The organism is Grimontia sedimenti (genome assembly GCF_011045095.1).
Taxonomy (GTDB): domain Bacteria; phylum Pseudomonadota; class Gammaproteobacteria; order Enterobacterales; family Vibrionaceae; genus Enterovibrio; species Enterovibrio sedimenti.
Window position 1 is genome coordinate 1 of sequence record NZ_JAALDL010000002.1, and the last position, 115,343, is coordinate 115,343.

Sequence of the window (115,343 nt, forward strand, 5' to 3'; positions counted from 1 at the left end):
ATGAAGATTGTGATGAGTGTATGGATCGCACCGTGTGCCAATCACGTCATGTACACCAGCACCGTCATCATCCCAGCCATACCATTGCAGTGAATCATCTGTGATGGTGGCGATAGGGCGCAAGTAGGGAATGTTGCTCCAAAGTCTGTCACCCGTCGTTAAGTGAGTGGCGTGTAGCTGGCGTGTTTTTCCGCTGAAAAACCGTTCGTTTAAGTTGTCCCGCTGCCAAAGGTTTAGGTCCCCAACCTGTGAGCCATGTAAACAAGAAATTCGGAAGAAACTACCCGCAGGTACGGTAAAACAACGCGCCTCCCGCGGTGGAACCTCGAGTTTCACAACTCTGACAGCCTCTCGTCGTGCTGCTTGATAAAAAGGGGCATCAAAGGGGGGAAGACAACCTAGGCCATAACAGATCACAGGATTAGCAGCCCGTCGGGCATTCGCGTCCGAAGGTTCTGGATGTTTGACTGTTTTGTCCATTCCATCATGACATCTATTATCAACTTGGTTAGTCATGCCACTCGCTCCTTGTCATCGTTATCAACTTGGTTAGTCATGCCACTCGCTCCTTGTCATCGTTATCAATGGAGTATAGGCACACCGAGAGAGGTAACATTTTGGCTCTGCTAAGAAACTGAAACACTGAACAAGTGTGTCAGTTTCAAAGAGCGCTTATCCAGAACAATGAGGAGAGGTTAGAAACGTCGAGCTTTTCCCGTAGACTTACGAACAACCAATCGAGGCTGCAACAAAACTTTACGGGGAAAGTGACTGTCGCTTTCTTTGCGGATTTGACTGAGCAACATGCGAACGGCTTGATCGCCAAGCTGAGATTGAGGCAGTGAAACTGTCGTAAGCGGAATGCGGAACCAATCCAGATAGGGCATATCATTGAATCCAGTCACAGACACATCATCAGGCACTCTCTTGCCCGCCGCTTCCAGCGCTTCAATGCAACCCAAGGCAACCAGATCGTTGGTGGCAACCACTGCCGTTATCTCAGGGTGGTTCCCCATCAAGGTTTCCATGGCTTTTCGGCCTGCGTGTTCGCTAAATGCATCAGCTTGAACAACAGGTGCATCAGCCGCTGGTAGCTCAAACATATCCGCAATAGATATAAAAGCGTGGCGGCGCCCTAAACCGCTGGAAATATCATTTGGCCCCGCGACGTGTGCAATTTTGCGGTGACCAAGACTGTGTAAGTGTTCAAACAGGACAAAAATGCCTTCTCGATCATCTACAAGCACTTGATCAGACGCTTGTTTATCAACCACACGGTTTACCTGAACCAAGGGTTTTCCCATATCAATACAGTAATCAACGGTTGGGTCTTTACGAAATGCGGAAGCGAGAATAATGCCGTCAACATTCCGGGCAACCAATCGCTTTAGTTCTTCTAATGCAAGCTCTTGATTATTCTCGGTATAAGCGAGGGTGAGCGTGTAACCCAGCTTGTTGGTAATTTGCTGAATTTCATGAACCAAAGGCGGGAAAATAGGATTGAGAATATCGGGGATCATCATACCGATGGTTTTCGTTGCACCGCGTTTCAGTGCTGTCGCCATTGGGTTGGCGGTATAGCCCATTTCCTGGCTTTTGTTCGCCACCAGTTCAATCACACGGTCCGAAACTAAATGCTGTTTTTCCGGGCTCAAAGCGCGTGAAACGGTAGAAGGACTAATGCCCAGTGCCGCCGCTACATCCTTGACGGTAATGCGTTTATTTTTATCGTTATCCAAATTTAGTACCTAATCAAGCAGTCATTTCAATCGCAACGAAACCTGACAACATTGTTTTAACATTGCGTCAACCTTTGCATTGACAGCTAACTTACTATGTGCTGCAATCGTTTGCAAGTTGGTGGTTTTTTGTACGTGTTGCCAGTCATGCTTTTTGGCACTCTCAATCAACCACTTATTATTTGCTTGTTTAATGCAAACGTTTGCAAGAAATGGAGTGGTAAGAACTATGAGCATTGTGAAACCAACGGAGCCGGAAATTATTCGAGAGTCTGATATTGAGCCAGGCTGGGATTGGGATAAGCGTATACCAGCGCCAGGTCGTATGAGTGTCGATTTTGAACAGCGCGTAGACTTCAATCGTTTGCATCGCTATCGAGTGGCACGTGCCAGGGAGGCATTGAAAAACTCAGGTCTGGGTGCCGTGCTGTGTTTCGACAATAACAATATCCGTTATTTGACCAGTACGGTTATTGGTGAGTGGGCGCGAGACAAAATCGCCCGTTACTCTTTGTTCACCGGAAACTCTGACCCATATTTGTGGGATTTTGGTTCGGCAGCGAAACACCATCAGTTGTACCAGGGGTTAATTGAGCCTGAGCATTTTAAAGCAGGCATGCTGGGTTTACGTGGCTCAGTGGCAAAAGAGGCCGGACTTTTCAAAAATGCTGCAAAAGACATCAAGGCATTGCTGGTTGAAGAAGGGGTGGCAGACATGCCGCTTGGCATCGATGTCTGTGAGCCACCGATGCTGGAAGCCCTGCAAGCCGAAGGCATTGAAGTGCGTGACTGCCAGCAAGTGATGTTGGAAGCGCGTCAAATCAAATCCATGGATGAGGTTGTGCTGCTAAACATGGCCGCCACCATGGTCGATGGTGCGTACCACCAGTTGGCTGAAAATCTTAAACCGGGCAAACGTGAAAACGAAAGCGTGGCTGATGCCAACAAGTTTCTCTACGACAACGGATCAGACGACGTTGAAGCGATTAACGCGGTGTCGGGTGAGCGTGGTGCGCCACACCCTCACAACTTTACTGACCGGATGTATCGCCCGGGCGATCAGGCTTTCTTCGACATCATTCATTCCTTTATGGGCTATCGCACCTGTTACTACCGCACCCTGAACGTGGGCAGTGCCAGTCAGGCGCAGCAAGACGCTTACAAGCAGGCGCGCGAATGGATTGATGCGGCTATTGATCTAATCCGCCCCGGTATGACGACAGATAAAATCGCAGCGGTCTGGCCGAAAGCGGAGCAGTTTGGTTTCGCCAGTGAAATGGAAGCCTTCGGTTTGCAATTTGGCCACGGCCTTGGCTTGGCTTTGCATGAGCGTCCAATCATCAGCCGTCTGGTATCGATGGATAACCCCTTTGAGCTTCAGGAAGGCATGGTGTTCGCGCTGGAAACCTACTGCCCGTCAGCAGACGGCAACGGTGCTGCGCGTATTGAGGAAGAGGTAGTGGTGACCGCCGATGGCTGCGAAATCATTACGCTGTTCCCGGCGCAAGAGCTCTTTATCGCTAATAAATACTGATCAATGGGCGACTGAGATGGCCGTTCCTCTGCTATTGGTGTCTCTGAGTGGCTTGGCACGGTGAAAACGGTGTCTCAGTCGCGTTAAATTCTCGCCCAAACGGTCAACAGTACCAGCGGGCGCATCCAAGAAATGAATCAAAAGGAACAGACTATGTCGGAAACCAGTCTGGAGACACGGCTGTCGCTCTATCGCACTATGCTGCGGGCAAGGGGATTTGAACAGCGCGCCTCTGATCTCTTTCTTCAAAATCTGGTGAAAGGGACCAACCACTTAGCAATGGGACAAGAAGCTGTCGCTGCTGCATTTGGTGTGGCAATGCAAAAAGGTGATTACACCTTCTGTACTTACCGTGGACACACCCACACCCTGGTTCGCGGGGCTGACATGACAGCACTGTTTGGTGAGCTGATGGGTCGTGAATGCGGGATTTTGAGCGGTAAAGGCGGCTCCATGCACCTGACCAGTGTTGAACACGGTGCGATGGGTTCTTACGCAATCATTGGTGCTCAGCTTTGTATTGCTACCGGCAGCGCATGGAAGAGTCAGTACAAAGGCTCCGGTGAAGTCACCGTCGTGTTCTTTGGCGATGGCACCACCAATATCGGCGCGTTCCATGAAGCGCTTAACTTTGCCGTCATTTGGAATCTGCCTGTTGTTTTCGTCTGCGAAAACAACCTCTATATGGAATACACCCCAATTGGTGCGGTGACTGCCGTTGAACACCCTGCGGCCGACCGTGCCAGCGCTTATGGTCTGGACTCGATCATTGTGGATGGTAATGACGCGGACGCCATGTTTGATGTCGCGACAGCCGCTATCGAAAAAGCGAGAAACGGCGGTGGCCCTTCATTGATTGAAGCAAAAACGTACCGCCATCAAGGCCACTCACGTGCCGACCCAGGCAAATACCGACCAGCAGAAGAGGTAGAACGTTGGTTGGCCTATGACCCGATCCCGCTCTACCGCAACCGCCTTGCAGAGCAAGGGGTGGAAGACAGTGTACTGAGCAATATCGAAAGCGAAGTGGACGCGGAAATCAATCACGCAACGGAAGCGGCAAAAGCGTCTCCTGCGCCCGATGTATCGCTGTGTTTTAAAGACGTTTGGGCAAATGGAGGTTGGGAATGGCGAAATTAATGAGTTACCGCGAAGCAGTGGCAGCGGGCATTGCCCAAGAACTGCGCCGTGATGACGATGTTGTTTTCCTAGGGGAAGACGTGGCAGCGGCCGGCGGTGTATTTAAAGCAACGGTTGGCTTGTTTGAAGAGTTTGGTCCTGAGCGTGTCAGAGATACACCGATTTCTGAGCAAGCTATTCTTGGTGCCGCCATGGGCGCGGCGATGACAGGTTTAAAACCGATTGCGGAAATCATGTTCTCAGATTTTCTGGCAGTGTGTTGGGACATGGTGGCCAACGAAATGGCCAAGGCGCGTTATATGACAGACGGACAAATGACGATACCTGTCGTGATTCGCACTGCCAACGGTGCGGGCTCGCGTTTCGGTGCTCAGCACTCACAGAGCCTTGAGAACTGGGCGATGATGATCCCGGGTATCAAGGTGGTTGCACCTTCCAACCCGGCGGATGCAAAAGGCCTGCTGGCAGCGGCGGTCCGCGACCCTGATCCTGTGATTGTCTTTGAGCACAAATCCCTCTATGCCATGAAAGGTGAAGTACCAGAAGATGACCACGTTGTTGAACTGGGCAAGGCTAATGTGATCCGCAAAGGCAAGGATGTCACCATTGTTGCGCTGGCTGCGATGGTGCCGAGGGCACTGAAAGCGGCTGAAATTCTGGCAGAGGAGGCAGGCATTGATTGTTCAGTGATCGACCTGCGGACGCTGGTGCCTTTGGATACCAAAACCATCTTAGAAGACGTGACGAAAACTTCTCGGTTGGTGACAGTCGAGGAGAACCCACAGCTGTGTGGTTGGGGCTCTGAGATTGTTTCGATCGTCAGTAAAGAGTGTTTCTTTGAACTTGACGCGCCACCAACACGCATTACCACACCACACATTCCGTTGCCCGCTGCCGACAACCTGGAAGATCACGTTATTCCGTCGGTCGAGCGAATTGTGGCAGAAGTGTGGGAGGCGGTGAAAGTATGAAGGTGCATGATGTAACTCTTCCCACCGGGTTAAAAATCGGGGCGGAGTGGAGCTTTAGCGACCGCGCCGATATACCGGTTTTTAATCCTGCGGACGAATCGCTATTGACCCATATTGCCGGCGCAAATGAGCAGGATACCAAAGATGCCATTGATGCTGCAGAGCGAGGGTTTAACACCTGGCGCAAAACATCTCCCCGTGAGCGGGCAGAAGTGTTGCGGAAGGCATTTCATCTGATGCAAGAGCGAAAAGAGACCATCGCCCACATCATCACGCTTGAAGAGGGGAAAACCCTCAACGAAGCCCGTGGTGAAGTGAACTACGCCTCAGAGTTTTTCCGCTGGTTTGCTGATCAGGCGGTGCAACTGGATGGGGGATTGTCTGCGGCACCAAATGGCGACAAGGCCATCATGGTTTCCCATCACCCTGTCGGAATCGCGTATTTGGTAACGCCGTGGAACTTCCCGGCGGCGATGGCAACACGAAAAATTGCCCCTGCGCTGGCAGCCGGATGTTCGGTGATATTGAAGCCGGCGACCGAAACCCCTTTGACCGCGCTTTATGTCGCTCAGTTATTGGAAGAAGCCGGCGTGCCCGGTGATGCCGTTTCGGTGTTGCCCTCAAAAAGCGCGCGCACTATTTCCGATGTGATGTTTGCTGACTCAAGGGTGCGCAAAATCTCGTTCACTGGTTCGACAGAAGTTGGCCGTGTGTTACTGCATAATGCTGCTGAGCGTGTGGTAAATGCGTCAATGGAACTGGGCGGAAATGCACCGCTTTTGGTGCTGGAAGATGCGGATTTTGACACGGCGGTAGAACAAACTCTGGTGGCTAAGATCCGCAATGCAGGTGAATCTTGTATTGCCGCAAACCGCATTTTTGTTGCCCGCTCGCTTTACCCAGCGTTCAGCGATGCACTCGCGGTAAAAATGGCGGCACTCAAAATCGGTGATGGCAGGGGCGAAGGCGTCGACATTGGTCCTTTGGTCAATCAAAGCACGCAAGAGAAAGTCGCTGCGCTGGTGGATGATGCCGTTGCCAAAGGTGCAAACCTGCTAACAGGCGGCAAACAGCCAGATGGAAAAGGCTATTTCTATCCGCCAACCGTGCTGAATGATATTCCTGACAACGCTGACATCCTGCACACCGAAATTTTTGGTCCTGTTGCGGTGATTATTCCTTTCGATGATGAAGACGATGTCATTGCAGAAGCTAACAACACCATTTTTGGTTTGGCGGCCTATGTCATGTCAGCCGATACCACGCATGCTGTCTCTGTTGCCAAGCGTCTGGAAGCAGGTGTTGTTGGCATCAACAAAGGCGTGATTTCCGACCCGGCAGCACCCTTTGGCGGCATGAAGCAAAGCGGTCTTGGTCGTGAAGGCGGTTATGTCGGCATTGACGAATTCACAGAAACCCAATACATCGGTCTGGATTGGCCGGGTTCCCCGCAGTAAGGAGGCGCAGATGGATATTATTATGCCCCAGCTGGGGGAGACGGTGGCTGAAGGTGAAATCCTGGCATGGCACAAAGCCGAAGGCGATAAGGTTAAAAAAGGTGATGTGCTGTTTGAAATTTCTACCGACAAGGTGGCGATGGAAGTGCCTGCGATGGAAGAAGGCGAGCTGACTAAAATCATTGCCCAGGTTGGGGAAGTGATTGCTGTCGGTGAGCCTGTGGGTGAAATGGCGGTGGAAGGCGAAGTCGCGAATCCGAAAAGTACAGAACCTGCGTCAATCATTGACCAGCAGGTAAGTGCGTCGGCAGATGTCAACAAGCCTGCTACTGAGCCGTCAAGCTTCAGCAAAACGGGACACGGTCCACTGTCACCGGCCGTGAAATACCTCAGTCGAGAACATGCGCTGGATCTGGATGAGATTGATGGTACGGGTAGCAATGGCCGCATCACCAAACGGGATGTTCAGGCCTATTTAGCTCAGCAAAACGTGGGAGAAGTGCCTGCCGTTGATGAGGAAGCGCTGGCTTTAATGTCACCTTCTGTCAGGCGTCTGGTGACAGAGCATGATGTCGATGTCAGCCAAATACAGGGGTCTGGCAAACATGGCCGGATCACCAAAGAAGATGTGCTGGATTACCTGGATAATGGTGGCAAGGTCGCTTCACAACCTGTGACAGCGTCACCACCTGCGAAGGCGGAGCCTCAACCCGTGTCGATCACTGGTGAGGAAGTTGCTTTTTCCTTCATGCGGAAGCAGATCGCCCGACAAATGTCCTCGTCGAAAGACAATGCGGTCCACGTCGCTCAAGGCATGGAAATTTCGTTCGACGAGGTGGAAGCGGTGCGTCAGCAGCATAAAGCTGAGTTCAAACAGAAGTATGGTGCGAGCCTAACGCCGCTGGCGTTTATTGCGCGGGCGGTAGTGAAAGCGCTGCAGGCGTTCCCTCATCTGAACGGTCAGGTGAGTGGTGAAAAACTGGTAGTGAGTGCCCCAGTTCACTTGGGTATTGCGGTGGATCTGAATCACAAAGGCTTGGTTGTTCCAGTGATCAAAGATGCAGACACCATGAACGTTTCCGGTTTGGCAAGAAAAATTGCAGAGCTGGCAAAGAAAGCGCGTGAGAACCGTCTGACACCTGATGAAATGAGTGGTGCAACGTATACCCTATCTAACAATGGTGGCGCAGGTACTGCGTTTACGACACCTATTATCAATCACCCGGAAATTGCGATCCTATCCATTGATAGCATCAGCCGTAAGCCTGTTGTGGTAAATATGAACGGCAGAGAATCCCTGGGGATTGGCAGCGTTGGTATGGTGGTTCAATCCTTTGACCACCGTGCTGTCGATGGTGCCTATTCAGGCGCATTTTTGCAGAGAGTAAAATCTCTTCTCGAGTCCCACGGATGGCAAGCAGAGCTATAGAGTGATGCTATAGCAAACTTGTCGATTTTTTGCCCGGCACTCGGTCTGTCGGGCTTTTTTGCCCGGCACTCGGTCTGTCGGGCTTTTTTGCGTTTGTTTAAAAGTCAGTGCACAGTGCAGAACCAAGAGCCATAAAGCCACTGTTACAAAACAAAAGGCACATCCCGATAGGAGATGTGCCTTTTTGCATCATGCAGTATAAGACTAGTGTTCGTGGTGGTGCGAAGGCACGTAATCTGGGTCGGTGTCGCCGACAAGCGCCTCAGTGGTCAGCATCAATGCAGCAATGGAACTTGCTGTTTGCAGTGAGAGACGGGTCACCTTGGCAGGATCGATAACACCCATCTCAATCATGGAGCCGAATTCACCAATGGCAGCGTTATAGCCAAACTCGACAGACTGACCTTTTATTTTCTCCAGATACACACCGGCATCCAAGCCGGCATTACGCACAATTTGCTTGAAAGGTGCTTGCATGGCATCCAATGCGATATGTACACCCGCTTTTTCATCGTCGTTATTGACGTCAGGAAGTGTGAGGTTTTCGCACACCCGAATAAGCGCAATACCGCCACCGGGTACAATGCCTTCTTCAATAGCAGCGCGTGTGGCATGCAATGCATCCTCTACCCGTGCTTTTTTCTCTTTTACTTCAGTTTCTGTCGCCGCGCCGACTTCGATAAGTGCAATACCTCCAGAAAGACGTGCGCGTCGCTCTGTCATTTTCTGAATATCATATTCAGAGTCTGAGGCGGCAATTTCGGCGTTTATCTGGTCAATGCGGTCAGCGATTCTTGCTTCACTGCCGAGACCTTTTATCAAGGTGAATTGATCCTTAGTCAGTTCAACGCGCTCAGCCTGGCCGAAATCCTGTTCACTGATTTGGCTGACATCGTTGCCAGTTTCCGGTGACATGACGGTGGCGCCTGTCAGTGCTGCAATGTCATGTAGGATAGCCTGCCTACGTGGGCCAAAGCCTGGTGTTCTTGCTGCAACAACATCGAGTGTCTTTCGCATATGATTAACAACCAAGGTTGACAGTGCCTCACCTTCCACCTCTTCCGCCATGACAAACAGCGGACGCTTCTGCTTCGCCGCCATCTCCATGGCTGGCACAACCTGATCAAACTGGCTGAGTTTTCCGTCGACTAACAATATCAGCGGCATGTTGTGCTCAACGCGCATCTTGCCGCGAACGTTCACGAAATGCGGTGAAAGGTAGCCACGGTCAAACTGCATGCCTTTCACTACATGGAGTTCAGTGTGAAAACCTTTGCCTTCTTCTATCGTAACAACTCCATGCTCACCAACCGCCCGAATTGCCTCAGCGACGATTTTTCCGATGCTGGTATCGTTGTTGGCAGAAATAGATGCCACATGCTCAATGTCGGCTTCTTGATTACATGGTAGAGCCTGTGCTTTCAGTGCTTCGACGGCAGCATCGATGGTTTTCTCGATACCGTGTTTGATATCAATGATGTTGTAGTTTGCTGCCTGGGCTTTGAAACCCTGATTCAGAATAGCTTGAGCGATCACCGTTGATGTTGTTGTGCCGTCGCCAGCTTCATCATTCGCTTTTGATGCCACCGCCCGTATTAGAGATGCGCCCATTTCTTCCAACTGTCCTTTGATAGCGACCTTTCGGGCAACAGAGACGCCGTCTTTGGTGATGATAGGGGGCTGGTCGAAGTTGCGCATAACAACGTTTCTACCTTTGGGGCCCAGGGTGACTTTGACGGCATCTGCAAGAAGATTTGCACCGACTAAGAGTCGCTTTCGCGCGTCTTCGCCAAATTCTAAATGGTCTTGTTGCATAGCAATCCCTCGCTGATTTTTTAATGGTGGCCAGCAGTATGTTGGCCTTTGTACTGATGTAACTATAACGTTAACTCTTTTGCAAACGATTGCAAATAATTCGGTATTTTTTTGCAATTATTTTGCGTTTTTTGCACTGGGGGCCGTCTCTTTACTGTGATCAATCTTGTGGTTTTTAACAGTCATTAAAGTGTGGTTTATGAGCGCGTATTTTTTCTTGTTGCTATATATAACAAAGCTATAGCGTCAATGTATTAAACAGCAAATTGGCGTCATCTTAAAATTGATACACCTTTTGAGGTTTTTGTTGCTCGTTTCTTGTTCTATGCTCACTAGGTAAATGTAAAATCTAAGTTAACGAAAATGTATTGCAAACGTTTGCTGTGAAGGGAAGCGAGGCAAAGCAACTATAGCCAAGTAAGGAGGACACCTTGGATACATCAAGACTAGCGACTAAGCATGTACTGATTACTGGTGCAGCACGTGGAATGGGAGCCGCTATCGCTGAGAGCTTTGCTGCACAAGGCGCAAAAGTGTGTGTGGCGGACGTCAACCTTGACGGTTGCGAAGAGGTGGTTGCTCGCATTAAAGCCAAAGGTGGAGAAGCTATCGCGGTGCAAATGGATGTGACGAAACGTTCTGACATCGCAGCCGGGGTGCAGGCAACGGTAGATGCTTTCGGGTCCATCAATGTGATGCTGAATAATGCAGGCATTAATAAGCCTCTGATGTTCCTCGATATTACCGAAGAGAACTGGCAGAAAATCATGGACGTTAATGGTCTGGGCTGTTTGATGGGCATGCAAGAAGCAGCTAAGCAAATGATCAAGCAAGGTCCACAAGACGAACCTTACAAAATCATCAACGTCGGCTCGATTGTATCGCGCATGGCGTTTGATGATGTGGTGCCTTATTCATGCAGTAAGCACGCCGTGCTTGCCATGATTAATGGTGGAGCAAAAGCATTGGCACAACACAACATCACAGTTAACGGATACGGGCCGGGCGTAGTGCGCACAGAGCTGTGGGAGCAGTTGGATAAAGATCTGGTTGAAATTGGCAAATTCCAAAATCCAGGCGAGTCGATGGACACTCTGGCACGCGACATGATTTTGCTGGGCCGATACTCCTACCCAGAAGATGTGACGGGCACAGCGAGTTTCCTCGCGAGTAAAGACTCAGATTATATGACCGGTCAATTGATAATGATCGATGGCGGCATGGTCATGCAGTAACAGTTTGGACGTGAATCCAGACAAAACAAAAGCACTCTGCTTTTTGGGTGCACAAGCAATGGAGCGGTAAGGATGAAAACAATCAGCAAAACGATGTTAGGTCTGATGGTTGCAGCAAGCGCGACGACAGTTTATGCCAAGGATATGGTTATCGGCATCACACAAAATAATGTGGGTGTCGACTCATACCAAACCACTTATGAAAAAGCATTTAAAGAAGCAGCTGCAAACACTGACGGTGTTGATACTGTTGTGCTTGATGCGGGCGGTGACGTGGCGCGCCAAATCGCACAAATGCAGGATCTCATTCAACAGAAAGTGGATGTGATTATCATTTGGCCTACCAATGGTAAAGCCGTGGTTCCTGTTATCCGCAAAGCACAGCAAGCGGGTATTCCCGTTGTTGTTACCAACTCTAATGTTGCCGATGAAGGCCAGCAATTCATTGCTTCTTTCTCTGGTCCTAACAACATTAAGCAGGGGGCTTACTCTGCGGAAATGATGTGTGACGCGTTGGACAATAAAGGCCAAATCGTTCAGATCTCCGGTCAACCTGGTTATACCACTGCTATTGAGCGTCAACAGGGCTTCGAAGTGCGTTTAGCAGAAGTTTGCCCAGACGTGAAAATCATGGAAACCCAACCTGGTGATTGGAACCGTGAGAAATCACAACGTGTGATGGAAAACTTCCTAACCAAGTACGACAACATTGACGGTGTTTACTCTGGTGATGACAACATGGGTGTTGGTGCATTGAACGCAGCGAAAGCGGCAGGCCGTGAAGGTATCGCATTCATTGGTGCCACCAACTTTGCAGTGGGCTATGAAGCCATGGGTCGCGGCGAGTACTGGGGTTCTGTGTATCAGTCGCCAGTCGATGACGCCAAAAACGCGCTAGCCACTGCGATAGCTGTTGTTAATGGTGAGGACGTACCGAAGCTGAACTACTTTGATACGCCGAAAATTACCCAGGACAACATGTCTCAGTTTACTAAGCCTGTGTTCTAACAAAGCGGGTGATATAACTGAGTGCCCTCTGTGACCGCAGGGGGCTCTCTTCCTTCCTTGTTTCAATCTTTCAGGAAGGTGATCCGCAAGGATTGCGATCGACTCTTCTGCAACAAATGGGATGTTCCTATGACCTCAGACGCGCAGACAAACACGGACAAAAAAGGCGCCAACAATTCGTCTTTTTCGCTCAAAACCCTGATGGCACGCCACGGGATTCTGGTTGCGTTTTTCGTGTTTCTTATTGCTTTTTCGCTTTCATCAGACCGATTCTTAAGCACAGATAACTTCATGACGGTCATTCGTCAGGTGTCGATTATCGGAACGATAGCGCTTGGCGTAACTATCGTGGTTATTGGCGGGAATTTGGACCTTTCCGTCGGCTCTTTACTCTCTTTTTCTACTGTGCTGGTCGTTGATCTGCACGACAAAGTCGGTCCGGGCCAAGCCATCCTTTTAATGTTTCTCTTTACGCTATTGGTCGGTGTGGTGAATGGCTTTTTGGTGGGATATTTGAGGTTGAACTCACTGATCGTAACACTGGGAATGCTATCGGCGATACAAGGCCTGACACTGATTTATACCGGTGGCCAGAATGTAGATATCGCCAACCAGGAAGATACTTGGTTTGCGATTTTCGGCCGCGGCTTTATTGGGCCGATTGCAGTGCCCATCATCATCTTTGGTGTACTGGCCATCATCTACGAGTTGTTGCTCAAACGGACGTCTTACGGGCGGAAGATATTTGCGGTAGGTGGTAACCCCATTGCCACGGCGTATTCCGGTATCAGACGTAACAAACTGGTGTTCAGTACCTATCTGCTCTCTGCATTTTCGACAGGCTGTGCGGCGTTGATCCTCGGCTCACGTGTGATGGGCTCACAAAACAACGTGGGGCAAGGCTATGAATTATTGGTGCTTGCCGGCGTTATCCTCGGAGGAACCAGTTTGCTTGGCGGCTCTGGCAGCATCACAAAAACCGTGGTGGGTGTCCTGATTCTGGGCTTTATCCAAAACGGCCTGTTGCTGCTGGGTTTCCCTTATTACGCACAGTGGCTTGTGACGTGGGCGGTGATCATCTTGGCCGTATGGTTGGATGTGGGCACCAAGCGTGGCAGCTTCTTCACCAAATTCTGACGGAAAGCTTGAGGAGATATAGACATGGATAAAATTCTGCGCTTTCTGAAAACACAACCTATATGGATATTCGTTGTGTTTTGTATCGTGTTGTTTAGCTTTTCGTCAGAGTACTTTTTCGATATTGCGAACTTCAAAAACATCCTGATCCAAACGTCGACCATTGGTTTTATTGCACTGGGCATGACGGTGGTGATGATTAACGGCAACATTGACCTTTCGGTAGGGGCTGTGGTGGCATTGGCAGCCAGCCTTGCCATTGATTTACAGGGTTCTATCGGCATTCCTGCCGCGGTTTTGATTGCGCTGGCTTCTGGCATTCTGCTTGGCATGCTTAACGGCGTTATCGTTTGGAAAACCGGCGTAGATGCTTTCATTGTGACCTTGGGTGCGATGATTGGTATTCGCGGTCTGGTGTTTGTGTATACTGGCGAGCAATCCTTCTACGCGTCAGACTTTGCCTATTCCGATTTTGGCTCTAGCTCAGTGCTGGGGTTCCCGACCTTAGCGATTCTCTTTCTGATTGCGACCTTGCTGATGCATTTGATGATGAAGTATACCGTGCATGGGCGTAACTGTTATGCCGTTGGCGGTAACCGCAAATCGTCTGTTGATGCTGGGATCCGCGTCGGGCCACACATGATGATCAACTTTATGCTGGTCGGCTTCTTCGCGGCGCTTGCAGGCGTTACCTTGTCTACCCAAATGGGGGCATCCACGCCCAACCTTGGTCGTGATTTCGAACTATGGACCATTACCGCGGTGGTGCTGGGTGGTACGCGACTCACCGGCGGTGCGGGTAGCATACTCGGTACGCTAGGTGGCGTATTGGCCATCGGCATTCTTAGAAACGGTTTGAACCTGATGCAAGTGCCGGCTTTCTATGTGCTGGTGATCATGGGTTCCATTCTAATCCTCGTTCTCTTTATCGATAAGAAAGTTAACCAAGCCGAGCAGGGAGGGGTTTCCGCATGAGTATGGCAATGAACATGGAAACGAATATCGCACCTACGCTTGAGTTGAAAAACATCCGTAAAGTCTTCCCAGGCGTGGTTGCGCTAAATGGTGTGAGCTTTGATATTCGAGCGGGAGAAGTGCATGCCTTGCTGGGTGAAAACGGCGCCGGTAAGTCGACCTTGATGAAAGTGATGTCAGGCATTTACCAAGACGATGGTGGCGAGATTTTGATTGATGGTCAGGTCGTTAAACTCAAAACCCCCATGGATGCCAAACACCAAGGCATTTTGATGATCCATCAGGAACTGTCACTGGTGGAAGACATGACAGTGGCTGAAAACATCTTCCTCGGCATGATGCCGACCAAGTTGTTTGGTGTGGTCGACTATGGCGAGCTTCGTGAAAAAGCAGCGTCTATTCTCAAGCGCCTGAACTGCGATTTCGGGCCAGACGATCCGGTGAGTTCGTTGACCATTGCCAAAAAATACATGGTTGAGATTGCCCGTGCCTTGGTGTTCACGCCGAAGATCGTGATTTTCGATGAGCCGACGGCATCGTTAACTGATTATGAGAAAGTGGTGCTGTTTGAAGTGATCAAGGAGCTCCAAGCCCAAGGGGTGGGTATTGCCTACATTTCCCACCGCATGGAAGAGATTTTCGCGATATCAGACCGCCTTTCCGTACTGCGTGATGGCGAATACCGCGGTACGCTGACGACCAAAGACACTAACGAGCCTGAAGTGACCGCGTTGATGATTGGGCGGGAGCTTGAGCAAAACGTCGTCAACATGGAACAAGGTGGCGAGACCCGTCTTGAGGTAGAAGGGCTAAGCCTTGAAAAGCACTATCAAGATATTTCTTTCTCTATTAAGGAAGGAGAAGTGCTTGGTATGTATGGACTTGTGGGAGCAGGACGCACCGAGATTGCAGAAACCCTGTTTGGCCTTCGCCAGCCAGATTCCGGTGTTGTTAAATTCGATGGCAAGGAAACCGTCATTGGTGACAGTCAACACGCTGTCGAATTAGGGGTGGCTTTGGTTCCGGAAAACCGCAAAGAGCAGGGCCTTGTGCTGGCGATGTCGTGTCAGGATAACATTACCATGGCGCAGCTTGATCGCGTGTCTGTGATCGGTTGGTTACTCGAAGGTAAAGAGAGTCAGGTATACAAAAAGTACGCTGACCAGCTTTCTATCAAAGCGCCGGATGGCAGTTACCCTGTGGGCAATCTCAGCGGTGGTAATCAGCAAAAAGTGGTTATCGGAAAATGGTTATCCATCCATCCTAAAATACTTATCCTCGATGAACCGACACGCGGCATTGATGTTGGCTCTAAGTCTGAGATACACACATTGATCCGTGAGTTGGCGCGTTCTGGTCTCGCGGTGCTGGTTATCTCTTCTGAAATGCCAGAAATACTCAGTGTCAGTGATCGGATTCTTGCGCTCTATGAGGGCAAAATCATGGAAGAGTTTACCGCAGAGACTGTGACGGAAAACCGACTGGTTACCGCCATCACCGGGCAGAAAAGTTCGCCCGACTAATTCCTTAAATAACCCCTAAAGGTAAATATCATGCACATCGGCTTTATTGGATTAGGCCGGATGGGGTGGCTTATGGCCGCGAATCTGGCAAAAGCAGGCGTTTCACTGACGGTATGGAACCGCAGTCGTGGTAAATCCGTTGCTCTGGTAGAAGAGTACCCAGACGTGAACATCGCAGAAAATCCAGCCCATATTGCCCGTGATTGTGACTTGGTGTTCACAATGATCGCGGATGATGAAGCAGCCAAGGTGGTTTATTTCAGCCAAGAAAGTGGCTTGATTGCACCGCTCGATCGTCGCGCACAACACTGGGTGGACATGAGCACCATCAGCCCCGTTTTGTCTGAGGAAATTGCCACACTCGCAAAAGCGTATGAAGTGATGTACGTAGATGCGCCGGTATCGGGCAGCCTGAATGCAGCAGAAGCAGGGGAGTTGGTTTTTATGGTGGGCGCCTCTGAGGCGCTAACGCCGGATGTTCATTATTGCCTGTCCATCATGGGCAAATCTATCTTCCAGATGGGTGAGGCAGGAAGAGGTCATGCAGCCAAGCTGCTCATCAATAGTGTGATTCACAGCCAGAATCAAATTGTGGGTGAAATACTGGCTTTGGCTGCATCTTGCAACATTGATCAAACCGCACTCCTCACTCTGCTTGGGGAAAGTGCGGCAGGCTCTGCGATGATCCGTTTTCGCACGCCACTTTATTTGAATCAATCTGAGGACGTGACCTTCGCACTGACGTTAGCGCGCAAAGACATGGCGTTAACAAAGGAAATGGCGTCTCAGTTAGGTTGGTCACTTTCACAAATCAATACCAACTTGGAACAGCTTGAAGCCGCTGAACACAGTGGGTTTGGGGAAATGGATATGGCGGCAATCGCCACATACATCGCAGCTACTAACAGTCAAAACGAAGAGTGAGGGAGAATGATGGCAAAGAAAGCAGCCTTATTTGTCGGTGGGTGGGAAGGACACACGCCAACCGTGTTTTGTGACTGGGCGACCGCGCTTCTAGAAGAAGAAGGGTTTGAGGTCGTCTCTTATGACACGTTTGAGCCTTTGTTAGACCCAGAAATTACCGCTAGTTTGGATTTGATTGTGCCAATTTGGTCGAGCGCACGTAGCAGCCATCAGGAAGAGTTTGGCAATATCACCCGCGAGCAGGAGCAAGGCCTATTGGATGCCATTGCGGGAGGCTGCGGTATTGCAGGTTGGCATGGTCACATGGGTGATGCGTTCCGCGATCACCCAACTTATCATTTTATGATTGGCGGCCAGTTTGTCGCGCACCCTCCGGGTTGGCCGGATAACCCCATTCCTTCCGATGATTTTGTCGATTATCGGGTGACATTCACCCAAAATGACGACCCGTTTTTGGAAGGATTGGAAGACTTCGATATTCATGGTGAGCAATATTACATGCTGGTGGATCCCAGTAACGACGTGTTGGCGACGACGACCTTTAGCGGGGAATACCTTCACTGGATTGAAGGCACAGTCATGCCGATTGCGTGGCGACGTTATTGGAACCAAGGCAAAGTGTTCTACTGCTCCATTGGCCATACGGTTGAGGAGTTGAAGCACCCAATGGTGGATATGCTGATGCGTAAAGGGTTTAACTGGGCTGCAAGATGATACCGGTGTAGCTAATCTTTTTTCGCATACGTTTCGTACTGATGACTTCAACAAATTAATGGAGTCGACCGTGTTTTCATTTTTTAAAGATCGCACTGCGAAGAAACTGAAAAAGAAACACTCAATGCTGCTGGAGCAAGCCATGCAGGCTCAGCGTAGAGGTGACATCAGAATGTATTCAAAGTTGACTGCCGAAGCGGAAGACGTCTTTACCGAGTTCAAGCAGGCAAGTGAACAACGGTCCTGATGCTTAGCCACCCGCTTGATAGCCTTGTTTGATACCAGCATGCATGAGTAATAATTTAAGTGAAGATTTCTCGGATTATCGAAATGGCATGGGAGGACAGGACGCCTTTTGAAGCAATTCATTTGCAGTATGGTTTGGGTGAGTCCCAACTGATCAGATTGATGCTAGGTGCTTTAAAGCCATCCAGTTTCAAAAATTGGCGAAAGCGCGTTTCCGGCAGAAAAACCAAGCATGAACAGCTCCGCCCATCCGGTGTGGCTCGTGGGTATTGTCCCACCCTATACAAGCAGCGATGAAGACCGAGAGAAGGTTCCGTGGTATCAAAGCCACTTTGCCAAGCAAAGATTGTAACAAATGCGGAAAGCCCTTCTCTTGGCGCAAAAAGTGGGCAAAGTGTTGGGAAGAGGTTAAATTTTGCTCTGAGCGATGTCGGAGAGCCAGGAGAGGTGCAAGTTAGTCTCTTGCTAAATCAACAACTGCGCAACCAAAGGCTGCGCAGTCAACTTTCATCAATTGTTCAGGTAGCGTTCGATAAGGTGCTGTTTGAAATATTCAGGATTGAGCGCTTTACCTGTTGCTTGAATGACCAGTTCATCCGTTGTAAGGGTTGAGCCTTTTGACCAAACATTGGCTTCCAGCCAAGCGCTGATTGGCGCGAAATCCAGTGCTTGAATACACGCATCCACATCAACGGTTTTACGCATTGCTGCCATAAACTGCGCAGCATACATAGCACCCAGCGTGTAGCTTGGGAAGTAGCCAAATGAGCCGTCTGTCCAGTGGATATCTTGCATACATCCATCAGTGAAATTACCTTCGGTAGAGATACCAAGATATTCCTGCATCTTTTGATTCCAGATGCCGGGAATGTCATCTACCTCGATGACACCTTCAATCAGATCGCGTTCGATTTCGTATCGCAGAATAACATGCGCAGGGTAGGTGACTTCATCTGCATCAACGCGAATGTAGCCTGGTTGAACACGTTTATACAAAGCGTTGATATTGGCAACCTCAAAGGCTTTATCAGACTCACGGCCAAATGTATCTTTTGCGAATTCGGCAATGTGCTGAACAAACTCTGGGCTACGCGCTAACTGCATTTCAAAGAACAGGCTTTGGCTCTCGTGAATGCCCATTGACCGTGCCTCACCTGCCGGGGAACCATGTAATGAAGGCGGCAATCCTTGCTCATAGCGCGCGTGACCGGTTTCATGGATGACACCCATGATGGCTTGTGTAAAGTCATCTTCATTGTAGCGAGTGGTGATTCGAACATCTTGAGGAACACCGCCACAAAACGGGTGCATTGATACATCCAGTCGACCATGATTGAAATCAAAGCCCAAAATACCCATGAGCTTTTTGCCAAGCTCTGCCTGCTGTTCAGTAGGGAAAGGTCCAGCGGGATCTTCTACAGCGACTGTCGACTGCTTCTCAATGATTTGCTGTGTGAGTTCTGGTAACCAAGACTTGAGATCGCCAAAGATAACGTCCAGCTTCTCTGTTGTCATGCCTGGTTCGTAAAGATCAAGCATTGCGTTGTAACGACTGAGGCCAGTTTGTTCAGCGCGAATCGCTGCTTCTTCACGCGCGAGTTTGACTACTTCTTTGAGATTGACGGCAAAGTTATCCCAATCATTTTCTTTACGTTGTGTGCGCCATTCATGTTCGCACTTTGAGCCTGCGATAGATTTCGCTTCAACTAAGTCGGACGGCAGCACAGTGGCTTGTTGCCAAACGCGCTTCATCTCCTTCAAGCTGATTTGTTGTTCTGCGGAAAGGGAGGCGATGTTGGCCTCTGCTTCTGTTATCCACTGACCCATTTCAGGCGCTGTAAGGGTTTCATGGCAAAGTACGGCGAGTTCGCTCATAGCATGCGCGCGGGCATCATTGCCACCATCAGGCATCATGGCAGCCTGGTCCCAACCACAGATCGCGGCGAGGTGTTCGTAATTGGAGAGTTTCTTGAATTGCTTTTCTAAGCTTTTATAAGTGGTCATTGTTTTTATCCATGTCGTATCTTTGGAGGCACCGCAGGTAAATCCTTCGCACTGCGGTCGAACAGAATAGTGGTTTAACAGTATTCTGAACGTAAAGAAATTTAGGAAAGATTGAGAGTTGCTATGCAGAGAATGCGGGTTTTTCTGAACAACAACCGATTCTCAGTTTACAACGTCGACAGTAGCACGTGTTGTTTGGATTAATCCAATTAAGGTGTTAGGAGAATTGTTAACAAATTTATGTATATATTCGGATATGGAAGTTTAATAAATGCAGCTTCGCGCCAACTTACTGGGGAGACGGGCATTGCCGTTCCTGTGGTTGTGAGTGGTTTGCAAAGACATTGGGGGCATACGGGGTCACCAGTGATGTCTCACTTGGTGGTTCGCGAAGGTGAAGGGCAGTGCAATGGCGTGTTGATTCACATTGATGACAACGCCTTAGAGGTGTTTGATATCCGCGAAGCGGGGTATCAACGTGTGCCTTTAGACTCTGACCGTATTCAGGTACTGGAAGACGGTTTTGCTGTTGATGGTCCTGTTTATGTGTACGTGACAGATGAAGTGATAGCACCTTGCAGTCATCATCCCATTGCTCAAAGCTATGTCGATACGGTTTTGGCGGGATGTTTGCGGTACTCCGCCGAATTTGCACAGAGCTTTATCACTTCAACATACGGATGGAGTTTTCCGCGAATTGACGATCGCCACTCGCCAGTTTATCAGCGTGTAGCTGGTGTGGCAGATGAGGACAGGAGTAAAATCGACTTGATGCTGATGGATTTACCAAATCATATTGAGAAGTAAAAGAAAAAGCCACGCAAGTGCGTGGCTTTTTTTGACCTCGGAGAACTGATTACTCTTCGTAAACAAACTCTGGAGATTCGATTTCTACACGGCGGTTTTTCGCGCGGCCGTCTTCAGTATCGTTAGAAGCGATAGGGTTTGTTTCACCTTCGCCGGTGACTGTCAGACGCTCAGCAGCGATGCCGTTGTCAATGAAGTAGTTTGCCACTGTTTGTGCACGCTCTTCAGAGAGTTTTTGGTTGAATGCTTCAGAACCAACACTGTCAGTGTGACCAATGATGATTGCAGTTGACTCTTCAAAGTCTTGCAGGCGTTTCAACATTGGGTTCAGATGTTGCGCTGCGCCATCTGAAAGTGAAGATTTACCGAAGGCGAACAGTTCAACTTCGTCTGCTTCAGAGAAGACGTACTTCTTCGCTTCTTCAACCACTTCTTCAACCACAACCACTTCTTCAACAACTACCGGCTCTGGCTCAGAGTGACGTCCAAAGTGGAAGGTGATGCCTGCTGATACGAAGTGGTTGTCAGCATCAAAATAGCCATTGTTCATGTCTGCGATGTACTGGTATTCAAGGCGAAGATTTACCAAGTCGTTTGCACGGTGATCAACACCGAGTGCACCCAACAAAGATATATCATCTTGATCGCCAGCCTTACTGCTCCAATCCCACCATGCCGCACCAATTTTACCATAAATATCAGTAGCATCTGTGATATTGACGTCGAAGCGAGGCGCCAGAGTAAGAGCAGTTAAATCACCGCTAAAATTGCCAACCGAGTCGTAGTTGGCCTTGAAATGACCGAGATAGTCGTAGGTAGATTCGATAGAAAAGTTATTACCGAAATCGTAACCAAGAATAATACCGCCACCGACCTCTTGGTCGTCACATCCGCCTACATCACAGGCATCTGAAAGTGTTGAAGAACCTACTCGACCACCCAGATAAAAGTTTGAATCATCTTGGGCGAATACACTTGCCACTGGACTTAAGGCCACAATGAGTCCAAGGCTTGTCACTGCTTTTTTCATTTTGCTTTCTCCATTCCTTCTAGAGAGGGTTTGGAAGGTAGACTTTGGCATCTCTCTTTGAGTCACCATCCTTGAGTTTGCTTTTCGCAAATCTTCTCAATCACCAACTTGAGTGGTGATTTAATAAGCTAGGCTAGGGCTTGGCACTCTGCAACACAATAGCAACGCGGCAAATTCAGGCTTTTTTAATACAACAGTGTTCAAAAAGAGGTGGTTTTTCGGTGAGGCTATGTAAAGTCAGTAAGTTATAGATTTGTCAGTTACTGAGCTGGAGGGCGATCTCAATTATAAAAAAAAGCGCCTAATAGAGGCGCTTCACTTCTTGAGCTCCAGAAACGGGGCGGCTGACGGAAACCTGTTTTCCTTTTCGCATGCCTTTTTCGTAATCATCGGTGATGTTTTTCATCGCTTCTTTCAATTGTTGCTTGAAAGTCTCGCGATCGATGTTTTCAAACTGCTTATCGATATAGTCTTTGATCTTCTTATCAGCATCACCGTCAGGAGCAATATTAGGAAGCTTAGCCAAGGCTCCTTCAAGCCAACCCATGGTAAATGACTGAACGCGACGGTTTAGTTCAACCTGAGATGTACCAGAACCCTGGAAGCTGTTTCTGAACTGGCCGATGTGCTCGTTCATTTCTCGATAGACGATGTCGAAAGCAAAAGCGGCAAAGATAGCACGATCAGCATCGCCGATAAACTCGGCTTTCTTTAGGCCTTTATAATTAGTTAGCACGCATTCCACGCCAAAGCGCGTATTGATGCCACGGATAATTTTGAGGATGGCGTCACTGATGGAAGTTGGCAGTAAGGTTTCTGACGTGGTTTTGCCCATACTGATAAAGTCGATGTCGTCTTGATCAAGCCCATACTTCTTCATCAACCGCTGCGCCATTTTAATGGCTTGTGCTGCTTCATTGATGTTGGAGGAATTACTTAGTTCCAGACACTTAGCAATTTTCTTGAGGGCTTTGCGTTTCGCTTCAGACATTCACTTCACCACTGAAAAAACTGGAGCGGTATTTTACCGCTTTCAGGCCGTTTTACCAAACTTCGCCGTATGCTTGAGCAAATATCAATCAGTTAAGGTAATTTGAAAAAGTTCAGGGTCATTTGGCAAAATATCCGGTTTTTCTCAAAGTTGTGAAAGTGGAAGTCGGCTAGGGCGGTCAGATTTAGCAAGTGATGAAGTAAGGACGGTGAAGATGGTTCACATGACAAAGTTAACGCTGAAAAACCTGACGATGGCTTTGGTCGCGATGACCTTCTTTGCCGCCAATTCGGTATTGTGTCGAATGGCATTAGCGGATAGTGATATTGATCCGGCATCGTTTACCTCGATTCGATTGGTGTCAGGTGCACTAGTGCTTTATGTCCTCTCATATATTTTCCACGCTAAAGACAGTGAGTCTCCAAAATGTGCATTGGTTCAACAACCGATGGAACATTGGCTCGCAGCTGCCATGCTGTTTCTGTATGCAGCGACTTTCTCGTTTGCCTATATGTACCTGGAAACGGGCATTGGCGCGCTCATTCTGTTCGCTTTCGTTCAATTGACCATGTTCGCCTATAGCCACCACAAAGAAGGTGGAGCGAGTGGATTAGAGTATATTGGGGCACTAATCGCGGTTGCAGGCCTTGGTTACATGGTCTCTCCGGGAATGAATGCGCCTGATGCCTGGGGCGCGGGCTTGATGGCGATTTCTGGTGTGGCATGGGGCATCTACAGTGTGCTTGGGAAGGAAATGAAAGTGCCGCAGCTTCCCGCTAACTGTATTAATTTCCGTTTGAGCATTTTCTTCGTCGTGCCATTCTTCTTGCTCAACATCCCAATGAATACGGTGTCTTCGGAGGGTATTTGGCTGGCGGTCTTATCTGGTGCAGGGGCGTCAGCGGTTGGTTATGCGATTTGGTATGGCGTCGTTCAGCAGTTCAAAGCGACTCAAGCAGGGGTGATGCAGTTATCTGTGCCAATCATCGCAGCGCTTGCTGGCTACATGTTACTGGATGAAACGCTGACATTGAGAATGGTCATCTCTGCAGCGGTCATTCTGTTCGGTATAACCGTGACCTTTTTGGGTAAAGAGAACAAGCAGTCGTCATTGGCACGAGACTGAGGTCAACGGGTCACCACTCCCTGAATGTGGATGCATTTTCCGATGTCATCAAACGAGTGGGAATAAGCACGTTTACTTCTTCGATTTGCCCTTCGTTAAGCCACTTTTCAGCTATATGAGCGGCCTCACGACTCATGGTTTCCGGCGATTGAATTGAAGAGCCAATCCAGTTTGGTCTGCGTTCAAGAAATGCTGTTCTGGCATCTGGGCTTCCATCCACCGAGATAATCACCGCATCAGATTTTGCTTGCAGTAATGCGCTTTCAGCACCTAGCGCAGTGCGATCGTTGATAGCAAAAATGCCATCAATATCATCGTAAAGCTGCAAGGCATAGGCCATTTTCTCTAGTCCACCTTCCATACTCCCCGTGCCATTAAGAGAATCGCCCAACAAATGAAGTTTCGGGTGTTTTGCCAGCGCTTTTTTACATCCTTGAACCCGCTCCACGGCAGCCGAAACTTGTGGCCCGTTGATAATTAGTACATTCCCTTCACCACCGAGCACTCTCGCCAAACCCTCGCAAGCGACTTCTCCTGCACGGAGGTTATCAGTGGTAACAGTGGCAGTTGCACCGTCAGCTCTTACGTCAATAGCGAACACGGGAATCCCAGCGTTGGAAAGTTGTTGAACAGTAGGTCCAATCTTGTGTTCATCGGACGCGACGAGAAACACTACATCAACTTCTTCAGCCATAAATTCATTGAGCTGGCGCACTTGCCTTGGGTGATCATAGGCACTTGAGCGAACAAGAAGGACGCCGTCTTCACCAAAACGGTTGGAAACTTCCTCTTTGATCGTACGCACCACAGTAATGAAGTAGGGATTGGTGAGATCAGTGACGCTGACTCCGGCTTTGATGGCAGCCGCGGCGGGCGGCTGCATCAAAATGAAAAGAATAAAGGTAAGTAGCGCTTTCGGCATGTAAGCTAAGCCTCAGACGTTTCGATGGTTTGCCCTGGTTCCATTGCACCCGTCATGATTGCGACGGCATCATTCATAGTGTGGGTCTGCGGAGTGATGATGTCCACCCGCTTGCCCAGGCGGTGAATGTGCACACGATCAGCCACTTCAAATACGTGAGGCATGTTGTGACTGATCAGCACCACAGGAAGCCCACGGTTTTTCACTTCGAGGATCAAATCTAACACGCGACGGGATTCCTTTACGCCCAAAGCGGCAGTGGGTTCATCCATAATCACCACTTTTGAGCCAAACAGAGCAGAACGTGCCACGGCGACCCCTTGGCGTTGCCCTCCTGAGAGCGTTTCTACTGCTTGGGTGATGTCCTGAATCGTCATTAAGCCAAGCTCCGTGAGCTTTTCCTTGGCTTTGTCGCGCATTGCTTTCTTATCCAGCATGCGGAACCATTTGCCGCGCCAGTCTGAATGACGAATTTCCCGACCAAGGAAGAGGTTGTCTGCGATATTGAGGGCAGGGGAAACTGCCAAGTTCTGGTAAACCGTTTCGATACCGGCTTCACGGGCTTGCATTGGGTTGGAGAACTTAACGCGCTCGCCGTCCAAGATGATTTCTCCATCGTCGGGGATCAGCGCGCCGGAAAGGGCTTTGATCAAACTGGATTTCCCTGCGCCGTTATCACCGATAACAGCCAGAATTTCCCCGGGCATCAAATCGAAATCTGCGCCATCCAGCGCTGTGACGCGACCATAGCGTTTAACCAGCCCTCTGGCCTGAAGCACTGGCGTTTGGTTTTCATTGCTCATGATGCCACCCTCCGGATCCATTGGTCGATACTGACAGCCACGATGATGAGAATGCCGACAGTGAACTCCTGCCAAAGTACATCAACCCCCAGTAACGCCAGGCCGTTTTTAAATACGCCAACTATGAGCGCCCCAATCAGGGTGCCGAAGATAGAGCCCCGACCGCCAAAGAGGCTGGTTCCGCCGATCACTACGGCGGTTATGGAATCCAGATTGGCGGTGAAACCAGCCTGTGGACTGACTGAGCCGATTCGCCCAATCAATACCCAGGCCGCAAGGCCGCATATCACGCCAGCGAGTATGTAGACTGATAGCAGAATTTTGCGTGTTCGGATGCCAGCAAGCCGAGCTGCATCGGGGTCATCGCCCGTTGCATAAACGTGCCGTCCCCAAGCTGTCCAGTTCAGGGCATACCAGATGATCACAAACAGCAGCAGCATGAAGATGGAACTGTAAGCGATGCGAGCACCAAAGAACTCAATAGTATTGCCAAGCCACTGTAACAATGGCGCTTGCTGGTCAATGACTTGTGAGCGGATTGTCTGGCTGTTTGAATACCAAAGGTTCAAAGCAAAAAAGATGTTCCATGTACCCAAGGTGGCGATAAACGGCGGGAGCTTAATCCGTGATACCAAAAGGCCGTTGATTAGGCCGCATATTGCGCCGACGGATAATCCTGCCAACAAAGCAACGGGGGCGGAAAAGCCATAGTCTATGGCTGATCTTCCCATCACCACCGATGTGAGGACCATTATGGCACCGACTGACAAATCGATTCCCGCGGTCAGAATGATCAGGGTTTGCGCGATTCCAATGACAGCAATGATAGTGACTTGTTGGAGCACCAGAGAAAGGTTGAATGGGTGGAAGAAACGATCACCAACCAAGGTTGAAAATACCGCAACAGCAATGATCAGAACGAGAAAAGGGGCGGCTGTCGGGTGATTATGTAAATAGAGTTGAATGCGCTGTCCAACGCTAAAACCTTGATGGAGTTGGTCTCCAAGTGTGCGGTTTTGTTCAGATGAAGATGACATTTATTGCTCCTGAGTGCGTCCGTGTCCAGACAGGAAATGTCCGAGATTAGAAAAGAGAGGGAAGGGCTCCCTCTCGAAACCTAAGGGGTTAGCCCCAACACTTGCCTTTACCTTCTTTCGAAGTAGACGAAGACACGCCGTTAACAGGCTCATCAGTGATGAGTTCTACGCCGGTATCAAAGAACGATTTGCCTGGTGTCGCACCCGGTTTCACGCCAGATTTAGCGTATTCCACCACCGCTTCAACACCCAGTGATGCCATCTTAAGGGGGAACTGCATAGACGTCGCGCCGATCACACCTGCTTCGACGTTATCCACACCTGGGCAGCCGCCATCGACAGAAACAATAATCACGTCATCTTCACGGCCTACTGCTTTGAGGGCTTCATAAGCGCCAGCCGCAGCAGGTTCATTGATGGTGTAAACGAGGTTTACGCTGGGATCTTTCTGGAGGAGGTTTTCCATTGCGCGACGGCCGCCTTCCTCTGAGCCTTGGGTCACGTCGTTGCCCACGATGCGAGAGTCATCTTCGTCGCGGTTAATATCGGGGTTTTTGGTGTCGATACCAAACCCTGTGAGAAATCCCTGATTACGTGCTACATCGACGGTGATGTTGGCGGTACTCAAATCCAGCAGCGCGATACGGGCGTCTTTTGCGTTGTCCCCCAGTTTTGCTTTTGCCCACTGTCCAATCATTTCGCCAGCCTTGAAATTGTCTGTTGCAAAGGTGGCATCAGCGACGTTGGCCGGAGAGAACGGGGTGTCCAGTGCAATCACAAGCACGCCTGCGTCACGGGCGCGTTTGACAACCGGTGCGAGTGCCTGTGGATCGCTTGGGGTAATGAGAATCCCTTTTGCACCGGCGGCAACCAGGTTCTCAATCGCCTGAACCTGAGAGTCAGTATCACCGTCGAAACGGCCTGCGAATGAACTGACTTTGGCACCTAAGGCGTTCGCTTTTGCTTCAGCGCCTTCCTTCATTTTCACGAAGAATGGGTTGGTGTTAGTTTTGGTAATCAGACCAATTAGCACTTCTTCTGCGGAAGCCTGTGCCAGTGGCAAGGCTGCAAACATAGCGGCAATAGCGGTTTTGCGTAACAGCGTTTTCATAGCAGATCTCCTTGTGTCTTTGTCTTTTCAAATACACTGGCAAATGAAAACGAATGAACGGTTTCAAATCGTGAATCTTGCTGTTCACAATTGAAATAAAGCGGCTAACTATCTGAATATTTTGGAAAGAGAGATAAGTGAAGCTGACGATAACTTATTGGTTTTGTGATCAAAGGCCAGTCAGGTTGGTAGTCAAATTGCTCAGAAAGCTGGCTGGCAGGGAGTCCGGACATCAAAACAAAGTGAAGATCAGGGAATAGATGAAGCGCTTTGCTTCGCAGCCAAATCCCGGTTTCTTTGCTGCCAAGATTAATGTCACTGAGTACACAATCGAAAGAGATCTCTTGAAGTGTTGTCAGCGCTTCGCTCGCTGACTGAACCACTGTGACTTTTGCGCCGTCGTTTTCCAGAAGGGCTTTGATGGGGAGGGAAACATCATCATCGTCATCCACCAACAAAACCCTAGGGTTTCCAACACGGGTAACGGTTTCAGGGAACAATTCTGAAGCGTTATCGCTACGTTTTTCCTGCGTGAGGGGCAACATGATGCTGATTTGAGTGCCAACGCCCAACCGCGAGCTGATAGCAATTTCACCATGAGATTGCTCGACAAAGCCATATACCATGCTCAAGCCAAGGCCGCTGCCTTGCCCCTTTTCCTTGGTGGTGAAAAAGGGCTCCATCACTTTGGTCATTACATCCGACGCAATGCCATTGCCGGTATCAGAAATCTCCAACAATACCGCTTCCTGATTGCCTTCGAGCATCTGACAGGCACGGGTGGAAAGGGTGACGATGCCACCCTCTGGCATCGCGGTATTGGCATTGAGAAGCATGTTGATCAATGCGTTCTCCAATCCACTTTTATCCAGATAAACCCAATTTTCATATTCAGAAAGATCCAACGTTAGTCGGCTTGTGCCATCAAGTGTGTATTCAAGAAGATCGGCGAGTTCCCACAAGGTTTGTTCCAGATTTACGGGTTCTGGATGAAGCGGCTGTCGGCGGCTGAAAGCCAGTAGCCTGTCGACTAATTGTGTGCCTTTCTCTGTCACTGAAAGGGCGCGGTTTAGATAGGTTCTGTGATTTCCTTCTAGAGAGGCATTCATGTCCAATAGATCAAGGTTGCCACCAAGAGCTGAGAGCAAATTGTTGAAGTCGTGTGCGATGCCGCCAGTCAGTTGTCCCAGCGTTTCCATTTTCTGCGCCTGACGTAATTTCAGATCTATCTGACGGCTTTCAGTTAAATCTCTGTACAGGGTGATAAAGCCACCTGAAGGAAGAGGTTGGCTTCGGTATTCGACGATTCTGCCGTCCTTGAACTGACGTTCAAACACCTGTGGCTCCAAGTGGCGCTGTGCAATGGTCTCTCTTTCATCGAGAGATTCCTGTTCACTTTGCAACAATGAAGGCGTTATCAATGCCTGAACATCTTCAATATGCATGCCTTCATTTAACTTTTGGGGATCAATCCCCAGTAGAGCAACATACTTGCGGTTCCAAACCAACAGGCGGTTGTCTTTGTCGAAGGCACTTAGTCCATCCTGCATATCGTGGAACAGGGTTTCTAACAAAAGCTTCTGGCGAGACAAGTCGCCTGTGACCCGGGCTTTTTCGATTGCGTTGTGTTGGAACGCTTTGAAAGCACTCGCGAGCTTGCCGATTTCATCCTGACGGGGAATGTTGATAGGTTCATGTTCTGTGTTACCACTGGCGAGGCTAATCATTTCATCAGTGACCCGTTGTAGGTCTTTCGCCATGCGATCATTAAAACGATAAAGATAGAACACGCCAACGGCGAGAGAGAGCAATATGAACGCCATCAGCAGCGCAACGTGATTGATGGCTTTTCTGGCGAGCAGCTGCTGTTCGTTGACATCATTCTGGTGGGTTTGAACAATCTCCGTCACGTAGTCAGCCATTCGCTCTGACTGCGCGCGGATAGAGGCCAGTAAGAAGGCATTTTCTGAACGCAATGCGTTGATTTGTTCGTTACTGCGGGACAGGGTTGCCAGCACGGGCGAAACGTTCTGTGCCAAAGTGGGATTGTCCACGGATTCATTTTCGATGCTGACCATCACCTGTTCTATCCATCCTGACTGGATCCGGGAGGGATCCTTGCGGAAAGCATCGACAAATCCTTTACCAAATGGATAGGTTTCAAGTTCATCCAGCGAGAACTGCTGGGCCATCAAGTCTTCGCGAATAAACAACTCACTTTCAACGTTTGCCATCAGTCTGGTGAGTGTGTTTTCTACTTCTTGATAGCGCTTCCCAAGCTCCAAGGCATAATCTGGATTTGTCAGTTTGGCGGCATTCTCTCGCAATGCTTTCGCTCTGGCGTAGAGCTGGGCTTTTTCGTTCTGGACCTGAAATGGCCGGGCAGAGGAAGCGGTATAAGGCGCCATTGCGGCAATTTGAGCAACACCTTCAGAGAGATTCAAAGCCGTTTGCGTATCGGTCAAAGTAGTTTCCGTGACGCGATCGAGCAGGTATTGATTCTGCCATAACGTAAACAGGGAAAAGCCCGCCATCAGTGTGGTAAGAAGCAACAATACCGACAGTGTCAGCATTAAATGCGGGCGAATACTCTGGCTTCGCATTACTGGTCGCTTAATGCCGAATTCATGACTTGGGCGACGGCGCAATCGAAGCGATAACCTAAACCTCGCTCAGTTTTGATCAACGAAGGAATTCGAGGGTTTGGCTCGATTTTCCTCCTGAGCCTAACCACTAGTACATCTATTGTTCTGTCCATCGAATCACTGTCAAAACCATGTGTTTTCTCCATCAACTGTTCACGGGTCAAGACTCGCTGAGGGGAGGAAATAAAGGCTTCGAGAAGGGAAAATTCACCGTAAGTCAGGTCAGCTTGGTGCCCCTTGGTATGAATAAGTTGGCGTCGGGAAAGGTTGAGCGTCCAATCAGAAAATTGATAGAGGGTTTCGTCACTCTCGACCGGTTTGGATTCAATCGCCTGTGATTTTTTGCTCCGACGAAGCAGCGCATTCACACGGGCGGTGAACTCGCGCAGGTTGAAGGGCTTCATCATGTAATCATCGGCTGCGACTTCCAGTCCAATAATCAGATCGGTGGCATCGCCTTTGCCAGTGAGCATCATAATGGGAATGTCGCTGTTTTCCCTGAGTTGACGCGCTAATTGGAGACCATCTTCGTTGTTTAGACGGAGATCTATCACGGCCAAATCGATATCACTGGCTGCCCTAAGCTGGTTGCCATTACTTGCTTTAGTGACGTTGTAACCAACCTGAGTTAGGGCATCGGCTAGGACGTCTCTCACTTCCTGCTCGTCATCGACGACGACGATATGTGAGACCTGACTGCTCATCATACTTCCTCCATTGACTTAGGAACTATAGCAGTAGGCTACTGAATTGAATGGAGGAATTCTGAGAATGAATCAAATACTGTTTGTACGTACAGATAAAATCTACGATAGGCGACAAGCTGAGGTATACTGCCCCTGAGATTGCTATTTCTGAGGCTAACTTGCAGTATCAAGACGGTTTTTTAATCAGTCGACACAGCCGTGATATCGGCGAACAGACTGAACTGACACTCTGGGTTCAGACCGACAATGGACCCGCGAAGTTGATTGTCACGGGTGAAAAGCCAGTGTTTTTTGTTGCGTCCATTCATGTGAATCAGGCTCAGACAATACTCAATACCGCAGGTATCGCCTTTACTTGCCGCGAACTGCCTTTGAAAGACTTTACTCTCCAAACGGTATCTGGTTTTTACTTCAATACGATCAACGCTGCCAATCGTGCAAGCCGTCTTCTTCAGATGGAAGAGATTAATACTCTCGAATCTGATGTCCGTTTGCCTGACCGATATCTGATGGAAAGGTTTATCTGCGGTGGACTAACTTTCGCGGGCAACGCTACCCAACGCAGAGGCTTTACAGAGTATCGTGAGGCCAAAGCGAAATCATCGGACTATTCCACTGCACTTTCCCGCGTGTCACTCGATATCGAGTGCTCAGAGAAGGGCGTACTATACTCAATAGGCCTAGATAGCGAACGTGACAGCCGTGTCATCATGATTGGCGATATGCCAGCCAATGCTGGTGAGTATCCTTGGATTCAATGGGTAGCATCAGAATATGACTTACTGAAAGCGCTCAATGATTGGTTTGTCACGTTTGATCCTGATGTGGTCGTGGGATGGAGTGTGATTGATTTTGACTTCAGGCTTCTGGTCAAACGCGCTGCATTCCACAAGCTGGATTTACGATTAGGGCGCGGTGGAGAAAAGGCACATTGGCGCGATTCTTCAAACAGCCGGCAGGGGTTTATCACCTTGCCAGGGCGTGTGGTGATTGATGGCATTGATGCGCTGAAAACGGCGACATACAGCTTTCGTTCATGGTCGCTTGAATCGGTATCCCGTGAAATGTTCGGCGAAGGCAAAGCGATTGATAACCCTTACGATCGCATGGACTCTATCAACCGGATGTTCCGTGACGATAAACCTGCGCTTGCCAAATACAACCTGCAGGACTGTGTGCTGGTTAACCGCATTTTTGAGCAAACCCACTTACTGGAATTTCTTATCCAGCGGAGCCGTTTAACGGGTATTGAACTGGATCGTATTGGCGGCTCAGTGGCGGCTTTCACCAATCTTTATATGCCAAGGTTGCACCGTGCTGGTTATATCGCGCCAACGCTGGCTAGCGAAAACTGGATTGCCAGCCCCGGCGGTTATGTGATGGACAGTAAACCTGGCTTGTATGACTCCGTACTGGTGTTGGATTTCAAATCCCTCTATCCCTCGATAATCCGTACGTTTTTAATCGACCCCTTAGGTTTGATTGAAGGGCTTCAGGCTCAGGAAACAAGTGTTCCTGGCTTTCGTGGCGGTGTCTTCCACCGAGAAAAACATTTCCTGCCGTCATTGATCGAAAACCTTTGGAAAGCCCGCGACGAAGCCAAACTGAAAGGCGAAAAGGCGTTCTCACAGGCGATTAAGATCATCATGAACTCCTTTTACGGCGTGTTGGGCTCATCAAGCTGCCGCTTCTTTGATCATCGGCTGGCGTCGTCAATCACCATGCGTGGTCATGAAATTATGAAGACCACCCGTGAGCTGATTGAAGCAAAAGGGTATGAAGTCATTTATGGTGATACTGACTCGACCTTTGTTTCGCTAGGAAGGCTCTATCCAAACGAAGAAGCGGATGAAGTAGGTCAAGCGCTGGTGGAGCATATTAACGCGTGGTGGATTAACCATCTAACCGAAAACTATGAAATTACCTCGGCGCTTGAGATTGAATACGAAACTCACTACCAGAAATTCCTGATGCCCACGATTCGTGGACAGGATACCGGCAGTAAAAAGCGCTATGCGGGTTTGGTCAATAAAGATGGTGAGCGACGTATTGTCTATAAAGGATTGGAAACGGTTCGGACAGACTGGACGCCATTGGCTCAGGTTTTCCAACAAACCTTGTATCAGAAGGTTTTCGATGGGGAAGAGGTGGAAGAGTACGTTCGTAATACGGTTGAAGACACGTTACGTGGTAACAATGATGATCAACTTATCTATCGTAAACGATTACGCCGTAAGCTTTCTGACTACGAGAAGAATGTGCCGCCCCATGTGAAAGCAGCACGCAAAGCCGATGAGGCGAATAAGAAGCTAGGGCGCAACCTTCAGTATCAGCACGGCGGCTGGATTGAATACGTAATCACTGTTAACGGTGCCGAGCCATTAGAAGCATTGGATAGTCCGTATGACTATCAACATTACGTCGACAAACAATTGAAGCCGATTGCAGACGGTATATTGCCTTTCATCGGGAAGAACTTTGATGATTTGGCGATGCCACAGTTAGGATTGTTTTAAATTCGGGTTTATTCGTTGAAGAAAAACAAAGAGCCGGGCATTTATTGCCTGGCTCTTTGTCTTCAAAATACTTCGAGCTAGAAGAAATCGACGCTTGAAACGTAAGTGCGAGAGGCAACAACCGGGTCAAAGCAGACTGCACCACGGTTTGGTGTACACACTTTATAGACATCACCACAATCAAAAATGGCCAGGATAACTTCATCATCTGTGCCAAAGCAGGTCGGTAATTTACCGCCAACTTTAGCCTTCACTTCCTGACCTTCATGTTCCCACGTCAGGCTTTCAATGCGCGAATCCTTGACTGGGGCATCAACGTGTTTAGCAATGGCTAGGTAAATGGATTCTGCGTGATCTTGGGACTCAGCGGACGGAACGAAAAACGACATAACTCCTCCTAAATAACAATCATCCTTGCGCCTTTTCAGAGTTGGAGCTCTGTACTGTAAAAAGGCGATAACCCAAAAGGTTATGTGGTCAACTTAACAAATTTAGACCACTAAACGCAATGGAATTTTATTCCACTAGTAGAAATCACCTAAGCGGAAATGATTGGGCGTAAAGTTAATATCAGCGAGTTACAGAAGGAAATTTGCTTTTCGAGTGAAAACTCGCTTGAATGAAAACACAGACACAAACGACATCGGAGGGTGTATGGAACAACTCGATTTCTTTACCGTGCCTAGCCCTTGCATTGGTGTGTGTCAGGTGAATAACAAAGGCTATTGCAAAGGTTGCTTTCGAAGCAGGGAAGAGCGTTTTCACTGGAATGACTTTACCGGTGAGCAAAGACGCAATGTAATTCGACTTTGTAAGCAGCGTTACGTGCGCGTGATGCGGGCTAAGTTGGCGAAAGACGCAGAAGGAAATGTGGAAGAGATCAGCCCACAACAGTCCCTGTTTGGCGATGAAGACTGATACCAATCGTAGTAAATATCTGCTCATCCTAGCTTGTTAAAATTCTCGATAATTGCGTTGGAAAATTTGATTGTAGAATAACTACTTATCGAAATTTTCCGCCTTGTTCTCGAGCATTTTTCCTGCGCTATTTCTGATCACCTATTTACTGTGATGGGTATGATTAGCTGAAGACAAACAGCGAATACAAAAAAAGCGCCTCGAGAGGCGCTTTTTCAATTCAAGCTCAAAGCAATTATACGCGGATGAAATCCATGTGCATAACTTTTGGCTTGAATGGGTGACGTTGGATGTCCTGAGGCTTAACGTTAACTTCAGTACCGTCGATAACAAGAGTAATCGCTTCGTAGAACTCAGGCTTGTCCATTTGAGTGATCACTTTATTGTGGTCCAGAGCGATTGCTACAGGAGCTGCTTCGCCACCGTAAACTACTGCTGGGAATTGATCAGCGTGACGCAGGCGGCGGCTCGCACCTTTACCCTGCTCAGTACGTACTACTGCTTCGAATTTCATAATAAATACTCTTAAATAGAGAGTTGAAAATAAGTACCTAGATTTGCGACCAAACTAAGTACCAAGTAAATCGAGCGCGGATACTAACATTGAGACTGGGTAATAACAAGCGTTGCCAGTGATTTAATGCGTGAATGCTGAGTACTTGTGCGCATTGTGTTTTTAATCATCAGGTTTGAGGTGGGTTGCGATGTTTTTCCGCTCAAGCCACGTTGGTCAACATGGTTCTGACCTCTTGCTGTGAGGCAAACTGATTCAGGTCGAAGATTTTATCCCTAATCGCCCAAAATCGGCCATTCTTTCTCGCCACAATAAAGTCAGGAAACCTCAGCCTGTGTTCTGCACGCGCGACTTTAGAAGGCGCTGTGTCTGTAAAAGGTCTGTGCCGGTCAACCAAATGTGGATTGATAAATTTAGCGAGAAATTCATCCTTTTGGCGTTTGGTCGAAAGGGGCCAGACTTCATGAATTTCCGCGCCATCCTGCCCGACATAGGTGACTTTTAACTGCGGTTTGTCGAATTTGTTTTTCCCCGCTGTTAATCGCATGTCAGCGCAGGCCATGATCATGGCATCTTTGAGCTTTAAGGCGTCTCTCAGCTTTTTGTCAGGATCGACTAATGTGTGATCACATTGGTGGCAGCGCCTTGCGGCTATGTCGTTGTCTGCGCCACACTCGCTGCAGAACTTGGCGCGGAAACGGTAACCACAAATTTCCCGCTCGCCATCATCTTCGAAAAAGCCCTGACAGCGACGGCCATAGTGTTCAATGAGAATACCGTTGTTATCCAACTTGCCCCAGAAATTGTTGTTGAAACCGCAGGCCGGGCAGGGAACAGTAACGATTTCGCTGTCACTGTCAGGTTTGGGATCGCCAATTTCAGGCTGGTAAAGATCGTAGACATTGCCTGCATAATCCAGAATCAAACAGTCAGTCTTACCGGGAGAAAGGCGCAAACCCCGTCCTGCGATTTGTTGATACAGGCTGACGGATTCTGTCGGACGCAAGATAGCGATGAGATCGACATGTGGTGCATCAAAGCCGGTTGTCAGCACTGATACGTTGACCAGATACTTAATTCCTCGTTTTTTGAAGCGCTGGATAATACTGTCACGCTCATCTTGCGCTGTATCACCAATGACGAGTGCCGATTCGTTCTCAGGTAGCAGGGTGAGAATTTCCTGCGCGTGTTTTACCGTGGCGGCAAAGATCATCACACCATGTCGCTCTTTGGCATAATCGAGGACCTGATTAATGATTTGGGGCGTTGCCCTTGGTGCGTTTTCTATCACGCGGTCCAAATCCGCTTCTTTATAGAATCCAGTTGGTGACGCTTTGAGTGATGAAAAATCGTAGCTCAAGACAGGTGCATCGAGGATCTTTGCTTCCGTTAAAAAGCCTTCATCCAACAAGAATCGGATAGGAAGCTCGAAGATACAATCGCGGAAGAATCTGGGTTTCTCGCTGCGAACACGTCCAGCGGTGTGATATTGATAAATCCAGCCCATACCGAGTCGATAAGGCGTAGCAGTTAGCCCCAATACTTTGATGCCAGGATTAACCGTTTGAAGATGAGAAATGACTTTACGATAACTGCTGTCTTCGTTATCCGGCACGCGGTGGCATTCATCGATAACTAACAAAGAAAACTGGTCTTTGAAAGCATCGAGATTTCGCACCACGGATTGGACTGAAGCAAACACAACTTTGTCGTTGCTCTCTTTTCTGCCAAGACCCGCAGAGAAAATCCCGCCTTTCAGTCCATAGCCTTCGTACTTTTCGTGGTTTTGCTCGACGAGTTCTTTAACGTGGGCAAGCACCAAAACTCGACCACGTGCCAACTTCGCCAGTTCTGCGATAACCAGGCTTTTCCCAGCACCGGTTGGAAGCACCGCAACGGCTGGTGTGATGTTGTTTCTAAAGTAGTGGACGACGGCTTTGACCGCGTCAGCCTGATAAGGACGAAGGGTATACATGGAATCAAAAAGGCAGCCAATTCAAGGCTGCCCAGTGTATCTGCCACACAATGTAAAGGCTAGCGCGATAAACGCTTGGACATAATGCAATGCTGGCGGCGAGCCATATAGTCAAACTGCTCGTAAAACTCTCTGGCACCGCTGTTACCAATGTTTACTTCAAGAATCACAGCGTGGCAGTCTTTTTCGAGGGCATGCGCCTCGATATTCGGCAGAACATGAGAGCCGACACCTTGTCGACGCCAATCCTGCTGGAGGAAGATTTGGTCGATCACCGCGATTTGTCCGCCCAGTTCAATGCTGAAGCTGTAACAAAGCACAACATATCCGATAATTTCCTGCTCGCTTCCTTGCTCAAGGCTGATAAGGAAAACGTCGCCATGGTTAGGGTGTCCAATGAGGAAACTGAATGCGGAAGTCACATGTTCGACATCAAAAGTCAGTGCCTCGTGGTCGTGCATAAACTTTGACAGTTCAAGTAGACGTGGCATTGACTCTACGGAAGGCGACTGCAGCGTAATTTTCATAAATGCTTCCCTGATCAATAAGTTAGTCGATGGGAGATTATAATCATATTTTAGAAGTCACGAGTTTAGACTGTGGCGATTTTGTTAAGTTCGGCATCTCTTAGTTATAGACAGTGAATCGGAGAGTGCAATTTCAACAATAAGGAATGAGAGCACATAAACGGATCTGAACTTTCTTGATAAAACACCCGGCTGCGAGCTTTAAACACTGCCTCTCTTGAAAGTTTAAGTATATAATCCGCGCCCTCAGAAACATGTGGTGAGAAGTCATGATCAGGCTAGATAAATTCTTGTGCGAAACAGTGGGTGTTACGCGCAAACAAGCAGCGAAAGTCCTCAAAGAAGAGCGTGTCACGGTTGATGGTGAAGTCATCAAAAACGGTGCTATCAAAATTGCCGAAGATGCGGATGTAGAATTCGATGGCATGTCGCTGAGCCTTTCCGGTCCTCGTTACTACATGATGAATAAGCCTGAAGGGTATGTCTGTTCGCATGACGATCCTTACAATCCAACGGTTTTTGTCCTGCTGGATGAAATCGGTGCTGAAAAGCTGCACATTGCAGGTCGCTTGGATTGCGATACTACCGGTCTATTGCTGCTGACCGATGATGGCCAATGGTCACACCGTGTGACGTCCCCAAAACACAAATGCGACAAAACTTACCGAGTTTGGTTAGATGATGCGGTAGAAGAGGGCGTTGCAGCGACTTTTGCAGAAGGCATTAAACTGCGTGGAGAGAAGACAGAAACCTTGCCCGCCCAGATGGAACAGCTAGACGAAAAAGAAGTGCTTCTTACCATTCACGAAGGGAAATATCACCAGGTAAAACGTATGTTTGCCGCAGTAGGCAACAAGGTGGTTGGTCTTCATCGTGAATCCATCGGTGACCTCATTCTGGATGAAGAACTGGAACCGGGTGAGTACCGCGAGCTGACTAAAGAAGAGATCGCTCTGTTCTTACCTAAGTAGTAATAGACATGTTCTAACAGATCGCTGCAAGGTCAACATTGCAGCGCTTCTTTATCTGAATAATACATCGCAAGGTCAGTAGATTAAGGAACAATCGACTAGATCCAGATAGAAAGGCATCATTTCCTCACTGGAATGAATCTTGATGTTAATATGTGATCAATACCCGTTATCTCTTTCTGAAGTGGGTATCAGCTAGCCTTTGAATCAATCAGGGTAAGCCACTTTTTCTCCACCTCCTCTTTTACCAAGGCATACATGACGACAAATGCAGTAAACCAACAGCAGCAACAGCTGACCTTTCTCTTGATCCTTGTGCTCGGTGCTATTGCCGCGCTCACGCCTTTAGCTATTGATATGTACCTGCCGGCAATGCCAGAAATTGCTCGTGACCTGTCCGTCAACCCAGGGCAGGTCCAGCAAACGCTGGCTGCATACACCGCAGGCTTCGCTATTGGTCAGCTTATTCATGGCCCTATCTCTGACAGCTATGGCCGACGCCCTGTCCTGATTGGCGGTGTCGCATTTTTCTTGGTTGGTGGGGTTGTCAGTGCATTGGCGGTAGATATTGAAACCTTGACCTATGTTCGGGCTGCCCAGGGTTTCTTTGGTGCTGCAGCAGCGGTTGTTATCGCGGCATTGGTACGGGACATGTTTGACCGCGAAGAATTTGCGCGCACCATGTCGTTTATCACCCTGGTGATGACGGTGGCACCTCTTGCAGCGCCGATGATTGGTGGTTATCTGGCGGTTTGGTTTGGCTGGCGTTCGATTTTCTGGGTGTTAGCGGGCTTTGCCGCGTTGGTTATTGTTTTGGTGTTATCACTGATTCCAGAAACCTTACCCGTGCAGGGAAGGCCGCCACTCCGTCTTGGCTCAACGCTGCGCAATTATATGAAGATCCTGCGTTCAAGAAAGTCTGTGGGCTATATCTTTGCTTCGGGTTTTTCTTTCGCGGGCATGTTCTCATTCCTGACTGCCGGTGCATTCGTGTACATCGACTACTATGGCGTAAGTACCCAGAACTTTGGTTATCTGTTCGGCTTGAACGTCGTCTGTCTGATTGTGATGACCTCTTTTAACGGCAAGTTTGTGCGCAAAATCGGCAGCGAGAAGATGCTGCAAATCGGTCTGACGATTCAACTTCTGTCTGGTATCGCTCTGATTGCGGGGCAAGCTTTTGAATGGGGCTTATGGGGAACAGTGATTCCCGTCATGTTCTTTGTCGGCACGATTTCTATTGTTGGCAGCAACTCAATGGCGTGTGTATTGAGTGCGTATCCTGAGCTTGCGGGGACTGCGTCCTCTTTGGCGGGAACATTGAGATTTGGTACGGGCACCGTAGTTGGTGGTACAGTTGCGGTCATTCACGTTAATTCAGCCTGGCCGATGACCGGTGCTATGGCAGCATGTGCGTTTTTATCCGCCCTGTTTTACTGGGGCTTAGCGAAAAAATAAGAAAATGAGCTACATCGAAGACATTAAATCCGTCGTGGATTCTGCCCTTGCTGAACTTGAAGAAGCAAAGGCTAGCGGCAAATTACAAAGTAACCCTGTGAGTGAAGAGTCTTTCCTTTGCCGTTGGGTAGCCCAAGCAGTAAAAAAACAGCGCTTTGGAAATTCTGTTTCTAAAGAGATGACGGCCTGGGTGCAGCAGGGTCGCAGTATGGGCAAACACGCCAATATTAAAGGCCAAATGCAACATATCGCGAGTGTTTATCATCACCATTTCCCGCAAGGTGATGAGCACAGTGCGATTACTAAAAGCCAGTTTGACGCTTTGGTAGCCGCGCTCGAAGAGGCCGATTGGATGACCCACACCGAATACGAGATCAACCGTAAGGTGCGTGTGATTTCCGACGGTCAGCATTCTTTTGCGGTTTGCAGCATTGCTTTGGGCAAAAGCTTCAATGAAGAAGGCGAGCTGGTAAAACCGTTGAGCCTTTATGTTCGTGGTCCAGAATCTTGGTTTATTGAAACCGTTCGTGAGCATGGCATGCTGATGACCAAAGTGACTGACTACAAATCCATCGTGAAATATCACGGTGAATACCAGATTTGGCCCCGTAACCAAGCCGACAGACTGCTGGTGTTACCGGAAAGCTTGAAGCCTTAAAGTCTACAAGATTAAGTGTGGTGCGCAGGAGCAGACTTCTTCGCACCACTTTTTTTTGCCAGAGCAAAAGCCATGCCTTTGAAGATAAAAAGGTGAGCGGGCATCATCGCAAACCAATAAAGCAAGCCGCTGAAACCTGCAGGGTGCCACCAGGCGCGGATATCCAACAAACGCGTTTCTCCCAAGTCTTTCACCGTAAATTCCAGACGGCCTAGTCCCGGCGCTTTCATGCCAAACAGCAGTGACAAATGTTTTTGCTGGTGGCACTGAATCACTTTCCAGCTATCGATATAATCACCAGTTTCAAGCGAAGACCTTTGCGGTCGGCGCTTTTTGAGTGCATTTCCACCAACGGTAGCGTCCATATAAGCCCGGATTCTCCAAAGCCAATTCCCAAAGAAATAACCTTCATCACCGCCGACCTTTTGTATGTTCGACCAGAGCGATTCCGCAGTAGCATCGGTTTCTATGGTGAAGCCAGCATGCTTGGGGTAGTAGCCATAATTTCGGTGCCAGCGAGCGATGGCATCAGGATCAAAACCCCAAATGTCATTTTTAACAACATCACTTTCATTGCTGAGTGCGGATTCAATAGCTTGTTCAAAACCGAGTTGTGGTACGGGAATTAGAGTGCTTATATCCTTGCCGGTAGGGAGCAAGTCATAGCGCAACCCATCAATCAGTGCGCTGGCAATAGATTTGGGCACGGTCGTGACAAGCGTTAGCCACATTGAGGATATCTTGGGTGTTAGCAAAGGCACCTTAATGATGAAGATCCGCTTGTTGATAATGCGGGCAAAACGACGCATTTGATCTTCATAGCTGATCACTTCGGGGCCACTGACATCAAAAATCGGTGAGCCTTCGATGGGCACTTCAATGAGTTTAGTGAGGTAGCCAATCATGGTATCAAGCGCAACCGGGCTGGATTTGGAGCGAACCCAGACTGGCGTGGTGATGACAGGGAGGTGAGAGACGATATCTCTCATCACTTCGAAAGCCGCAGAACCACTACCAATGATGATGCCGGCGCGCAGTTCGATCACTTGCTTGCCGCAATCGCGTAGGATATTCCCCGTCACTTTTCTGGCTGCTAAATGGGTAGAAGTGACATTGTTGGGTTGGGTCGCGCCCAGATAGATGAGCCGGGAAACCTGACTTTTTGCTATCTGATTCGAAACATGACGCGCCATGTTGAGCTCATGCTGATAGAAATCTGATCCAGATTCCATGCCATGAACCAGATAAAAGACCTGTGATACCCCAGAGAAAATGGAGGATAGGTCGCCTTCGTCTAACAGATCCACCTCAGTCAGCGTCACATTCGGGTGGTTATGCCAAGTCTGATGTTTTAGTGTCTCTAATGAGCGGCTGGTTGCGATGACCTGATAGCCCTGCGTGAGCAGTGCGGGTACCAAATGACTGCCCACATAACCCGTCGCACCAATCACCAAAATCTTTTTACTGGGCATCATATTTTGAATCTCATCGCAAACTTCTTCATTCTATGAGAGCGATCTCTGCCGCAGGATTGCTCGTATTTTTTGTCATTATCTCAGACTTCCTTCGCAATGACCTTATTGAGAAATAAGACAAACTAGCATGCGAAAGCCTGACTGTTCGTTGTCAGCACGGTGTCAAAGAAACAAGACTATCGGAAAAGAGAGCAAAAAACTGTGATTATCTATGCCTTTAAAGCTGGATATAGCGTGCATGAATTGATGGTTAAATGAGCGAATGTGATTAATTGTCAAAATGTGCTGTGGATTCAAACACCTTTCTTGACGCCGAAGTTTGCGGTAAATTGCTTCACCTATCACATTATCGCGCGACCTTTTTCGACGCTTGTTGGAAAAACCAAGGGGAAGAAATGCTAGAGCTGGTTGGACTTTGCAAAGGCTATCTTGATGGAGGGGAATTCCATCCAGTATTGCAAGGTGCAGAGCTATCCTTAGCCAAGCATGATCAGGTGGCCTTGATGGGCGAGAGTGGCTCAGGCAAGAGTACTCTGTTAAACCTTATTGGTGGATTAGATAACCCTGATTCCGGCGAAGTCATTGTCGCGGGAACGCCTATCCACGAGCTTGCTGAGCGCGATCGCACCCGCTTTCGCCGCAACAATATCGGCATGATCTTCCAGCAATTCAATCTGCTCCCCACGCTTACCATTGCTGACAACATCCGCTTTTGCCGTCAGTTGAAGGGCCTTCATGATGACGACGGTCTGTGGCGACAAATCCTCTCCGCACTGGATTTGATGCCTTTGCTGGGTCGCTATCCCGAAGAAGTGTCTGGTGGTCAGCAGCAGCGTGCAGCGATTGCGCGATCTCTCTATATGGAACCCAAAATCCTGCTGGCTGACGAACCAACAGGCAGTCTGGATGAGCGCAATGCCGACGCAGTAATGAGGCTTCTTACGACACTGACCAATTCGCTCGACTGCACTTTGCTCGTTGTCACTCACAGTGAAAAAGTAGCGGATTATCTCGGGCATCGTGTCACGCTACAAGGGGGCGTTCTAAATGTACGTACCCGTAGCTAAAGCGCTATTCGGACACTACCGCCGACATCCGTTTCAAGTTTTACTCGTCTGGTTGGGGTTAACGCTTGGGGTGGCTTTGTTGGTCGGTGTTATGTCAATCAACCAACACGCGCAAGACAGCTATAAAGAAGGCGCTAGCCTCTTTTCCAATCCGTTTCCTTATGTTCTCCACCACCGGGAACGAGGAAAACGCATTGACGAGCCACTTTATATCTCTATGCGACGCTCCGGCTTCAACCAGTGTGTGCCTGTCGATATCTATCGAACGAGTACCGAAGACGGTCAGGACATCCAATTAATGGGTGTCGATACGGTCGCCATGTTTGCCTTTAACGTTGCCAACCCCAACTCTGTTGCTGCAGAACAGCCTCTTCGTGATGGACTCTCCACCCAGTGGGTCAGTACAGAGCTCGCCAACCACTTAGGCTGGGTAGACGGGCAGAAAATTACGCTTGAGGATGGCGAGCAGATTGGACCGATAAAGCTGGTAGAAGGTGGTCAGATTGGCTCGGGGACACGCATATTCGGCGATATGTCAGTGATTCGCGGCTTGTCTGATCATGACGGCTTTGGCCTAATTTACTGTGGTGCAATGGATAAAGCTGAGCGTGATGCATTGCGCGATGTGCTTCCTTCTACGATCACGCTATCTCGAACAGAAACGGCACAACTGGGTCCATTGACACGAGCGTTCCACCTCAATCTTTTCGCCATGGGGTTGCTGGCCTTTGTGGTTGGCCTGTTTATCTTCTATCAGGCGATTTCCCTTTCAATGGCGCAACGCCAGCCGCTGGTCGGCTTGATGCGGGAATTAGGCGTTGGACGGAAATCGTTGGCTTGGGTTGTTAGCCTTGAAATGCTGGTTTGGCTATTTATGGGTTTGATTGGCGGTAACATTGCGGGGCTGGTATTGGCGCAAAAACTCATGCCGACCGTAGCAACAACGCTGAGTGATCTTTATGGCGCCAACGTCGATCTTACCTTGCATTGGCAGTGGGAGTGGGGTTTCTACAGCTTCCTTTTAGGCGTTTGCGGTTTTGCTTTGGCATCAGGCTGGCCGTTATACCGATTGCTGACAACGCCACCTGCGCGCTTATCAAAACGCATGTCACTTGTTAGCTTCTCTGGACGAGAATTCAGTTGGCAAGCCATCGTTGCGTCAATCTTAATTATTATCGCGCTGTTGGTTTACAGTGCGCCCCAGAGCCAGGCTCAAGGTTTTACACTTATTGCGCTTATCCTTATCAGCGGTGGTTTACTGCTTCCATTTATGATGTGGAAGTGCTTCCTGCTGCTCTCCGATAAAATCAAAATAGCCCGTCTTCGTTGGTTCCTATCCGATGCTTCCGCAAGCCTCAGCTATCGTGGCATTGCGGCCATGGCATTTATGATGGCAATTGCTACAAACATTGGCATGGAAACCATGGTGGGAAGTTTCCGAACTACAACGGAAAGTTGGTTGCAACAAAGACTCGCGGCAGACATCTATGTGAAGCCGGAAAAAGAAGTTGCCCAACAGCTTTCAGATTGGCTAGAAAATCAGGACGAGGTAAAACGCAGTCTGGTCCAATGGCGACATGAAATAGACACCGCTCAAGGCATTGTTGAAATTCACAGTATTGGTACCAGTGCTGAAGAGCGTGAAGCTCTGGCGATTAAAGTGGCTGCGCCGGACTATTGGAACCATCTTCACCAAGGTAAGTCCATGATGCTGAGCGAGTCTCTTGCGCTTAAATTTGACGCGCAGCCGGGAGACAGTATTTCACTTCCAGCACCTTTTGGAGATGGCTGGAAAGTCGCTGGCATCTACTTTGACTACGGCAACCCCTACAGTCAGGTCATCATTTCTAATCGTTCGTCATTGATTCCCTGGATTCAAGACTCAGGGCGGGTTGGTGTGGCGGCACTCTTTAATGAAGATGCGGATGAACGCGTTCTGGTTGAACAGATGCGTAAGCAGTTCAACCTGCAGGAGACGCAGGTCAGCAATCAAAGAGATATTCTAGCAACGGCAATGCGTATCTTTGATCGCACGTTCCTCGTCACAGACACGCTTTGTACCCTAACTTTGATCATTGCAATTTGCGGGCTGTTTTTCTCGACGCTAGCGACGGAGTTATCTCGTCAACGTCAATACGCATTGCTCCGCTATATGGGAATATCTGGCAGAGAGCTGGCTTTCTTAGGTGGCGGTCAGTTAATGCTAATTGGCTTATTCTCCGCGCTCTTTGCACTGCCACTTGGACTTATCATTGCCGAAGTCTTGATCAACATTGTGCTGAAATATTCGTTTGGCTGGACGATGTCTGTGTCCTATTTTCCGACCAGTTATCTCATCACCTTGGGTGGCTCTTTGCTCACGTTGCTGTTGGCAGGGTGTTGGCCTGTGTGGCGTTTGATTAAACGCTCAGCAATCCTCTCCTTGCGGGAAGCTCAGTAATGCGCGACATGAAACCACAACCCTTTATGCTGACAGTCATTGGCTGGTGCTTTGCCGTTTTGCTGTGTCTACTGGCGCTGTTTGGTTCCGTGCTTTTGAAAGACGATCCGCCGGATAGAACTGCAGTTGCTGCTTTAGTTGCAGCCAATGCCGATGAGTTTGCGAAAGTTGTTCCAGGAAGAGATATACAGTTTCCAATAGACTATGGGTCACATAACGATTTTCGTCAGGAATGGTGGTATGTCACCGGCAATCTTCAGGATGAATCCGGCAACCAATATGGCATACAGTGGACATTGTTCCGTTCAGCGCTTTCTTCAGAAATGGGCGAAGGCTGGGAAAACAATCAGATATTTATGGCACATGCTGTTCTTACTAGCAAAGAAGGCGTTTATTCTGCTGAACGCTTTTCACGAGGTGGTATTGGACAAGCAGGTGTTGCTGATAAGCCATTCAACGTATGGCTTGATAACTGGCAGTGGCGTGGGAAAGGAGACAAGCCATTTCCTGCAAAACTCCAAGCCGCGGACAAAGATTTCTCGTTCAAATTGACAATGTCACAGACGCTGCCGGAGATCCTTCAAGGCGACAATGGGTACAGCCAGAAACATGCAGAAAAAGGTGTTGCTTCTTACTATTTCAGCGTTCCTGCAGTTGCGATGCAAGGGGTGCTCGAATTAGAGGGTAAATCTGTTAAGGTTTCCGGAAAAGGCTGGGTTGACCGCGAATGGAGTACTCAGGCACTGAGCGAAGATCAGATGGGTAATGCTCTTTCCTGTGACGTTGTCACATCCATTGCTGTACTTCGTGGTGAGCAACCCACTGAAATTATTGATGTTGATAACGTTGCGCTGGATGAAGCAAGGCGGCTTTCAGCTTCAATACGCGAAGCATTAGAGTTACCTCAATGGGAAGTCGCGAGTCGGTTTCATCGGGAAGCATTTCTAAAGAATGTGTTGTCGGTGTCTTCAGAGTTGGCTTATGTCCGAAGAGAAAAACGTCAGCAAGCCTTTGGTAACGGCTTTAATGAAGTCACTTTAAGCCGAGATAGTGATTTCCCTGCGGAGCCCCAGGCAGCCATTGTGTTTGATCAGTTTCACTTGGCGGGACGCGGTGTGAAACAGACAACCTCGTACGCAACCTGCATGGCACCGGTTCCGTTCGGTTGGCTTGTTGATGCTGGGTTAGGTGAAGAATCCGTTTCTGAGTTTGATGACAGCGAAGGCGTGGTGGTCGATGTTATCGAGCGCATTTATGCAGGAAGGGTCATTGGTGTCTATAGGAAGGCAGCGGAAGGGGAAAGTCTCATCCGTGCGCTGGCGACACAAATCATACATGGTGAACTTCTCGATGGGACGGGCGCACGTTTAACGAAAGAGGTGAAATACTGGAACCTTTATCAATCATTGGAAGATATCGCCAATCGCCCGCAGGTAGATGTATTGTCATGGCTTGAGCAGGCTCTGAAGGATTTGGGCGTTGAATCAGTGGATGATCTTGAGCTTATTGATGGCAATGATTTTGTCTTTGAGGGCATTCCATCCTGGGAGTTTGATGATTTTGCCGAAAAATATCCGCTGGAACTGACACTTGCTGAATTGAAGCTTGATGTTGAATATCTAAAGGGAAAAAGGACTGTGGTGGTGCATCATGTCGGCGGCACCAGGAAAGACGGGCCTAAACGATGGGAATTGCCGTCTTGGAGTGGGTGGAAGGTGCAATACAAAAAAGCCAGCCGCGTGATTGATGTGAGGTGAAGACATGATCCCAAAAGAGGCCTGCAATGGGCTCTGGCCTCTTTCTGGATGACTTATCTCACGCGTTTAAAGTGAGACTTCACCATCGCGTCGATCAGCACTTCACTTTTGACTAACTCAAACTGTTGTCTACGCTCTAGATCGCCAAACAGTTTTGAGCCGCCGCCCAGCAACACAGGAATTTGGGTGATGACGAGTTCATCAATCAGATCTTCCGACAGAAAGCTTTGAATTGTCTTTCCGCCATCGATGTAAAGATTCTTGAAACCTTGCTCATTGAGGCTTTTAAGGATCTCCGACAGTGATCCTGAAACCAAAGAAGCTTTATCTTTATGGGAGTCAGGGATTTCATTCATAGTATTGCTGAGCACAAACACGGGTTTGGTGTATGGCCATTCACAGTCAAAACCTATGACGGTTTCGAAAGTTGTTCTGCCCATTACTAGCCCATCAATACCAGCCATGAATTGAGCCCATCCAAAATCTGATTGTTCAGGGTTCGAAATGCTGTGTAACCAATCTAAGCCGCCGTCTTTGTCCGCGATGCAACCGTCAAGGCTTGTCGCGATATAAACAATGTTTGTCATGTTAAGCGCCCTCGTTTTCAACAAAAAAAGCCATTCACCAAAAGGCAAATGGCTTTTCTTTCGTTAGGCTGGGTTAGTCTCTGAAGTTATCGAACTGGAATGGCTGACCCAAATCAGCTTCACGGACAACCTGCATTGCTGCTTGAAGGTCGTCACGCTTCTTACCGGTTACGCGAAGCTTCTCACCCTGAATCTGAGCCTGAACCTTAATCTTGGCCTCTTTAATCAGCTTGACGATTTTCTTCGCAACGTCGGCTTCGATGCCGTTTTTGAAATGCACATCGCTGAAGAAAGTCTTACCTGAGTGAACCATGTCTTTAGGTTCCATCGCGCGGGCATCAACACCGCGTTTGGCTAGGTTACCGCGAAGGATATCCATCATCTGGTTAACCTGAAAGTCAGATTCAGCTGAGACTTTCACGACTTCTTTGTTGAGTTCAAAGCTTGCGTCTACGTTACGGAAGTCAAAACGGGTAGCCAGTTCGCGTTTCGCGTTGTCTACGGCGTTTTTCAACTCAACGGTATCGATCTCTGAAACGATATCAAAAGAAGGCATAGTAATTTCCTGATATTTAACTGAAGGTTGAGCTTATCACACACACTTGTTTAGCGTGAATTACGTTTCGCAATGGCATCAGAAAGCATCTGCAGCATTTTTTCAGTGTCGTTCCAGCCAAGACACGGGTCTGTGATGGATTTGCCATACGTAAGGTTGCACAAACTGTCTTTATCAGCAGCTTGATTACCTTCTTCGATGAAACTCTCCGCCATGATGCCTGCGATGAAAGTGTCACCCTCAACCAGTTGGTTGCAAATGTCTGCAGCCACATCCAATTGGCGACGGTGCTGTTTCTCACAGTTTGCGTGACTGAAGTCCACCACAAGGCGGGGAGTCAGACCAATTTCAGACAAGTTCGCTGCTGCATTCTCAACATCAGCTTTGTGATAATTCGGCTGATGTCCACCACGCAGAATAACGTGACCATAAGGGTTACCGCTGGTGCGGTAGATGGTCATAACGCCATTTTTATCCGGTGAGCAGAACAAGTGAGACGTTTGGCTTGAACGAATCGCATCAATAGCAATTTTAATGTTCCCATCGGTGCCGTTTTTAAAGCCAACCGGGCATGATAACGCTGACGCCATTTCACGGTGGATTTGTGACTCCGTCGTACGGGCGCCAATGGCTCCCCAGGTCACCAAATCTGCAATGTATTGCCCGGTGATCATGTCCAGGAACTCGGTTGCAGTAGGCAGACCCAGCTTGTTCACATCCAGTAGGAATTTACGGGCTTTGAACAGACCTTTGCGAAGGTTGCAGCTGCCATCGAGATCTGGGTCATTGATCATGCCTTTCCAGCCCACAACAGTGCGTGGTTTTTCGAAATAGGTACGCATGACAATGTGAAGCGTTTCTTTGTGTTGGTCTGCCAATACTTTAAGGCGTTTTGCGTAGTCCAGACCCGCATCAGGGTCATGGATAGAACATGGGCCAACGACGACAAGCAGTCGGTTGTCACGGCCAGTAAGAATATCTTCAGCTTGCTTACGGGCTTCGGCGATGTCTTGAGCAACACTGTCTGTAAGTGGGGATTCTGCTTCCACTTCTGCTGGGGTTGGCAGAGTGTCAACAGGTTGCGTTCTTAGTTCGTCAGTTTTAATCGGCATGGACTCTGCCTTCCTTACGTCGGTGTTCTTGCGAAGGCAGTAAGATAGCAAAAAATCGGTGTCAGAAAAGCCATGATGTGGTCTTTCAGCGATTTATTCTTTCTATTGCGTTTGTTTTGACCGGAAAGATTCGTAAACAACCGAGCTTTGTTCGGTCTGCTGAAATCGAAAATTCATGTCGGATTTCTCTTGTAACAAAAGGGCTCTGTGGTATGTTTTCCTCTGGATGGACGAAAATCAGTCGCTTGCGAAGAATCGGCGTCGATAAACCATCATTTTCTTGCCGCAACAGGCACTTAAGTTTCTACAAGGCAGTATTGGTGCGCTATGTCTCAAATGGATTTAACCTATTCCCACGTTTATAAGAACCCCTCTCAGCTGGAAGGTCATGACACGTCGTTTGGACTGGTCTCTCTCGGTGAATTGTATATCAATGCAATCGGAACCCATCCGTCAGCGTTAGATGACAGTAATGCGACGAAGGACAAATTAGTGTCCCTGCTCGAAAGTGCTTACAAAGCGAACACCGATCGACCATTTCGTGTCATGCTGAACGACCAAAGTGCGCTGGCGCTAAAACAAATGCAAGGTGCAGATTCAGAGCCTGAGGAAGCAAACCCAGCGATGGGACTGCGTGGTGTTTCGCGCTATGCGAGCAAAGCAGGTAAACCAGGATTTATTTTTGAGTGTGAGGTGCTCAAAAAGGCGATTCAGGACAAGAAGCTTCCAGTAGAAGTTGTTGTTCCTTTTGTTCGCACTTCCAGTGAAGCTGCCACCATGATTGACTTGTTGGCAGAACAGGGGCTTTGTCGTGGCGCAAACGGTCTGAAAGTGCTTCTGGCATGCCAGTTACCTGCTAATGCCGTGTTGGCAGAGGCTTTACTTGCGTATTTCGACGGCATCATTATCGATGTCGATAATCTTGCTGCATTCACGCTGGCAGTAGACTTTGGTGACGAAGCGCTACCGTACACATTCAACAAACACAATGAAGCAGTAAAGAGCCTGATCCGCGACACTATTCGTAAAACGCAATTGGCTGACAAGCCAGTTCAGATCCTTGCCCAAGAGTCTGACAAAGCGATTATCGAATTGGCAGAAGGGGCCAATGTAGAACTCATTTATCAGTAGATTGTTTTTATGAAAACTAATCTGTCTGAACGCCACGCAATGTCGTGGCGTTTTTCGTTGAAGCGCTGGCGATCGTTCCCGCCCAATAAAGAACCAATCAAGCCTTTGTCATCAAATTACTGCAACTATCAGTCAGTAAATCTCGTATACTGCGGCCAACAGACCCTGAGAAACCAACGAGCAATACATCCATGATTAAAATCGGTCAGATGAATCACCTTACCGTGGTGAAAGAAGTCGAGTTCGGCGTATTCGTAGACGGCGGACAGGAATACGGCAATATTCTGCTGCCAAAACGCTATGTGCCAAAAGGAACACACATTGGCGATGAGATTGAGGTGTTCATCTACTTTGACTCTGAAGACGATGTGATTGCAACCACCGAAAAGCCATTGGCACAGGTTGGACAATTCGCGAAACTGAAATGTATCAACACGACAGGCGTTGGGGCGTTTTTGAATTGGGGGTTGCCAAAAGACCTGTTGGTTCCGTTCAGCGAACAGCGCATCAAAATGCAGGAAGGAAGAGACTATCTGGTGTTCCTTTACGTTGATAATGCGTCAGGGCGTATCGTTGGCTCCACCAAGTTTAATAAGTTCCTCGACAAAACCCCTGCGCGCTATAAGAAAGGCGATCAGGTACATGTGACCGTGGCGGAAGAAACCGAGCTTGGTTACAAATGTGCAGTGAATGATGCCCATTGGGGCCTGCTGTTCAAATCAGAAGTCTTTGGAAAGCTGTTTATAGGTAAGAGCCTTAAGGCCTACATCAAGCAGATTCGTGAAGACGGAAAAATCGATTTGTCATTGCAAAAACTGGGCAAAGGCAAAGTGGATGATCTTTCAGAGAAGATTGTTCGCACACTGGACCGCAAAGGTGGGTTTCTGCCAGTGAATGACAAGAGCAGCCCAGATCAGATTTTTGAGCTGTTCCGCACCAGTAAGGCGACGTTCAAGAAAACCATCGGTGGATTGTACAAAGAGCGCAGAATCCGAATTGAGAAAGATGGCATCTACCTGATTAAGTAATGCAGGTAGAAAGAGAGTAAGGAAAGGTCGCGAAAGCGGCCTTTTTTGTGACTGATTATATGCGAAGATTGTCAGACAAAAAGAGCCCGGAACGATTCCTGTTCCGGGCTTAGGGGAATGGCTCGTAAGAGCCTTGCGCTAACTGGTTTAAATGGAGATTTGTAACACTTCAAAATTTAGCTGGCGCAAGGCTCTCGCGGCGTGTCATGAATGAGAATTTAGGGATCGTCTATTCAATAAATAAATTGACGTCTCTAACTAACTCTCTTGGAAGGCCATTTTTGATTCGGTTGCCGACCCATTTACCGATACCAATTGGTTGGCGACGGTAACAAACGATGACTTCACCTGAACCCGTCAGACCTTCTGGTCTAATATCCCTGCCCATATACCATTCTTTCGCGTCAGCCACAGACAGCTCTACACACTTTGGCTCGTTTCCTTTCGCTAACGCCATGATCGTCTCATGTTGCCAGCGGTAGCCTTTCTTATGGGCTTCTGCGAGCTTTAAACCAATGCGATCAAATTTGATTTCAGGAAGAATATCTTCAACCTGTTCTGGGAAAATCCACACTTCTTTATCACGCAGCCACACGTTCGATGAATGAGGAACGGAAAGTCCCAGCGTGTCATCCAGTGCTTTTACTACCGCATCAGCCTCTTTGGGTTTGGCCCTTTGGAATGGAAATTTACGTGGACGCTTTTTCACCATCTCAGAGCCGACGCTTTCCGTTTTCTTCAGGCGAGCAACGAAAAAACCCTCACTGTCGAAAATCTGCGGAAACACATGCAGGAAGCCTTCTTCTGTGCAGGCAGCGGCTGCACCTTCAAAAAGGTCATTCAGTGGCTCAAATTCGACAGCATCACCAAAAGTGTCTTTGATGAAATGGCAGATATGTTGGTTTTCATCGTGATTAAGCGTACATGTCGAGTACACCATGGTGCCGCCCGGTTTAAGGGCGTGGAAGGCACTCACAATCAGATCGCGCTGGGTATTCGCGATGTCTTGCACAGATTCCAGACTCCAGTTGCTAAATGCATCAGCATCTTTCCTTATCGTCCCTTCTCCGGAACACGGTGCATCGAGCAAGATCGCGTCAAAAGTTTCTGGTAACCAGTCACCAAACACGCGGCCATCGTAGTTAGTCAGCGCTGAATTCACCACACCACAGCGAAGTAGGTTGGCATGAAGTACTTTGACTCGACTCGCCGAGTATTCATTGGCGACCAGAAGCCCTTCATTGTTCAAAGCTGCTGCGATTTGCGTGGTCTTGGAGCCTGGTGCGGCTGCCATATCCAGAACACGGTTCAATGTGATGTCATTTTCCAGCAATGCAGTTACAGGCAGCATTGAGCTGGCTTCCTGAATGTAGAACAGACCAGCCATGTGTTCAGCGGTGTTTCCCAGAGGCACGTTGTCTTCGTCATAGTCATCCAGCCAAAACCCTGTGTCACACCACGGCACAGGCGAAAGATCCCAGCCTTTCTCATTGGCACGTTCAAGAAAATCTTCCACCGAGATTTTCAGCGTATTCACGCGAAGGCTTCTTCGAAGAGGGCGTTTACACGACTCGATGAAATCAGTCATAGAAAGGTGAGAAGGCAGAATCTGTTCAATTTGATTTAGGAACGGCTCTGGGATCTTGATATTTGGATGCACCTGAAAGGTCTCTTGCTGGCATTTACTGAATTGCGAAGTGTAAAAGGATTAGCGTTGAGAAACCAGTAAGAACCTCGGCTTGCTGCATAAAAAAGCGCGGGACAAAGCCCGCGCTGTATCAGGGATAACTGACTTAGAAGTAGGGAATGGCAGTCCGCCAGGAAGTCCAATCTTCCTCAGGTGCTTTGTGAAGCAGGAAGTGTTGGTCAGAACGGGCAGGCTTCGCCAGTTTATCTCCCGGCGGTGTAGCGAACGCGATGCCACCTTTGAGGATACTTTCCAACGTTCCACTGCGAATATTTGCGCCTGTGATACCGATAGAAACATCGACACCGGACTGATTCCAGAACACGGTATTGTTACGTACCAGGTGTTTGTAATCATCACTGATCTTTATTTCCATTAAGACGCGGTCTGCAAAGCGGCCTAATCGTACCGCCGTCACTGCGCCAACTTCAAAGTCTCGGAACAGAATAGGGGTGCCGACACTCACTGAACCGCGGTTTTCGCTTTCCAGCACCAGCGATAAGCCACCGGAATATTCCGCTGATTTATGAAGCGGGAAGTTGTCGCGTTTGTCGCCTTTGCCCGGTACAACAGAGATGTATGAGCCGAACAAAGAGTCCAGATTTTCTGTTTTGGTCAAACTTAGTGAAGGCTGTGCCACCCAGAAATAGCTGGTGGCTCGCGCCAGTTTCCGGAAAACTCGGGATAAATCATCGCTTTGATGGTGACGCCTTCTGTTTGGAATGCCGGCGCCAAAGAGGTGACTTCACCCACGTCAACGCCCTGGAACTTGATTTTGCTGCCTTTCGCAAGACCGCTTGCATCATCGGCAGAGAAGGTCAATTTGAGGCCGTGGTTTTGCGCATCCGTCAGGCTGTCATAGAGCTTCCAGTCTTTCCCGTTGCGGTTTTCGATGCCGTTGATATCTCCAAAAGAAATACCGCCGGAGACAATAGACTTCAATGAACCAGTGTCGATCTTCACGCCACTTAAACCCGCTTCGATATCGACGCCGGAGTGATTCCAGAAAACGGTATTGCTGGTGACCAAATGGCGATAACGGTTTTCAATCTGAATCGTCACTTCCACTCGAGATTGAGTGAGCTCAAATCGCTCAATTTTACCGACAGTGAAGTTCTTATACATGACAGGACTGCCTTCAGACACTGAAGGGAGTTTGTCTGCAATCAGAGTGAAACGTTGAAAGCCTTTGGTTGCTTTCTGAGCGTTACGAGCCTGAATGTCTGATTTAAACAGTGGGTATTCTGCAAGAGGTGTATTTTCGCCAGCGCTGATAAAGCTGATCGCCGGTTCCACCATTTGAGCGACAGTTGGAACGCTAAACTCAATGCCTTCAGCGTTAATTTGCCCGGTGGCACCGCCAAGAATAAAGAATTTGGAGCCGCTTTTTACCAGATGTTTGTAGTCGGGATACACGACCAGCTCCAGTTTAACTTCTTGATCACTGAGTTTTGTACCTTTTACAAAACCCACCTGAACACCACGATATAGCACCTTAGTACCCGCTTTTAACCCCCAACTGGTCTCCGCTGTGACAGTGACGAGTAGAGAGCGGGGATCTGCTTCGATTAAGTCGGATTGTGTTTTGGCAGCGAACACTTTGGCGTCATCACCTTGTCCAGGTTTGATAGACAGTGTGTTTCCAGTGATGAGATTCGATAGGCGCTTAACGCCAGCGAGACTGATTTCCGGTTTCTCAATGAGAAATTCGCTTCCTTCTTTCAGTAGCCAAGCCATGGATGGGTTGATGTTGGCAGTGGCCTCGGTACCACTAAAATCTTCGTTGAAGTGAATGCCGCTCAAGCGACCAACTTCCAGCCCCTGAAAAAGGATAGGGGCTTCAGGATTTGTAATGCCGTGGTTTTCAGGAAGATTAATCGTAATCATGATACCGCGGTCAGTATCGTTGAGAGAGCGATACAACGAATACATGGCCAAAGGTTCCGCTGGTTTGCTTTCTGGCGGCGAATCAAAAGCAATGCCTCCGGCGATCACCGAAGCAAGGTTTTCAATGCTGACTTCGACACCGCCAATACCAATATCGGCTTCAACACCGCTGACATTCCAGAACTTTGATGTCTTTGTCACCAATTTGGCATATTCATTCTTGATGTTGAGTGACAGTGTCACACCTTGTTTGTCCGAAGTTAGACGGTAATCAATGACTTCACCCACACGGATTTTTTTGTAGTAAACGCCGGAACCTACGCTGATAGAGCCAAGGTCTGGTGCTTGCAGTTGAATCAGCAGGCCATCATCGCCAAATGCATTGACCGGTGGTTCATCGGCGGCAACGAAGGTATTCCGTTCGTCACCTGTGCCTGGTTGAACCGCTATGTAGTTACCCGTAACCAGAGCATCTAAACCGCTGATGCCAGTGATTGATGCACGGGGGCGTACCACCCAGAATACGGTATTCTGGCGAAGGATCTTTTTGGCTTCCGGGTAAATTTCAGCCTGTGCGGAGATGCTTTTTAGATCATCAGAAAGGGTGACTTTCCGGATAATGCCAACCTCAAGCCCCTGATAGCGAATGGTGGTTCTTCCTGCCTCGATACCTTGCGCATCGGTAAAGAAGATTTCAATCCGTTCACCGGCTTCATTGACTGATTTATAAAGCAGCCAGCCAGCGAGAACAAAAGCTAAGAGGGTGAAAATCCACAGTGGCGAGATACTTTTGTCTTTCTTAATCACAGGGTCTTTGACTTGCGAGTCTTCAACGTTGCTCATACTTGTCCCAAATAAGTCGAGAATCCAGACTTTCTGCGGCAATCATAGTGAGTACCACAACGAGCCCAAAGGCTATAGCACCAGGTCCTGGTGTGAAATCGAGAAGGTTTCCTCGGTCAATCAGGGAAACCATGATGGCAATGACACAAAGATCCATCATTGACCATTTACCTATCCATTTAACAAACCGATACAGCTTCATTCGAAGTTTCCTGCCTGATTCCACTTTGAAGTGAATACAAAGCAGGATGTACGCCAGACAAATAATTTTTGCCACGGGGACAATAATACTGGCAGTGAAGATAATGATGGCAATGCCATACATCCCCTGCTTAATGAGGGAGGCGACACCCGAGAATATTGTGTCTTCCAGTCTTTTGCCGTTGGTCAGCAAAATAGAAATGGGGTAGAAGTTGGCTGGGAAGATAAAGACAACAGCAGCAAGTAGAGAAGCCCAGGTTTTCTGCATGCTTTGGAATACCCGGTGTTCGGTCTTGGTGCCACAGCGGATGCAGTGCTGATGATCAGAATGTTGTGTCAATCCACAGAGCTTGCAGGCGGTCAGCGTATTTTCTTCACCCTTGATCTCAGTAGATTCTTCGCGCGCTTCATTTGATTGACCAAATGCATCCCAGTAGCGTTTTGGGGATACCCGTGAGAGAAGAACTGCCGTGAGGATTTGGAGCAGGACGAAACTTAATAATCCAGCATCCGGGCTCACTTCTGCAAAATCCAGCACTTTAAAGCAACCCACCGCCAAGCTAACCAGGAACACATCAACCATTACCCAGTGGCGGATGTATTTTAGTATTTTTGTGCTGTACCTCAGCGCAGTGGCATTTCGAATGAATAGAGAAAAGTGCGATGCCAATATGGTCAACAAATATAAAAGTGGGGCAATCGCTACGCAGAAGATGACCAAAGTGCCAACAAAAGGAAATGTATCCAGAAGAACGACACTGCCGCTGGTTACTGTGGTTGAGAATGGCACACCGAAGAGGTTAATGGTGACCAAAGGATAGAGTTGGGCAGGGATGAACAACACCAGTGCTGCGATGGCAATGGCCAGCTCACCGGATAAACTGATGGACGATTTTTTAATCACCCGGCTATCGCAGTGTGGACAGCGGGCGCTGAAGCCTCTTGTCACAGGCATTTCATGCAGTAGCAGATCGCATGACGCACATCTCAGCACATGCATAGCGTATCTTCCCCTTAAATAGAGTCACTGGTGTAAATATACCCAATCCTTGGGAGCTACCTGTATTACCACTCGTGCAGAGATGACCATTCCTGGCAGGCAAGCGTCACTATTGGTACCAAAACAACACATTTTCACGCGTGCCTGATACTCAATACAATGTGCATCTTAATCAAACTGTTATGCCCAAACAACCTGAATTAATCAGGCGTCAAAGCTTCAAAGTGGTTTCTAAGCTGGATTATTAGTGACAGTAATAGATGATAAAACTGTCATACGTTAATGCGACGATTGAATCCCCAGCAGATTCAACATATCGTAGGCCATCGCATGTTAAGGAAGTAGTCTACATATGGAAAATAAAGCGGATTTTTACTCGCTTCTCACTCGCCAGGCTGTCGCTCTAATAGAAGACGAGCCGAATCTGATCGCTAATTTGTCAAACATCAGCGCGCTCTTGTTTCAGGAATTAGACGACATTAATTGGGCGGGCTTCTATCTTGATGATGGTAAAGAGCTGGTGCTAGGACCGTTTCAGGGCAAGCCTGCTTGTGTGAGAATTCCCTACGGTCGTGGTGTTTGTGGGACAGCTTATGCAAACGATGCAGTTGAACGGGTAGAGGATGTCCACCAATTCGAAGGTCACATAGCTTGTGATGCAGCCAGCAATTCTGAGATCGTATTGCCTCTGTATCAAGGCAGCAAATTGATTGGCGTGTTGGACATAGATTCGCCAAAAAAGCAAGATTTGGTCAAGAGGATGAAACCGGACTCACTTTATTGGTCAATGAATTGCAAAAACACCTCTAAATTTAAGCTTCTCTGTGGTTTTTCAATCACAGGTCTCTATAATACGCAGCACTTAATTTGTTAACTCGTACACACTCTCTATTGCCCTTGCTAGAGCAAAGAGACAGGAAGAAAAATGGAAAACACTGAAAAACTGGCCAACAGCAAACAAGTCATTGCCTATATCGCTGAACGTTTCCCGCAATGCTTTACTCTTGAAGGTGAAGCTCGTCCTCTGAAAATCGGCATTTTCCAAGACTTGGCAGAGCGTCTTGCTGATGACCCGAAAGTAAGTAAAACTCAGCTCCGCGCTGCACTGCGCCAATATACCTCTTCCTGGCGTTACCTATACGGCGTGAAGGCTGGTGCGATTCGCGTTGATTTGGACGGTAACGACTGTGGCGAGCTCGAGCAAGAGCATATCGACCACGCACAGACCGCACTGGCAGAAAGCAAAGCGCGTGCTGCTGAGCGTCGTAAAGAGCAAGCTGCGAAAAATGGCGACAAAAAATCTGACGCAAAAGCGAAAAGAGCGCCAAAATCAAATAAATCAACAGCTAACCCATCAAAACCTCGACCAGCTAAGTCAAAAAATACTAAGCTAGATAAGAAGCCTGCAGAACCGCGTCGCGAACTCAAGGCTGAAGACATTGTCGTAGGTAAAGACGTCAACGTTAATATGGGCAACGGCAACATGCCTGCCACCATCGTAGAACTCAACAAGGACGAGGTTCGCGTTCGTTTAAGTAATGGCCTGACCATGCTAGTAAAAGCGGAGCACCTCAGTTCGTAAAGGAGATCCCTCGACGCATGATCTGTCGAATCCGCTTTTCCGCGATTGCTGCCAGCGTACTGCTGGCGGCATCCGCCCAAGCCCTAGAGGCTAATTACGATGCTGCTGACCTTCCTACTTTGGTATCTGAACCTCAGCATGAAACTGCAAGCAAACGCATCACTCGCCGCTTTGAAAAGTCGCACTACAAGCAATTCCAGCTTGATGACGAATTCTCTGCCAACGTCTTTGACCGCTACCTTGAAACCCTTGATTTCAATCGCTTATTCCTAACTCAGGAAGAAGTCGATGCGCTGTCAAAATGGCGACTGACTCTGGACGAACAACTCCGTTCTGGCGACACATCAGCAGCCTACGATATTTTTAATGCTTCTCTACGTAGCCGCTTCCAACGCTATCAATATGCACTTGCTCTGCTTGATGAGGAAATTACCTTTGATGCAGATGAAGAGATGGTCATTGATCGCAGCGAAGAGCCTTGGGCAAAGAATGAAGCCGAGCTCAACGAGCTTTGGCGTCAGCGTGTAAAAAACGATGCGCTTAACTTGAAACTGGCGGGTAAAACTTGGCCAGAAATTCAGGAAACGTTATCTAAACGCTACAACAATGCACTTAAGCGATTGACGCAAACCAAAAGTGAAGATGTATTCCAGATCTATCTGAATGCCTTTGCCCGCGAAGTGGATCCTCATACCAGCTATCTTTCTCCTCGTAACGCAGAACAATTCCAGTCAGAGATGAACCTGTCCCTTGAAGGGATTGGCGCTGTGCTGCAGGTAGAAGATGATTTCACGGTGATTCGTTCCTTAGTCGCAGGTGGCCCTGCATCTAAATCGAAAAAACTGTCTCCAGGCGATCGCATCATCGGTGTTGGTCAGGATAAAGAGAAAGTTATCGACGTGATTGGCTGGCGATTGGATGATGTTGTTCAGCTCATCAAGGGGCCAAAGGGAAGTAAAGTCTTACTACAAATCCTGCCTGATGGTTCGAATGCGAAGAGTTACACTGTCACTTTGGTGCGCGACAAAATCCGTCTTGAAGACCGAGCGGTCAAATCTGAGGTGATCGAACAGGACAACAAGAAAGTGGGTGTGATTTCTGTACCTAGCTTCTACGTTGGACTGGCGGAAGACACTAAGAAAGAAATCGCCAAACTGAAAGCAGATAAAGTCACCGGTCTTGTTATCGACCTTCGAAACAACGGTGGTGGTGCGTTGAGCGAAGCCTCTGCTTTGACGGGGCTGTTCATTGAAAACGGTCCGGTTGTGCAGGTGCGTGATAGCTACGGCCGAGTGAAAGTGAACAGCGACAGTGATAACACCATTTATTACGATGGCCCGCTCACTGTGCTTATCAACCGTTACTCAGCATCAGCGTCAGAAATCTTCGCGGCTGCGCTTCAAGACTACGGACGTGCGGTGATCCTCGGCGAGCAATCTTTTGGTAAAGGAACAGTTCAACAACACCGTTCACTTAACCACATTTACGATTTGTTTGATAAGCCGTTGGGTCATGTTCAATACACGATCCAAAAGTTCTACCGAATAGATGGTGGAAGCACTCAACACCTAGGCGTTGTACCTGATATTCCATTCCCTACAGCCGTTGACCCGTCAGAGACTGGTGAGAGTGTGGAAGATAATGCTTTGCCTTGGGATAGCATCAATCCAGCGGCATACCAATCAACTGACACCATCAGCCGAATGGTTGGTGCCTTGGATAAGGCGCATAAGCAACGTATCAAGCAAGATGCCGAATTTGGCTTTATCTTGAGTGATATTGCTGAATACAAGGCGGACAAAGACAATAACGTTATCTCTCTGAATGAAAAGGCGCGTATTGCCGAGCAGGAAGAAGCTGATAAAAAACGTCTTGTTCGATTGAACGATCGCCAAAAGATGCTTGGTGAGAAACCGTTCAAGACACTGGATGATGTGCCAAACGATTATGAAGAACCTGATGCCTACCTCGACGAGGCAGCAGCTATCACGGTCGATCTCGCGAAGAAGCTGAATAGCTAACCGAGAGAAAATCCAAACGCAAAAACAAAAGCGGGCATTTAGTGCCCGCTTTTTTGCCTCTGGGTTTCAAATTCATATGAATGCGTGAAAGGCAGAGAAGAAGGCGGTAGCGATGACTATGTAGACCAACAGGCCTAGGTATATACGAAAATATCAATAAGTTATGTTCTGTATTGCGTTAATTTTCCCCACTCAAAAAGTGATATGCGTCTAAAGTTATTAAGACAGCCATCCTAATAGGGGGAATCTTATGAAGAAGTGGTTATGCCTGTTTAGCGTGTTCTTCTGCCTGTCTGTGCCTGCAAAGGCATCAGATTTGACCCAATTCGATTTCCCATTGCTCCTCGGTGATTGGTATTGGTTTAGCCCTGATCAGCAAGAAGCTGAAGGCGAAGACAATCAATACAAAGCCATTAACATCTCCTTTAACTCTGACTATCGGTTCAACGTAAAACTATTAAAACGTGATGGTACAGTCGAAGAGGCTAACGGCTACTACGATTTGGATGAATCCACACTGGTTTTGAATGACGATCAGGGTGAAGCCCAACATCATGAATACAAACTTAACCATAACCAGTTAATGCTGCGCGGTGCAAGATTTACCAAAATTTTGCCAAACAATCTTTCTGGTGCTTGGTACAGCGACGTCATCCAAGGGCATGATGTTGATGAGGGCGTGTCGGAGCTGGCTCTGATGCTTCGTCCTGATTTTCTTTTCTCTGTCAGAGTTTCAGGTACTGAAGGGCAGTCTATTACACATCGTGGTGTGTACATTTTGGAAGATGATCGTCTAGTACTGATCTATCGTGGCGGTCAACAAGACTCGCAGTTTGAACTGGATGCAGACACGCTCACGCTCACCAATAATCAATTTGGTATGGAAGCAGTATTGAAACGACAGCAAACACCTTAATAAAACAATGCTGCAAAAAGAACAAAGGGCGCTGATGCGCCCTTTGTTCTTTTTGTTTAGATATTGAACGCTTTTCTTAGTGCATCCAAATATGAGTCGTCCCGGCAGATAGATTTTCCGGGCTCATCAGAAATCTTCGCCACTGGCTTACCATTACAAGTCACGAGTTTGATCACGATGTTGAGCGTTTCCACATTCGGTAAATGGCAGGTTAGTTGAGTGCCAATACCGAAAGAGGTGTTGATGCGTCCTGTGAAGTGAGCGTGAATAGCCAAGGCTTTTTCCAGTGTCAGTCCATCAGAGAAAATCAGTGTTTTTTCCAAAGGATTGATACCAAGACTTTCATAGTGACGAATGGCTTTTTCGCCCCACTCAATAGGATCGCCGCTATCATGGCGCAAACCTGCAAACTTCTGGCTGAGGTGCTGGTTAAAGTCATTCAGAAAAGCATCCATGTTAATGCAATCGGTGAGGGCAATGCCTAAACGATCTGGATACTCTTGTAACCAGCGATTTAATGCCAGTTGTTGGGAATCCGCAAGATCACCCGTCAGCTGTTGGTGTGCTTGAAACCACTCATGTGCCTGAGTACCGACCGCCGGAATACCGTACTTTTTAGCCAGAAACAGATTTGAAGTTCCTGAGAAGTGCGGGCAGTGGAGGGTGAGATGATCAACAATCGCGTGATGAACTTCCTTTGAAAAACGGCGACGCGTGCCGAAATCGACAAAATGGAAATCGTCACTGATTTTTTCTAAAGCAACAAGTTTTTCCTTCAATAGTTCAACGGCATCAATAGGTGTTGAACTTGAATATCTTGCGTGACACCGTAACTCGCAAATAATCGCAAGTAAAGGTACTTCCCATAGGATGACGTCCAGCCAGGAACCATCAATACGAATCGCAAGTTGGTCGTCTAAAATAGTAACGGTGACTTGGTTGGCTTTTAATGAAAACGAGCTAAGGAAATCAAGATAGTCAGCTTGGTAATGCCCAAGACTGGCGAGATAAGTGATTTCATCTTCAGCAAATTTTAAATCTGCCAAAGCGTGGATTTCAAACTCTAAACGTTCTTTAAGCGCAACAAGGCTTTCATCGCTTCGGCAATGAAACTCAGCAGAAACCACCACATCTTGATAGTGGTGGAAAATCGCTTGCTGCATATTCAGTTTGTAGGCATCCGTGTCTAGTAATGACGAAATGATTGGCGTAAGCATGCCTGATAAATAACCTCTGGGTCGGGTTTTGTCTGAACGTTTACTGACCTCAAGATTTACATCGATGTAAATCGAGTCCAAAGGAGGAAATTTAACGTCAAATGTAGCTATTTAGTCAACCTGAATAGGGGATTTCGACCGTTATTGTGCATGAAATCGTCGGTTTGGGTATAGATGTATTCAAATGGGAAGCCCTTACTGAGATTGAGGTATTTCCTCACTAACAGAGAATGCCATCAATCTTTTTAATGTTTAGAGTAGGATCTCCTTCTATAAATTGAGTAAATGAGAGCGAGTTTGATTCGTTTTTAACCGATGAGTGTGTGGTAAAGCGGTTATGAAGCGAGTATCTTAGACGATTGTCCCATTTCTATAACAGGCGACACGGCTCGTCTGTCTACGTTATGCAATAAAAGGAATCTGACATGACGCAACAACCTCAGGCCAAATATCGCAAAGACTATAAAGCTCCTGAATATACGATCACCCATATCGATCTGGATTTTGACTTACACGAATCTTCTACCCGTGTGATTGCGAAGAGCAAAGTGGTGCAGCAGGTTGCTGGCTCAGATTCTATGATGTTGGATGGTGAAGGACTGTCGCTCAAGCGTGTTGAAGTGAACGGAGAATCCTGGAGCCAATATCAGGAAAGCAAAGAAGGATTATTGCTTTCCAATCTGCCGGCAGAATTTGATTTGCTGATCGAAACTGAAATTGATCCTGCCGCAAACACATCACTGGAAGGGCTTTACCTTTCTGACGGTGCTTACTGCACACAGTGTGAAGCAGAAGGTTTCCGCCGTATTACTTACTATCTGGATCGTCCGGATGTTCTGGCGAAATTCACCACTAAAATTACTGCGGATAAATCAGCATTCCCATTCCTATTGAGCAACGGTAACAAAGTTGGCTCAGGCGAAGCAGAAGGTGGCCGCCACTGGGTGCAATGGGAAGACCCATATGCGAAACCAAGTTACCTGTTTGCTTTGGTCGGCGGTGATTTCGATTTGCTGGAAGATACCTTTACGACTCGTAGCGGTCGTAATGTGGCGCTTGAAATTTTTGTCGACAAAGGCAATTTAGACCGCGCTACCCACGCGATGACCTCTTTGAAAAACTCCATGAAGTGGGATGAAGATCGTTTCGACCTTGAATACGACCTTGATATCTACATGATCGTCGCTGTCGATTTCTTCAATATGGGTGCGATGGAAAACAAAGGTCTTAACGTCTTTAACTCTAAATACGTACTGGCAAATTCTGATACCGCAACTGACACAGACTACCTAGGCATTGAAGCCGTTATCGGTCACGAGTATTTCCACAATTGGACGGGTAACCGTGTGACCTGTCGCGATTGGTTCCAGTTGAGCCTAAAAGAAGGGCTGACTGTTTTCCGTGATCAGGAATTTTCTTCCGACCTGGGTTCTCGAGCAGTAAACCGCATCAGCAATGTCCGTGTGATGCGTGGCCCTCAGTTTGCTGAAGACTGCAGCCCAATGGCACATCCGATCCGTCCTGACAAAGTGATCGAAATGAATAACTTCTACACCCTGACCGTTTACGAAAAGGGAAGCGAAGTGATTCGTATGATGCATACATTGCTTGGTGAAGCGAAATTCCAAAAGGGCATCAAGCTTTACTTCGAGCGCCATGATGGAACAGCAGCGACTTGCGAAGATTTCGTGAAAGCCATGGAAGATGCTTCCGGTGTTGACCTCGGCCAATTCCGTTTGTGGTACAGCCAATCTGGCACGCCGACACTTGATGTGACCGATGAATACGATGAAACGACTCAGACATTATCGCTCACTGTAAAACAACATACTCCAGCCACCGCAGATCAAAAAGAGAAACAGCCGCTGCTGATCCCATTTGATATTGAGCTGTATGATGCGAACGGTGATGTTATTGAGTTACAGTGTAACGGTGAAAAAGTACATCATGTACTGAGTGTTACTGAAGCAGAGCAAACCTTCGTGTTTGATAGCATCACTGAGAAACCAGTGATTTCAATGCTGCGTGAATTCTCTGCACCAGTAAAACTTAACTACGAGTATTCAGACGAAGAACTGGCATTCCTGATGGTACACGCCCGTAACGAATTTGCGCGTTGGGATGCAGGCCAGATGTTGTTGGCGAAACACATCAAAGCAAATGTTGCACGAGTCCAGCGAGGCGAGGGTGTGGAACTACCGAGCGAAGTGGTTGATGCGTTCCGTGGTGTCTTGCTGAACAAAGACTTGGATGCGGCGTTGATTGCAGAAGTACTCACGCTGCCGAGTGAAAATGAAATTGGCGGTTGGTTCGATGTTGTTGACGTTGATGCCATCAATAAAGTACGAGGTGAAATCAAGCATCGTCTCGCGATAGACCTGGCTGATGAGTTCAGTGCGATTTATCACACATTGAAGCAAGACCAATACACCATTGACCATGCAGCAATCGGAAAGCGTTCATTGCGTAATGTTTGCTTAAGCTATCTGGCTTCTAACGAGCAGGGCCAGGCTTTGGTGACGGCGCATTATGAAGAATCCAATAACATGACCGACACTGCAGCAGCTTTGGCGGCAGCCAACCATGCTGAACTGTCAAACCGCGATGCCCTGATGCAGTCCTTCAGTGATAAGTGGCAACATGATGGCTTGGTTATGGACAAGTGGTTTGTACTGCAAGGTTGTAATCCTGCGGCGAACGCACTCGAAAATCTCAAGGCGCAAATGAGCCACCCAGCATTTAGCTTGAAGAACCCGAACCGTACGCGCTCACTGGTCGGATCTTTCTGCAATGCTAACCCTGTGCATTTCCATGCGAAAGATGGCTCGGGTTATGCGTTTTTAACGGAAATATTGCTTAAACTGAACGAATCGAACCCACAAGTTGCATCGCGTTTAATAGATCCATTGCTCAAATTTAAGCGTTTCGATAAAGAACGCCAGAATTTAATGCGCGCACAACTCGAGCGTTTGGCTGAGCTAGATAATCTCGCGAAAGATCTTTACGAGAAAATCAACAAAGCGCTGGAAGCTTAAACCGTACGCTTGCTAATTAATATCGATTAGGTAATTTAAAAGCCGTCTAAAAGGAGACGGCTTTTTTATGAACTCAAGTGTCTATTTATTTTCTGTGGACATCGATTACCACATTTTTCAGCAGCATTATAGCGGTGCTGCGTCAACAGTAGTTGTCAGAACCGACAATGGTTTAACACTGCAACTGCCTGCATCAAGACTACGTCCGTATTTGAGTCAACTGGGTGTAAAAGGGCGATTTCGCTTAACAGTTGACGAAAACAACCGTTTTAAATCTCTTGAACAAATTGGTTAAACCGTACGGCAATCACATAACTAAAAACTCGAATCTAATTAACGAAAATTGATGTAACGAAATTATAAATGACGCCGTAAACTACTCCATGAGTCGCAAAGACTAATTAACCTCTATACTCATAGCGATCACATAAAAAATATATGGAGTAAACCATGACCGCGCGTGACCCTATTGTGCCGGTGTTACTTGAGAAGGTTTATCATCTTATTGCTGAAAAACTGGACAAGACACAGCAACCGCTTGTAGAAACTTTGGCAAAAAGGATTTTGGGTCCCATCTCAGATGATGATTTGCAGGAAAGGAATGAATCCGACCTCTACGGTGCTGTTATCAGCCTGTGGCATCATTTGAACGCTTTCGAACAAGACAAAGTTTTTGTTAAAGTCTTTAACCCTACACTGAGTGGAGACGGATGGCAGTCCACCCATACCATCGTCGAAATTCTCACCCCAGATGCTCCGTTTCTCGTTGACTCTGTCCGTATGGCGCTCAACCGTCTGGACATTGCATCACACCTGATGTTGAACGGACCACTGTCAGTTGAGAAAGACGCAAAGGGTAGTGTTAAAGCAATCGGAGACGACAAAGGGGTAAGGCAAACTGTCTTCCACCTAGAAATTGACCGAATGAGTTCGAAGAAGGAGATGTCTGCTCTGGAGGAAGAGTTGACGGAAACCCTCACGGACGTTGCATTGATTGTTAATGATTGGCAGCCAATGCAAACCAAGATCAAATCAGTGATTGAATCGCTCAAGAAAGACAAACCGCCGGTCGGCAAAGACCTTCAACAAGAAGCGGTGGATTTCCTGCAGTGGATTGCATCCCACAACTTTACCTTTATGGCTTACAAGTACTACGAGCTTAACGCTATAGAAGGTGACCACGAACTGAAAGCCTCATCGCTAGAGGGTTTGGGTTTGGCGAAAAAGCTGGATCCAAAACGTCCTGGTCTGAAGTTGTCTGAAATGCCGGAATCTGCGCGTGCAACTGCACTTCGCAAAGACTTGTTGGTTATCAATAAAGCCAGCAGCAAATCGCGCGTTCACCGTCCAGCTTACATGGATTACATTGGTATCAAGTGCTTCGACAAGAAAGGCAATGTTATCGGTGAGCATCGATTCCATGGTCTCTATGCATCGTCGGCATACAACCAGTCAACCACCAACATTCCAGTGTTGAAAAACAAAGTTCACCGGATCCTCGAGATCAGTGGCTACTACGAAGGATCGCATTCGTGGAAAGCGCTGGCGAATATCATTGAAAACTTCCCACGTGATGAACTGTTCCAGGCCAGTGAAGCAGAAATGCTCGATATTGGTATGGGCATTGTTCAGGTTCAAGACCGTGACATGCTGAGAATCTTTGTGCGCCGTGACCCATTCGGCCGTTTCTTCTCCTGCATGGTTTACGTTTCGCGTGAGCGATACAACACGGAATTCCGCCGTGCAACTCAACGCATTCTGGGCAACTACTTTGGCTCGGATCAGGACGTTGAGTTCAACACTTTCTTCTCAGAAAGTCCGTTGGCGAGAACCCACTACATTGTCCGTGTAGATAACAACAACTTTGACATTGACGTGAAGAAATTGGAACAGAACCTGACTGAAGCAGCATCAACCTGGGATGATCGTCTGCAAGAAGCGGTGATCACGACCTTTGGTGAGAACCTAGGTACACCAGTTGCCAAACGTTACCTCGGTGCATTCCCTCGTTCCTATAAAGAGGCGATGCTGCCGGGTTCAGCGGTTGCGGATATTGAGCGCCTTGAAGGACTGAGCGAAGAGAAAAAGCTGGATATGCTTTTCTATCGCCCTCAAGAAGAGCCTAAAGACTCGCGTGCAGTTCGTTTGAAGCTGTTCCAGAAAGATGAAGCTATTCACCTTTCAGACGTAATGCCAATGCTCGAAAACCTTGGTCTTCGCGTGATTGGTGAAGCGCCGTACAAAGTCGAGACGACCTCTGGCGATGTTTATTGGATACTAGATTTCTCGATGCTGCATAGCGTGAGAAATGGCTTTGTATTATCCGACGCGCGTGAGCGTTTCCAAGATGCCTTCGCAGGTATTTGGCACGGCAAGCTAGAGAACGATGGTTTCAACCGCTTGGTACTGAATGCAGGCTTAAGTGGTCGCGAAGTCACAATTCTGCGTTCTTATGCGCGTTACATGCGTCAGGTCGCGTTCCCATTTAGTCAGTCATATATCGAAGAAACGCTGGCTTCACACGCAGATCTCGCTCAGCTTTTGGTTCAACTCTTCAGTAAGCGATTTAATCCGAAGAAGAACAGCGATAAAGATCAGAAACTGATCATCCAGAAGATCGAAGAAGAGCTGGAGCAAGTCGAAAGCTTGGATGATGATCGTATCATCCGACGTTACATGGAAATGATTCTGGCGACGCTTCGTACGAACTTCTATCAGAAAGACAAAGAAACAGGCGAGTGTAAAGATTACCTGTCTTTGAAACTGCAGCCGGGCAATATTCCTGAAATTCCTAAACCTGTACCTTTCTTCGAAATCTTTGTTTACTCGCCAGATATCGAGGGTGTTCACCTTCGTGGCGGTAAAGTCGCCCGTGGTGGTCTGCGTTGGTCTGACCGTCAGGAAGATTTTCGTACAGAGGTCTTGGGCTTGGTGAAAGCGCAACAGGTTAAGAATACTGTGATTGTGCCTGTGGGTGCGAAAGGTGGCTTCGTTTGTAAGAAGCAACATTCGCTAAGCGGCCGTGACGAGATCTTTGCAGAAGGTCAGCGTTGTTACCGAATCTTTATCCAAGGTTTGTTGGATATCACTGACAATATTGTTGAAGGTGATTTGACGCCACCACTTAACGTTGTTCGCCATGATGAAGATGACCCATACTTGGTTGTTGCGGCCGATAAAGGGACAGCGACCTTCTCTGATCTCGCGAACTCTGTGTCCGACCAGTACAACTTCTGGCTGGGTGATGCATTCGCATCAGGTGGTTCAAACGGTTACGACCACAAAGCTATGGGTATCACGGCGAAAGGTGGCTGGGAATCGGTGAAACGTCACTTCCGCGAAATCGGTATCGATTGTCAGGAGACTGATTTTACTTGTGTGGCTGTTGGTGACATGGCGGGTGACGTATTCGGTAACGGTATGTTGCTGTCTAAGCACATTCGACTGCTGTCCGCTTTTAACCATCTGCATATCTTCATTGATCCAAACCCAGATTCAGCGAAATCCTGGGTTGAGCGTGATCGCCTGTTCAAGCTGCCACGTTCAAGTTGGGAAGATTACAATCCTAAGCTGATTTCGAAGGGTGGTGGCGTGTTCTCGCGTAAAGCGAAATCCATCGAGCTGACGCCGGAAATCCAGAAGATGTTGGGTGTGCGCAAGCAAACCATGACACCGAATGAGTTGATCAAGCAGATCCTGAAAACGAAAGTGGATCTGTTCTGGAACGGCGGTATCGGTACTTATGTGAAATCAGAGTCCGAAAGCCACACTGACGTAGGTGACCGCGCGAACGACGCAGTACGTGTTAACGGCAACGAAATGGGTGCACGTATCATCGGTGAAGGTGGTAACTTGGGTATGACGCAACTCGGCCGTGTTGAATACGCAATGAACGGTGGCCGTGTTAACACTGACTTTATCGATAACGTCGGTGGTGTGGATTGTTCAGATAACGAAGTGAACATCAAGATCTTGTTGAATGGTCTGGTGGCAGCAGGGGATTTGACATACAAACAGCGCAATGAGCTGCTCGAGCGTATGGAAGATGAAGTCTCTGACATCGTACTTGATGACGCTTATTGCCAGAGTGAGTCAATCTCTGTGACCTCTGAGCAACAGGCTTCTCTGTTGAAAGAGCAAATCCGCTTTATCCACTACCTGGAAAAAGACGGAAAACTGGATCGCGCGCTGGAATATCTGCCAGATGATGAAACACTGGCTGAACGCCAACTACGTGGTCAAGGTTTGACCCGACCAGAAATCGCAGTGCTGGTGGCTTATGGCAAGATGGTGCTGAAAGAGCAGTTGGTGGTTGAGCAAATCACCCAAGACCCGCATTTCGGTAAGCTACTGCCGGCATACTTCCCACAAGAGTTACAACGTAACTATCGCGATGCGATGGAAACGCACCCCCTACGTGGCGAAATTATCGCAACCAGCCTTGCAAACCAAATGTCGAATGACATGGGCTTTAACTTTGTTACCCGTATGCAAGATGAAACTGGCGCAAGCGTCGGTGATATTGCGGCGGCTTACGCGATTGCCCGTGAAGTATTTGATTTTGGTCAGACGTTTGAAGATGTACGCGCACTGGATAACAAGTTACCCGCGCAGGTTCAGTATGCAGTGATGTATCGCTGTAGACGAATGATGCGCCGAACCACACGTTGGATTCTCCGTAATCCGATGAAAGGTAAGGGGCTTGAAGAACAAGTGGCGTTCTACAAACCGGCAGTTAAGAACCTGGCGGATAACCTTGAGAAATACCTGGTACCTGCGGAAATCAAAGAGCATGAAGAACAAGCGGAAGAATACATTATTCAGGGTGTGCCAAAAGACATCTCGAATAAGGTTGCCCGTTTGACAAGTCTGTACGCAGGTTTGGATCTGGCGCAGGTTTCAGACCAAATGAAGAAACCGTTCGATGTGGTTGCCCGTCTTTACTTTGTGCTGGGTGACACGCTGTCGCTGCACTGGTTCCTCAAGCAGATCACAAACCAACCAGTGGAAAACCACTGGCAAGCACTGGCTCGTGCATCATTCCGAGAAGATCTGGATTGGCAACAACGCATGTTGACTGCCCATATTCTGGAAGGAATGAAGAAAGGCGAGAGCGCAGAGCTTGGTTTAGAAGCGTGGATGGTAGAGCATGCCGTGAGTTTAGGTCGTTGGGAAAGCATTGTTGCCGAGTTTAAAGTCGGTTCCGCCCACGAATTTGCTAAATTCTCCGTTGCATTGCGGGAACTTACGCTTTTAAATTTGAATTAAGTCGATAAAGCGTTAATAATACAGCCCCGTTTATACGGGGCTTTTTTTTGGAGGTTACATGATGTACCGCCTCGCCAGATCGGCAATCTTCCAGTTGGATCCAGAACATGCGCATGATCTGGCTATCAAGAATCTTTCGCGCTTCACCGGCACTCCTCTCGATATCTTTTATCGTCAGCATCTTCCTCCTCGTCCTGTTCAAGTGATGGGACTGCATTTCAAAAACCCAGTTGGCCTTGCGGCTGGTCTTGATAAGAACGGCGAATGCATTGATGCGTTTGGCGCAATGGGTTTTGGCTTCGTAGAAGTAGGGACAGTAACACCACGTCCTCAAGATGGTAACGACAAGCCTCGTTTGTTCCGCGTGCTTCCGGCAGAAGGCATCATCAACCGTATGGGTTTCAACAACCATGGTGTCGATGCGCTGGTGGAGAATGTGAATAATGCCAAGTATGAAGGAATCATCGGCATTAACATCGGCAAGAACAAAGATACGCCGTTGGAAAATGGTAAAGACGATTATCTGATCTGTATGGACAAAGTTTATGACCATGCAGGGTATATCGCGGTTAATATTTCTTCGCCGAATACTCCTGGATTGCGTTCACTGCAATACGGTGAAGCATTGGACGATCTGCTTTCTTCATTGAAAGAACGTCAGAACAAACTGGCAGAAGAGAAGGGCAAGTATGTCCCTCTCGCATTGAAGATTGCACCTGACATGACCGAAGACGAATTGGTTCAGGTGGCAGACTCTTTAGTGCGCCATGGTATTGATGGTGTGATTGCAACTAACACCACTCTTGATCGTTCGCTGGTGGAAGGCATGCCGCATGCACATGAAGCGGGTGGGTTGAGTGGCCGCCCTGTTCAGAACAAGAGCACGGAAGTGATTCGTCGTTTGAACCAGGAACTGAATGGCAAACTACCCATCATCGGCGTAGGTGGTATCGACTCAGTGATGGCAGCAAAAGAGAAAATGATGGCAGGTGCGGAACTTGTTCAGGTTTACTCTGGTTTCATCTACCACGGCCCACGTCTGGTAAAAGATATAGTTCGAAATATTTAAGCCGGAAAATTAAGAAATTAGAACGAGAAGGGGAATTTGTTTCCCCTTTTTTTTCTCTCCCGCCGATTAAACTTCTCCGAAAGCACCTTTAATTTCAATGGTCACGGACCGAATCTCAGGTTGTCGCAGGAGCGAAAACGATGTTGAAGCCAAATAATGCGTGGAAGTGGTACTTCGATTCCGAAGCTCAAACGCTGATGCTGGATTTGGGTCAGGAGATGGTTTTCCGTGTTGCTATTGAAAAGAAACACCTCATCCCCGATGCGTTTGTCGATACCCCATTTTCAGTCGATGACGCATCACTCTTTCAAGCTTACTCAGATGCAGTAAGCGTCTTACCTTTATCCGGCCCTAGAAAGGCCGAAATCGTTTTGAACGCAGTGGCAGCAAAACGCTTCCATAAACCGCTTCTACCTAAAAGCTGGTTTTTTCAGGCTCAGGAAGGGGACCTCTCTCCAGAACTAGGTTCCATTATTGAACTGAAAACCGATCACGGCAGCGAAGCATTCCTGGTAATTGAAAATGCAGGCTCAGCGTCCTTGTGCATGCATGCCAGTGAGAATCCGCTTATGCTGAACGACACTAAAAATATGCGGTTTTGCGAAGCTATAAAAGTAATGAATGACCGGTTATCTACATACCAACAGCAATACGATAACGGCAGTGGTCATTATGCGTTAGTGGGCTGATAGAGCGGCTTCTATCAGCCCCATTTTCTTTCCATTGTTTGACTCAAGATCCTCATACTCCCAAACGCAAAACCGAGCGCTCAGCGCAACCTTGCCAGACACACATACTCGCCCTGTATCCCTCATATATACAACCTGATGGCATGAATAAGGACAATACCGCTTCGATAGCGTGTGCCTTTATGTTCTGTAAAAAGACTTTACGAGACGGAAATCCTTCATCAATCTTGCCGAAGATTGAGGCTCAGGTTTCACCCGCTGAGTGATAAAAATCTTCGGTACATTCTCAATATTCACTGATAGATAATCCGACAGACTTAGTCCGACATTTCGTCGATTCAGCTGATAATCGGGGAGATGCACTGGATATTAATAGTGATGAATGTCACATTAAATGAAACTATCTGCTGTATTTTTGCTCTCTATCTCTTCTTCATTCAAGCCAAAATTTGCTCAATTTGGTAAACATTAATGCCATTACTTCCCCCTTTATAGGAGTCAATACATCCAAAAACTCACTCTGGTATATACCAAATATAAGCATGATTTGCGTTTCCTGATGGGAACTAATCTGATCAAGTTGAGAATATTAACTTCAGATTTAATATGTCTTTGTGCATAAGTGTGTGCTTACTTAATGTTCGAAGAGCGGTGAATAAAATGAGAAGTTGTCGCTAAAAGATAGCGGTATTCTAAGCGGATTAAGCGTGTTTCTCCTGGGAAACGAAAAATGGTCTGTGGATAAGTGATGGATGGCGGAAAAGTGAGCGTGGGATTACGAGCAACCGACTTTTTGCAAAGCGCTTTTTTTCGAGGGTTGATTAGGCATGGTTATGTCATGCACAAAAGCTAGGGTCTCGGCAAAATAGGAGCATCCGTATATCAAGGAAAATAGTGAGATATATCACCCTTGATAGAGCGTTGGCGTCTGAATTCGTTTATAATCGCGCGCAACATTCCTCAGAATCCATTTCCATGAATCAATATTTAGCAATTACCTCCCGCGGTTTAGAAAATCTGCTAGCAGAAGAACTACAAAAACTGGGTGCCAACAGTGTGAAAGCGGTAAGCGCCGGTGTTCGCTTCCGCGCGGATGAAAAAACTCTCTACACGTGCTGTTTATGGAGCCGCACGGCGTCACGCTTCATTCTTGTTTTGGGTGAATTCGCAGTTCGTGACGACATGGACCTGTATCTGGGCGCATCTGCCATTAACTGGCCACAATATTTCAGCGAGAGAAAGCGTATTGCTGTTGATTTCAATGGTACAAACCGTGAAATCCGAAACAGCCAGTATGGTGCGCTGAAAGTGAAAGACGCGATTGTAGACCGCTTCGTCAAGGCGGACTTGGATCGCCCTAGCATCGATCGTGAGCAGCCAGACCTACGTATTCACATGCGTCTCTCTAAAGAGCAAGGCCTACTGGGCATCGACATGGTGGGTTCTGGCTTGCACCAACGCGGCTATCGCACAGAATCTGGTGCTGCACCGCTTCGTGAAACCAATGCTGCGGCATTGGTCATGAAAAGTGGTTGGACGTTTGACAAGCCTTTGCTGGACCCAATGTGTGGTTCCGGTACCTTGCTGATCGAAGCGGCGATGATGGCCGCAGAAGTGGCGCCAGGCCTGAAACGCAAGCGTTGGGGCTTTGAAGCACTGAAATCATTCAATCGTGAAGAGTGGATGGAAGTACATGCGGAAGTGACTTTCAAGTCGAAGAAAGGCCCTGCGAAGTGCGAAAGTAAATTCTTCGGCTTCGATAACGACCGTCGCGTGCTGGAAACGGCCAAAGCAAACGCCCGCCGTGCTGGCGTAGCAGACCTAATTCAGTTTGAGTTAGGTGATGCAGCGGAACTGACGCGTCCAGAAGGTTTCGAAGAGGGCAACATCATCTGTAACCCTCCATACGGTGAGCGTCTGGGCACTACGCCAGGTCTTATCGCGCTATACACTCAGCTTGGCGTTCAGTTGAAGAGCCAATTTAAAGGCTCTATAGCATCCATCTACTCGGGTTCTGACGAGTTGCTGAGCTGCTTGCGCATGCGTGCGGACAGTACTTACAAGCTTCGTAATGGCGCGCTTGATTGTGTGATGAAAACTTATCACATTACAGCACGTGGTGAGGTGACAACGTCACAAGGTGAACCTGCGCCGGTCGCTGATGTGGCGCCTGAATTCACCAACCGTCTTCGCAAAAATATCAAGAAGTTGGAAAAATGGGCTAAGCAACAAGGTGTTGAATGTTACCGTCTATACGATTCAGACCTGCCTGAATATAACGCGGCAATTGACCGTTACAGCGACAACATTGTTATTCAGGAATATGCACCACCTAAAACCGTCCCAGAAGAGAAGGCACGCCGTCGTCTGCTGGACATGGTTCGCGCCACCATCGCTGTGACGGGCGTCAATGCCAATAACGTGGTGTTGAAAACCCGAGAGAAGCAAAAGGGCACCAACCAGTACGAGAAGTTAGGTGAAGCCAAGCGCTTTATGAAAGTTCACGAATACGGTGTGACGTTAGAGGTGAATCTCTACGATTACCTGGATACAGGCCTGTTTCTGGATCACCGCTATACACGCAAGATGCTGGGTGAAAAAGCGAAAGGCAAAGATTTCCTCAACCTGTTTGCTTACACCGGCACAGCGACCGTTCACGCGGCGGTAGGCGGCGCCAGATCGACAACTACGGTAGATATGTCTAAGACTTATCTTGCCTGGGCTGAGCGTAACATGAAGCTTAACGGCAAAGTGGGTCGTCAGCACATGTTTGAGCAAGCAGACTGCCTGAAGTGGCTGTCGTTAGCAAAAGGCCAATATGATCTGATTTTTATCGATCCGCCGACTTTCTCGAACTCTAAGCGCATGCTCGATACGTTTGATGTCCAACGTGATCACATCAAACTGATGACTGAGCTTAAGCGTCTGCTGCGTGAAGGCGGTGAAATCGTCTTCTCTAACAACAAGCGTAACTTCAAAATGGATGTTGAAGCGCTGGCAGAGATAGGCTTACAAGCTCAGAACATCACAAACCGCTCAATCCCGATGGATTTTGAGCGTAACAAACAGATTCATAACTGTTGGATTATCACACACAAGGAAGGTTAATGGCCTTAATCCTCTACAGCACGGAAGGGTGTCACTTATGTGAAGAGGCATTGGCGCTATTTCAGGCAGCGGGTAAAACCGCTGCCTTGCGCGTTGTAGACATAGCGTTTGATGACGCTTTGTTTGAGCGTTACGGCGTCACTATTCCGGTGCTTTCTCTCCAAAATAATGACGGCTCAGTCGACGATGAACTGGGCTGGCCATTCGATTCTTCAGCTTTAAACACTTGGTTAGTAAAACATGGCATTGATTAACATCACTAACGCGCAACTGGCTTATGGTGATAACCCGTTGCTGGATCACGCAGAGTTTGTCCTGCAGCAGGGTGAGCGGGTTTGTTTGGTTGGCCGTAATGGCGCAGGTAAATCGACCTTAATGAAGGTGATTCATGGCACCGTTCAACTCGACGACGGCAGCATTAACCGCCAACAAGATCTGAAGGTTTCCCGCCTAGAGCAAGATCCTCCGCGTGATGCTGAGGGAAGTGTTGTTGATTATGTCGCTGAAGGGTTGGCAGAGGTTGGTGCGCAACTCAAAGAGTATCACGACCTTCTGGGCTTAATTGAGCATGACCCAAGCGAGAAGAACATTAATCGCTTGGCACGTGTTCAAGAGCAACTGGAACATTCCGGTGCGTGGCGTTTTGAAAACCAACTGACCACGGTACTAGGCGCGTTGAAACTGGATGGCACTAAAAAGCTGTCTGAGCTCTCTGGTGGCTGGCAGCGCAAAGCGGCGCTGGCTCGTGCGCTGGTGTGTGATCCAGACGTTCTGCTGCTTGATGAGCCAACCAACCACTTGGATGTGGCGACCATCATCTGGCTGGAAAACTTCCTGAAAGATTTCAAAGGTGCCATAGTCTTCATCTCACACGATCGTGCATTTATTCGATCTATGGCAACCCGTATTGTCGATTTAGACCGTGGCCAACTGACTTCTTGGCCGGGCGACTACGAGAAGTACCTAGAAGGCAAAGAAGAGATGCTACGCGTCGAAGCTGAGCAGAATGCCGAATTTGATAAGAAACTGGCACAGGAAGAAACCTGGATTCGTCAGGGCATCAAAGCACGCCGTACCCGCAATGAAGGTCGTGTACGGGCACTGAAACAGCTTCGTCGCGAGCGTGCAGAGCGTGTAGAAGTGCAGGGCAACGCAAACATCCAGCTGGATGAAGCTGTGCGCTCGGGCAAGATTGTGTTTGAAGCGAGTGACATCGACTATCACTGGGATGGTAAAAAGATCATCGGTGATTTCAGTTTTAATGTGATGCGTGGAGATCGTATCGCGCTGATCGGCCCCAATGGCTGCGGTAAAAGTACGCTGTTGAAGTTAATGCTGGAAAAAATCGCTCCAGATTCAGGTAAGTTCCACGTCGGTACCAAGTTGGAAGTCGCTTACTTTGACCAATACCGCGAAAAGCTGGATCCGGAAAAGACGGTTATCGACAATCTGGCAGAAGGGAAAATGGAAGTAGAAGTAGGGGGCCGTAAGCGACATGTGCTCGGTTATCTACAAGACTTCTTGTTCCACCCACGCCGTGCTCGTACGCCCGTAAAAGCACTGTCAGGTGGCGAGAAAAACAGGCTTCTGCTGGCGCGAATTTTCCTAAAACCCTGCAACCTTTTGGTCCTCGATGAACCAACCAACGATTTGGACATCGAAACTCTGGAACTTTTGGAAGAATTGCTTGCCAATTATCAGGGTACGTTACTGTTGGTGAGCCACGATCGCCAATTCGTCGACAATACCGTTACCCATAGCTGGATTTTTGAAGGCGATGGTGTCATCCGGAAATTTGTTGGTGGCTATCACGATGCGATGCAGCAACGTGAGAACTATCTCAAGACCATCGAGTCAGAAAAACCGAAAGCGAAGGAAACTCCAAAGGAAGAAGCGCCTAAAAAACAGGCAAATAACAATAAGCCGGGCAAAAAACTGTCTTACAAGTTGCAAAGAGAGCTTGAAGCACTTCCACAGCTTATTGAAAACCTAGAGAATGAAATCGCGCAAATACAGGAATCGGTAAACGATCCTGCGTTCTTCCAGAAAAGCACGGAAGAGACACAGCCTGTTCTGCAGCGTTTAAGCGAAGCAGAAGCTGAGTTGGAAACCGCCTTTGAACGATGGGAAGAACTCGAAGAGATGCAAAAGGAATCGTAATGCAATTCAACAAATTCAAACTATCTGCTATCGCGCTTGCGATAGCAGGTATCCCTGCGGTAGCAAATGCTGCTTATTACCAAGTTCAACTATTGGACTCGCCTTCAAGCAATTCCTCTCAGGCAACCGCTATTTCTTCTGATTCTTCGAAGGTAGCTGTAGAAGGGTTAAGTGGCCCGGTTGGTCTGAATTATTCAGAAGAACTGCCTTACATGGTGGATGTCGAACACTTCATCAATAGTCAGGATGATCTTTACCGCTATTGTCGCGACTACCTCGGTTATAACACCTGTGAAGAGTGGGCAGACGAGAGATGGTATGGCGTTCAAGCCAGCGGCACTGTCTGTAAAGAAGAAGACAGCGAACAAAACTGCCTTGGTGGGTTAAAGAAGGAAATTGATGCTTGGACGAATGGTTTCACGAGCAACAGCATCGCCGAGCTAAGCGGTAACCGAGTTGATCCTTTTGATAGTGGCGTGTGGGGAACGGAACCAAATGCTCCAGTCCAAGCGAATTCATCTAATGTGGTTATCAATGCGATAAATGGCGATGATGCTATTGGTGCATCCAGTAGCCCATTTTACAAGCTGGGTTCAAACTATGTACGTGCATTTAAAAGCAGAGGCTTCAACGGCGCCGACGAGTTGTTGCCGCCTAAAGACTCGACCGATGTTATTGACACCATAGGTCAGACAAACGCAAATGGTTTTGTGATTGCAGACCCGGATGGAACTGCTACCACCATTCTGTTCGGTTCTGCGTCTATTAGTAACATGGCGGAGCCAACTAACGGGAACAAGGTACCAGAGGGTGCAACAAATGAACTGAGTAACCTTAATAGTTGCTCATCAACAGTTAATTGGACTGATCGCGCTTGTCAGTACTATCAGTTTGCTAACCAAGCAGCGATTTGGGTACCAAGTTACACGGACGAGCCACAGCGAGCTCGGGTTATTGCAGATTTCCCTGACGGTGCGACAGGTAATACAGATGATACCGCTCAGGCGAGCGTCAATGCGGCGGCTTTGGTGTCAGGTGCTTCTGCACCAACATTGGTAGGTTTTAATACTTACAATGACAGTCGTTTTTATGGCCGTGCAGTGAAATTCAGCCCAGTGGCTGATTTCTCAACATGTTTGACCGATTTGGAAACGGATGCAACGAAACGTTGTTGGACGATGTCACTCATCCCTGGCGTCGATATCCGCCAAGGCGGCGACATTGTTTATCGCTATACAGAAGCGACTGACATCAACAGCAACGGTTTGGTTGTCGGCGTGGCGAAAAGCGCGCGTTTGAATAACGGTGCTTATGCAGAAACTATTTTCGTTAACAACGGCAACTCAACAACACTTCTGGGTGCTTCCCAAAACGCACTTTTCTTCTCTGGCTATAACGGTACCGCAGCGGCGATCAACAATAGTAATGAGTTGGTAGGTAAGGTTGATACCGAAAATGCCCGTGACCGTTCTCGCCGCCAACGTGGTTACATCTACGCACATGGTGGGACGATTGGCAGTTCATCTGCTTGGCTGTTAGATGACCTGACCAATGACGGAAATGCTTCGGGCAACAATAACCAGTTCCGTATCGCAGAAGCCTTTGATATCAATGACAAGGGTGATATTGCGGCATCTGCATTCTTCTGTGATGGCGGTTATTCATCCGTTGCACATGATGCACTATGTAACGGCACTGAAGAGTTGGTTGCGGTCAAACTGACTCGTGACGATACCGCTCAAATTACTGCTCGTCCTTATGAGGTTAAAACCATCGAACGTAGCGGTGGTGGTATTGGTGTGCTAGGCCTCGGGTTGCTGGCGTTAGGCGGTATTTTCCGTCGTAAAAAGTAATTTCACTTTCTGGCTCATCTTCACAAATTTATGTTGGATGAGCCTTTCGATGCTTGATTATTTATTAACCATGCGTGAATCTTAATTGGTGAGGGTCATAAAAGATCAACTTGAATGAAACCTCACTGAAAAGATACAACCATCTTAGGATAAGAGGGCGAATATATGAAAAGACAGAAGCGAGATCGTTTAGAGCGAGCACAAGCGAAAGGCTATCAAGCTGGTGTAAACGGTCGATCCTCTGAGACATGTCCCTATCAAGCCATGGACGCGCGCAGCCAATGGCTAGGAGGTTGGCGCGAAGGTCGAGATACGAAAGTATCGATGCTGAAGTAACTTTTTAACCCACATAAAACTATACATGAGCCCCGGAAAACGGGGCTTTTGTTTATCCTTTAATGCACTATAACTATATATGCTTAACCCTATTTAAACTTCGTTACTGAGAGATAGTGGCTAGCGCGTTGCTTATTAGTGGGAAAGGGAGAGGAGGTAAAACACAATTAACAAAAAACCGCCCGGAGGCGGTTTAGAATTTGGCGTGTCGATGTCGACTTAGAAAGAAGAGGTGTCCTGGAACAAGCCTACTTTCAGATCTTTCGCTACGTAGATTTCTTTGCCATCCACCAGCACACGGCCATCAGCCAGACCCATCACCAGTTTGCGGTTGATAACGCGCTTCATCTGGATTTCATAAGTCACTTTCTTTGCGGTAGGCAGAATTTGACCGGTAAATTTCACTTCGCCCACACCCAGTGCACGACCTTTACCTTCACCACCGACCCATCCGAGGAAGAAGCCAACCAGTTGCCACATCGCGTCAAGGCCAAGGCAACCAGGCATAACTGGGTCGCCAGGGAAGTGGCAATCAAAGAACCATAGGTCTGGAGTAATGTCTAGCTCGGCAATGATAAAGCCTTTACCGTGATCACCACCTTCGTCCGTGATGTTAGAAATGCGATCCATCATCAGCATGTTAGGTGCTGGAAGTTGTGGACGACCTGGGCCGAAAAGCTCTCCTTGGCTAGAGGCTAGGAGGTCGTCTCTGTCATAAGAGTGGCGTTTCATTAGCATTAAACTGCTCCTGCAAAAAGATAGGAGCAGATTAGCGTACACGTGTACGCCAAACAACTCGGATCAGTTGTGGTTTAACCAGTTTTTAAGCTTATTTATTAAGGATGTGTGACGGGTCTCACCGTGATGAAAAACATCAATTCTCTGGGCGATTTTGCCGAGAAGTGTCTCAGTTTCAACACCATCTTCTTCATCACGGCTAAATGGTAAGCCCGTGATCAGTGGGAAAGCTTCCTCAACGTGTTCTACAGCCCAAATGTGGAAGTTTCCGTCGCGAATAGCTTCAGTGACTTCTTTACTCAGGCACAGCGCGTTGAGGTTGGTCTTCGGCAAGATAACACCTTGATCACCTGTCAGACCTCTATGCTCACAGATGTGATAGAAGCCTTCGATTTTCTCGTTGATGCCGCCAACGGCCTGTACACGGCCGAATTGGTCAACAGCACCTGTGATGGCGATGCTTTGATTAATTGGGGTTTGGGACAAGGCACTGACAAACGCACAAAGCTCAGCAAGGGAAGCACTGTCACCGTCTACTTCGCAGTAAGACTGTTCGAATACAATAGAAGCTGAATATGGCAGCGGCTCGTCTAAGTCCAGCGCAGCGCTAACGAACGCCTGCATGATCATCATCCCTTTGGCGTGTATGTTGCCACCGAGTTCTGCTTTACGCTCAACATCGGCAATATCGCCGTCACCGAAATGAACCACACAGGAAATACGCGCGGGCTCGCCGTAAGCCATCGGGTGCCCGGGCATTTCAATCACTGTTAGGCCGTTTACCTGACCAATGTGTTCGCCACGGGTATCAATGAATACCTGACCTTTGTGGATGTCATCAACAGCACGTAGTGGCAGGTAAGACTCCCTGAAGTATTTGGCTTCGATGGCAGCTTCAACATCTGCTGCCACAATGGTCTCGCCAGTACTTTGGTAGTCAGCTTCACGCAACAAGGTTTGTGTCCAGAGCGGGCAGAGCGGCAATCTTTCCTGATCTTCGGTATATCTCGAACCAGCCTGCATCACACGTTGAGCGGCTTCTGGATCGAGAGGCTTGATACCGAAAGCTTGTTGATGGCCTTTTAGCACCGACAGGTAGGTACCAACGTTCTCTTCAGTCAGATACATGTCCTGTTCGAATTCGGTGTAGCTCGCCAAACCATGTAATTCAGGTTCGCCAGCTTCAAAGTCAGACATCAATGCGCGATCGCCAACAACGATAACTCTGACGGAAATTTCTGAAGGTGGTGGTAGCTCGCAGTAAACATCAGGCTTTGCGCTTTTCCAGCCCAGTTTGTTCGTTGACAGCAGGGACTTCAACCGGCTCCAAACGTTGGGTTGAGCAAGAATGCAGCCAAGAGAAATGAGAAGCACGCCGCCATTTGCTTGATGGAGAAGACCATTCACCGTTCGTGACGTTGTCACATCTGGGTTGTTCGGATACACTGCGCCAAACAGCTGAACTTCATCGATATTCTCTGCGATGACCACAGGCATATCATCTGACGGTAGCGCCGCTTTCGTCATGTTCTCGAGCAATTTCAGGTAGTCATAAACATCTGGTGCCGTCACCAGAAGAAGACGCGGGAAGTGATGCTCATGAACGAGACGTTCAATGCTGCTTTTTAATCTCGGTTGCAATGCACAAGGAGAGGTCGCTTCGATAGCGGCGTATTGACGAATGTGCGCTTCAACATGAGAAAACTGCGGCACGACGGACTGCCAGGAAACTTCTTGCATACGTTTGGGTATCAACTTTTTCAGTGTATTAATTACCGATGAGTATAAATGAATACGCTCCTTCAAAGTAGCGAAGATAACCAGTTGTCGGTGTTAAAGAAACGAAGTGAATAGAGCCTGGATACAAAAGGGTTCAGTTTTGATATATGAATAGAAAAGATCAAAGAGATACGCAGAGTTAATTTGATTAAAAAGTAAACTGCTGTTACGCTGTCACTGTATTTCACATTTATTTTGCTCTCAACCAAATAAAACTCGAATTATGAAATATCAACAACTTGAAAACCTCGAAGCCGGATGGAAATGGAGCTATCTGGTCAAAAAGCATAAAGAAGGTGCGAACGTTACACGCTATGTCGACACCAGCGAGGTCGAAGCCGCAGTAAAATCTCTGTTAGCGCTCGAACACGAGCCGACAAAAGTGATCGAATGGATCGGCGAGCACATGTCTTCAGAGCTTGATACCAAGCTTAAGCAGGCGATTCGTGCGAAGCGTAAGCGTCACTTCAATGCTGAACAAGAACACACGCGTAAAAAGTCGATTGACCTGGACTTCCGAGTTTGGGAAAAATTGTCTTTGAAAGCGCAGGAACTCGATGCGACGCTCTCGGACACGATTGAATACCTGATTGGTGAAGCCAACCGTTCCCAGAATGCTAACAAGAAAGTAGATGCGCTGAAGAAGGATTTGAGTAGTTTGCTCGACATGTAAGGAGTCTGCATGGCGTACTTTCTCGCAGCCAGCTTTATCGCTTTATTCGCTTATCTTTTGGTTGACCGTCCTATTATTCTTATCAAGTTTAAGGACGGTCAGCTTGTTAATAAGAAAGGGAAAATTCCTCATGGTTTTCTTCATGACTGTGAAGAAATCAACAAGCGAACGCCTTTCAGCGGCACAATCAAGGTGTATCGAAACCGTTTTAATCCTGCCAAGCTGGTTCTATCGAAAGATATAGACCACAAAGTGCAACAACGTATCCGCAACGTTTTCCCACACAAGTCATTTAAATAACCATCGTTTAAGTCGCCATGTCATCTGTTGAACCCATTGCATTTCGTCTTACCAGAGGCGCAGATCTCAAGCAGTCCATACTCGATGCAGTCAAAATGCACCACATCCAAGCTGGCTGTGTTGCATCGCTGGTGGGGTGTCTGTCTGAACTAAAAATTCGGGTGGCGGATGGAAAATCTACACTGAGCAAAATCGAGCCTTTCGAAATCCTTTCTGTTTCAGGCACGCTCACGCCAGAGCATGTTCATCTACATATCTCGGTCGCGGATAAACAGGGCGCTGTGATCGGCGGGCACATGATGGAAGGCTGTATTGTCAGTCACACCGCGGAAGTGTGTTTACTGAAGTTTGCTGGTTACGGGTTCAGTCGAGAGCATGATCCCGATACTGGCTACACCGAGCTGGTGGTGAGCAAAGATTAAACACAAGAACGGGTGCCTAAAAAGCGTCCGTTTTTGTATTCGCGCAGTTTTACGTCTTTTATTCATTGAATTGAATGACTTATCACTAAAGTGAAAAATTTCCCGAGGGAAATAAAATAGTTTATGCGTAAGTATTCGTTATTGTGAATTTACCTTTTTAATTTCATAACCTTACCAGAAGTTTATTGCTCAAATTTTCTTCAATTCCTTCCAAGAAACCCCAAACTTTGCCAGATACTTTTGAAGCCTCGCCGAGTCGTTAGACTGAACCTTTTTCGTGCGACTGATATTGAACAATTCTCGTCCCGCAGACGCCATCGAATCATGTCGGTCACATACACTCAACACATAGTTAAGCTGGTGCGCGTCAAAGGTATCCAAATCCTCCCTGACTTCGTCATCTAACAGAGAAAGATATGAACTGGTAGTTTCATTGGAGGAGTCGCTCCACATACCAGAGAGACGCGCTATTTCCTCGTCTACATCTTCAACCGCGATCCTTGATGAATCGGCCAATGTGCCTAGTCGAGTGACTGCAGAGCTTAAGTCACGGAAGTTACTGTTCCAGGTGGCCTGATGAGAGAGTGCAAAGGAGAGAAATTTGTCGCGCGCTTCTTTGTTGAAGCGGATGCGATCACCATGTTTCTCGGCGAAGGCCATTACTTCATAATCCAGATTAGGCTCAATATCCTCTTTGCGGTCTTTTAGCCCAGGAAGTGGATACGTCCACAAGTTAATTCTCGCCAGCAAATCCTCACGAAATACGCCCTCTATGACCATGGCTTTCAAATCTCGGTTTGTACCAGCGATGAGCTGAAAATCGCTGTGTGCGTCCTTGTCGCTGCCAACAGGGTGAAACCGTTTGTATTCGATGGCATGAAGCAACATAGCTTGCTCCTCAAGCCCAAGCTCGCCAATTTCATCCAGAAACAGTAGCCCTTTGTCGGCGGCGCGCAGAAAACCTCCACGCGCCGCAGAAGCGCCCGTGAAAGCACCTTTGGTATGTCCAAACAGCGCCGCCATCGCATTCATGCCTTTAAGCGTTGCACAGTTCACAGTGACAAGTTCCCCCTTGAGCAAGGCGCGGCGCTTTTTGAGCTGATAGATGCGTTGAGCGAGTTGGCTTTTCCCTGCACCTGTTGGGCCGGTAAGCAGGATAGGGGCAGTGGAGCGAATCGCGACCTTTTCTATCTGCGAAATCATCCGGTTGAAGGCTTCATTGCGTGTTTCTATGCCGCCTTTCAGAAAGGTTTCGTCTTCAATTCGTGCATTATCAAAGCGCGTGGCGAGCTGGTCATAGCGGGACAGATCCAGATCGATAATCTGCACACGGCCAATGGTCTTATTTTCCTTGGTCAGATCTGGCGCAGACTGGATTAGCTTCCCCGGAAAGTGACGACTCTCCGTCAGCAGGTAGCTACAAATCTGTGCCACGTGAGTGCCCGTTGTGATGTGGAAAAGGTAATCATGATTATCGATGTCGAAATCCATCGCTTCACAAAAGTCATAAAGCTTGGCGTATACCTCTTCAAAATCCCAAGGATCGGCGAAGTTCATCTGGCATAAGGCAACACTTGTGTCTGGCGAGACGGATTCGATATCAACGGCAACGTTATTCGCAAGGCGCTTGGAATGGTTGTCATGCAGTAAATAAAGCGTGTCGATAGGCAGGTTCTCTTGTTGAACCAATCCGACATTTGGTCTCCAGCGCGTCCATCTATCAACCCGTTTTCCAATTCTGTCTAACTGTGTGCCCAAAAGGCTGACAACAATCGTTTTCTTCATCACTGCATTCATATCCAAAAAGATATATCCATATCTATAAGTATCGAAAATGTGAATATATATAGCAATGGAAATGGCGACTGATAATCGACTGAAAATATTTTAATTCAATAAAAACAATGAAATAGAAATTAATTCTTACTCTTCTTTTGAAACTGGCACGTGACTTGGAATAACAAGTTCGTGGTTAGCGGCGTGTGGTTCTGAATACCACCCCGGTGCACCTCACACTGTGAATGTGTATACCAACCACGCTTCCCCTGGGAGGGAGCAGGAAACTGCCGAGGGTTCGATTCCCTAAAAATCACTAGATAGCTGAACGGTATAGCGGCGGACATGTTCCGTGTATGCGGGTTCGATTCCCGCTCTAGTCACCTTAACTGATAGTTCAATTGGTAGAACGGCGAAATTAATTCGTATGTCGTGGGTTCGATTCCCACTCAGATAGCCAAAAGTAATGGAAACACGGAAACGAACGGAGCAACCAATGAGATGAAGACGCAACAGCGCAGAGGGGTAAAGCAGGCAGGAAGCTCCCTTTACCAAGAGCGACAGTTGCCACTGCATCTTCACGCTGTGTCCTTTCGTTTCTCACTTAACCAAGGAAAAAAATTATGTTTCGTAAAACCATCAAAATTGCAGAAAACGAACGCGCACTGGTTTTTCAAAACCAGAAACTAACCCAAGTGCTTATGCCGGGTTTACACAAAATTTGGGACATGAAAGACGACGTTGAATTCGAAGTTTTCGATATCGACGAGCTGTATTTCTCCCAGAAAAACGGAGAGCGTTTATACCAAGGCTCTGCATCGTTGAAGGAGCACATCCAACACGAGAAACTTCAGGATACAGAAGTAGGTATGTTGTATCTTGATGGCATGTTGCGTGGTGTGGTGGCACCGGGAGAGCGTCTGTTTATGTGGAAAGATGCCGGTGACATCCGATTGGATCGTATCGACATTGCAGACACACCGCTGGTGGAAGATAAGACGCTGTATTTGATCAACAAAGCCGGTGTGAACCTGGCAACGCGATTGATCCGCAGTGAATCGACAGTCGCAGTGAAACCCGTAGCGGTGGCGACAGTGAAAAACAGCCATGTTGGTCTGCTGTATATCGACGGTAAGTTGTCGGAAAAACTGTCTCCGGGCACTTATGGCTATTGGCAGTTCAACCGTGAGTTTCAGTTGAAAAGCTATGACACGCGCACCCAGATTCTGGAAGTGTCAGGTCAGGAAATCATGACCAAAGACCGCGTTAGCCTGCGCATCAACTTAACCGCCAACATCCGCATCTTGGATGCTGAAACAGCAGCTAGCAGCGTGGATGATGTCGAGCAATACGCCTACAAACTGCTGCAGTTAGCGCTGCGAGAAGCCATTGGCACCAAAGCGTTGGACGATTTGCTGCTGGATAAGCTCTACGTGGGTGAAACCGTGAAAGAGCTGGTGGCAGAAAACTTGAAAGCAGTCGGTGTCGAGTTAGGCAACGTGGGTATGAAAGACATCATTTTACCGGGTGAAATCAAAGCGATTCTCAACCAGGTCGTTGAAGCGCAAAAAGCGGCAGAGGCCAACGTGATCAAACGTCGTGAAGAAACGGCAGCGACACGAAGCCTGCACAACACCGCCAAAGTGATGGAAAACAACCCAACACTGATGCGCCTGAAAGAGCTGGAAGCACTTGAAAAAGTGGCGGACAAAATCAGCAACCTCAACGTCTACGGTGGTCTGGAAGGACTCATGAAAGGCGTGGTGAAAATGACATAGAAAACGCGTCTTGCCGTGAAGCAAATACGGTAAGGCGCGTCATCAAGGAAAGCACAATGTGTACTGAAAACTACATCGAAATTAAAAACGAAAACAAAGCAACGATAAAAGCGTGGACCAAAGGCGTACCGTTTGAAGATAAGGCACGCCAACAGCTGAATAACATCGCATCTATGGATATTGTTCACTCCCATATTGCCGTGATGCCGGATGTCCACCTTGGTATGGGGGCTACGATTGGTAGCGTGATCCCCTCGGTTAAAGCCGTGATACCGGCGGCAGTGGGTGTGGATATCGGCTGCGGGATGCTCGCGACCAAAACCTCGCTGAAAGCCTCACAGCTACCGGATAACCTTAGTGGTATCCGACATGCTTTTGAGTCGGCGATACCACATGGAAGAACGTCTGGGCGAGGGAAAACCGACCGCGGCGCGTGGCATAACATCCCTGAAGTGGTAGCAAAAGAGTGGAAAAAGCTGGAACTGCGTTTCGAGGCAATCTGCCATAAGCATCCGGCGATCAGGAAAAGCAACCATGTTAATCATCTGGGTACGATGGGAACGGGGAATCACTTTCTGGAGCTTTGTCTGGATGAAAACGACGCAGTTTGGATCATGCTTCACTCAGGCAGCCGTGGCGTAGGAAACCGCATTGGTACCTACTTTATCGAACTGGCGAAGAAAGAGATGGAACGCCACCAAATCCACCTTCCCGATCAGGACCTGGCGTATCTGGAAGAGGGCAGCGACTACTTTAACGATTACGTGGAAGCTGTCGAATGGGCGCAGGATTTTGCTGCTAAGAACCGTGAAATCATGATGATCAATGCGATTACAGCGCTGAGAAAACAAATTCCTGTGCCATTTGATACTGCCGACGTGGCGGTGAATTGCCACCATAACTATATCTCGCGGGAAACGCACTTTGGTAAGTCGTGCTATGTCACTCGTAAAGGCGCGGTGAGAGCTGGCAAGGGCGAACTGGGGATCATCCCGGGTAACATGGGGGCGAAGTCCTTTATCGTTCGAGGGTTAGGTAATCCAGAAAGCTTCGAAAGCTGTAGTCATGGTGCAGGGCGTGTGATGTCGAGAACGCAGGCGAAAAAGGTTTATAGCATCAAAGATCAAGTTGCCGCGACGGAAGGTGTTGAGTGCCGAAAAGATGCAGCAGTGATCGATGAAATCCCGCACGCTTACAAAGATATCGATAAAGTCATGGAAGCACAGAAAGACCTTGTTGAAGTATTACATACCCTGAAGCAAGTGGTTTGTGTGAAAGGGTAAATACGACTGACCACAAATTAAATCAATAAGATAAGCAGGAGCATGTCTCCTGCTGTTTTATATCCTTTAATGCACTATAACTTAATTGTGTTGCGCTGCCATAATCTTGCCACAATTGGTCTGAATTGGCCTCAGTTGCTACCCGGAACCGACAGATTGATTTGGTGTAATGCCAGTCAATAACAACAGGTCAAGGAAGTGGCAATGTACACCCTGAACATCTCCAAAGTCTCATTCAAAGCGCCATTGGCAGATTGGTTGCTGACAGCGCTTTTCATCATGTTCCTCCCTGCGATTGCCTTTGCCAGTGAGGAAAAAGGCGGCTTGTATATACAAACGCAAAACAGCGAAGACAAACTCTGGACGGCAGCGCCTCAGCTTTCTACCAGTGCAGAGATGGTGATAAACGGTCTGGTAAATCGTGTGAAGGTCGAACAGCGTTTTACTAATCCAACAGACGATTGGATTAACGCCCGTTATCTGTTTCCGCTACCTCAGAATGCAGCGGTTGATCATCTGACGATTCAAATCGGTGAGCGCATCATTGAAGGTGAAATCCAAAAGAAACAGCAAGCGAGGGAAACCTTCAACCGTGCCGCTGAGCAGGGCAAAAAGGCCTCATTGGTGGAACAGCACCGAGCGAACTTGTTCTCTACGCAGATTGCCAATATCGCACCTGGCGAAACCATTGTGGTGAATATCCAATATCAGGAGACGGTTCACTATGAAGATGGCGAGTTCAGCCTTCGTTTCCCAACCACCTTAACGCATCGATATATTCCGGGTCTGCCAGATTCGACGGCACTGCAGGCAAGAGGTGACACAGAAGCCCCAGTCGCAGAAGAAGGCGACCAACGCGTTGAAGAAGTGGTAACGCCGTTACAGGAAATGCAAAACGGATGGGCGGTGGCAACGCGTCAGGTGCCGGATGCCAATGAAATCACGCCGGAGTATCGTGATCCGTTGCTGGAAGACGAAATCGCTTTTACCTTGGAAGCCGACATCAACATGGGTTTGCCCATTGATTTTGTCGAAAGCACCACAGCTTCCATCAATGTAGAAAAGGTCTCTGAAAGCCGCTATTCCGTCACACTGAGCGAAATGGAAATCGCCAATCAGGATTTTGTACTGAAATGGCGACCAGCGGCTGCCAGCATGCCGGTTGCAGCCTTATTTGTTCAGGAAAAAGGAGGCGAAAAATACGGTCTTTTGATGGCGATGCCGCCGCAATCTAAGCAGGTCAGCAGCATCCCCCAAAACCTTACCTTAGTGTTGGACATCTCCGGCTCCATGTACGGTGAATCCATAGAGCAAGCCAAAGAGGCTGTCATCTACGCGCTGCACAGTCTTGAAGCAGACGACTATTTCAACCTGATTATCTTTAACCACGAAGCGCGTCGCTATTCGTCAGTGCCTGTGCAAGCAACCCTCAAAAATATCGGTTTAGTCAGCAGCATTGTTCGTGGCATTGAAGCAGATGGCGGCACCGAAATGGCGACAGCATTAGAGTTGGCGTATGCCTCAGAGCCAATGACTGGTTATCTGAACCAAATTGTCTTTATGACAGACGGTGCCATTGGCAATGAAGACGAGCTGTATGGCTTAATCAGCAAAGGATTGAAAGACAGAAGACTGTTTACCGTAGGAATTGGCTCTGCGCCAAACAGTGCCTTTATGCAGCGCGCCGCCGTATCAGGTAAAGGCAGCTTCACCCATATCAGTAACCTCAACGAAGTTTCTACATCACTAAAGCCACTGTTTGAAAAGCTTTCAAGCCCGGTAATGAAAGACATCACCGTGAGGTGGGATAATGGCGAGCCTGTTGACGCATGGCCAAACCCAGTCCCGGATCTCTACAAAACCCAGCCTTTGGATTTGGCGTTTACCATCCCTGAAAGCGCGAACACATTACAGCTAACAGGCATTCAAAGTGACGCACCATGGCAGCTAGACATTGACCTTGAAGCCATTCAAGCGGGCGCTGCGACAGGTATCGACGTACTTTGGGCTCGCAAACAAATAGAAAGTATCACTCTCAATCAAAGCTTGAGTGCAGATGAGAAAGAAAACCGAATCACAGAGCTGGGTTTAAACCATCATATTGTCACCAAGCATACATCGCTGGTCGCCGTTGATAACAATCCAAGCCGACCATTGGATGAGAAAGCAAAGCCACACCAAATTAACCCTCATGCGCCCAAAAACAACGTCGCCATGCTGCAAAGTGGTTTGGGAAGCACCTTCATGATGTTACTGGGTGGGTTAATGCTGGCTGTCAGTGCGGTAGGGATTCGCTTCAGTCGCGCATCGCGTGACGTTTTCCAATAGAAGGTCAGTATACATGGAAGTCATCCGTCGTTATTTTCCACAGAAGCCCTGGCAACTCGTTTTTATCGCCAGCTTCCTGTGTGGAGGTGTCATCATGGCAAATGGCCTATACGTCAAAGCCAAGGCGCAACTCGCCCAACTCATGATTGCCCATGCTTGGGAGAAGCAGAAACAAACGGGCGAGAACCAAGCCCCTTGGCCGTGGGCTGATACATATCCCATCGCCAAGATCGCATTGAAGAACAACAAGCCGCAGTGGGTGTTGTCTGGCGCCAACATGCGAAACCTGGCTTTTGGTCCCACACTGCAGATGCAAACTGCTTTGCCGGGAAGGAGGGGAAACGTCGTCATCTACGGTCATAACGACACCCATTTCTCCGGGCTGTCTGAGATAAAGCCGGGGGATAGCATGAGTATTGAAACCCGCGCTGGCACACAGGTGTATTACAGCGTGGAAGAAATCAGCATCGCTCATAAATCCGACACTCAATGGATAGAACAAACGGACGATGATCGCGTCACACTGGTGACCTGCTATCCTTTCGACACCATGACATTCAACGGACCACTGCGCTATGTCGTGGTGGCAAAACCCCAGCTAACGCCAGACTCACTCCGAGATTTCGCACCTGACGTTTTCTATTCCGCGAATATGGAAACGGAACAGTGGCTTTAGAGAATAGGCATACTTATAACGCACTATAACTTGTTTGTTATGGATATAAGATCAAGCCGATTATTCGACGTGTTTTACTGCTTATCTCTCTGAAAGTAAGGGGTTAAATAAATATTAGCCTAATAAAAAAAGGGCGCGAATCGCGCCCAAATGGGAGGCTTAGTGATGGATCGTTATAGTTATTGAGTAAGCAGTGTGTGGAACTGGGTGAGCCACGCGGGATGAGCCGGCCATGCAGGTGCGGTGACGAGGTTACCGTCGGTAATGGCTTCATTCATTGCAATGTCTGTGAATTCACCGCCAGCCAATCGAACTTCCGGAGCGCAAGCGGGGTAAGCGGAAATCGCACGGTTTGAAACCACATATGATGCCGTGAGTAACTGAGCGCCGTGGCAAATGGCAGCAATCGGTTTGTTTTTGTTGTTGAACGCAGTGATCAGGTTGAGCACATCTTCGTTCAAACGCAGATATTCTGGTGCGCGTCCGCCAGGTAAAAGTAAACCGTCAAATGAGATTTCGGAAACCGCATCAAAGTCCGCATTCAATGTGAAAATGTGGCCTGGTTTTTCGGTGTAGGTTTGGTCGCCTTCGAAGTCATGGATAGCCGTTTTAATGGTTTCTCCATTTGATTTCCCCGGACAAACCACAGAAACCGAGTGTCCCAAAACCTGAAGCGTTTGAAAGGGCACCATGATTTCATAGTCTTCAACGAAATCACCGGCGATGATAAGAACTCTAGCCATCGTTATTTTCCCTGATGTAGTTACTGACGTTGTTGTTACAGCCCAATGGGTTAGGCTCATTTTTATCTGTGTTTTTCAGAACATTAGTACAGCAGTGGCGGGCTACAAGGCGAGTGATCAGTAATTCGAGATTTGTCTATTCTGAGTGCAATCGGTACATCGGTCAGTTACAAACACCTTCGATTTTGCAGTGAAATTACCTAAAAAATGTGTGGCTCATCATTGAAACAGAGTGCGTATGGATCGCATTTTTCTTCCACATAAACCGGAAAAACTTCCCTCAGAATCACATAACAAGAATGATGTCGCCAACAAAAACAACAAAGAGGCAATTTTCTTTATGAGCCCAAATTTAATCGTTCTCGATGGCGCCTCTGGAGCGGGTAAAACCACGCTGGCAAAAGCTCTCCAGGAGCAGTTTCTTCCAGAAAACTGGCTGTATTTTTCTATCGACACATTAGTTTATTCACTTCCACCGTCAGTGCTTCAGCGCTGTAATCAGGAAAATGACTGGCGTTCACTGGACCCAAATACCCTGATGAACGGGGCATTCTCTTGTGTGGATGCATTGCTTGAAGCAGGCAACAAAGTGATTTTTGATGCTGTGATTTCAACGCCACAGCGAGCACTGAAAATGGATCTGGCCTTTGAGCGCCATGAGCGTTTATATGTTGGTCTTGTCTGCGACCTTCCAGAGTTAGATAGACGCACATTTGACCGAGGAGATAGAACGTTAGATGAAGTGAGGCATGGCTTCTACACATCACCACATCATCTGAAATATGATCTCAAACTCGACAGCACCAAAACGCCTGCGACTGAACTCGCAACAATCATTGCGGCAACTTTGCAGGAGCAAGTCACCAAGGCATAAACAACGCATGACTTAACTATCATGCATACGAGCCGACAGTGACGAATCCAGAAGACCTCAAGAAACTAGAACAAAAGATCGCGATGGGGATGCCCAAACACATACTGGTTTACGGTGTGTTGTTGTGGGGAATTCCTACCGCGATTTTTTATGCCGCTATCACGCCACTTTTTACCGGAAAAGGCTTCATAGAAGCGCTCTCTTTCTCGCTTTGGGCATTTCCATTAGGCGGTATCTTCTATGGTCTGTATTCTTGGTTAAAAACCAAGAACCTTCTGGAAAAGGCCAAATCATGAAATTCATCTTCCTTGCAGATAAGCCAGAAACACTTCCTACCGTTGCTCAGTGGTTTCTCAATGAATGGGGCCACCTGAATCCCGATGCCACGCTAGAGCGCAACCAAGCCAAGCTGAGCGAATACCTCAACAGAGACAAACTGCCACTGATGATCTATGCCGTTGAAGGTGATGAGATCCTCGGTTGTTCCTACCTCTGTTATCACGAAATGAGCATCTACACCGACAAGGAACATTGGGTCGGTGGCGTCTATGTAGAAAAAGCGCATCGTGGCAAGAAAGTCGCCTCACAAATGGTTGGTGAGTTAGAGCGTTTGGCAAGAGGATTGGGTATTGAAAAACTTCACCTCCAAACCGAACAGCTAGACGGAGGTTTATACGGCCGCATTGGGTTTGAGGAAATTGAGCAAGTAGAGTACCGCGGAGTAAAGGTCTCAGTCAGGGTGAAAAGTCTATAAAAACAGGCGATTCACTTTGTCATGCTTCAAGTTCAATACACTGAAAGATCGAGGAAAAAACACCGAGTGTAAAATAATCTGACACTTTCAGCTCATTATATTTACAAATAACACAATAATCATTAACAAGTCCTAGCTTGAGACGAAAGGGTCTGCTTCATTAAGCGATACATATAAGAAAAATTGATCCACCTAATCAATGACGGGTATCGCAAATGAAAGTCTCTTATCGTGTTGCTCTACTTTCTACAACAGTTGTTATCGGAGTACTCTCGGCGCTTTCTTGGTTTCAATACCAGAGCGTTAAACAGGAAGAGCTGATCAGCTCACAACAAAACACCCTTGAAACCACTGCTGCCATGGGAGAGCAAATAACCAACTGGCTGAACGGTAAACTCGCCCTCATCGATATGATGGCCGGAAACATCAATGCCGACTTCAGTGCAGAAACCATTCAAAGCACCTTCGATATTCCGATGCTTAAAGACGAGTTTATCCTGATATTTGGAGGGCTCGACACCGATGGGAAACGCATCACCAATGATCCAACTTGGAATCCAGAAGGCTGGGATGCTCGGAAACGTCCTTGGTATCCTTTTGCTAAGAAAAACGATTCTGCGATGCTGACCGACCCATATCCGGACGCCGCGACCAAAGAAATTCTCATCTCCGTTGTTGCCAATCTTTATGATAACGGCAAATCCAAAGGAGCCTTTGGTGGGGATCTCAGCTTAAAAACCGTGTCAGAAGCGCTCAACACCCTCAATTTCAACAATGCCGGTTACGCCTTTTTGTTGAGTGCAGACGGCACCATCATCAGCCACCCAAATGGCGAGCTAAATGGACTCAAACTCAGTGAGCTATTCAAAGGCACATTACCCGTGCTGGATGATACATTTCAGGAAGTTGAGGTCGATGCCGGAGCTGCTTTCACTGCATTTCAGCCGCTTGATGGTCTAAGAGGCAGTAACTGGTTGATAGGTGTTGTGCTTGATAAATCCATTGTTATGGCGCACAGCGATAATTTTGGATTCACCGCTGCAGCGACCACGGCCGGTTGCGCCATTCTTATCGGGATTTTGCTTAGCTTGCTGATTTCCCGTCAACTTAAGCCACTGGAAAACCTCCGTGAAAGTCTGGAAGAAATTAACAGCGGTGACGGCGACCTCACTAAGCGTCTTACCATTAAAAGTAATGACGAATTCGGTGGCGTTTCTAACGAGTTCAACGGCTTTATCAAGTACCTTCAAGCGCTGGTCACCAATATCAAAACCACCTCTGGCGAAGTCTCCAACAATGTCAGCCTGACAGTATCCACCGCCAAAAATGCAGCGCAGGGCGCTGATCACCAGCTCAATGAGCTCAATCTGGTGTCCAACGCCATTCATGAAATGACAGAGATTTCCAATGACGTAGCTGAGCGTGCGCGCCACGCCGCCGAAGCGGTAGCGGAAAGTAGTGAGGCCACTAACAAAGGTGGGCATTCTGTTGAGCAAACCAAAGCGTCCATAGAAGTGTTGATGGGCGAAATGGAAACCGCAGTATCCAAAGTCAACGAACTGGCTAACTACAGCGCGAACATCGAATCCATCCTCACCGTGATCACCGACATTGCTGAGCAAACCAACTTACTGGCATTAAATGCCGCGATCGAAGCTGCTCGTGCTGGCGAAATGGGTCGAGGGTTCGCTGTTGTTGCCGATGAGGTTCGTGCACTGGCTTCCCGCACCCAAACTTCAACGGAAGAAATCAAAAACATGATTGCCCAGCTTCAAGCTGGTGTTGGCGAAGCGGAAAGCGTCATTATTCAAAGCCGCAATACGGCATCAAGTACACAGGAAGAAGTACTGGGCGCGAATGAAGCATTGACCCAAATCCACAGCCACATTTACCGTATTAACGAACTGATCACTGAGATCTCTAACTCCTCGTTCAGACAGCGTGATACTGCCGCTGATATCCAACAGAATACAGACAACATCCGTGACATCAGTGAAACTCTTTCTCAGCAAGCCAAAGAACAGGAGTCGCTTTGTGTCGCGATATCGGATTTAGCTGGCCAGCAGGAAAGTGAGTTAAATAAATTCAAAGTTTGAGTAGACACAACTCGTAAGAAAATGCCCTCGAAAGAGGGCTTTATTTTTTGAAATTACCAGTAGAAATACAAAGTAAGCCAATCTAAAGAGCCCCAGATTCAGCCCCTTTAATGATAAAGCTATAGCAGAGGGTATTAGCTAAAGCGGTAACCCAGATTCAAACCCCACCAACTGTCACTGGCTGGGCTGGACATGAGATAGGTGTTGTATTCCATCCTGGCAAATACGTTACTTTCAGAAGGCAAACGCATCTCAACACCTAAGCCCAAATGAGGTCTGAACTCACTGTCACGGGATGACATTTGTCCAGGACTGAAGGTGCTTGTCATGTCCGATTTTCCGACGTTGTAAGCGATCCCCGTTTTAGCAAACGGGATGAAGTAGGGCGACATTTCCTTACTCCATACCACATCAAAGTGTGTAGAATGATAAGTGACATTAACTTTGTTTCGATAGGTAACCCTGTTTCCTTCGAACTCATAGAAACTCTCATCACCGCCATAGGCGTAAGAGGCCTCGAAGCCTAAGCTTTCACTGAGTTGATAGCCTGCCCCCAGAGTAAAACCGCTACGATCACCGCCTTTGTATCCGCCGAAAAGATAAGTATCGTCTGACGTATCAGACGCAAAAGTGGGGGCGGATAACGCGACAACCAATGCGATAGTCATTTTCTTCATCGTAAAGCCTTTTTATTGCTGTTTATAAAGGCTTCCTTGCAAAACGGTCCCTGTCTTAATCCATGGTCGATAGCCAGACTGCTCCAAGAGAATGTAAACATTCGGCTGCAATAATACGGTGTTCGATTAACATTTCCATTAATGTATTCCTTAGAGCTGTAACAATATGTGTAACGATGGAGGAAGCGAATAGACCGCAAAGGAAGGATTGATCTCTGCAATCATTCAAAACCCGCGCAGCATCTATACCCAACCAACTTCAGGTTGTTTGGGTATAGACATCAGAGCCCGCTTGGTTGAATAGATCATCGTTCAAACGAGAAGTATCAAGTCAGGGCTATCCCACAGACATGCATGAGGTGTTATGCCTGTCGTTAGCAAAAACGTCTGCACTGGTACTTTGAAGTGTTGTGACATAGCCGCCTTCACAACCCAGTAGCAAAGGGTAGGGCACGTAACAACAGTAAATGGGGCAGAAACGATGACAAAAATGTTATTTGGTGAGTTTGTGATTGATGATGAAGTGGCCGTTGATTTTGGACGAGAACCACACTTGAACGATAAGACAACCCTATGGAAAGCGAAGCACGTCGTTTAACAACGTGCTTCGACAGAGTTTATTGAACAGGCATCATGGGATATTGAGGATCCACCACTTTTACAAAAGGAACCTTTTCAGCCACATGGCAAGCGTTACACACCGCTTTCGTGGTTTCGTATGTTTCCCAAATCTTCGCATCGTCTTTTGAATCAATGGCCGCCTGCATCATTTTCCATTGTGAGTTGATGAACATGGCATCAGCATTGGCTTTGCGCGCAGGACGACGCTCAGTACCATTCACTATGGTCTTCTTTATCTTCTTCCATTGATAGGTTGCCATGTCGTAGTTCTGGTTTTTTAGCGCAAAATAGAACGTATTGAAGCGCGCACCGGTTTCGAACATGGTCATGTCGAAGCCACGCATTTGCTTCTGCAACACCTTAAATCGTTCATCACTGGTTTCTTTGTTCATCACCCAATCATTTTGACCTTCGAATTGCGTGACGGTCGCTATAGCGGTTGTAGATGAGAGCAGAGCAGGGGTTAACACTAAACTGACGCAGAGTGCGCGTTTTAACATTGGCGACATTATTCACCTTCCTTTTTATTGTTGGTCTGTTGAGCGCTAACAGGCTAACTCAACCACGAAGTCGGTGAATACAGTGAAAACAGGGTATTAAAACGGGAAAGCTCGAATAGAACATCGTTCAATTAATCAATACTCGTTGCGTCATGATGAGAAAACGACATGTTATTGAGATAGAAACCGTTTTAGATTCTGACATGGCCAAGAAACTGAGCGCTACAGAAAAAATCCCGGAAGCAAAGAAACTGATTTAGTTAGCGGCTGGTATGCAAAACCCATCATTGTGTGCTTTTTTCATAAGTTACAATAATTACTCTGATTCAAGTGTTGATATACAATATGCCACTTGTTGGCTAAGAGTGACACCGTAAATGGAAATTGTAAAAGTTATGCATAATGCGTCATTAGAAGAGGCTAGAGAAGCTTTTTCTGATTTACTTGACAACGTAGAAAAAAAGCCTGAAAAGCTAGAGGCGAGCATATTTTTTCAAGCGAGGCGATTTGCTAAAGCATCTATGAATATGTGTAGATATAATGATTTTATACCTTTCATAGTTAACTCTAGCTTAGCTATTGAACTGTATCTTAAAGCGATTATTTGTACTACCGAAAGATGCAAAGGGAAAAGTGATAATAAAAAGAAGAAAGTAATCAGGGAATACTCTCATAGCCTGTTAGCTCTATATGAAGAAATTGGTAATACAAACAAAGAATCATTTGAGAGTTATCGTGACGGACTAAATATTGAATTCATTCGTGAAATAGATGGTTCTTTTTCTAATTGGCGATATGTGTATGAAAAAGAGAGGCTTAGCATACAGAACCTGAATTTGATTCCTTTTGCTTTCGAAGCATTAGAGGAAATTTTTTGCTCAGCGATGAAAGAGGAAAAGTCCGCTTGAGACGTTGGCATCCAAGGTACGGGAGCTGTACGCTTGGGACTACGACAGACTGTCAAAGGCTGCCGAATGGATGGTGATGAGATTCGGCCAAATTTCTCCCTGAGCACGTAATACTTGGATTTCTGTATCGGGAATGTGATAACTCATAATAAAACCGTCCCAGTTCAAATAGCCACGAGCTTTGATGACGTCGTGCAAGCATAAAGACATTTGAGAAAACACAGATTCTGTTTTGTCAGAATGATGCCAACATGGCGCGACATAGAAAGCTGAAAGCCATGATTAGATACGAATAAACTGAAGCTCAATCTGGGACTATGTTGGGTTGTTAAATTTCAATCCTTAAGTGCGCATTATGTATATTATGTTAAATAAGATCTACAGCTACGCCAAATCTGACTCTCCTACGTCTGTCATTGCCCATTTTCTTCATAGATTTCAGTCTATTGAACGTAATTATCTATTTACCATAAAATAGATAATTACCAATTCTCTAAGACGCTCATATTGGATCATTCTGTTCCAACAGAGTTCTTCTAGCTTTGGTGAATTATCGAAAGCCGGATGTTGCGGCCTGGTTTGTATGGCTGGTTCGGTTACAGATGTTGGTTGATGTGTTGTTGCCATTGCTCAAACTGCAATGGATGTGTGGCTGCTATGACTGACCTTGCCTGCATGGATTGGTTAAACACGTTGCTGCCATCAAACTCTGCCGGTTTAAGTTTGGGAATCGTTTCTAGCCACACTATTTCGTTAGAGTTGGAAGCAGGAAAACTTAACGTGCTGGATGTGGAAGACATGCCGATCATTAGGCATTGGTATTTGGTGCATCGAAGTGATAAGGCGCTGTCGCCTATCGCACAGGCGTTTAGTAACTATCTGTTAAGTCGCAATAATCATGAGGATATAGCTGCAGAACGGCAAACCATAAAATGTGACGGCGTCACGTAAAGGTTGAAATCGGGCAAAGATCACCCAATTCGTTTACTCTTCAATCTTTGCGTGACGCTGTAATGCCTGTTTTAGTACCACAGCACGGATAGGCTTAGTGACAAAGTCATCCATTCCGGCTTCCATGCAGCGTTCTTTATCTTCATTCATTGCGTTGGCTGTCAAAGCAATAATTGGTAAATCATAGCCTTCTTCGCGCAGTTGCTTGGTGGCTTCAATGCCACATAGCACTGGCATAGACATGTCCATCAGAATCATATCGAACTGCACGTGTCCATCATGAACCAGATCAATAGCCTCTCTACCATTGTTCGCGACGACGACATGATGCCCTGCTTTCTCCAGCATCAGCTTGACCACCATCTGGTTAGCTTTGCTGTCTTCTGCTACCAGAATGCTCAATGCATGAAGATCACTTTCTTCGACACTGTCTTTTTTCACCTGCTCTGTCGGCGAAGGCTCAATCAGAGGAATATCAATATAGAAAGTGGTGCCTACACCTGGCTCGCTGTCAAAGTCGATGCTGCCGTTCATCATGGTCACCAACTTTTTACAGATGGAAAGCCCCAGACCTGTTCCACCATATTGGCGGGTAATGCTGCCATCTGCCTGCGTAAACGGCAGGAAAACATCTTTCTTACGTTCGGCGTTGATGCCAATGCCGGTATCTTTCACGGAGAGTTTCAGCCTTCCATTACGGACACGCATTGAGACTTTGACTTTACCGTGCTCGGTAAACTTCACGGCATTGCCAACCAGGTTCAATAAGATCTGGGTGAAGCGGTTACCATCCTGATAAATGTTGTCAGGTACATCATCGGCGATGTCCATTTCCATTTTGATATCTTTACGGGACGAGACTTCGTTGAGTTGGCTGAATACAACAGTGACACTGTCACGTGGATTGATACTTTCAGGATGCAGAGAGAAGCGTTCTGATTCAATTCTCGATAAATCAAGCACATCATTAATAATGGTAAGGAGCAATTGAGCCGATTTATCCATTTGGGAAACCCAAACGGTTTGCTCGTCATCCAGCGGAGATTGTTGCAAAGTATCCAGTAAACCCATTACCGCATTGAGTGGCGTACGAATTTCATGACTCATCATTGCCAGAAATTGGGATTTCGCGGCGTTGGCAGATTCTGCCTGTTGTCTTGCCTGTTGCAGTTCGTGTAAGCGCTGTTTTCGGGCTGTAATGTCTTTCGCCGTACCCCGAAAACCCATACAGTTACCACGCTTGTCGTAATAAGGTCGACCTGACAAGCTGATCCACTGCTCTCTCCCTTCTTGGAATACTTTCCACTCCACTTCAGAGAATGGTTGTTCAAGTTGAATCAAGTCGAGTAATTTGTGTTTCACATCCGGCTGGCGATTCAACTGGTTCATTATCCCCTGCGGCTCAGCAGAGAATGATTCATTTGATGGCGAAGAAAGATAGGTGAACTGCAGGTTATTATTGATTTCCCAAAACCAGTCACCGGCTGTTTTCGCAAAGTCACGAAAACGCTGACGACTCGCGGTTAATTCCTGAGTCTTGACTGACACCAAACACTGGAGGCGTTCGCGGTAGTCAATATCGATAATCGTGCGTTCGATTAGCGGTCGGAAACGCTCGATAACCTGTTGTGATTTGGTTTGGAAACGCCCCTTTTCTGAAGCGAACAGGATGAGGATCGATTCGCTGGCATTCACCGTCATCCCGGTGATCAGCGCGGAGCGGCACGCGTCAAAATCTTCACCTTGCAACAAGGAAAATTCTTTCACTCTTTCCGGCGCATAAAGTACGACGGTCTGGCCATTCACGCATCGGGAGAAAGTCCCGCCATCTTCCCAGATAAAGTTTTCTACGTGTGGTGATGTAGACACCAAACAGGAATATTTGTCTTCCGTTTCTTTGTTACGGGTTAGCACCACTGCATTATCAAAAGAAACATAGCGCTCAATCACTTTCAGCAGCGTGTTGAACACTTCGATTTTGTTGCTGGCACCAGACATCGCGGAGATCGCTGACAGAATCGCGCGGTTTTCTTCCTTGAACTTTTGCTCTCTCTCTTCAACACGGTTCAGTTCGAACAGTGTTTCCTGCAACTTCTCTGAGATTGCGCCTGTCATAGCTCATCCTTGTGGAACAGTACGGCGGATATCATCAAATTTCCGTGGGCAATTTCTCCGCCGAGGAACTGTCCTTGTTCGCCAAAAGTAAACGGGCAAATAAAGGGGGCATGGTGCATTGATAGACGCATATTCGCTGCGACGCTGTGCAGAGAATCGCTAACATGCAGCATACATCCTGCACAATATATTGCTAATCCGCCTATTGGGTCACAGGTATTCTTGTCGTGGTCGTTGGCTGAATCTACGACGCGCCCTGCTCTCGACACCAACATTTCCGTTGTGCCGGACATGAAGTGAACCGTCTCACCTTCCTGAATATTACAGAACATCTGAATGCCACCTTCCGGAGACACTGTGGCGGGGTGAGAAAGCGTATAGTATGGCATGCCATGGATTTCGCCTGTCTGACGACCCAGCGGAAAAAGTGTTGATTGGGCAAACAATCCATCAGGATCGATAGCATTGCCTGTGGCGTTGAAATACCACTTTCCGTAGACATCAAAAGCAGGTTTACCATCCAACTCGACGAGTGTGCGACCATCAACTTTGGTAGCAACGGCACTCGATCCGATGGCTGCATAGCCATTGTGAAATGAATAGCTAACACGTGCTGAGGGGAAAAATACGGCCATGGCGATGCCTTCAGACGTCACGCGCGCATTGTCCATTAGAGACCATTTGCCACTGACGCCATCATCAGCCGCTGAACCACCAATGATAGGAATATTGACACCAAGCTCTTCTCGAATTGCTTGAAGAATGGTTTCTTCATAACCCGGTGTGGCATGTAATGTGATGAGTGCTGGTAATTCTCCCGGACGCCCACTACTATCAATAGCTCGGCTGAGAACGATGCGGGCAGATTCAGCGATGTCATCACCCTCTTTTAATTCGCAGAGTGCCGACCCATACGCACCGTCAGCATCTTCAACGGCCCACACTGAAATAGAATGCCCGCCAACGTAACCTTTATCCGTCATGCTTCCCTGACATGAGGAACAACCAATGACGTAGGTATTGGGGAAATGTACATTCAGTTCACGTTTGATCGCTTCCGCGTCTTGCGTTTCTGTGTAATAGACAAGCATGAGCGAAGGAGAGGATATTTTTTCAGATATCTCCCTGGCTATGTCTTGTATGGCCTCACTGGCTTTGGGGGCAGTTGATGATGATGTCGCAATTCTCATTTAAATCTACACAGCTTGGTTGCGGCAATACGATCAATAATAGCCTTCTCACTTCTGCAAACACCAGTTTTTACCGTGATTCTTTTCGCTTAATCACTGAATTCTCTATTAATAGACGATAGAATCGCCGACACCGACCAAAAATTCCGCTCGAGCAATGGATAGCCAGCTTTATATCGTCATTAATGCGAATTTCCCACTAGGACAAATAATTAGCAAACGCCTCGCGCAAAAAGGCAATACTGTGGTGTATTTGGCAGACAATGAGCAAGACGGATATGCCATCGCCGCTGATGAGCCAAGAGTCAGATATCGATATTGCCAGCCCTTCAATCGCATCATGATTGCTGACGAGTTCGATTGGGCTACGTCAAATGTTGCCTCTGTGGATGGCGTGGTCGTGCTGGTTTCCGAGAGTACGATTGACCAACTCAAAATGCCGCTGGATGAAACCTACTTCGCTTCGCTAAGAGCTAACACGTCAGGCACTGTTGATGAACTCACCCTGACCTACGTAATCGTTCCCGATAAAAGCGAAGATGCTAGCGACGCTTTGAAAGCGCTTCACTTAAAGCTATGCCAACTCGCTCACTCCAATAAATCTGTTCACAAAGGATTAAAAGTGAATCATGTCGTCATTGGCGGGGATCAATACACTCAGGGTTCAAAGTGTGCCGATGTTGCTACCGATGCATCAGATCTTATCCATTACCTGTGCTCTGAACATGCCAAAGCAGTGCGACATCAGGCATTTTATTTTGGTGATTTGATAGATAAATAGACAGTAAAAAAGCAGCCTATAGCTGCTTTAATGTGGATTTTAAGACGTTCATCCAATTTGAATGACCTAACTCAAAAATGTTAGCGCCATTCGCACAAATATTAATTCGATGTTAAAACTTAATTTCTAATTGATCTCGATCAATGAATAACATCCATTTTTGCGCTGACCCATAATTAACATCAATAGGTAAAGCATAAATATAGGCACGTTTTTCACCTTCGTTTGCCAAAACTTTGTGAGAAGTTATGACAATGTCAGGTTCTCCTAACAGACGTAGTTCACCAGGCTCAAACACTGAACTCACCCGCATAATCTGGGATTTATCGCCTTGATTTTCAATATTAATTTCAACCGTTTCACCGCGCAGTGAAACACTGCAACTTCCCGCCACTACTGAACATTTCGGCAAAGTAGTAGATTCAGAATGTTCTAGCGTTCGCCAAATAAAAGCCGCTATAAGCACTGCCATAACGACTAATATTTGTACTAAGCGACCTGTGGTTAATTTTTCTGCTGCCATGTGATTTATGCTTTTCCCGTGTTACAGAGCTCAAAGTTTTAGTAGAAATGTTACCCGAGCGTAAACCGAGTGTGGGTTCGACCCTGTATTTAACTGAATAACTGAAGTATTATCACCAATGAAAATGCCACTTTTACAATGAAATAGCAATGGAATGCATCAAGTGGGTATAAATCAATCACTATTCGCATTGCATTGCTTCTGGGGTGGCATTGTGACGTTTAAGTCACTTTGTAATACGTGAGTGTAGTAATTAAAAAAGTGGAAGCATGCAATATGAGCCAAGAAAAGCAGCTTGAACTGGAATACAACTACCGCGTTGTCCGTCAATTCACCCTGGTAACTATCCTGTGGGGAATTGTGGGCATGGGTGTTGGTGTTCTAATAGCCGCTCAGCTGGTATGGCCTGCGCTGAACTTCGACATTCCTTATCTGACTTATAGCCGATTACGCCCACTGCATACCAATGCGGTGATTTTTGCGTTCGGCACTAGTGCCCTGTTTGCAACGTCTTATTACGTTGTACAGCGCACCTGTCAGACAAGGCTGTTCGGAGGTAAGCTGGCTGAATTTACCTTCTGGGGATGGCAAGCAATCATTCTGTCTGCAGCAATAACACTACCTATGGGTTTCACCAGTGGTAAAGAATATGCTGAGTTGGAATGGCCAATCGATATCGCTATTGCGGTCGTATGGGTTTCATACGCCATCGTGTTCTTTGGAACGCTAATCAAACGTAAAACCTCGCACATCTATGTGGCGAACTGGTTTTTCGGTGGATTTATCATCACCGTCGCTGTCCTGCACATCGTAAACAGCATGGCAATTCCGGTTTCCGGAATGAAGTCATATTCGATATATGCGGGCGCCATCGATGCCATGATCCAATGGTGGTACGGTCACAATGCTGTAGGCTTCCTTTTGACTGCAGGTTTCCTGGGTATGATGTATTACTTCGTACCGAAACAAGCAGGTCGTCCGGTTTACTCCTATCGCCTTTCTATCGTTCACTTCTGGGCACTGGTATCCCTGTACATCTGGGCGGGTCCTCACCATCTGCACTACACTGCCCTGCCTGACTGGACTCAGTCTCTGGGTATGGTGATGTCTGTTATCCTGTTTGCTCCATCTTGGGGTGGCATGATCAACGGTATCATGACGCTGTCAGGTGCTTGGCACAAACTGCGTTATGACCCAATCCTTCGATTCCTGATTGTTTCTCTGTCTTTCTACGGTATGTCTACCTTTGAAGGTCCGATGATGGCAATCAAGACAGTTAACGCACTGTCACACTACACCGACTGGACTATCGGTCACGTACACTCAGGTGCACTGGGCTGGGTAGCAATGGTCTCTATCGGTGCGGTTTACCATCTGGTTCCTAAGTTGTTCGGCCAAGAGCGTATGTACTCTATCAACCTGATCAACGTGCACTTCTGGCTAGCGACCGTTGGTACCGTGCTGTATATCGTTGCAATGTGGATTTCCGGCGTCATGCAGGGTCTGATGTGGCGTGCAGTTAACACTGACGGTACATTGACTTATAGCTTTGTAGAATCTTTGGAAGCTTCTTATCCGTTCTACTTTGTACGTTTCGTTGGTGGCGCAATCTTCTGGTCAGGCATGCTCTTGATGGCTTACAACACCTACAAGACTATCGCCGCACCAAAAGCAAGCCTCAAATCCGTTGAGCAAGCAGCATAAGGAGACCAACGAATGAGTTCTAGTCGTCATGAAATTGTAGAAAAGAACGTTGGTCTTTTCGCTATCCTCACGGTCATTGCTATCAGCTTCGGTGCGCTTGTTGAAATCACGCCGTTGTTGTTCCAAAAGCAAACGACCGAACCTGTCGATAACCTGCGCCCATACACTGCACTGGAAATGGAAGGCCGCGACATTTACATCCGTGAAGGTTGTAATGTTTGTCATAGCCAGATGATTCGCCCTTTCCGTGCAGAAACTGAGCGCTATGGTCACTACTCTGTGGCGGGTGAAAGTGTTTGGGAACACCCATTCCTATGGGGTTCCAAGCGTACAGGTCCTGATTTGGCACGCGTTGGTGACCGTTACTCTGATGAGTGGCACCGCGTTCACCTTATCGACCCTCGTGCGGTTGTGCCTGAGTCAAACATGCCTGGCTTCCCTTGGTTGGAAGAGAATGTTCTGACTGGCGAGAACACTGCCAAAAAGCTGACTGTTTTCCGCGATATGTTCGGTGTTCCATACACTGATGAGCAAATCGCAAATGCGAAAGCAGACGTTGAAGGTAAAACGGAGATGGATGCCATCATCGCTTACCTGCAGTCACTCGGCCACGCGATGAAGTAAGGAGCTCTTATGGCATCTTTTCATGCCCTATGGACGCTAGCGATTTTCGTCTGCTTCATTGTAATTGTGCTTTGGGCCTATAGCAGTCGCCGTAAAAAGGAATTCGACGAAGCTGCTAACCTTGTCTTCGCTGACGAGGAGAAAGGCGATAAAAAGACAGGAGAAGATAACAAATGACTACATTTTGGAGTCTATTTATCACTGTCATTACCCTTGGTACGTTGGTAGGTTGTGCCGCACTGATTATTTGGTGTAGCAAAGACCTTGATGGCGTGGCTGATGGTGAAGATATGGGCCACGAATACGATGGTATTCGTGAGCTGAACAACCCACTGCCTAAGTGGTGGTCGTACATGTTCTGGGCGACCATTGTTTTCGGTGCGGTTTACTTCGTGCTTTACCCAGGCTTAGGTAACTGGAAAGGCGTTTTCAATTGGCAGAGTTCCGCTCAGGACGTTGCGAATATTGAAGAGTCACGTCAGTTGCTGGCTAACAGCGACGGTATCGACCAGTATGCGCGTGAGCTAGCATCTGCGAATGCGATTTTCGGCGAAACCTTCCGCAAACTCGCATACAAGCCAGGTTCGGATGAACTGCAAGACATCACTGAAATTGCCAAGAACCCTGAAGCAATTAAGGTGGGTCAGCGCCTGTTCATTCAAAACTGTGCTCAGTGCCACGGCTCTGATGCTCGTGGTCAGTCAGGCTTCCCTAACCTAACCGACGACGCTTGGTTGTATGGCGGTGAGCCAGAGACTATCAAAGCAACACTGGTTAATGGTCGAGTGGGTAACATGCCGGCATGGCTTGATGCGCTGGGTGAAGATGGCGTTCGTGAAGTCGCTTCTTACACACTGAGCCTGTCGGGTCGTAAAGTTGACGCTCAGGAAGCAGCGAAAGGTAAAACACGCTTCGTTGTGTGTGCAGCATGTCACGGTACAGACGGTAAAGGTAACCCAGCATTTGGTGCACCTGATCTGACTGACAACGTGTGGCTGTTCGGTGGCTCTCGTAAAGCCGTTGAAGAAACTATTCGCTATGGTCGCCAAGGCGTAATGCCAGCTTGGAAAGACATTCTGGACGAAGACAAGATCCAGCTGCTTTCTGCTTATGTCTGGCAGCTAAGCACACCGCAAAACCAATAAAATCAATAATTAGTTAGTTAAGCCCCTGCAAGCAGGGGCTTTTTTCCCCAAGAATTCAGTTCACACAGGAAAGCGATATGATTAAGCCATGGTATAAGCAGTTTTGGCCCTGGTTCCTGATAGCCCTTCCAGGTAGCGTTGTCGTTGCCAGTCTTTTCACCTTTGCTTTGTTCAGCAAAAATCAGGTATCCCTTGTCGCCGAAGATTATTACAAAGAAGGTAAAGGGATTAACATCGACATATCCCGCTTGAAGAAAGCCGATGAGCTCGCCATCTCCGCTTTCCTGTCTGCACAGAATGACACCGCTATTTTCACCTTGGATAAAGGTGAACTAACGCAATACCCTACTCTAAAAATCACATTCCAACACCGTACGCTTGCTGATAGAGATATCGAACAGATGGTCAACGCTGATGCTTCCGGCCGCTACCGACTTGCCCTGAGCGAACCGCTCACTGGCCCTTGGTACGTTGAAGTTAACGCATTTGATGGGACGTGGGCTTTAAATGGCCGCGCAAATTTTCCATCTGAAGACCCAGTAGAGTTGTATGGTCAGAGCAAGGAATGACGAAAGATTGTTATCACTGTGGAGAGCCGGTTCTTACCGGTGACTCTTATAAAGTCGAGATTCAGGGCAGTACTCGCATCATGTGTTGCCCTGGCTGTGAAGCGGTCGCCACCACTATCGTGGCAAGCGGCCTTACCTCTTACTACGAATACCGAACTGCCCCTGCAGAAAAAGCCAGCCTCGTACCGGAAGAACTTCAATCACTCTCTCTTTACGACAACGAAGACGTTCAGCAGGAATTCGTGCGTCATGAAGGCGGCATAGATGAAGTTGTTTTGTCAGTTGATGGCGTATCCTGTGCCGCATGCGCTTGGTTGATTGAAAAGCAACTACACAGCCAAGAAGGTGTCTCGCGTATTCGCGTCAACACCACAACCAACCGAGCAACGCTTCGTTGGGATCCATCTAAAACCAAACTCAGTACTCTGCTAAATAAGATTCATGCGCTTGGCTACAAAGCAGCACCTTTCGAAGCCGATAATCAGGAAGCGCAATATCACCACACCATGAAGCAATACCTTTATAAGTTGGGTATTGCTGGTCTCGCTACCATGCAGGTCATGATGCTGGCTGTGGCGATGTACTTCGAAGTATTCGGAGACATGGATGAAGCGTTTCGTGATTACTTCCGCTGGGTAAGCCTGATATTTGCGACGCCGGTTCTACTCTATTCCGCGATGCCTTTCTATATCAACGCTTGGAGAAACCTCAAAGCCCGGACGCTAGGAATGGATGTTCCTGTTTCTATCGCGCTTTTGTTTGCCTATTTCGCCAGCTTGTATGCCACCGTCACCGGAAAAGGCGAAGTATTCTTTGAGTCTATCGCCATGTTTACCTTCTTCCTGCTGGTTGGCCGATTCCTTGAAATGCGCGCCCGAAGAACGGCTGCTGCTGCAAGCGCAAACTTGCTTAAGCTGATCCCGCGTTTGGCGACACTGGCATCGGGTGAGCAAATCCCTGCTAAGTCGCTAGCCATTGGCCATGTTGTGCGCGTATTACCTGGTGAACCCTTCCCTGCAGATGGGTTGGTCGTAGAAGGCGTAACGACAGTTGACGAATCAATGCTGACTGGTGAGTCGATGCCCGAGTCACGTCAAAGTGGTGAGCGTGTCTATGCAGGCACCATGAACATTGATGGAAACGTGAATGTAAAGGTGACTGCTGAGAAAAAGGACTCCCTTATTGCCCATATTGTCGAGCTTCAGGATGCAGCTCAACTAGCTAAACCACGAGTAGCTGAAGTTGCAGATATCGTCGCGCGCTATTTTGTCGCTGCCATTCTCGTCATTTCGGCGTGTACCTGGTGGTACTGGCAAAGTCATCGCCCAGAAGACGCTTTCTGGATCATGCTTTCTGTATTGGTCGCAACCTGTCCCTGCGCGTTGTCATTGGCAACACCTACCGCACTGACCTGTTCGACATCCACCTTTGGCAAGCTCGGTATTCTTCTACGTCGGGGGCATGTATTCGAAACGCTGACGCACATTAACCGAGTTGTCATTGATAAAACCGGCACACTGACTGAAGGCAACGTTTCAATTTCTGATACCCAGATTTACGCAGACATAGATGCAAATCATGCAACTGCCATCGCAGCATCTTTGGAGTCCTATGCTAACCATCCTATCGCGGAAGCTTTTAGCGGCTTTGAAAAGGCGAACGGGTTAGAGAACGTCGAAAACGTCATCGGTGAAGGTTTAAAAGGTCAAATCGATGGTGACGAATGGCGTATCGGCAAACCTCAGTTTGCGTTAAACAACACACAAATTTCCGAGCAAAGTACCCACCAGATTTGGCTATCCCGAAATGGTGAGGCAGTAGCGTCATATTTGCTTGTTGACCCAATCCGTGAATCAAGCAAAGCACTGATCGAGAAGTTCCACGAAGCTGGCATCAAAGTCACCATGCTAACCGGCGACAACTCAGCCACAGCACAAGCTGTTGCTGACAAGTTAGGTATCGATGAACTGGTCGCGGGTGTCTCTCCACAAGGTAAACTGGCGTATTTAAATTCTCTGCCACAAGATCAAATAACCATGATGATCGGAGATGGGGTGAACGATGCGCCCGTGCTGGCTGGTGCGCACCTTTCGGTTGCCATGGGCGGAGGCACTGACGTCGCTAAAGCCTCTGCGGATATGGTGTTGCTCGGTGATGACCTCACCAAACTACTCGATGCGCGCAAATTGGCGGCCTTTACCCAAAAAATCATTCGTCAGAATCTGGCTTGGGCATTAGGATACAATCTTGTGATTTTGCCACTGGCGGTGATGGGATTTGTCGCACCTTATGTGGCAGTAGCTGGTATGTCAGGCAGCTCAGTGATCGTCGTTACGAACTCGCTTCGTTTGTTTAAAAAAGACCTCATTGAAAAGCTGAAGGGAGAGTAACGGTTTGGAAAGTCTTTATATCCTCATCCCCATCGCAATTGCTTTGGTTTGTGTCGCCGTAGGAATTTTTATCTGGGCGGTTAAGTCCGAGCAATTTGAAGATCTTGAAAGACAAGGCATGAACATCCTTCTTGATGAGGATGAGTCAACATCCTCACCAAAGAAACAGAGCGACAACTCGTCGGAACAAAAATAATGCCATTCAGTGATCTCATTGCTGCTTTTACAGTTGGCCTGCTTGGTGCAGGCCATTGTTTAGGAATGTGTGGCGGTGTCGCCGCCGCTGTTTCCATGGGGACTCCCCAAAATCAACGTAAGTCCCCCTTCCTTCTCTTTTACAACGGTGGCCGCCTGCTTTCTTATGGCCTGATTGGTGCGATTGCCGGTGGATTAGTCGCAGGTGTTGTCGGTGTCACTCAAATCACCCAACAGTTGCTATGGCTAAGATTGGCTGCTGCTATCATGATGATTTTGCTCGCTTTGTACATTGGTCGGTTCTGGAATGGCCTTGCCTATGTGGAGAAAGTGGGCCAAGTGCTTTGGAAACGTCTTTCACCCCTTTCCAGTAAGTTACTTCCATTACGCTCCCCGTTTGCGGCGCTACCGTTTGGTATGTTGTGGGGCTGGTTGCCTTGTGGGTTGGTGTATTCAGCGTTGAGCTGGGCAGCTGTTGCCGGAAATGCGCTAGATGGATTGTTGATAATGCTCGCATTTGGTTTAGGAACTCTCCCTGCAATGATTTTGGTTGGCTCTGCTGCAGAAGCAACCAAGAACCTCCTTAACAACCTGATATTCCGAAGGATCTCATCATTGATACTGCTAATGTACGGAATTGTTACCGCTTATTCTGTATACAATCAGTTGTACTAAGTCTCGCTTTCTCTTCCGGAAATGGTAAAATATTGACTCAAATCAATTTGGCTAAGCAGGCTCATGATTCAAGACAAAATTCCTACTAAACGTGTTCAATCTGGCGGTTGCGCAATCCATTGTCAGGACTGCAGCATCAGTCAGCTTTGTATCCCCTTTACGTTAAGCGAGAGTGAGCTGAATCAGCTTGACCAAATTATCGAGCGTAAAAAGCCGATTCAAAAAGGTCAGCCATTGTTCCAAGCCGGCGATCAACTTCGTTCGTTATATGCCATCCGTTCTGGCACCATCAAAAGCTACACCATCACCGAGCAAGGTGATGAGCAAATCACAGCATTCCACTTAGCTGGAGATCTTGTTGGCTTTGACGCAATAAACCATATGTCCCACCCTAGCTTTGCGCAGGCGTTGGAAACTTCTATGGTATGTGAAATCCCGTTTGAGATTCTTGATGACCTGTCAGGCAAAATGCCCAAGCTTCGTCAGCAGATCATGCGTTTGATGAGCAACGAAATCAAAGGTGACCAGGAAATGATCCTGCTTCTTTCTAAGAAGAATGCAGAAGAGCGTCTTGCGGCATTCCTACACAGCCTGTCTACTCGTTTCTCTCAGCGTGGCTTTTCAGCAAAAGAGTTCCGTTTGACGATGACACGTGGTGATATCGGTAATTACCTTGGCTTAACTGTTGAAACCATCAGCCGCCTGCTTGGCCGTTTCCAAAAGAGCGGCATGCTAAGTGTTAAAGGCAAGTACATTACGATTCTTGACCACGATGAATTAAGCCGTTTGGCGGGTGTTTCCAAGTAAATCCCCCCTGCTTTACAGACGACTTCTGAAATGGCGCTATACGCGCCATTTCTCTTTTTTTACGTTTATCTATCTGAATTTATCGCAAACTCCTGCCACAATGGGTTAAATTAAAGTATCGGCATCACCAGCTGGAGGTTGTTATGAACAGATATACCAACTTGCTCGTCGCTATCGATCCCGACCACGAAGAACAACCTGCGCTCTCCCGTGCGATGGATATCGCGAGAAAATCTTCTGCGCCTGTCAAAATCACCCTATTCCTTGCCATCTATGACTTTTCTTATGAAATGACCTCTATGCTTTCCGCAGAAGAGCGTCAGGCAATGCGTGCAGGCGTGCTCAAACAGCGAGAAGAATGGATAGACTCAGTCGTTGAAAAGAATGCGTGTGAAGGGATAGACGTTGTGAAACACCTTGTCTGGCACAATCGCCCTTACGAAAGCATGATCGCAAAGGTGTTTGATGGAGAGCATGACTTGCTTATCAAAGCGACCCATCAGCACGATAAGCTCGGTTCTTTGATATTCACGCCAACTGACTGGCACCTGCTTCGCAAATGCCCATGCCCCGTTCTTCTCGTGAAAGAACATAGCTGGCCTGAACATGGCAAAATCCTCACTGCGGTAAATGTTTCTTCTGAAAATGAAACCCATGAGCCGCTTAATGACAAACTGATAGATGAAGCAAAAGCGATGAGTAAGCTTCTTAACGCAGAAGTGAACCTCGTTAACGCCTACCCTGCAACACCAGTGAACGTCACGATAGAGCTTCCCGAGTTCGACCCGGCTTCTTACACTGACGCCGTCAGAGGGCACCATTTGCTTCAGATGAAAGCACTGCGGCAAAAACATTGCATTGATGAAGAGCAGACTTTCTGCCTGGAAGGTTTACCCGAGGATGTTATCCCCGCAGTTTCCAAAGAGCTTGATGCTGAGTTAGTGATACTGGGTACAACAGGACGTGTGGGATTGTCGGCCATCTTTATCGGCAATACCGCTGAACATACTATTGACCAACTCAACTGTGACGTTTTAGCGATTAAACCTGACGGTTATGTCAGCCCGCTCGCACCTAATGTTGGTTTAGGCTGAGAAACATATTTTGAAAAGCGCCGAAAGGCGCTTTTTCTTTTTCTGCGTTTCGCATTTCATTACCGATTTCCCATAGATACTGGCATCCTGCCACGAAATCCGTATCATACGCGCCTAACCTTCGCATCGGGGAGCGATGTGCCATATCCATATGTCATTGGCTGGCTTGATCGCGTAGAGAAATTTTAGAGGCACTTAGTATTAACATGTCGAATCAAGAAATCACCAAAGCACAAAAGTACAACCAGAATAAGTTGCAAAAGCGCATTCGCCGCAACGTCGGCCAAGCCATTGCTGACTTCAACATGATTGAAGACGGCGACCGTATCATGGTTTGCCTGAGTGGCGGTAAAGACAGCTACACCATGCTGGAGATTCTGCAGAGTTTGCAGAAAAGCGCCCCGATTTCTTTTGAACTCATTGCAGTAAACCTGGATCAGAAGCAACCGGGTTTTCCTGAGCACGTGCTGCCTGAATATCTTGATGGTCTTGGTGTTGAGTACAAGATTGTAGAAGAAGACACCTACTCGATTGTTAAAGACAAAGTGCCAGAAGGTAAAACCACCTGTTCACTATGCTCTCGCCTGCGTCGCGGTATTCTTTACCGCACGGCTAAAGAGCTGGGTGCAACCAAAATTGCACTGGGTCACCACCGTGATGACATTTTGGAAACCTTGTTCCTGAATATGTTCTATGGCGGCAAAATGAAAGGCATGCCACCTAAACTGGTTTCCGACAACGGTGAACACGTTGTGATTCGTCCTCTCGCGTACTGCCGTGAGAAAGACATCGAGCGCTATGCAGAAGCTGCTGAGTTCCCGATTATTCCTTGTAACCTGTGTGGTTCGCAGCCAAACCTGCAACGTCAGGTGATCAAAGAAATGCTGCGCGATTGGGATCGTCGTTTCCCAGGTCGAATCGAAACCATGTTCCGTGCAATGCAAAATGTGGTGCCATCACACCTGGCTGACTTCGAGCTGTTCGACTTCAAGAGCATCGATAAAGATTCTGGCGTCATTAATGGTGGTGATAGTGCGTTCGATAAAGAGCAATTCAGTGATA

The 115,343-nt window shown here is 47.8% G+C and carries 99 protein-coding genes, 1 tRNA gene and 1 pseudogene (1 of these 101 running past the window's edge); 67 read left to right on the top strand and 34 right to left on the bottom strand.

Going from position 1 to position 115,343, the window contains the following annotated elements:
* Together G5S52_RS02895 and G5S52_RS02900 are read right to left on the bottom strand one after the other, a co-directional pair.
* On the bottom strand, window positions 1-516 hold a 516-nt coding region (locus G5S52_RS02895), incomplete at its 3' end, for an urea carboxylase-associated family protein (RefSeq protein ID WP_235956071.1).
* 179 nt (window positions 517-695) lie between these two features.
* Window positions 696-1,739, bottom strand: a complete 1,044-nt coding sequence (locus G5S52_RS02900) for a LacI family DNA-binding transcriptional regulator (protein WP_165011720.1) — start codon at window positions 1,737-1,739, stop codon at window positions 696-698.
* Between the two features lie 229 nt (window positions 1,740-1,968).
* Here G5S52_RS02900 and G5S52_RS02905 point away from each other — a divergent pair, with 229 nt between their 5' ends.
* The 5 genes from G5S52_RS02905 (at window position 1,969) to G5S52_RS02925 (ending at window position 8,270) form a co-directional block, all read left to right on the top strand.
* Window positions 1,969-3,273: a M24 family metallopeptidase gene (locus G5S52_RS02905; RefSeq protein ID WP_165011721.1), complete on the top strand. Its 1,305-nt coding sequence runs from the start codon at window positions 1,969-1,971 to the stop codon at window positions 3,271-3,273.
* 153 nt (window positions 3,274-3,426) lie between these two features.
* Entirely contained in the window at window positions 3,427-4,413 is a 987-nt protein-coding gene (locus G5S52_RS02910; protein ID WP_165011722.1) for a thiamine pyrophosphate-dependent dehydrogenase E1 component subunit alpha, read from the top strand.
* Window positions 4,401-5,384, top strand: coding sequence for an alpha-ketoacid dehydrogenase subunit beta (locus tag G5S52_RS02915; RefSeq protein WP_165011723.1), 984 nt, complete (start codon window positions 4,401-4,403; stop codon window positions 5,382-5,384). The genes G5S52_RS02910 and G5S52_RS02915 overlap by 13 nt, the downstream gene beginning before the upstream one ends.
* Window positions 5,381-6,841 carry an NAD-dependent succinate-semialdehyde dehydrogenase gene (locus tag G5S52_RS02920; protein ID WP_165011724.1) on the top strand — a complete coding sequence of 487 codons (1,461 nt, stop codon included), beginning with the start codon at window positions 5,381-5,383 and terminating at the stop codon, window positions 6,839-6,841. The genes G5S52_RS02915 and G5S52_RS02920 overlap by 4 nt, the downstream gene beginning before the upstream one ends.
* 10 nt (window positions 6,842-6,851) lie before the next feature.
* The gene (locus G5S52_RS02925; protein ID WP_165011725.1) at window positions 6,852-8,270 is read left to right on the top strand and encodes a dihydrolipoamide acetyltransferase family protein; all 1,419 of its coding nucleotides are present in this window, start codon (window positions 6,852-6,854) and stop codon (window positions 8,268-8,270) included.
* A 204-nt stretch (window positions 8,271-8,474) separates the two neighbouring features.
* Here the strand turns inward: G5S52_RS02925 and groL are convergent, their stop codons facing one another.
* Window positions 8,475-10,085 (bottom strand): chaperonin GroEL, encoded by a 1,611-nt coding sequence (gene groL, locus G5S52_RS02930; protein WP_165011726.1) that lies wholly within the window; start codon window positions 10,083-10,085, stop codon window positions 8,475-8,477.
* A gap of 431 nt (window positions 10,086-10,516) precedes the next feature.
* On the opposite strand from groL, the gene G5S52_RS02935 reads away from it, so the two are divergent.
* The 10 genes from G5S52_RS02935 to G5S52_RS02980 all read left to right on the top strand — a co-directional run bounded on the left by G5S52_RS02935 (window position 10,517) and on the right by G5S52_RS02980 (window position 18,305).
* Window positions 10,517-11,320, top strand: a complete 804-nt coding sequence (locus tag G5S52_RS02935) for an SDR family NAD(P)-dependent oxidoreductase (protein ID WP_165011727.1) — start codon at window positions 10,517-10,519, stop codon at window positions 11,318-11,320.
* A 72-nt stretch (window positions 11,321-11,392) separates the two neighbouring features.
* Complete coding sequence (locus G5S52_RS02940) at window positions 11,393-12,328, top strand: sugar ABC transporter substrate-binding protein (RefSeq protein WP_165011728.1); 936 nt, start codon at window positions 11,393-11,395, stop codon at window positions 12,326-12,328.
* A gap of 129 nt (window positions 12,329-12,457) precedes the next feature.
* Entirely contained in the window at window positions 12,458-13,465 is a 1,008-nt protein-coding gene (locus G5S52_RS02945) for an ABC transporter permease (RefSeq protein WP_165011729.1), read from the top strand.
* A 24-nt stretch (window positions 13,466-13,489) separates the two neighbouring features.
* Complete coding sequence (locus G5S52_RS02950; RefSeq protein WP_165011730.1) at window positions 13,490-14,440, top strand: ABC transporter permease; 951 nt, start codon at window positions 13,490-13,492, stop codon at window positions 14,438-14,440.
* Window positions 14,437-15,963, top strand: coding sequence for a sugar ABC transporter ATP-binding protein (locus G5S52_RS02955; RefSeq protein WP_165011731.1), 1,527 nt, complete (start codon window positions 14,437-14,439; stop codon window positions 15,961-15,963). The genes G5S52_RS02950 and G5S52_RS02955 overlap by 4 nt, the downstream gene beginning before the upstream one ends.
* A 30-nt stretch (window positions 15,964-15,993) precedes the next feature.
* Entirely contained in the window at window positions 15,994-16,887 is an 894-nt protein-coding gene (locus G5S52_RS02960) for an NAD(P)-dependent oxidoreductase (protein ID WP_165011732.1), read from the top strand.
* A gap of 9 nt (window positions 16,888-16,896) precedes the next feature.
* Entirely contained in the window at window positions 16,897-17,601 is a 705-nt protein-coding gene (locus G5S52_RS02965; RefSeq protein ID WP_165012098.1) for a ThuA domain-containing protein, read from the top strand.
* Between the two features lie 70 nt (window positions 17,602-17,671).
* On the top strand, window positions 17,672-17,848 hold the full coding sequence (locus G5S52_RS02970) for a DUF6435 family protein (protein WP_368737443.1): 177 nt from the start codon (window positions 17,672-17,674) through the stop codon (window positions 17,846-17,848).
* A gap of 59 nt (window positions 17,849-17,907) precedes the next feature.
* Window positions 17,908-18,144 (top strand): TIGR03643 family protein, encoded by a 237-nt coding sequence (locus G5S52_RS02975; RefSeq protein WP_368737444.1) that lies wholly within the window; start codon window positions 17,908-17,910, stop codon window positions 18,142-18,144.
* On the top strand, window positions 18,141-18,305 hold the full coding sequence (locus G5S52_RS02980; protein ID WP_165011734.1) for a DUF2256 domain-containing protein: 165 nt from the start codon (window positions 18,141-18,143) through the stop codon (window positions 18,303-18,305). Before G5S52_RS02975 ends, G5S52_RS02980 begins: the two co-directional genes overlap by 4 nt.
* A gap of 52 nt (window positions 18,306-18,357) precedes the next feature.
* Here G5S52_RS02980 and G5S52_RS02985 read toward each other — a convergent pair whose 3' ends face one another.
* Window positions 18,358-19,851 (bottom strand): carboxypeptidase M32, encoded by a 1,494-nt coding sequence (locus G5S52_RS02985; RefSeq protein WP_165011735.1) that lies wholly within the window; start codon window positions 19,849-19,851, stop codon window positions 18,358-18,360.
* Between the two features lie 240 nt (window positions 19,852-20,091).
* On the opposite strand from G5S52_RS02985, the gene G5S52_RS02990 reads away from it, so the two are divergent.
* The gene (locus G5S52_RS02990) at window positions 20,092-20,658 is read left to right on the top strand and encodes a gamma-glutamylcyclotransferase family protein (protein ID WP_165011736.1); all 567 of its coding nucleotides are present in this window, start codon (window positions 20,092-20,094) and stop codon (window positions 20,656-20,658) included.
* 49 nt (window positions 20,659-20,707) lie between these two features.
* Here G5S52_RS02990 and G5S52_RS02995 read toward each other — a convergent pair whose 3' ends face one another.
* The gene (locus tag G5S52_RS02995) at window positions 20,708-21,688 is read right to left on the bottom strand and encodes an OmpA family protein (RefSeq protein ID WP_165011737.1); all 981 of its coding nucleotides are present in this window, start codon (window positions 21,686-21,688) and stop codon (window positions 20,708-20,710) included.
* 301 nt (window positions 21,689-21,989) lie between these two features.
* Entirely contained in the window at window positions 21,990-22,679 is a 690-nt protein-coding gene (locus G5S52_RS03000; protein ID WP_165011738.1) for a DUF2786 domain-containing protein, read from the bottom strand.
* Between the two features lie 223 nt (window positions 22,680-22,902).
* Here G5S52_RS03000 and G5S52_RS03005 point away from each other — a divergent pair, with 223 nt between their 5' ends.
* Complete coding sequence (locus G5S52_RS03005; RefSeq protein WP_235956072.1) at window positions 22,903-23,805, top strand: DMT family transporter; 903 nt, start codon at window positions 22,903-22,905, stop codon at window positions 23,803-23,805.
* 10 nt (window positions 23,806-23,815) lie between these two features.
* On the opposite strand, the gene G5S52_RS03010 is transcribed toward G5S52_RS03005, so the two are convergent.
* From G5S52_RS03010 to G5S52_RS03035, 6 genes are all read right to left on the bottom strand, one after another.
* Window positions 23,816-24,727 (bottom strand): substrate-binding domain-containing protein, encoded by a 912-nt coding sequence (locus G5S52_RS03010; protein ID WP_165011740.1) that lies wholly within the window; start codon window positions 24,725-24,727, stop codon window positions 23,816-23,818.
* 5 nt (window positions 24,728-24,732) lie between these two features.
* Window positions 24,733-25,530, bottom strand: a complete 798-nt coding sequence (locus G5S52_RS03015) for an ATP-binding cassette domain-containing protein (protein WP_165011741.1) — start codon at window positions 25,528-25,530, stop codon at window positions 24,733-24,735.
* Window positions 25,527-26,567: an ABC transporter permease gene (locus G5S52_RS03020; RefSeq protein ID WP_165011742.1), complete on the bottom strand. Its 1,041-nt coding sequence runs from the start codon at window positions 26,565-26,567 to the stop codon at window positions 25,527-25,529. The genes G5S52_RS03015 and G5S52_RS03020 overlap by 4 nt, the downstream gene beginning before the upstream one ends.
* Before the next feature lie 88 nt (window positions 26,568-26,655).
* Window positions 26,656-27,678, bottom strand: coding sequence for a sugar ABC transporter substrate-binding protein (locus G5S52_RS03025; RefSeq protein WP_165011743.1), 1,023 nt, complete (start codon window positions 27,676-27,678; stop codon window positions 26,656-26,658).
* 104 nt (window positions 27,679-27,782) lie between these two features.
* Window positions 27,783-30,281, bottom strand: coding sequence for a PAS-domain containing protein (locus G5S52_RS03030; RefSeq protein ID WP_165011744.1), 2,499 nt, complete (start codon window positions 30,279-30,281; stop codon window positions 27,783-27,785).
* Complete coding sequence (locus G5S52_RS03035; RefSeq protein WP_235956073.1) at window positions 30,281-31,030, bottom strand: winged helix-turn-helix domain-containing protein; 750 nt, start codon at window positions 31,028-31,030, stop codon at window positions 30,281-30,283. Before G5S52_RS03035 ends, G5S52_RS03030 begins: the two co-directional genes overlap by 1 nt.
* A 158-nt stretch (window positions 31,031-31,188) precedes the next feature.
* Here G5S52_RS03035 and G5S52_RS03040 point away from each other — a divergent pair, with 158 nt between their 5' ends.
* Window positions 31,189-33,546, top strand: a complete 2,358-nt coding sequence (locus tag G5S52_RS03040; protein WP_165011745.1) for a DNA polymerase II — start codon at window positions 31,189-31,191, stop codon at window positions 33,544-33,546.
* 77 nt (window positions 33,547-33,623) lie between these two features.
* On the opposite strand, the gene G5S52_RS03045 is transcribed toward G5S52_RS03040, so the two are convergent.
* Window positions 33,624-33,935 carry a hypothetical protein gene (locus G5S52_RS03045; RefSeq protein ID WP_165011746.1) on the bottom strand — a complete coding sequence of 104 codons (312 nt, stop codon included), beginning with the start codon at window positions 33,933-33,935 and terminating at the stop codon, window positions 33,624-33,626.
* Window positions 33,936-34,200: 265 nt separating this feature from the next.
* On the opposite strand from G5S52_RS03045, the gene G5S52_RS03050 reads away from it, so the two are divergent.
* Entirely contained in the window at window positions 34,201-34,464 is a 264-nt protein-coding gene (locus G5S52_RS03050) for a DUF1289 domain-containing protein (RefSeq protein ID WP_165011747.1), read from the top strand.
* A gap of 235 nt (window positions 34,465-34,699) precedes the next feature.
* On the opposite strand, the gene rplY is transcribed toward G5S52_RS03050, so the two are convergent.
* From rplY to G5S52_RS03065, 3 genes are all read right to left on the bottom strand, one after another.
* The gene (gene rplY, locus G5S52_RS03055; protein WP_165011748.1) at window positions 34,700-34,978 is read right to left on the bottom strand and encodes a 50S ribosomal protein L25; all 279 of its coding nucleotides are present in this window, start codon (window positions 34,976-34,978) and stop codon (window positions 34,700-34,702) included.
* A 202-nt stretch (window positions 34,979-35,180) separates the two neighbouring features.
* The gene (gene radD / locus G5S52_RS03060; RefSeq protein ID WP_165011749.1) at window positions 35,181-36,953 is read right to left on the bottom strand and encodes a DNA repair helicase RadD; all 1,773 of its coding nucleotides are present in this window, start codon (window positions 36,951-36,953) and stop codon (window positions 35,181-35,183) included.
* A gap of 59 nt (window positions 36,954-37,012) precedes the next feature.
* Window positions 37,013-37,480: a GNAT family N-acetyltransferase gene (locus tag G5S52_RS03065; RefSeq protein WP_165011750.1), complete on the bottom strand. Its 468-nt coding sequence runs from the start codon at window positions 37,478-37,480 to the stop codon at window positions 37,013-37,015.
* Between the two features lie 269 nt (window positions 37,481-37,749).
* Here G5S52_RS03065 and rsuA point away from each other — a divergent pair, with 269 nt between their 5' ends.
* From rsuA to G5S52_RS03080, 3 genes are all read left to right on the top strand, one after another.
* Window positions 37,750-38,451 carry a 16S rRNA pseudouridine(516) synthase RsuA gene (gene rsuA, locus G5S52_RS03070; RefSeq protein WP_165011751.1) on the top strand — a complete coding sequence of 234 codons (702 nt, stop codon included), beginning with the start codon at window positions 37,750-37,752 and terminating at the stop codon, window positions 38,449-38,451.
* Between the two features lie 258 nt (window positions 38,452-38,709).
* Window positions 38,710-39,909 (top strand): Bcr/CflA family multidrug efflux MFS transporter, encoded by a 1,200-nt coding sequence (locus G5S52_RS03075; protein ID WP_165011752.1) that lies wholly within the window; start codon window positions 38,710-38,712, stop codon window positions 39,907-39,909.
* A gap of 4 nt (window positions 39,910-39,913) precedes the next feature.
* Window positions 39,914-40,567 carry a DUF2913 family protein gene (locus G5S52_RS03080; protein WP_165011753.1) on the top strand — a complete coding sequence of 218 codons (654 nt, stop codon included), beginning with the start codon at window positions 39,914-39,916 and terminating at the stop codon, window positions 40,565-40,567.
* A gap of 11 nt (window positions 40,568-40,578) precedes the next feature.
* Here G5S52_RS03080 and G5S52_RS03085 read toward each other — a convergent pair whose 3' ends face one another.
* The gene (locus tag G5S52_RS03085) at window positions 40,579-42,039 is read right to left on the bottom strand and encodes a DUF2867 domain-containing protein (protein ID WP_165012101.1); all 1,461 of its coding nucleotides are present in this window, start codon (window positions 42,037-42,039) and stop codon (window positions 40,579-40,581) included.
* Between the two features lie 398 nt (window positions 42,040-42,437).
* Between G5S52_RS03085 and G5S52_RS03090 the strand changes: the two genes are divergently transcribed.
* From G5S52_RS03090 to G5S52_RS23740, 3 genes are read left to right on the top strand one after another with little or no spacing between them, the layout of a single operon-like run.
* Window positions 42,438-43,109, top strand: coding sequence for an ABC transporter ATP-binding protein (locus G5S52_RS03090; protein WP_002542492.1), 672 nt, complete (start codon window positions 42,438-42,440; stop codon window positions 43,107-43,109).
* Window positions 43,090-45,549, top strand: a complete 2,460-nt coding sequence (locus G5S52_RS03095) for an FtsX-like permease family protein (protein WP_165011754.1) — start codon at window positions 43,090-43,092, stop codon at window positions 45,547-45,549. Before G5S52_RS03090 ends, G5S52_RS03095 begins: the two co-directional genes overlap by 20 nt.
* A gap of 26 nt (window positions 45,550-45,575) precedes the next feature.
* Window positions 45,576-47,306: a carotenoid 1,2-hydratase gene (locus G5S52_RS23740; protein WP_235956074.1), complete on the top strand. Its 1,731-nt coding sequence runs from the start codon at window positions 45,576-45,578 to the stop codon at window positions 47,304-47,306.
* 53 nt (window positions 47,307-47,359) lie between these two features.
* On the opposite strand, the gene G5S52_RS03110 is transcribed toward G5S52_RS23740, so the two are convergent.
* The 3 genes from G5S52_RS03110 to G5S52_RS03120 all read right to left on the bottom strand — a co-directional run bounded on the left by G5S52_RS03110 (window position 47,360) and on the right by G5S52_RS03120 (window position 49,561).
* Complete coding sequence (locus tag G5S52_RS03110; protein WP_165011755.1) at window positions 47,360-47,893, bottom strand: dihydrofolate reductase family protein; 534 nt, start codon at window positions 47,891-47,893, stop codon at window positions 47,360-47,362.
* 73 nt (window positions 47,894-47,966) lie between these two features.
* Window positions 47,967-48,449, bottom strand: coding sequence for a YajQ family cyclic di-GMP-binding protein (locus G5S52_RS03115; protein WP_002539371.1), 483 nt, complete (start codon window positions 48,447-48,449; stop codon window positions 47,967-47,969).
* 50 nt (window positions 48,450-48,499) lie between these two features.
* Complete coding sequence (locus tag G5S52_RS03120) at window positions 48,500-49,561, bottom strand: 3-deoxy-7-phosphoheptulonate synthase (protein ID WP_165011756.1); 1,062 nt, start codon at window positions 49,559-49,561, stop codon at window positions 48,500-48,502.
* 327 nt (window positions 49,562-49,888) lie between these two features.
* Between G5S52_RS03120 and G5S52_RS03125 the strand changes: the two genes are divergently transcribed.
* Window positions 49,889-50,692, top strand: coding sequence for a putative PEP-binding protein (locus tag G5S52_RS03125; RefSeq protein ID WP_165011757.1), 804 nt, complete (start codon window positions 49,889-49,891; stop codon window positions 50,690-50,692).
* A 191-nt stretch (window positions 50,693-50,883) separates the two neighbouring features.
* Window positions 50,884-51,720, top strand: coding sequence for a CvfB family protein (locus tag G5S52_RS03130; RefSeq protein ID WP_165011758.1), 837 nt, complete (start codon window positions 50,884-50,886; stop codon window positions 51,718-51,720).
* Window positions 51,721-51,949: 229 nt separating this feature from the next.
* Here G5S52_RS03130 and rsmF read toward each other — a convergent pair whose 3' ends face one another.
* From rsmF to G5S52_RS03145, 4 genes are all read right to left on the bottom strand, one after another.
* Window positions 51,950-53,380: a 16S rRNA (cytosine(1407)-C(5))-methyltransferase RsmF gene (rsmF, locus tag G5S52_RS03135; protein WP_165011759.1), complete on the bottom strand. Its 1,431-nt coding sequence runs from the start codon at window positions 53,378-53,380 to the stop codon at window positions 51,950-51,952.
* A 133-nt stretch (window positions 53,381-53,513) separates the two neighbouring features.
* Window positions 53,514-54,047: an MlaD family protein gene (locus G5S52_RS23745; protein WP_368737445.1), complete on the bottom strand. Its 534-nt coding sequence runs from the start codon at window positions 54,045-54,047 to the stop codon at window positions 53,514-53,516.
* Window positions 54,029-56,137, bottom strand: a complete 2,109-nt coding sequence (locus G5S52_RS03140; RefSeq protein WP_235956075.1) for an MlaD family protein — start codon at window positions 56,135-56,137, stop codon at window positions 54,029-54,031. The genes G5S52_RS23745 and G5S52_RS03140 overlap by 19 nt, the downstream gene beginning before the upstream one ends.
* On the bottom strand, window positions 56,124-57,338 hold the full coding sequence (locus G5S52_RS03145; RefSeq protein ID WP_165011760.1) for a paraquat-inducible protein A: 1,215 nt from the start codon (window positions 57,336-57,338) through the stop codon (window positions 56,124-56,126). The genes G5S52_RS03140 and G5S52_RS03145 overlap by 14 nt, the downstream gene beginning before the upstream one ends.
* Window positions 57,339-57,690: 352 nt before the next feature.
* On the opposite strand from G5S52_RS03145, the pseudogene G5S52_RS03150 reads away from it, so the two are divergent.
* The 4 genes and pseudogenes from G5S52_RS03150 to G5S52_RS03165 all read left to right on the top strand — a co-directional run bounded on the left by G5S52_RS03150 (window position 57,691) and on the right by G5S52_RS03165 (window position 61,857).
* Window positions 57,691-58,148: pseudogene (locus G5S52_RS03150) on the top strand (GAF domain-containing protein).
* A 115-nt stretch (window positions 58,149-58,263) separates the two neighbouring features.
* A complete protein-coding gene (gene proQ / locus G5S52_RS03155) occupies window positions 58,264-58,920 on the top strand; it encodes an RNA chaperone ProQ (RefSeq protein ID WP_165011761.1) in 657 nt (218 codons plus the stop codon).
* A 17-nt stretch (window positions 58,921-58,937) separates the two neighbouring features.
* Window positions 58,938-60,941 (top strand): carboxy terminal-processing peptidase, encoded by a 2,004-nt coding sequence (prc, locus tag G5S52_RS03160; RefSeq protein WP_165011762.1) that lies wholly within the window; start codon window positions 58,938-58,940, stop codon window positions 60,939-60,941.
* Between the two features lie 250 nt (window positions 60,942-61,191).
* Window positions 61,192-61,857 (top strand): lipocalin family protein, encoded by a 666-nt coding sequence (locus G5S52_RS03165; RefSeq protein WP_165011763.1) that lies wholly within the window; start codon window positions 61,192-61,194, stop codon window positions 61,855-61,857.
* Window positions 61,858-61,913: 56 nt separating this feature from the next.
* Here G5S52_RS03165 and pncB read toward each other — a convergent pair whose 3' ends face one another.
* A complete protein-coding gene (gene pncB, locus G5S52_RS03170; RefSeq protein ID WP_165011764.1) occupies window positions 61,914-63,074 on the bottom strand; it encodes a nicotinate phosphoribosyltransferase in 1,161 nt (386 codons plus the stop codon).
* Window positions 63,075-63,499: 425 nt separating this feature from the next.
* Between pncB and pepN the strand changes: the two genes are divergently transcribed.
* The 10 genes from pepN to rmf all read left to right on the top strand — a co-directional run bounded on the left by pepN (window position 63,500) and on the right by rmf (window position 80,592).
* Complete coding sequence (pepN, locus tag G5S52_RS03175; protein WP_165011765.1) at window positions 63,500-66,109, top strand: aminopeptidase N; 2,610 nt, start codon at window positions 63,500-63,502, stop codon at window positions 66,107-66,109.
* A gap of 67 nt (window positions 66,110-66,176) precedes the next feature.
* Complete coding sequence (locus G5S52_RS03180) at window positions 66,177-66,404, top strand: DUF2835 domain-containing protein (protein ID WP_002537074.1); 228 nt, start codon at window positions 66,177-66,179, stop codon at window positions 66,402-66,404.
* Window positions 66,405-66,559: 155 nt separating this feature from the next.
* Entirely contained in the window at window positions 66,560-71,377 is a 4,818-nt protein-coding gene (locus G5S52_RS03185) for an NAD-glutamate dehydrogenase (protein ID WP_165011766.1), read from the top strand.
* Window positions 71,378-71,435: 58 nt separating this feature from the next.
* A complete protein-coding gene (pyrD, locus tag G5S52_RS03190) occupies window positions 71,436-72,446 on the top strand; it encodes a quinone-dependent dihydroorotate dehydrogenase (RefSeq protein ID WP_165011767.1) in 1,011 nt (336 codons plus the stop codon).
* Window positions 72,447-72,586: 140 nt separating this feature from the next.
* Entirely contained in the window at window positions 72,587-73,135 is a 549-nt protein-coding gene (locus tag G5S52_RS03195) for a cell division protein ZapC (protein WP_165011768.1), read from the top strand.
* 975 nt (window positions 73,136-74,110) lie between these two features.
* On the top strand, window positions 74,111-76,243 hold the full coding sequence (gene rlmKL / locus G5S52_RS03200) for a bifunctional 23S rRNA (guanine(2069)-N(7))-methyltransferase RlmK/23S rRNA (guanine(2445)-N(2))-methyltransferase RlmL (protein WP_165011769.1): 2,133 nt from the start codon (window positions 74,111-74,113) through the stop codon (window positions 76,241-76,243).
* Complete coding sequence (locus G5S52_RS03205) at window positions 76,243-76,497, top strand: glutaredoxin family protein (RefSeq protein WP_165011770.1); 255 nt, start codon at window positions 76,243-76,245, stop codon at window positions 76,495-76,497. Before rlmKL ends, G5S52_RS03205 begins: the two co-directional genes overlap by 1 nt.
* A complete protein-coding gene (uup, locus tag G5S52_RS03210; protein WP_165011771.1) occupies window positions 76,484-78,403 on the top strand; it encodes an ATP-binding cassette ATPase Uup in 1,920 nt (639 codons plus the stop codon). Before G5S52_RS03205 ends, uup begins: the two co-directional genes overlap by 14 nt.
* Complete coding sequence (locus tag G5S52_RS03215) at window positions 78,403-80,256, top strand: DUF3466 family protein (RefSeq protein WP_165011772.1); 1,854 nt, start codon at window positions 78,403-78,405, stop codon at window positions 80,254-80,256. The genes uup and G5S52_RS03215 overlap by 1 nt, the downstream gene beginning before the upstream one ends.
* A gap of 165 nt (window positions 80,257-80,421) precedes the next feature.
* Window positions 80,422-80,592: a ribosome modulation factor gene (rmf, locus tag G5S52_RS03220; RefSeq protein ID WP_082111327.1), complete on the top strand. Its 171-nt coding sequence runs from the start codon at window positions 80,422-80,424 to the stop codon at window positions 80,590-80,592.
* A gap of 219 nt (window positions 80,593-80,811) precedes the next feature.
* Here the strand turns inward: rmf and fabA are convergent, their stop codons facing one another.
* Together fabA and G5S52_RS03230 are read right to left on the bottom strand one after the other, a co-directional pair.
* The gene (gene fabA / locus G5S52_RS03225) at window positions 80,812-81,330 is read right to left on the bottom strand and encodes a bifunctional 3-hydroxydecanoyl-ACP dehydratase/trans-2-decenoyl-ACP isomerase (RefSeq protein ID WP_002537089.1); all 519 of its coding nucleotides are present in this window, start codon (window positions 81,328-81,330) and stop codon (window positions 80,812-80,814) included.
* Window positions 81,331-81,393: 63 nt separating this feature from the next.
* The gene (locus tag G5S52_RS03230) at window positions 81,394-83,070 is read right to left on the bottom strand and encodes an AAA family ATPase (RefSeq protein WP_165011773.1); all 1,677 of its coding nucleotides are present in this window, start codon (window positions 83,068-83,070) and stop codon (window positions 81,394-81,396) included.
* A gap of 262 nt (window positions 83,071-83,332) precedes the next feature.
* Here G5S52_RS03230 and matP point away from each other — a divergent pair, with 262 nt between their 5' ends.
* From matP to G5S52_RS03245, 3 genes are read left to right on the top strand one after another with little or no spacing between them, the layout of a single operon-like run.
* Window positions 83,333-83,782, top strand: coding sequence for a macrodomain Ter protein MatP (gene matP, locus G5S52_RS03235; RefSeq protein ID WP_002537092.1), 450 nt, complete (start codon window positions 83,333-83,335; stop codon window positions 83,780-83,782).
* Window positions 83,783-83,791: 9 nt separating this feature from the next.
* On the top strand, window positions 83,792-84,082 hold the full coding sequence (locus tag G5S52_RS03240; protein WP_165011774.1) for a DUF3634 family protein: 291 nt from the start codon (window positions 83,792-83,794) through the stop codon (window positions 84,080-84,082).
* 17 nt (window positions 84,083-84,099) lie between these two features.
* Entirely contained in the window at window positions 84,100-84,504 is a 405-nt protein-coding gene (locus G5S52_RS03245; protein ID WP_165011775.1) for a PPC domain-containing DNA-binding protein, read from the top strand.
* 189 nt (window positions 84,505-84,693) lie between these two features.
* Here G5S52_RS03245 and rtcR read toward each other — a convergent pair whose 3' ends face one another.
* A complete protein-coding gene (gene rtcR / locus G5S52_RS03250; protein WP_306418245.1) occupies window positions 84,694-86,301 on the bottom strand; it encodes an RNA repair transcriptional activator RtcR in 1,608 nt (535 codons plus the stop codon).
* A gap of 294 nt (window positions 86,302-86,595) precedes the next feature.
* Between rtcR and G5S52_RS03255 the strand changes: the two genes are divergently transcribed.
* From G5S52_RS03255 to G5S52_RS03275, 5 genes are all read left to right on the top strand, one after another.
* Window positions 86,596-86,663: transfer RNA gene (locus G5S52_RS03255), tRNA-His, on the top strand.
* 240 nt (window positions 86,664-86,903) lie between these two features.
* Window positions 86,904-88,058, top strand: a complete 1,155-nt coding sequence (locus G5S52_RS03260; protein ID WP_165011776.1) for a slipin family protein — start codon at window positions 86,904-86,906, stop codon at window positions 88,056-88,058.
* Window positions 88,059-88,114: 56 nt separating this feature from the next.
* Window positions 88,115-89,341 (top strand): RtcB family protein, encoded by a 1,227-nt coding sequence (locus G5S52_RS03265; protein WP_165011777.1) that lies wholly within the window; start codon window positions 88,115-88,117, stop codon window positions 89,339-89,341.
* 204 nt (window positions 89,342-89,545) lie between these two features.
* Window positions 89,546-91,669, top strand: a complete 2,124-nt coding sequence (locus tag G5S52_RS03270) for a marine proteobacterial sortase target protein (RefSeq protein WP_165011778.1) — start codon at window positions 89,546-89,548, stop codon at window positions 91,667-91,669.
* Between the two features lie 13 nt (window positions 91,670-91,682).
* Entirely contained in the window at window positions 91,683-92,345 is a 663-nt protein-coding gene (locus G5S52_RS03275; protein ID WP_165011779.1) for a class GN sortase, read from the top strand.
* A 179-nt stretch (window positions 92,346-92,524) separates the two neighbouring features.
* Here the strand turns inward: G5S52_RS03275 and G5S52_RS03280 are convergent, their stop codons facing one another.
* A complete protein-coding gene (locus G5S52_RS03280) occupies window positions 92,525-93,088 on the bottom strand; it encodes a DJ-1/PfpI family protein (protein ID WP_165011780.1) in 564 nt (187 codons plus the stop codon).
* A gap of 340 nt (window positions 93,089-93,428) precedes the next feature.
* Here G5S52_RS03280 and G5S52_RS03285 point away from each other — a divergent pair, with 340 nt between their 5' ends.
* The 4 genes from G5S52_RS03285 (at window position 93,429) to G5S52_RS03300 (ending at window position 96,812) form a co-directional block, all read left to right on the top strand.
* Window positions 93,429-93,962, top strand: a complete 534-nt coding sequence (locus tag G5S52_RS03285; RefSeq protein WP_165011781.1) for a phosphotransferase-like protein — start codon at window positions 93,429-93,431, stop codon at window positions 93,960-93,962.
* 38 nt (window positions 93,963-94,000) lie between these two features.
* Window positions 94,001-94,258, top strand: coding sequence for a hypothetical protein (locus G5S52_RS03290; RefSeq protein WP_002537110.1), 258 nt, complete (start codon window positions 94,001-94,003; stop codon window positions 94,256-94,258).
* A complete protein-coding gene (locus tag G5S52_RS03295) occupies window positions 94,255-94,716 on the top strand; it encodes a GNAT family N-acetyltransferase (protein ID WP_165011782.1) in 462 nt (153 codons plus the stop codon). Before G5S52_RS03290 ends, G5S52_RS03295 begins: the two co-directional genes overlap by 4 nt.
* Before the next feature lie 215 nt (window positions 94,717-94,931).
* Complete coding sequence (locus G5S52_RS03300; RefSeq protein ID WP_165011783.1) at window positions 94,932-96,812, top strand: methyl-accepting chemotaxis protein; 1,881 nt, start codon at window positions 94,932-94,934, stop codon at window positions 96,810-96,812.
* A gap of 134 nt (window positions 96,813-96,946) precedes the next feature.
* Here G5S52_RS03300 and G5S52_RS03305 read toward each other — a convergent pair whose 3' ends face one another.
* Both G5S52_RS03305 and G5S52_RS03310 read right to left on the bottom strand, forming a co-directional pair.
* Window positions 96,947-97,489, bottom strand: coding sequence for a porin family protein (locus G5S52_RS03305; protein WP_165011784.1), 543 nt, complete (start codon window positions 97,487-97,489; stop codon window positions 96,947-96,949).
* A 617-nt stretch (window positions 97,490-98,106) separates the two neighbouring features.
* Window positions 98,107-98,619, bottom strand: coding sequence for a hypothetical protein (locus G5S52_RS03310; RefSeq protein ID WP_165011785.1), 513 nt, complete (start codon window positions 98,617-98,619; stop codon window positions 98,107-98,109).
* A gap of 368 nt (window positions 98,620-98,987) precedes the next feature.
* Between G5S52_RS03310 and G5S52_RS03315 the strand changes: the two genes are divergently transcribed.
* Both G5S52_RS03315 and G5S52_RS03320 read left to right on the top strand, forming a co-directional pair.
* The gene (locus tag G5S52_RS03315; protein ID WP_165011786.1) at window positions 98,988-99,518 is read left to right on the top strand and encodes a hypothetical protein; all 531 of its coding nucleotides are present in this window, start codon (window positions 98,988-98,990) and stop codon (window positions 99,516-99,518) included.
* A gap of 657 nt (window positions 99,519-100,175) precedes the next feature.
* Window positions 100,176-100,469 carry a LysR substrate-binding domain-containing protein gene (locus G5S52_RS03320; protein ID WP_235956076.1) on the top strand — a complete coding sequence of 98 codons (294 nt, stop codon included), beginning with the start codon at window positions 100,176-100,178 and terminating at the stop codon, window positions 100,467-100,469.
* Between the two features lie 33 nt (window positions 100,470-100,502).
* Here G5S52_RS03320 and G5S52_RS03325 read toward each other — a convergent pair whose 3' ends face one another.
* Window positions 100,503-102,584, bottom strand: a complete 2,082-nt coding sequence (locus G5S52_RS03325; protein WP_165011787.1) for a PAS domain-containing sensor histidine kinase — start codon at window positions 102,582-102,584, stop codon at window positions 100,503-100,505.
* The gene (locus G5S52_RS03330; protein ID WP_165011788.1) at window positions 102,581-103,774 is read right to left on the bottom strand and encodes an FIST signal transduction protein; all 1,194 of its coding nucleotides are present in this window, start codon (window positions 103,772-103,774) and stop codon (window positions 102,581-102,583) included. The genes G5S52_RS03325 and G5S52_RS03330 overlap by 4 nt, the downstream gene beginning before the upstream one ends.
* A 157-nt stretch (window positions 103,775-103,931) precedes the next feature.
* Between G5S52_RS03330 and G5S52_RS03335 the strand changes: the two genes are divergently transcribed.
* A complete protein-coding gene (locus tag G5S52_RS03335; RefSeq protein ID WP_165011789.1) occupies window positions 103,932-104,555 on the top strand; it encodes a hypothetical protein in 624 nt (207 codons plus the stop codon).
* Window positions 104,556-104,667: 112 nt separating this feature from the next.
* Here the strand turns inward: G5S52_RS03335 and G5S52_RS03340 are convergent, their stop codons facing one another.
* Window positions 104,668-105,078, bottom strand: a complete 411-nt coding sequence (locus tag G5S52_RS03340) for a hypothetical protein (protein WP_165011790.1) — start codon at window positions 105,076-105,078, stop codon at window positions 104,668-104,670.
* A gap of 276 nt (window positions 105,079-105,354) precedes the next feature.
* On the opposite strand from G5S52_RS03340, the gene ccoN reads away from it, so the two are divergent.
* The 11 genes from ccoN to ttcA form a co-directional block, all read left to right on the top strand.
* Window positions 105,355-106,782 carry a cytochrome-c oxidase, cbb3-type subunit I gene (ccoN, locus tag G5S52_RS03345; RefSeq protein WP_165011791.1) on the top strand — a complete coding sequence of 476 codons (1,428 nt, stop codon included), beginning with the start codon at window positions 105,355-105,357 and terminating at the stop codon, window positions 106,780-106,782.
* Window positions 106,783-106,794: 12 nt separating this feature from the next.
* Complete coding sequence (gene ccoO / locus G5S52_RS03350; protein WP_165011792.1) at window positions 106,795-107,406, top strand: cytochrome-c oxidase, cbb3-type subunit II; 612 nt, start codon at window positions 106,795-106,797, stop codon at window positions 107,404-107,406.
* Between the two features lie 9 nt (window positions 107,407-107,415).
* Window positions 107,416-107,583 (top strand): CcoQ/FixQ family Cbb3-type cytochrome c oxidase assembly chaperone, encoded by a 168-nt coding sequence (locus tag G5S52_RS03355; RefSeq protein WP_002537147.1) that lies wholly within the window; start codon window positions 107,416-107,418, stop codon window positions 107,581-107,583.
* On the top strand, window positions 107,580-108,551 hold the full coding sequence (gene ccoP / locus G5S52_RS03360; protein ID WP_165011793.1) for a cytochrome-c oxidase, cbb3-type subunit III: 972 nt from the start codon (window positions 107,580-107,582) through the stop codon (window positions 108,549-108,551). The genes G5S52_RS03355 and ccoP overlap by 4 nt, the downstream gene beginning before the upstream one ends.
* Window positions 108,552-108,628: 77 nt before the next feature.
* Complete coding sequence (locus tag G5S52_RS03365; protein ID WP_002537150.1) at window positions 108,629-109,120, top strand: FixH family protein; 492 nt, start codon at window positions 108,629-108,631, stop codon at window positions 109,118-109,120.
* Window positions 109,117-111,510 carry a heavy metal translocating P-type ATPase gene (locus G5S52_RS03370; RefSeq protein WP_165011794.1) on the top strand — a complete coding sequence of 798 codons (2,394 nt, stop codon included), beginning with the start codon at window positions 109,117-109,119 and terminating at the stop codon, window positions 111,508-111,510. Before G5S52_RS03365 ends, G5S52_RS03370 begins: the two co-directional genes overlap by 4 nt.
* A 4-nt stretch (window positions 111,511-111,514) precedes the next feature.
* Window positions 111,515-111,706, top strand: coding sequence for a cbb3-type cytochrome oxidase assembly protein CcoS (ccoS, locus tag G5S52_RS03375; RefSeq protein ID WP_165011795.1), 192 nt, complete (start codon window positions 111,515-111,517; stop codon window positions 111,704-111,706).
* Window positions 111,706-112,380: a sulfite exporter TauE/SafE family protein gene (locus tag G5S52_RS03380; RefSeq protein WP_165011796.1), complete on the top strand. Its 675-nt coding sequence runs from the start codon at window positions 111,706-111,708 to the stop codon at window positions 112,378-112,380. The genes ccoS and G5S52_RS03380 overlap by 1 nt, the downstream gene beginning before the upstream one ends.
* 63 nt (window positions 112,381-112,443) lie before the next feature.
* Complete coding sequence (fnr, locus tag G5S52_RS03385; RefSeq protein WP_002537156.1) at window positions 112,444-113,187, top strand: fumarate/nitrate reduction transcriptional regulator Fnr; 744 nt, start codon at window positions 112,444-112,446, stop codon at window positions 113,185-113,187.
* A gap of 143 nt (window positions 113,188-113,330) precedes the next feature.
* Window positions 113,331-114,281, top strand: a complete 951-nt coding sequence (gene uspE / locus G5S52_RS03390; protein WP_165011797.1) for a universal stress protein UspE — start codon at window positions 113,331-113,333, stop codon at window positions 114,279-114,281.
* 206 nt (window positions 114,282-114,487) lie between these two features.
* Window positions 114,488-115,343 carry the 5' portion of a tRNA 2-thiocytidine(32) synthetase TtcA gene (ttcA, locus tag G5S52_RS03395; protein ID WP_165011798.1) on the top strand. 71 nt of this gene lie beyond the right edge of the window, so the window shows 856 of its 927 coding nt (coding positions 1-856); the start codon lies at window positions 114,488-114,490; the stop codon falls past the right edge of the window.

Coding starts and splice junctions, on each gene's coding strand:
- G5S52_RS02905 (WP_165011721.1), top strand. CDS start 1,969: ATGAGCATTGTGAAACCAACGGAGCCGGAAATTATTCGAGAGTCTGAT.
- G5S52_RS02910 (WP_165011722.1), top strand. CDS start 3,427: ATGTCGGAAACCAGTCTGGAGACACGGCTGTCGCTCTATCGCACTATG.
- G5S52_RS02915 (WP_165011723.1), top strand. CDS start 4,401: ATGGCGAAATTAATGAGTTACCGCGAAGCAGTGGCAGCGGGCATTGCC.
- G5S52_RS02920 (WP_165011724.1), top strand. CDS start 5,381: ATGAAGGTGCATGATGTAACTCTTCCCACCGGGTTAAAAATCGGGGCG.
- G5S52_RS02925 (WP_165011725.1), top strand. CDS start 6,852: ATGGATATTATTATGCCCCAGCTGGGGGAGACGGTGGCTGAAGGTGAA.
- groL (WP_165011726.1), bottom strand. CDS start 10,085: ATGCAACAAGACCATTTAGAATTTGGCGAAGACGCGCGAAAGCGACTC.
- G5S52_RS02940 (WP_165011728.1), top strand. CDS start 11,393: ATGAAAACAATCAGCAAAACGATGTTAGGTCTGATGGTTGCAGCAAGC.
- G5S52_RS02945 (WP_165011729.1), top strand. CDS start 12,458: ATGACCTCAGACGCGCAGACAAACACGGACAAAAAAGGCGCCAACAAT.
- G5S52_RS02950 (WP_165011730.1), top strand. CDS start 13,490: ATGGATAAAATTCTGCGCTTTCTGAAAACACAACCTATATGGATATTC.
- G5S52_RS02955 (WP_165011731.1), top strand. CDS start 14,437: ATGAGTATGGCAATGAACATGGAAACGAATATCGCACCTACGCTTGAG.
- G5S52_RS02960 (WP_165011732.1), top strand. CDS start 15,994: ATGCACATCGGCTTTATTGGATTAGGCCGGATGGGGTGGCTTATGGCC.
- G5S52_RS02965 (WP_165012098.1), top strand. CDS start 16,897: ATGGCAAAGAAAGCAGCCTTATTTGTCGGTGGGTGGGAAGGACACACG.
- G5S52_RS02980 (WP_165011734.1), top strand. CDS start 18,141: ATGAAGACCGAGAGAAGGTTCCGTGGTATCAAAGCCACTTTGCCAAGC.
- G5S52_RS02985 (WP_165011735.1), bottom strand. CDS start 19,851: ATGACCACTTATAAAAGCTTAGAAAAGCAATTCAAGAAACTCTCCAAT.
- G5S52_RS02990 (WP_165011736.1), top strand. CDS start 20,092: ATGTATATATTCGGATATGGAAGTTTAATAAATGCAGCTTCGCGCCAA.
- G5S52_RS02995 (WP_165011737.1), bottom strand. CDS start 21,688: ATGAAAAAAGCAGTGACAAGCCTTGGACTCATTGTGGCCTTAAGTCCA.
- G5S52_RS03000 (WP_165011738.1), bottom strand. CDS start 22,679: ATGTCTGAAGCGAAACGCAAAGCCCTCAAGAAAATTGCTAAGTGTCTG.
- G5S52_RS03005 (WP_235956072.1), top strand. CDS start 22,903: ATGACAAAGTTAACGCTGAAAAACCTGACGATGGCTTTGGTCGCGATG.
- G5S52_RS03010 (WP_165011740.1), bottom strand. CDS start 24,727: ATGCCGAAAGCGCTACTTACCTTTATTCTTTTCATTTTGATGCAGCCG.
- G5S52_RS03015 (WP_165011741.1), bottom strand. CDS start 25,530: ATGAGCAATGAAAACCAAACGCCAGTGCTTCAGGCCAGAGGGCTGGTT.
- G5S52_RS03020 (WP_165011742.1), bottom strand. CDS start 26,567: ATGTCATCTTCATCTGAACAAAACCGCACACTTGGAGACCAACTCCAT.
- G5S52_RS03025 (WP_165011743.1), bottom strand. CDS start 27,678: ATGAAAACGCTGTTACGCAAAACCGCTATTGCCGCTATGTTTGCAGCC.
- G5S52_RS03030 (WP_165011744.1), bottom strand. CDS start 30,281: ATGCGAAGCCAGAGTATTCGCCCGCATTTAATGCTGACACTGTCGGTA.
- G5S52_RS03035 (WP_235956073.1), bottom strand. CDS start 31,030: ATGATGAGCAGTCAGGTCTCACATATCGTCGTCGTCGATGACGAGCAG.
- G5S52_RS03045 (WP_165011746.1), bottom strand. CDS start 33,935: ATGTCGTTTTTCGTTCCGTCCGCTGAGTCCCAAGATCACGCAGAATCC.
- G5S52_RS03050 (WP_165011747.1), top strand. CDS start 34,201: ATGGAACAACTCGATTTCTTTACCGTGCCTAGCCCTTGCATTGGTGTG.
- rplY (WP_165011748.1), bottom strand. CDS start 34,978: ATGAAATTCGAAGCAGTAGTACGTACTGAGCAGGGTAAAGGTGCGAGC.
- radD (WP_165011749.1), bottom strand. CDS start 36,953: ATGTATACCCTTCGTCCTTATCAGGCTGACGCGGTCAAAGCCGTCGTC.
- G5S52_RS03065 (WP_165011750.1), bottom strand. CDS start 37,480: ATGAAAATTACGCTGCAGTCGCCTTCCGTAGAGTCAATGCCACGTCTA.
- rsuA (WP_165011751.1), top strand. CDS start 37,750: ATGATCAGGCTAGATAAATTCTTGTGCGAAACAGTGGGTGTTACGCGC.
- G5S52_RS03075 (WP_165011752.1), top strand. CDS start 38,710: ATGACGACAAATGCAGTAAACCAACAGCAGCAACAGCTGACCTTTCTC.
- G5S52_RS03080 (WP_165011753.1), top strand. CDS start 39,914: ATGAGCTACATCGAAGACATTAAATCCGTCGTGGATTCTGCCCTTGCT.
- G5S52_RS03085 (WP_165012101.1), bottom strand. CDS start 42,039: ATGCCCAGTAAAAAGATTTTGGTGATTGGTGCGACGGGTTATGTGGGC.
- G5S52_RS03090 (WP_002542492.1), top strand. CDS start 42,438: ATGCTAGAGCTGGTTGGACTTTGCAAAGGCTATCTTGATGGAGGGGAA.
- G5S52_RS03095 (WP_165011754.1), top strand. CDS start 43,090: ATGTACGTACCCGTAGCTAAAGCGCTATTCGGACACTACCGCCGACAT.
- G5S52_RS23740 (WP_235956074.1), top strand. CDS start 45,576: ATGCTGACAGTCATTGGCTGGTGCTTTGCCGTTTTGCTGTGTCTACTG.
- G5S52_RS03110 (WP_165011755.1), bottom strand. CDS start 47,893: ATGACAAACATTGTTTATATCGCGACAAGCCTTGACGGTTGCATCGCG.
- G5S52_RS03115 (WP_002539371.1), bottom strand. CDS start 48,449: ATGCCTTCTTTTGATATCGTTTCAGAGATCGATACCGTTGAGTTGAAA.
- G5S52_RS03120 (WP_165011756.1), bottom strand. CDS start 49,561: ATGCCGATTAAAACTGACGAACTAAGAACGCAACCTGTTGACACTCTG.
- G5S52_RS03125 (WP_165011757.1), top strand. CDS start 49,889: ATGTCTCAAATGGATTTAACCTATTCCCACGTTTATAAGAACCCCTCT.
- G5S52_RS03130 (WP_165011758.1), top strand. CDS start 50,884: ATGATTAAAATCGGTCAGATGAATCACCTTACCGTGGTGAAAGAAGTC.
- G5S52_RS03140 (WP_235956075.1), bottom strand. CDS start 56,137: ATGAGCAACGTTGAAGACTCGCAAGTCAAAGACCCTGTGATTAAGAAA.
- G5S52_RS03145 (WP_165011760.1), bottom strand. CDS start 57,338: ATGCATGTGCTGAGATGTGCGTCATGCGATCTGCTACTGCATGAAATG.
- proQ (WP_165011761.1), top strand. CDS start 58,264: ATGGAAAACACTGAAAAACTGGCCAACAGCAAACAAGTCATTGCCTAT.
- prc (WP_165011762.1), top strand. CDS start 58,938: ATGATCTGTCGAATCCGCTTTTCCGCGATTGCTGCCAGCGTACTGCTG.
- G5S52_RS03165 (WP_165011763.1), top strand. CDS start 61,192: ATGAAGAAGTGGTTATGCCTGTTTAGCGTGTTCTTCTGCCTGTCTGTG.
- pncB (WP_165011764.1), bottom strand. CDS start 63,074: ATGCTTACGCCAATCATTTCGTCATTACTAGACACGGATGCCTACAAA.
- pepN (WP_165011765.1), top strand. CDS start 63,500: ATGACGCAACAACCTCAGGCCAAATATCGCAAAGACTATAAAGCTCCT.
- G5S52_RS03180 (WP_002537074.1), top strand. CDS start 66,177: ATGAACTCAAGTGTCTATTTATTTTCTGTGGACATCGATTACCACATT.
- G5S52_RS03185 (WP_165011766.1), top strand. CDS start 66,560: ATGACCGCGCGTGACCCTATTGTGCCGGTGTTACTTGAGAAGGTTTAT.
- pyrD (WP_165011767.1), top strand. CDS start 71,436: ATGATGTACCGCCTCGCCAGATCGGCAATCTTCCAGTTGGATCCAGAA.
- G5S52_RS03195 (WP_165011768.1), top strand. CDS start 72,587: ATGTTGAAGCCAAATAATGCGTGGAAGTGGTACTTCGATTCCGAAGCT.
- rlmKL (WP_165011769.1), top strand. CDS start 74,111: ATGAATCAATATTTAGCAATTACCTCCCGCGGTTTAGAAAATCTGCTA.
- G5S52_RS03205 (WP_165011770.1), top strand. CDS start 76,243: ATGGCCTTAATCCTCTACAGCACGGAAGGGTGTCACTTATGTGAAGAG.
- uup (WP_165011771.1), top strand. CDS start 76,484: ATGGCATTGATTAACATCACTAACGCGCAACTGGCTTATGGTGATAAC.
- G5S52_RS03215 (WP_165011772.1), top strand. CDS start 78,403: ATGCAATTCAACAAATTCAAACTATCTGCTATCGCGCTTGCGATAGCA.
- rmf (WP_082111327.1), top strand. CDS start 80,422: ATGAAAAGACAGAAGCGAGATCGTTTAGAGCGAGCACAAGCGAAAGGC.
- fabA (WP_002537089.1), bottom strand. CDS start 81,330: ATGCTAATGAAACGCCACTCTTATGACAGAGACGACCTCCTAGCCTCT.
- G5S52_RS03230 (WP_165011773.1), bottom strand. CDS start 83,070: ATGCAAGAAGTTTCCTGGCAGTCCGTCGTGCCGCAGTTTTCTCATGTT.
- matP (WP_002537092.1), top strand. CDS start 83,333: ATGAAATATCAACAACTTGAAAACCTCGAAGCCGGATGGAAATGGAGC.
- G5S52_RS03240 (WP_165011774.1), top strand. CDS start 83,792: ATGGCGTACTTTCTCGCAGCCAGCTTTATCGCTTTATTCGCTTATCTT.
- G5S52_RS03245 (WP_165011775.1), top strand. CDS start 84,100: ATGTCATCTGTTGAACCCATTGCATTTCGTCTTACCAGAGGCGCAGAT.
- rtcR (WP_306418245.1), bottom strand. CDS start 86,301: ATGAATGCAGTGATGAAGAAAACGATTGTTGTCAGCCTTTTGGGCACA.
- G5S52_RS03260 (WP_165011776.1), top strand. CDS start 86,904: ATGTTTCGTAAAACCATCAAAATTGCAGAAAACGAACGCGCACTGGTT.
- G5S52_RS03265 (WP_165011777.1), top strand. CDS start 88,115: ATGTGTACTGAAAACTACATCGAAATTAAAAACGAAAACAAAGCAACG.
- G5S52_RS03270 (WP_165011778.1), top strand. CDS start 89,546: ATGTACACCCTGAACATCTCCAAAGTCTCATTCAAAGCGCCATTGGCA.
- G5S52_RS03275 (WP_165011779.1), top strand. CDS start 91,683: ATGGAAGTCATCCGTCGTTATTTTCCACAGAAGCCCTGGCAACTCGTT.
- G5S52_RS03280 (WP_165011780.1), bottom strand. CDS start 93,088: ATGGCTAGAGTTCTTATCATCGCCGGTGATTTCGTTGAAGACTATGAA.
- G5S52_RS03285 (WP_165011781.1), top strand. CDS start 93,429: ATGAGCCCAAATTTAATCGTTCTCGATGGCGCCTCTGGAGCGGGTAAA.
- G5S52_RS03295 (WP_165011782.1), top strand. CDS start 94,255: ATGAAATTCATCTTCCTTGCAGATAAGCCAGAAACACTTCCTACCGTT.
- G5S52_RS03300 (WP_165011783.1), top strand. CDS start 94,932: ATGAAAGTCTCTTATCGTGTTGCTCTACTTTCTACAACAGTTGTTATC.
- G5S52_RS03305 (WP_165011784.1), bottom strand. CDS start 97,489: ATGAAGAAAATGACTATCGCATTGGTTGTCGCGTTATCCGCCCCCACT.
- G5S52_RS03310 (WP_165011785.1), bottom strand. CDS start 98,619: ATGTCGCCAATGTTAAAACGCGCACTCTGCGTCAGTTTAGTGTTAACC.
- G5S52_RS03315 (WP_165011786.1), top strand. CDS start 98,988: ATGGAAATTGTAAAAGTTATGCATAATGCGTCATTAGAAGAGGCTAGA.
- G5S52_RS03320 (WP_235956076.1), top strand. CDS start 100,176: ATGACTGACCTTGCCTGCATGGATTGGTTAAACACGTTGCTGCCATCA.
- G5S52_RS03325 (WP_165011787.1), bottom strand. CDS start 102,584: ATGACAGGCGCAATCTCAGAGAAGTTGCAGGAAACACTGTTCGAACTG.
- G5S52_RS03330 (WP_165011788.1), bottom strand. CDS start 103,774: ATGAGAATTGCGACATCATCATCAACTGCCCCCAAAGCCAGTGAGGCC.
- G5S52_RS03335 (WP_165011789.1), top strand. CDS start 103,932: ATGGATAGCCAGCTTTATATCGTCATTAATGCGAATTTCCCACTAGGA.
- G5S52_RS03340 (WP_165011790.1), bottom strand. CDS start 105,078: ATGGCAGCAGAAAAATTAACCACAGGTCGCTTAGTACAAATATTAGTC.
- ccoN (WP_165011791.1), top strand. CDS start 105,355: ATGAGCCAAGAAAAGCAGCTTGAACTGGAATACAACTACCGCGTTGTC.
- ccoO (WP_165011792.1), top strand. CDS start 106,795: ATGAGTTCTAGTCGTCATGAAATTGTAGAAAAGAACGTTGGTCTTTTC.
- G5S52_RS03355 (WP_002537147.1), top strand. CDS start 107,416: ATGGCATCTTTTCATGCCCTATGGACGCTAGCGATTTTCGTCTGCTTC.
- ccoP (WP_165011793.1), top strand. CDS start 107,580: ATGACTACATTTTGGAGTCTATTTATCACTGTCATTACCCTTGGTACG.
- G5S52_RS03365 (WP_002537150.1), top strand. CDS start 108,629: ATGATTAAGCCATGGTATAAGCAGTTTTGGCCCTGGTTCCTGATAGCC.
- G5S52_RS03370 (WP_165011794.1), top strand. CDS start 109,117: ATGACGAAAGATTGTTATCACTGTGGAGAGCCGGTTCTTACCGGTGAC.
- G5S52_RS03380 (WP_165011796.1), top strand. CDS start 111,706: ATGCCATTCAGTGATCTCATTGCTGCTTTTACAGTTGGCCTGCTTGGT.
- fnr (WP_002537156.1), top strand. CDS start 112,444: ATGATTCAAGACAAAATTCCTACTAAACGTGTTCAATCTGGCGGTTGC.
- uspE (WP_165011797.1), top strand. CDS start 113,331: ATGAACAGATATACCAACTTGCTCGTCGCTATCGATCCCGACCACGAA.